This is a genomic window from Rugamonas brunnea (assembly GCF_014042345.1).
Taxonomy (GTDB): Bacteria; Pseudomonadota; Gammaproteobacteria; order Burkholderiales; family Burkholderiaceae_D; genus Rugamonas; species Rugamonas brunnea.
The window spans coordinates 111357-224013 of sequence record NZ_JACEZT010000004.1; the positions used below are offsets into that span (position 1 = coordinate 111357).

Below are 112657 nucleotides of genomic sequence, written 5' to 3' on the forward strand. Positions count from 1 at the left end.
CTGTATGGCACGTCGAAGAACTCCTACAACGTCGGCGCCTTCTACGAGGACGACCGCTTCAGCGCCCGTATCGGCTACAGCCACCGTTCCACCTACAAGCTGGGTAACCGTGGCGGCGCGGACTACTTCCAGAGCGCCAACGGCTCGCTGAACATCGCGCTCAACTACACGCTCAACAAGTCGGTCATGTTCACGCTGGAAGCGCAGAACCTGAACGATCCGCTGCTGACCGTGTACAAGACCGATACCACGCAGATCGCCGGCGTGTACAAGAACGGCAAGACCGTGTACGGTGGTGTGCGCATCAAGTACTGATCCGTAGCCTGACTGGCCGGGCCGACCCGCCTGGCCTTAGCGGCACCGGGCCCGCCGCCGCGCAAGCACAACTTGCCGGCGGCGGGCCCTTTCACATCATGCACATCATGCACATCAACGCCTTACGTTCCCCATTCTCCACCATGGCACATGACAAACACCGGACCGCAGCCATCGCGGCGGCGGCATTGCTGGCGGCGGGCGCGCCGTGGGCGCAGGCTGCGCCGCCCTTTATCTACAGCCCCTACAAGCACCTGGCCATGTGGAACGACCCGGCCACCAACGTCATCACGGCCGCGCCGGACGGCGTGCGCACGCCCTACATTAATGGCGACGGCAGCCCGTTCGGCCGGCAGGCGCTGACCTGGGCCTTCGCCAGCGGCGAATGCGGCGACGAGCAGTGGGGCACGCAGCGCGGCCAGGACGTGGCCGACGCCAACGTGGCCGCGTTCGACCGGGCCGGCATCCGCTACCTGATTTCCACCGGCGGCCAGGGCGCTGTGTTCACCTGCGCCAGTGCCGAGGGCATGGAGCGTTTCGTCGCCCGCTATGATTCGCCGCACCTGGCCGGCATCGACTTCGATATCGAAGCTGGCCAGAGCGCGCAGCAGATTGCGTCGCTGCTGGCCGCCGCCGCCAGCGTGCAGGCGCACCGCCCGGCGCTGCGTTTCAGCCTGACCGTGCCCACCCATGCCGCCTCGGACGGCAGCCTGCGTAGCCTGAACGAAACCGGCGTGGCCGTGCTGGCGGCGGCGCAGCGCAGCGGCTTGCGCGACTATGCGCTGAACCTGATGGTGATGGATTACGGACCCGCGCACCCCAACGCCTGCGTGGTGCGGGCGCGGCGCTGCCAGATGGGATTGTCGGCCATCCAGGCCGCGCGCAATGTGCATCGCAAGTACGGCGTGCCGTACGAGCAGATCGAGCTGACGGCCATGATAGGCGTGAACGACGTGCGGGAAAATGTGTTCACCGTGGCCGATGCGCGCACGGTGGCGCAGGCCGCGCGGCGCATGAAGCTGGCCGGCCTGCATTTCTGGTCGCTGGACCGCGATACGCCGTGTCCCGTGCCCACCATCGGCGCGCAGGCGACTTGCAGCAGCATGCCGGGCACGCCGGGCGGAGCCTATGGGCGGGCGTTCACGACGGGGTTAGGATCTGGCGACGGCGCCACAGCGTCGTCAGGCCAGCCATAAGCAGCAGGACGCCAAGCCAGGCCGCATACACCACCGGCAGCGAGGGCGTGTACCCCGGCGGCAGCGTGTAGCGGATCGGCGTACCCTGCGGCAGGGCGCCGAAGCGCAACAGGAAGTACAGCCCCGCCAGCGCGTGGACCAGCGCGATGTGCACCACATAGAAGAACAGCGGCGCGCCGCCGAACAGCAGCAGCACCGGCACCGGGCGCACGCGTTCGAACACGGCCAGCAGGGGCAGGGCAATGCCCAGCGTGACGCAAAGGTAGAGCAGCGACGGTGGATATTTGTGCACGCGCAGGAAGGAGATCAGGTCCCAGATCCAGCCCCGCCCCTGCGGCGACCACGGATCGGGATCGCCGTAGAAATTCCCGCTGCGCAGAACGGCGAAGGCCAGCAGCAGCACCCCGCCGGCCAGCCACAGGAAGCGCTGGCGGCGCGTCGCCTCCCAGCGGAACACGGGGCCCAGCGCGTAGCCGGCCGCAATCAGCCCGAGCCAGGGCATCAACGGATAGATGAAGACGATGCCGAAGTTCGCCCCCAACGGCAGAAAGCCGCCCTGGTGCCACGCCAGCCACAGGGGATGGCTGGACTGGATGGCGTCGAGCAGGTTGTGGGGCAGGATCAGCAGCGCCGCGACGGCGGCGATCACCGCCTGCGGCAGCCACACCAGCGCGGACAGGAACAGCATGCCCATGCCCAGCGCCCAGATCACTTGCAGGATCAGGACGCCGTAGCCGAACTGCCAGCTGAAACTGATCCATGTCGCTTCCAGCACCAGCAGCAGCAAGCCGCGTGTGGCCAGGTAGCGCGACAGGGCCGCCGTGCCCGTGCGATCGCCGCGCAGCCACGCGGAACTGCCGGCCAGCAGCACGAAGGTGGTGGCGCACAGGTGGGTGATCCAGCGCGTGGCGAACCAGGCCGGCGTGGTCTGGTCCAGTTGTTCCGGGCTCCAGTTGGCGGGGCCGAAAAAATCGCGCACATGGTCCAGCGCCATCACGGCGATCACCAGCCCGCGCAGCATGTCGATACTGGCCAGCCTTGCAGTCTTGACCATGTCCGCCTCCCGTTGTCCAGGATGCCCATTGTGCTGGCGGATTATCAGGAAAGCAAGGGCGAAAAAAAAGCCAGACGGTGGCGCCGTCTGGCTTGCGTGCGGAGGCCGGCGCGCGGCCGGCATCCGTCTTATTTTTCCGCTGGCGCTGCCGGTGCCGACGGGTTCTTGGCCCACATGATCCAGTAGCGGGCCAGGTCGCCGCGGCCGTCGTTGCCGGTCACGGTTTGCAGCGTCTTGATGGCGTCATCCTTGCGGCCGGCCATCACGTAGGCGTAGCCCAGGCGCAGCTTGGCGTCTTCCGGATTTTTCAGCACGCCCTTGGCGATACCCTTGTTCATCAGTTCCAGGCCGTGGTCGAACTGGCCCATGGTCACGTAGGCGTAACCGAGGTTGACCAGGCCCACGCCATCCTTGGACTTGGCGGCCGAGGCTTCGCCGCTGCCGATGTTCTTGGCGTCGTCGGCCGCGCCCTTGACGGCCTGCTCATGCAGCTTCTTGCGCTTGGCGCCGTCCGGGCCGCTGCCCATCTGGCCGTTGGGGAAGCCCTTGTCCAGCGCGTTCTTCGCTTCCGTGTAGAAGCCGCCCAGCAGTGCCAGTTCGGCCAGGTCGGAATAGTCGTCCGCTTCCATGCGGCCCGGCACCACCAGCGCCTTCATGCGCAGCACATCCAGGTCCAGGCGCTGGTTGTAGTTAGGCTTGCCGCGCGTGCGGTTCAGCAGGTCGAACCAGTAGGCTTCGGTCGGGTAGTACTTGACCAGGTATTCCACGGCCTGCAGGTACAGGGCGTTGTCCTTGCTCTTGATGCCCACGTTGCCCAGCAGGGCCAGTTCGTCGGAGGTGGGCGCGGTGCCGGCCTGCTCGGCGGCCGCAACATCCTTCAGCACTTCAGTCTTGACAGTGGGGTAGTCGTTCTTGAAGAAGTAGGCGCGCAGCAGTTGCGGACGCACCTTGGTCGCGTTGCCCGTTTCGGTCTGGTAGCGGTTGAACCAGACGATGGCCTTGTCGAAGTCCTTGGACGTGTAGTAGATGTTGCCGACCGCTTCAATGAAGTTGGTCTTGTCCTTGGGCGCCAGGCGGCCCGAGTCGATCATCGCTTCCAGCGCTGGCAGCATCAGGGCGTTGTCCGAGGTGGCCGAACCGACCTGCACGCGCATCTGGTTCAGCACGAACGATTCGAACGGGGTCAGGTTGGGCATGGCCGCCGACTGGTCGATGCGGTTCTTCACTTCCGCGTAGTTTTTCGCCGCCATCAGGTCCTTGATCTGGGCCGGGTCGATCAGCTTGAAGATCTCGGGGCGCACCGTGTCCTTCGGCGCTTCCGGTGCCGCTGCGGCCTTCTCTTCGGCGTGGACGGCCGTCATGCCAAGCATGGCCGGCGCTGCGGTCAGGCCAAGGGCGGCCAGGATCAGGCTAATACGGGCGAAACGAAATTGGGACATGGTAAATCCTTCAATCAAAGACAAATGGAGGCGAGGCGGTTGGCGCCGCGCCGTCACGGTAAGGGGGGACAAGCCGCACATTCTGCCACTCATCGGCGGGCGGGAGAAGGGCGGTCCGGTCAAACCCGCGTATTGTTACATAAATTGACTAGCCGCCGCCAAATCATCCGTGCGCGCCGCGCCGTGCGCACCGCTGGCGGCGGGGCGCGGCAGGGCGCGGCCGTCGGCGCCGAACAGCAGGCAGCGCGCGGGCGGCAGCACAATGCGGGCGCGCGCGCCGGCAAGCGGAGGCGCCGCCTCGGCCGGCAGGCGCGCGGCGATCATTTCCGGCGCGCCGGCCAGCGTGGCGTAGACGATGGATTGGTCGCCCAGGTATTCGATATGGCCCACGGTCACGTCGGTGCCGTTGGCCTGCTTGCCGGCATGGTTCGCGCCGGGCGCGCACAGCGCCAGGTGCTCGGCGCGCACGCCCACAGTGACGGCGTCGTCCCGCTTGAGCGCAGCGCCATCGACGGCCACGTCGATGATGGCGCCGCCCGGCAGCAGCACGCTGGCATGGTCCGGCCCCGTCGCGAGGACCTGGGCCGGAATGAAGTTCATCTTCGGCGTGCCCAGGAAGCCGGCCACGAACAGGTTGCACGGCGCGTTGTACAGTTCATGCGGCGTGCCCACCTGTTCAATACGCCCGCCATGGAAGACGGCGATGCGCTGGCCCAGCGTCATCGCCTCCACCTGGTCGTGCGTCACGTAGATCATGGTGGTGCCCAGCTCGCGGTGCAGCCGGCTCAGCTCCACCCGCATCTGCACGCGCAGGCTGGCGTCCAGGTTGGACAGCGGTTCGTCGAACAGGAACAGTTCCGGCGTGCGCACGATGGCGCGGCCGATCGCCACCCGCTGGCGCTGGCCGCCCGACAGTTCCTTGGGCCGGCGCTGCAGCAGCGGGGCGATGCGCAGGATGTCGGCCGCACGCTCCACGGCGGCCCTGACCGTGGCCGCCGGCTGGCCCGCCAGCTTAAGCGCGAACGCCATGTTCTCGTACACCGTCATGTGCGGATACAGCGCATAGGACTGGAACACCATGGCCAGCTTGCGCTCGGCCGGCGGCACATCGTTGGCCACGCGCTCGCCGATCTTGAGCTGGCCGGCGCTGATCTCCTCCAGCCCCGCGATCATGCGCAACAGCGTGGACTTGCCGCAGCCGGACGGGCCGACGAACACCATGAATTCGCCATCGGCCACGTCCAGGTCCACGCCATGGATCACGGTTTGCGTGTCGTAGCGCTTGACGATGCCTTGCAGGCTGACGCTGGCCATGGCGTCAGCCCGCCGTGGCCGCGTGCGGGGCCACTTGCGCTTCGGGCTGGGGCCGCGCGCTCATGGGGATGAACTGCGACAGCACGGCCACCGGAATGGCGCTCAGCATCACCCACACGAAAAAGTGCTGGTAGCCGAGCGCGATCTGGATGTCGCCGCTGACCAGCTTGAACAGCACGAAGCCCAGCTGCATGATGCCGGTCGAGAAGGCGTAATGGGCGGTCTGGTATTTGCCCGGCGCGACCACCTGCATCATGTACAGGATCAGGCCCACAAAGCCGAAGCCGTAGCCGAACATCTCCGCGCTCAGCGCCGCGCCGATCACGGTCAGGTCGGTCGGCAGCCAGGTGGCCAGGCAGTAGAACGCCACGTTGGGCAGGTTCAGCGCCAGGATCAGCCACAGGATGGCGCGCCTGAGGCTGAGCCAGGACGTGAAGTAGCCGCCCGCGATGCTGCCGACGATGAAGGCCACCGTACCCACCGTGCCGTACACGGCGCCCACTTCGGCCGTGCTCAGACCGAGCCCGCCCAGGCTGCGCGCCTCGCGCAGGAACAGCGGGCCGATAGCCTGCACCTGCGCCTCGCCGGCGCGGAACAGGATGATGAACAGGATGGACACCCAGATGCCGGGCTTGCGGAAGTATTCGACGATGACCTGCCACAGCGTGCGCGCGATGGCGGCCGCGTTGGTGTTCTCGTCCGCCACGTTCTTCGCCTGCGGCAGCGCCCAGCTGTTGTACAGGGCCAGCGCCACCATGATGGCGGCCAGGATCGCGAAGCTGATGGTCCACGCGGGCACCACGCCCAGCGTCTTCTCGAAGTGGCCGGCCAGCAGCAGCAGCGCGCCCGTGGTGAAGAACTTGCCGGCGTTGAAGAAGGTGCCGGTCCAGCCGGCGTAAGCGGCCTGGCCCTTGTCGGACAGGCTGGTGATGTACAAGCCGTCGCACGCGATGTCGTGCGTGGCCGAGGCGATGGCCACCAGGGCCAGCATCGCCAGGCAGGCGGCGAACCAGAACGGCGCGTGCAGCGCCAGCGCCACGGCGCCCAGGCACAATCCACCGACCAGCTGGAAGCCCACCACCACCAGCTTCTTGCTGCTGGCCAGTTCCAGGAAGGGACTCCACAACGGTTTGAACACCCAGGCGAAGCCGATCAGCGCGGTCCAGTGATTGAGCTGGTCGTTGGGCACGCCCATGCTCTTGAACATCTGGTTGGCCACGATGGCCACGGCGAAGAACGGCAAGCCCTGCGCCAGGTACAGGCTGGGCACCCAAAGCTTGGGATTGCGCACGTGCGGTTTGGTATGTTCCATCGTTGTCTCTGCTTTTCTGATTTTCTCGTGGTGGCGTGGCGGCGTGCGGCTTTACTCGAAGCCGGGCACCGGCACGCGGCCCGTCGCTTCCAGTTCGCCGGCCAGCCAGGCGTTGACGGCTTCCAGCGCCGGCGCCGCGAAGCCGTAGGTCATCAGCGCGGGCGCGGCGATGTCGAGCGCCTGGTACGGGTTCCACAACGCCAGGTGCAGGTCGGGGCGCCAGCCGTCGCGCGCGCGCGGGCCGTAGCGCAGGCGCGAGGTCGAGGCCAGGATGGTGTAGCGGCCATCATGCGGCAGCGCGCTCCAGTCGAATGCTTCCGCGTCGTCGAAGGTGACCAGGTCCACGTCATACAGCTTGCGCAACGACGCGGCCACAGTGGCGGCTGGCACGCCCGCTTCGGACACGCCGTCGCTCACCACGTCCTGGCGCATCACGAGGCGCACCTTGGCGCCGGCGGGAGGGCGCTGCGGATTGCCGCGCGCGCTCAGGGCGCGGCGCCAGCCTTCGGCCATCACCACGCGGTCGGCCGCGTCTTCCAGATAGTCGCGCGGCTGGCACGGGTAGTTGCGCGCCAGCGCCGACAGGCGCGCCAGGCGGGTCTGCATGTCATCCATCGCCAGCTCGCCCGAGGCCAGCGCGTCGGCGATGGCGTTCAGGGTTTCCTCCTGCGTTTCCGGGGTGCCCAGCGCCATCACCATGTCGGCGCCGGCCGCCAGCGCCCGCACGGCGGCCTTGCCCACGCCATAGCGGCCGGCGATGGCGTGCATGTCCATGCCGTCCGTGATGATCACGCCCTGGTAGTTCCACTCCTCGCGCAGCAGCTGGTGCAGGATGCGGCGCGACATGGTGGCCGGATAATCGGGGTCGAGCGCGGGATAGACGATGTGCGCCGTCATCATGGCTGGCGCATGGCTGGCCGCCTGGCGGAACGGGGCGAATTCGAACTGCTCCAGCTCCGCCAGTGGCTTGTCCACGGTGGGCAGGTCGCGGTGCGAGTCGACGTGGGTGTCGCCGTGGCCGGGGAAGTGCTTGACGCAGCAGGCCACACCTTCGCTATGGCTGCCGGCCATCCAGGCCATGCCCAGTTCTGCCGCGCGCTGCGGCTCCGCGCCGAACGAGCGCTCTGCGATGACGGGGTTGTGCGGGTTGTTGTTTAGGTCCAGCACGGGCGCGAAGTTCCAGTTGAAGCCCAGCGCCTTCACGGCGCGCGCCACTGCGGCGCCGGTGCGCTCGGCCAGACTGGTGTCGTCGGCCGCGCCCAGCCCCATGGCGGCCGGCGGCGCCGGCACCCAGGTCGAGCGCACCACGGCGCCGCCTTCCTGGTCGATGGCGATCAATGATTCGGGTCCCATCAGCGCGCGCAGTTCGGCCGTCAGCGCGGCCAGTTGACGGGAGTCCGTCATATTGCCCCGGAACAGACAGACGGCGCGGATGCCGTTGGCCTGGATGAAACGGGCCGTGGCGGCATCGAGCACGGGGCCGGGGAAGCGGATCATGATCAGCTGTCCGGCGATTTTTCTCAGTTCGTTCAAGGTCATAGTCATTTCACTGCTCCGTCCATGCCGCGCATGAAGAATCGTTGGGTAAAGAGGAAGGCTGCCAGCGTGGGCAGGATGGTCAGCACGGTCCCGGCCGCGATCACGCGGGTGCTGCTGCCGAAGGTGCCGCGCAAATACAGCACGCCTACCGACAGGGGGAAATCGTCCGGCTTGCTCATCACGATCGAGGGCCAGATGTATTCGTTCCAGGATTCCACCGCTGTCAGGATGCCCACCGTGGCCAGCCATGGGGCGATCAGCGGCAGCATGATCCTGCTGAAGATGGTCCACTCGGAAGCGCCGTCCACGCGCGCCGCGTCGATCAGGTCCTGCGGCACTTCCTCGAACGCCTGCTTGAGCAGCAGGATGGCGACGGCCGTCACCACGTTGGGCAGGATCACGCCGGTGTAGGTGTCGACCAGGCTCAGTTTCGTCACGGTGATGAAGTTGACGAGGAAGTTCACTTCCGACGGCAGCACCAGCGTGGCCAGGATCAGCGCGAACACGAGCTGGCGGCCACGGAAGCGCATGCGCGCCAGCGGGTAGGCCGCCATCGAGCACAGGGTCAGCTTCCAGAACACGGTGCAGGCGGCGATGAAGACCGAGTTGCGGAAGAAGGCCAGCATGGGAATCGCGCGGAACGCTTCGGCGAAGTTGGCCAGCGATGGCGCGCGCGGCCAGAACGTGGGCGGGAACGCGAAGATATTGCCCTCGGTGGACAGGGCCGTCACCAGCGTCCACCAGAACGGGAACACGCACAGCAGGGCCAGCGCGCACAGCACGGCGTAGTGGAGCAGGGTACGCGCTCTCATTGCTGGCCCCGGGGCTTGATGTAGCGCAGGCACAGCACGGCGATGGCCACGCAGAACAGCGAGACGACGAAGCTGGCGGCCAGCGCGCGCGGCAGCTTGAGGTGCTTGAGGCCCTGGTCGTAGGCGTAGTACAAGCCGGTGAAGGTGGAGTTCATGGGGCCGCCCTGGGTCAGCACGTCCACCTCCTGGTAAGCCTTGAGCGCGGCCAGCACGGACAGGATGGTGCACACCATGATGGTGGGCCGCAGCATGGGCACGGTGATTTTCCAGAAGCGCTGCCAGCGCGTGGCGCCGTCGAGGATGGCCGCTTCCTGCATGTCGGCCGGGACGGCTTGCAGCGCGGCCAGGTACATCACCATGTACCAGCCCAGCCCGCGCCACAGCGTGACGAACATGATGGAGAACAGGGCCAGCGTGTCGTTCGACAGCCAGCCGACAGGCGCGCCCACCACGTGCATGGCCAGCAGCACGTAGTTGAGCGCACCCTGTTCGTGGAACATGAAGCCCCACATGATGCCGACCACGGACACCGTCGTCACCACCGGCACGTAGAACGCGGCGCGGAACAGGCGGATGCCGGGCAGGCGGTTGTTGACCAGCACGGCCAGCCCCAGCGCGCCCACCTGCACGCAGGGCACGATGAGCAGGAAGGCCAGCGAGTTTTTCAGGCCGGTGACGAACATCTCGTTCTCGAAGATGGCGCGGAAGTTGTCGAGACCGACCCAGTGGGTGGGGCGGATCAGGCTGTAGTCGGTGAACGCCAGCCAGGAGCCGAAGGCCACGGGCCAGAATGAAAACACGGCCAGCAGCGCCAGCGCGGGCGCGAGGAACAGCCAAGGGAGGAGGGCGCGGCGCGTCATCTCAATGCCTCCGCTGCGCGGCCAGCTTGCGGTTCCAGATGGCCGCAGCCTGGTCCAGCGCCTGCTGGATATCCTGCTTGCCCGTCACGCCCGCTTCGACCGCTTTCACCAGGTAGCGCCGCAGTTCGTCGTAGTCCGTCACGCCGGCCACGTACAGCGTGTGCGCATGCGGCATGGAGACGGCGCCGGCGGCGACGGCCTTTTCCGACGCACCCGCGCCGGCCCGCACGGTGGTGAAGAAGACGTCGTTGGCGGCGCGTGCGCTGGCCGGGTAGACGCTGGCCTGGCGCGCGAACGCCAGTTCGTTCTCGTCGCTGGTGAGGTAGCGGGCGAACTTGCCCACGGCCGGCAGCAGCGCGGGATCGACGTTGTTGGGCACGGCGAAGTGGATCAGCCAGCCGCCGTCGGCGATGCCGGTCGGGCCCAGCGGCGCGGGCGCCACGTCGGTGACGGCGTAGATGTCGGTGGCGTCGGCCTCGATGCGCTTGAGTGCCGTGGGCGGCGCCAGCAGCATGGCCAGCCGGCCGCCCTTGTAGGCGTCGATCGCGGCGGGGAAGTTATCCTCGGCGAACAGGCTGTCCTTGAGCAGGCCCCCGGCCCGGTAGGTGTCGGCCAGCTTGCGCACCAGCGCCACGTGGCGCGGCGAGTTGAACACGGCGCGGCCGTCGCGGATCACGTCCAGGCCCTGCTGCATCATCAGGCCGTCGATCTTGGACAGGGCGGGGCACAGCCCGGCCTTGCCGGTGCGGGCGGCCACGCGGCGCGCATAGTCCAGTTGTTCGTCGAGGTCGCGCGGCGGATGGGTGAGGCCGGCCGCCTCGAACAGCCGCTTGTTGTAGGCAATGACGGCCACGTTGCTGTACAGCGGGAAGCCGTAGGTCTTGCCGCCGAAGGTGAGGTCTTGCAGCGCGGCGGGCAGGTAGCGCGGGCGCTCGCCGGCCAGCAGCGCGTCCACGGGCGCCAGCAGGCCGTCGCGCGCGAATTCCTCGGCCCACGGCACGTTCAGGTTGACCAGCGCCGGCGGCGTGCCAGCCACGATGCGCGTGACCAGCTTGGTCTGGATCACGTCCCACGGGAAGTCCACCCATTCGAGCTTGACGCCGGGATTGGCGGCCTCGTAGCGGCGTGCCAGCGCCTCGAAGTAGGGCGTGAAGCGGGGCTTCATGCTGAAGGTCCAGAATTCGATCTTCTGCGGCGCGGCGTTCGCGCCGTAAGGCAAGCCCGCCGTGCACGCGCCCAGCGCCAGCCATGCTGTCAGCAGTAACTTGATCTTCATGGCGGGCGCAGGGGCGGTGGGACTTAGTTGGTCTTGGTGACTTTGCTCAGGTGGCGCGGGCTGTCCGGGTCCATGCCGCGCGCTGCCGACAGCTTGGCCGCCATCACGTAGAACGCCTGGATCGCGACGATGGGGTCGAGGTCCGGGGTGGCGGCCGTAGGCAGGGTCAGGTCGCGCTCGGCCACGTCGGCCGGCGCGGCCAGCAGCACGCGCGCGCCACGGCCGCGCATCTCGGCCGCCAGTTGCAGCAGGCTGGCCTGGGTCGGCCCACGGGTGGCGAAGATCAGCAGCGGATAGCCTTCCTCGATCAGCGCCATCGGGCCGTGCTTGATCTCGGCGCCGCTGAACGCTTCCGCCTGCAGGGCCGAGGTTTCCTTGAATTTCAGGCCCGCTTCCAGCGCCACGGGGAAGCTGATGCCGCGTCCCACCACCATGATGTTGCGGGCCGGGGCCAGGATGTCGATCGCCGGCGACCAGTCCTCGCGGGTGGCGGCGCGCAGCGAATCGGGCAGCGCTTCCAGGCCGGCCAGCAAGTCAGGATCGTTCTGCCACTGGGCCACCATGCGGGCGGCGGCCACCAGGCTGGTGATGAAGCTCTTGGTGGCGGCCACGCTTTGCTCCTTGCCGGCGCGCAGCGGGATGGCCCATTCGGCCGCGTGGGCCAGGGGCGACTCGATGTCGTTCACCAGGGCCACGGTGGTGGCGCCGCCGTCGCGGAAGTAGCGGATCGGTTCCACCACGTCCGGGCTCTGGCCTGACTGCGAGATGGAGATGGCCAGCGTGTCGCGCGTGATCAGCGGCGACTTGTTGAGCGTGACGAGCGACATCGGCAGCGACGCCACCACCCGGCCCAGGCGCGCCATGATCAGGTAGGCGGCATACGAGCAGGCGTGGTCCGAGCTGCCGCGCGCGATGGTCAGCGCGGTCGAGAAGGACGTGCTCCTCAATTTGCGGCCCAGCTCCGCGTAACGGTCGGTGTCGCTGGCCAGTTGCAGGGCCACGCAGTCGGCAGCCGACAGCGCTTCTTTGAGCATCATTGAGGTCACAACAGTTCTCCTTCGATATAAACGGCTTTGAGATTCAGGTCGCGGTCGAGCACCACCATGTCGGCCCAGGCGCCGGGCGCCAGCCGGCCCCGTTCCTGCAGGCCCAGGTAGTCGGCCGCGTAGGTGGACACGCGGGCCGAGGCATCGGCCAGATCCAGCCCCAGTCCCACCAGGTTGCGCAGCGCCTGGTCCATGGTGAGGGTGCTGCCGGCCAGCGTGCCGTCGGGCAGGCGCACGCCACCCATGCACTTTTGCACCGTGTGCCGGCCCAGCATGTACTCGCCGTCCGGCATGCCGGTGGCGGCTGTGGAATCGGTCACGCAGTACAGGTGGGGGATGGCGCGCAGCGCCACCTTGATGGCGCCCGGATGCACGTGCAGCAGGTCGGGGATCAGTTCCGCATATTGGGCGTGCGCCAGCGCTGCGCCCACCATGCCGGGCTCGCGGTGGTGCAGGCCGCTCATGGCGTTGAACAAATGGGTGAAACCGGCCGCGCCATGTTCCAGCGCGGCCACGCCGTCCTCATAGGAACCGAGCGTGTGGCCGATCTGCACGCGCATGCCGGCGTCGGCCAGTTCGCGCACCAGCTGCAAATGGCCGGCGATTTCCGGCGCCACCGTGATCAGCTTGAGCGGGGCGAAGGTGGCCAGCCGCTGCACGTCGGCCAGCTTGGCGGCGCGCGCGAAGTTGGGCTGGGCGCCGAGCTTGCCGGAGTTGATGTACGGGCCTTCCAGGTGCGCGCCCAGCACGCGCGCGCAGCCGGGACGGCGGTTGGCGCAGGCCTCGCCGATGGCCTTCAACGCCAGGTCGATGTCTTCCGGCGGCGCTGTCATGGTGGTGGCCAGCAGGCTGGTGGTGCCGTGTTTGGCGTGGATGGCGGCGATGGCGTGGACGGCGTCGCCGCCTTCCATCACATCCTTGCCGGCGCCGCCGTGCACGTGCAGGTCGATAAAGCCGGGGATGACGTAATCGTCGCCGTTGGTGGCCGGATCGGTGGAGGCGCCGTGGATGGCGCCGATACGGTCCGAGAACGCGATCTCGCCGCGGACCCAGCCCGCCGAGGTCAGGATATTGCCTTTGATTGCACCGCTCATCTGCGTGACTCCGCTACGAATTCATAATAGTCGCTCCGGCAGAACGAGTGGGTCAGTTCCACCGCGTTGCCGTTGTCGAGATAACTGACGCGGGTGATGTGCAGCATGGCGGCACCCGCGGGAATGTTGGCCAGGCGCGCCTGCTCGGCGTTGGCGTTGACGGCACGGATGTGCTGCAACGCGCGCATCGGCACCGCGCCATTGGCTTCCAGGTAGCCGTACAGCGAATCCGTCACACTGTGCGGATTGGGCATGTAGGCGGCCGGGATGGTGGTCGTTTCGATCGCCATCACCACGTCGTCGGCCGTGCGCAAGCGCTTCAGGCGCGCCACCGGCATGTTGGGCGACAGCCCCAGCGACAGCAGTTCCTGCGGCGAGGCCACGCCGATGTCGCGCTGCAGCCAGCGCGAGCCGGCCGTGAAGCCGCGCTGGCTCAGTTCTTCGGAAAAGCTCGTCAGGCGCGACAGCGGCTGCTCCAGCTTGGGCGTGATGTAGGTGCCCGAGCCGCGCTTGCGGGTCAGCATGCCGCGTTCGCACAGCATGTCGATCGCCTTGCGCGCGGTGACGCGCGAGATGGTCAGCATCTCCGACAGCACGCGCTCGGACGGCAGCGCCTCGTTGGCGCGCCAGTCGCCGCTGGCGATACCGTCGGACAGCTTGTTGGCCAACTGCATATAGAGCGGGGTGTCGCTGCTGGCGTCGGGCCGGAAATCGCTCAACTGTGCTAGCACTGGCTACTCCTTCCCCGATTGTTGGATCAGCCGCAGCGCGCCGGCGGCGGAATCGCCTTGCGCCGGCACCACGCGCGCCAGCAAGGCTGGCGGCAGGTAAGGGCGCAATGGCGCGGCCAAGCCACCGCACAGGGCGACCGGCAGGCTGGCGCTGGCGTCGAGCGCATGCGCGATCAGGTCCACCTGGCGGCCCGCTTCAAGCAGGATGGCGCGCGCGGTGGGATCGGCGTCGGCGCTGGCATCGGCGTACTGCAGCACCAGCCGCGCCAGTTGCGCGTATTGGGTTTGCGTGGCGTTGGCCAGCCAGACCTGGATCGCGTCACGCGTGCCGCCGCAGGCGTCGATGACGGCGCTGGCGAACGGGCTGCCGGTGGCGCGGCCATCGACCACTTGCTGGATATGGTTCACGGCGCGCAAGCCGATCCATGCGCCGCCCGCTTCATCGCCGGAGGGGAAGCCCCAGCCGCCCACTTCATAGCGGCTGCCGTCGGCCAGCATCACTTCGCCCACGCTGCCGGTGCCGAGCGCAATGATGGCGCCCGGCTGGCCCCGGTGGGCGCCCAGCAGCGTGGTGCCGGCGTCCGTCTCCAGCGCGACCCTGGCGTAGCCGGGATTGGCGGCCACAAATTCAGCCGCCCATTGCTTGTTGTGGACCCCGGCCAGGCCAAGGCCGATGGCGACGCGTTGACGGTCGGGGATGGCCAGGCCGGCGGCGCGGAAGGCCTGGGCGGCCGCGTCCTCCACGGCGGTCCAGGCGCGCGCGATGCCGTGCATCAGGCCGGATGGGCCGCTGGCGCCTTCGGCCAGTTCGCGTCCGTCGCGGTCCGCCAGCCGCACCCGGGTGCCGCTGCCGCCGCCATCCACACCGATGAAATATTCGATCATGATTTTGCCCACGCTGTTGTGCCATCCCGGCCGGGCTTGCATACCGCCTGCCAACCGGGGAGTTGTGGGGCACTATAAGTTTGCAAAACCAGCTTGTCAACAGGTATTTAACTGGTATTGTTAAATCTTGAAGTGGACTGCGCGCTTAGGGCCAGAAATTTCCAGTAAGTCGTTGTTTTATATGGTATTGATTCTTTCTGGAAATGGTATGGTTTTTTGTGTGGTTGAAGGCCAATTTGGTCTTGTTGTGGTAGCTTGGTGACGGGCAGAGTACACTGGCGTCTTTCGCTTCAGGAATTACGCAGATGAACAAGGCAGGACAGAAGGATTATTGGGATGAATGGCAGCGCGAGGCGCTGGCGGCCGGCGTGAAGCCGGCGCTGGCCAAGCTCGGCATGGAGGTGCTGCGGGCACACCGCAAGAATCGCTGGCCCAAGCATTTCCTGGGCCGCATGGAAGATGGCCCGGTGATGCTGGCCATGTGCTTGGAGGAACCGGATGAAAGCGAACTGCTGTTCATCGAAAACCTGTACCCGTACGACGCCAAGCTGATCGCCGCCACCAAGAAGCGCCTCTGCTTCGACTAAGCGCAGCGTTGTTAGTTGGCGCGTTCACGCGTGCCGCTGCGGTCGATGCTGACGAGCCGCGATTTGTCGGCCGTTTTCACGTTCACCAGCGCGTGGCCGGGGCCGCGCACCACCACCTCCGCCTGGCCGGCCATCAACTGGCGCGCGTGCAGTTCGCCCGAGCCGCTCAGTTGGGCATCGAGCTTGTCGGTCTTGCCCGCCAGCGTGACCTGGCCGGGGCCGTTCATGGTCAGCTTGACTTGCTTGCAGTCGGTGTTGGCGTTGAGGTCGCCCGAGCCGGTCAATTCGGCATCCAGCGTATCGCTGACCTTGCTCAGGAAGATGTTGCCGGGGCCGCGACTGCGCGTGACGGCCCGCATCACTTGCAGGCCTTTGGCATCCAGATCGCCCGAGCCCGTCACTTCAGCACTTAACGTGCCGCCACTGCCCGACAGCACCATGTTGCCGGCGCTGGTGAGGACGGCATGCACATTCTGCGCCTGCACGCCGCGCGCGGTGAGGTTGCCCGAGCCGTGCACTTCGGCGTCGAACTGGTGGATGTTGCCGGCTACGCAGGCGTCGCCCGAGCCGCGCAGCACGGCCGTCACGGCTTCCGTCTGCAACTCACACGCTTGCAGGTCGCCTGAGCCCGATACCTCGGCCCGCACTTCCTTGCTGGCGCCGTGCACGCGCATGGTGCCGGAGCCGCGCAGCATGGCGTTCACGCGCCCGCCATGCACCCCGTCCATGTCCAGGTCGCCGGAGCCGTTCAGCTCCGCATTCACATCCTGCTCGACCGCGCCGGCCGCCACGTCGCCCGAACCGTTCATGCGCAGGTTCAGCTTGCCCGCCGTCATGGAGCGCAGGTTGACGTTGCCGCTGCCGCTGGTGCGCAGGGTCAGATCGCGCGCATCGCCGCTGGCGTGCAGGGCGCCGGAGCCGGCCGTGGACAGCGTTAGTTGCTGGCCGTGGAATTGCTGCAGGTCCACGTCGGCGCTGCCGCCGGCTTTCAGGCTGGCCAGTTGCGGCACAGCGACCCGGATCGTCAGCGGTGCGTGTTTGCCCCAGCCAAACGAAAAATGCCAGCCCTTGCGTTGGCGGTACCGTATGATCAGTGTGTCGTCCGTGACCAGCGTTTCGACGTTGGCCATTTCCTTGCGTGGCCCGCTCAGTTCCAGTCCCGGCTCGCCCTGCGCCGTGACCACCACCGGCCAAGGCCCTTCCACGGCGACGGCGTGGAACGGAGCGACGGTGCGGCTTTCCGTGCTGTTGGTATTGTCGGGCTGGGCGGTGGCGGCCAGCAGCGGGGCGCTGGCCAGCGTCAGCACGGCGGCCAGGGTGGTACGTTGGATGGGGTGCATGATCTCTCGCAACACGTGGTGGGGATGGCGAAAAGATAAGCCATCTCCGGGCACGCCGCGATGGAAAAGGGATGGATGCACGGATCAACGGCACCAGCTGCAAATTCGGGGCACTGAACGGTGCGCCGTCGTCATTCCTCGGTGAACTTCTCGTCCTTTTCCTCTTGCACGGTGAGGAAGAGCAGGATCAGGCCGATCAGCAACATGGAAGCCATGGGCGGCTCGGGCAGGTCGGAATACTTGCTTTTGAGCGCGGCAGCCCGCGCATCCTTCTTGTCGGTGGACGGACGCTCGGCGGCCGGTTGCACTTTGGCGGCCGTCAACCGGGGCCGCACCCAGTAAGCGGCCTGCTGGCGCGGCAACATCATGTCGTCGGCCAGGTAGGGTTGCAGCACATGCATGTGATCTTCGATCTCGATGAAGCCGCGCGGCGCCTGGGACAGGTTCTCGGCATCGTTGTCGAGAACAACAGCATCCCCTGCCACGGCACTGGCCGAACCAAGCAGGGACAGCGTCAGGACAGCCGCTGTGATGATGCGATTCATTTCCCTCTCCACATAGTTTCGGACCCAGTGCGCCAAGTATCACAATTTATTAGAGCATACGGCTCTGGCACTGGATACTAGAATTTCATAATGGGTGTTATCGAACTTGAATGTTTGAGCTATCAATCACGTTCGCGCCCGATCAACACTGTCCCATACGCTACAGTTTATACATTGGAGAGCCGATATCTACCCTGTACCACCGGCGAAACAGTATGTGATTTCAAGGCGCAATGTCATAATGCCATCCAACAGGCGGCCAACGCGCGGGCCGCTGACCGGTGAAGGGAGTCAGCATGATCAAATATATGGGAACCAAGAAGACAGACGATGGCGGGGTACTGTATATTTTTCTGATCAATGGTTTGCAGAAGGAAGTGCGCGAAAGTGCATTGAAGCAATATCCTGGCTGTTATGAGGCGCTGCCTGCCGCAGCCAAGGCGCGTATCCTGGCCAACCGGGCCTGGATGTCGAAGCTGTAGCATGCCAGCCGGGCTGAATCCCGCAGCGCGCCGCTGGCGGCCGGGCTTGGCATGCTGCGCGTTGATGCTGGCGCTGGGCTGCGCCAGCGCCCGGGCCGCCGTTCCCACCACGTTTGGCACCATCGTCGGCAACGCCTTGCTGTGCCGCGATGAAGTCGACAACAAATATTTCTACAACTACTTGCTGAACGCTTTCGGTCCCGCCTACAAGCACGACGGCGGCGCCTACTGGTTCAAGTCCGATGGCGCCACCCTGTGGGGCGTGGAGATTTCCGAACTGATGGTCAGCGACGACACCAGCACCTTCGTGTTCGTGGGCGCCGTGGCCGAGACCACGCCGGAACTGCTCGAACAGGCCATCACCACGCAAGTGGGCATGCGATATGCGAAAATCGACAGTTCGGCGTTCCCGGTGCGCGAAGCCAGACCGGCCAGCCGCATCGTCTATTTCGATCGCAAGTCCAAGATTTACTGCGCCAAGTTCAAGCCGCTGCCGCCCGTCCAGCCCAAGGCCGTGCGGACGCGCTGAGCCGCACCCAGGGGTTTCATGTACACGCAATTTTTCAGCCTGAAGCAAGCGCCGTTCTCGATCGCGCCCGATCCGCGCTACCTGTTCATGAGCGAACGCCATCGCGAAGCGCTAGCCCATTTGCTGTACGGCGTGGGCAGCGGCGGCGGTTTCGTGCTGCTGACGGGCGAGATCGGCGCCGGCAAGACCACGGTCTGCCGCTGCTTCATGGAACAGATCCCGGCCAATTGCAAGCTGGCCTATATCTTCAATCCCAAGCTGTCGGTGGAGGAATTGCTGCTGTCCGTGTGCGACGAGTTCGGCATCACGCTGGCGCCGCAGGGGACGGGCGCCGTCAGCGTCAAGACCTACGTCGACGCGATCAACCGCTACTTGCTCGACAGCCATGCGCAGGGCAACAATAACGTGCTGGTGATCGACGAGGCGCAGAACCTGTCGGCCGACGTGCTCGAACAGTTGCGCCTGCTGACCAACCTGGAGACGAACGAGCGTAAGCTGTTGCAGATCATCCTGATCGGCCAGCCTGAACTGCGCACCATGCTGGCGCGGCCGGATCTGGAGCAACTGGCCCAGCGCGTGATTGCGCGCTACCACCTGGGGCCGCTGACGGAAGCGGAAACGGGCAGCTACATCGAACACCGGCTGGCTGTGGCGGGCGCGGCGGCCAGCTCGCCATTCCCGCGCCGCCTCACGGGGCTGGTGCACAAGCTGGCCAAGGGCGTGCCGCGCCGGATCAACCTGTTGTGCGACCGGGCCTTGCTGGGGGCGTATGTGGAGAACCAGCCGCAGGTTACGCCCGCCATCGTGCGGCGCGCGGCGGCGGAAGTGTTCGCGGCGCCAGCGGGCGGGGCGGGTGCTGTGCGCCGTGCCTGGCCGCAGTGGGGCGCGGGTCTGGCGGCCGGCGTGCTGGCCGGCGTGGCCATCAGCGCGGCAGCTTGGCAATGGCTGCCGGTGCGTGATACCAAATTGGTATCAATGCCGGTGAGCCGCGCCGCGTCGCAGGTAGTCGGGGCGGGCGCTGGTGTCGCCAGCAAGGGCGATGGTTCCACGTCCGCCTTGCCGGTTGCCGTTGGCGCAACCACTGGCATGGCGCCCGCGCAGGCAGGCGCCGCCACCACCGTTGCAACGGGTACGGCACAGGCCGGGGTTGCCACCGCCCCAGCCGGTGTAACGGGCACGACGCCGGCCCAAGTTGCCGCCACAGCATCCGGTGCCTCGGGCGCGCCCGCCGGGGCCGCCGTCGCGTCCAGCATCGTCCCATCGGCCGCCGCCGTTGCTGCGCCGGCCGGCGAGGGCGGCGCGCAGTCCGCACCGCCGTTGCGTGAGCTGGCCGCGCTGTGGGGCCAGTCGCTGCCGCCCGGCGAGCCTTGCCAGGTGGCGGCCAGACTCAACCTGCGTTGCCTGCAAACGCGCGGCGGCGTGGACGAATTGCGCCAGCTTGACCGTCCCGCCGTGCTCACGTTGCGCGACGAGCCCGGCATGCCGCGCTACGCCTTGCTGACGGCGCTTGACGCCAGCGGCGCCACCGTCGCCCTCGACGGCAAGTCTCAGCACCTGAGCCTGGCTGCGCTGGCCGAACGCTACGATGGCAGCTATACGACGTTCTGGCGCGCCCCGCGCAGCTGGCGCGACGAAGTATCGGATGGCGACCGTGGCCCGGACGTGGACTGGCTGGCCAAACACCTGTCCCAGCTGTACGGCTTGAAGAAGCCGGTCGAGAACCAGCCGCTGGACGCAGCCTTGATGCGCCGCCTGCGCGAGTTCCAGTCCGTCCAGCACTTGAAGGCGGACGGGGTGGCCGGTCCGAAAACCTTCATCCGCCTGCTCCAGCTGGCCGGCGTGCGCGAGCCGCGCCTGAGCCCCGGCCGCTGATCGGCCCGTTACGGCTGGCGCGTCTTGAAGCGCGCCGGAATGGCGCTGCGGAAGGTCTGGCGTTGCTGCTCATCGCCGAACAGGGTGGCGGCTGGCTTGATCAGGTCGCTGCGGCTGACCAGGCCGATCAGTTTCATCGATTGCGCATCCTCCACCACGGGCAAGCGTTCCAGCCCGTGCACGGCGAGCCGGGTCGCCACCGAGCGGCAGGTCTCCGTGCCCAGCGCCACGTTTGGCACGTTCACGCCGAACAACTGGCCCACCGTCTGCGCCGCGCCCCGTTGCAGCGCGGCCCGGTCCACCATGCCCACTAGCCGCTCGCCATGCAGCACCGGATAAGCCCGGTGCAACTGGCCATCGCCGAAATGGCTGGCCAGCACGTCGGCCACGCGCGCCTGCGCGTCCACGCACACGGGCTGGGTGGTCATCACTTCCGCCACACTGTGCTGTTCCATGGGATCGATGCCGTACTCGCGGTAGATGTGGTAGCCGCGGCGCGCGATCTTCTCCGTCAGGATCGAGCGGCCCATCACCAGCACCGTGAAGCCGTAAGCCACGGCCGACGCCGCCAGCAGCGGCAGCATCGCGTTGACGTCGTGCGTCAGCTCCAGCGCGAACACCACCGACATCACGGGCGCGCGCATCATGCCGCCCAGCGTGGCGGCCATGAACACCAGCGGCCACAGGGCCGGATCGTGGCCGGGCAGGTAGGGGCCGAGCAGGGCGCCCAGGCCCGCGCCCAGCATCAGCAGCGGGGCCAGCACGCCGCCCGAGGTGCCCGAGCCGAGCGCCAGCACCCACATCACGGCCTTGCACAGCAGCAGGCCCAGCATGAAGTGCAGCGCCAGGTGGCTGTGCAGCAGGTCGCCAATCACGTCGTAGCCCACGCCCAGTGCGCGCGGCTCCAGGTAGCCGCCGATGCCGACCGCCACGCCGCCGATGGCAGGCCACCACATCCAGTGCACGGGCAGCCGGTGGAACCAGTCCTCGACCCGGTACAGCGAGGTCGACAGCAGCCAGGCCAGCGCGCCGGCCACCACGCCAGCCACCAGGCAACCCGGCAGTTCGGCCGCCGTGGGCGCCAGCGTTTGCAGCGGGAACAGCGGGCCGTTGTCGAGCAGCAGTCCGCGCGCGAAGCCGGCCACAGCGCACGCCACGGCCACCGGCAGCAGGCTGCGCGGGCGCAGTTCGAACAGCAGCAGTTCGACCGCCATCAGCACGGCCGCGATCGGCGTGCCGAAGATGGCCGTCATGCCGGCCACGGCGCCGGCCACCAGCAGCGTCTTGCGTTCGGCGCCCGTCAGGTGCAGGTGCTGGGCCACCAGCGAACCGAGCGCGCCGCCCGTCATGATGATGGGACCTTCCGCGCCGAACGGCCCGCCGCTGCCGATCGCGATGCCCGACGACAGCGGCTTGAGCATGGCGACCTTGGGCGACATGGTGCTCTGGCCGAACAGGATGGCTTCAATCGCTTCCGGAATGCCGTGGCCGCGGATCTTTTCCGAGCCGTAGCGCGCCATCAGGCCGATGATCAGCCCGCCGATCACGGGCACCACCAGCACCCACCAGCCCAGCGTGTTGAGGGCGGGCGAGCGCTCGTCCAGCGACAGTGTCTGGAAGAAGAACAGGTTGGTGAAGAAGTGGATCAGGCGCAGCAGGGCGCAGGCAGCCAGCGTGCTCAGCAGGCCCACCAGCGCCGCCACGGCCACGATCATCAGGCGTAGGTCGCCCGCGAAATCGCGCCGGCTCATGGCGTGTCCCAATCGACCACCGGCACCATGAACTTTCCTTCCATCGATTGCAGTTCGGCCCGGTGCAGGTCGGCCAGTTGCACCAGCAGCGCCTCGCCATGGGGCAGCAGGTGCACTTCCACCTGGCGCTTGTCGGCCGTGCTCACGCGCCGCTCGACCAGCCCGGCAGCCTCGCAGCGCGACACCAGCGCCACCACGCCGTGCTGCTGCGACTGCAGCCGCTCGGCCAGTTCGCCGATGCTGGCCCATTCGCGGCCGGGGAAGCCTTTCACGTGCAGCATCAGCAGGTATTGCAGCGGCGTGATGCCGGCCGCGCGCGCGGCCGATTCAGAGAAATGTTCGAAGCGCCGCATCTGATAGCGGAAATTGGAGAGCGTTTCAAAGTCGCTCTTGCTCAGTTCGTGGGAACGGGGGGACATGAGGCCAGTAAAAGTGATATGGGGAAAGCTAATATATCACAATATGATGTAATGAATGTGACTGGATGAAATTCGGGGCGGCAGGCCGTACAATCGCGGGGTCGATTACTTTTCAACGGGCCGGCCGGGCCAGCCGCACACCACATGTCCTACATCCTGGAAGCACTGAAGAAGGCGCAGGCGGAACGCCAGTTGGGTGACGTACCCACTATCCATGCGCCCGCCATCGCCGCCGCGCCGGCCGGCGGGGCAGGACTGCGCAACAAGCCGCTGGTGCTGGCGCTGGCCGCGCTGGGACTGGTGACAGCGGGCCTGCTGGCGCTGGTGTTGCGGCCGACGCCGCCGGTGCCGGCCGCCGCGCCACCTGTGGCCAAATTGCCCGTGGTCACCCCACCGTCCGTGGCGCAAGTGCCTGTGTCGTCGCCAGTTCCCGCCGCCGTTGCGCCAGTGCCAGCGCCTGTGTCGTCGCCTGTTCCCATGGCCGCCGCGCCTGCGCCTGCGCCGTTGCCAGTTCCCATTGCCGCCGCGCCAGCGCCCGCCGCCGTGCCACAAGCGAGCGCGCCGCCCCCGTTGGCTGTGGTCGCGCCTGCTTTGTCGGAGGCGGTGGTGCCGCATCACCGCGCGGGCAAGCCGGATAAGGTGGCCGAGGCGGCGCCATCCGCCGCCGTGGCCGCAACGCCGGCGCCACCAGCGCAGGATGAGGCAATCCAGAACTTGCGCGATTTGCCCGAACCCATACAACGCGCCATTCCCCCCATCACCATGGGCGGCTATATGTACTCGCGCAACCCGGCCGACCGCCTGCTTCTGATCGACAAGGTGTTGCGCCACGAGGGCGAGGAGGTCGCGCCGGGCCTCGTGCTCGACAAGCTGCTGCCCAAGGCGGCTGTGTTCACCTTCAAGGGCTACCGCTACCGCGTGCCTTACTGACGCCTTCCGGATGGCGGGCAATGTGATCGTTATGTCATCATTGCGTCATGTCTGAATGATATTTTTACCGCATAGTCAACTATGCCGGGGAATATCATGCAACACCTGAAGCTGATGCCGCTGCTGATCGCCGCAGCGTTTTACGTGCCGCGCGCCCATGCCGTGGAACTGATCGCCGTGGGCAGCCTGAGCGGGCTGTCGTCCGACCTGTCGACGGCCACGGCCGGGCCGCTGGAAAATGGCGTGGCCGGCAACCTGCTGGGCGGCCTCGGTTCCGGCCTGGCCTATGCTGGCGGCAACACCTTCATCGCCACGCCGGACCGTGGCCCCAACGCCAGCGTCTACAACCCGCTGGTGGACAACACCACGTCCTACATCAACCGCTTCCAGACCATCAACATGACGCTGACGGCCAACGCCGGCCCCGGCCTGGCCTACACGCTCACACCCACGCTGACGGCCACCACCTTGCTGTCGAGTGCAACCCCGCTCAGCTACGGCAGCGGCGCGCTGGGCACGGGCGGCGGCGCCACGCTGGGCAGCGGCACGCCCGCGCTCAACAGCGCCGGCCATTACTACTTCACGGGCCGTTCCGACAACTTCGATCCGGCGCTAAGCAGCGCCAACCCGAACAACGGCCGGCTGGACCCGGAAGCGGTGCGCGTGTCGCGCGACGGCAAGAGCGTGTTCGTGTCCGACGAGTACGGCCCGTATGTGTACCAGTTCGACCGCGCCACGGGGCAGCGCATCGCCAGTTTCGCCTTGCCGGGCAAGCTGGCCGTGTCCCATCTGTCGGCCAGCGGCGACGCTGAGATCGCCGGCAACACCAGCGGCCGCATCGCCAACAAGGGCATGGAAGGGCTGGCCATCACGCCCGATGGCAAGACGCTGGTGGGCGCCATGCAAGCCAACCTGGAGCAGGACGCCAGGGGGACGCTGCGCATCGTCACCATCGACATCGCCACCAAGGCCACCCATGAATACGCCTACCAGCTCAGCACCGGCACCGGCGTGAGCGAGATCGTGGCGCTGAACGACCATCAGTTCCTCGTCGACGAGCGCGACGGCAAGGGCCTGGGCGACGGCAGCAAGGCCGTCAACAAGCAGTTGTACATGGTGGACCTGGCCGGCGCCACGGACGTGAGCGGGCTGGCGGCGATCAACGCTGGCACGCCGTCGCTGAACAAGCAATTGTTCCTGGACCTGGTGCCCGTGCTGGTGGCCAACGGCTACAACGCCAGGCAGATCCCGTCCAAGATCGAAGGGCTGGCGTTCGGCGCCGACATCATGCGCGGCGGCGTGCTGACCCATACGCTGTACGTGGCCAACGACAACGACTTCAGCGCCGACAGCGGCGACAACAAGTTCTTCGTGTTCGGCGTGACGGACGCCGACCTGGCCCGTATCGGCGCCAGCTACACGGCGCAGACGCTGTCGCCGGTGCCGGAAGCACCTGGCTACGGCATGCTGATGGCCGGCGTGGGCATGATCTGCCTGGCGGGCCGCCGCAAGCGCAACGAGGTCTTCCGCCAGGACGTGTGAGCCCGCCGTGGCGGCCGCCGTGCGTATAATGGCGGCACGACAACAAAGCGGAGCGATGGGACTATGCAGGGCGATTCGGTTGGGCTGGCGCTGACGCACAAGGTGCTGGGCGTGGTAGGGCGTTCCGGCAGTGGCAAGACAACCTTGCTGGAATGGCTGGTGGCGCAACTGGCCGTCGCCGGGCTGAAGGTCAACGTCATCAAGCACAGCCATCACGACCTGGAGCTGGAGCCGCCCCACAAGGACAGCGCCCGCCTGCGCCGCGCCGGTGCGGCCGAAGTGATGGTGGCCTCGCCTTACCGTTACGCCATCGTGCACGAATTGCGCGGCGCGCCCGAGCCGGCGCTGGAAGACCAGCTGGCGCGGCTGTCGCCGGCCGATTTGACCTTGCTCGAAGGCTTCAAGTCTTATCCTATCGCCAAGCTTGAAGTGTACCGGCCATCGTCCGGCAACGCGCCGCTGTATCCGGACGATGCCCACGTGGTCGCGGTGGCGTCCGACGTGCCCGCGCCCGACGGCCTGCGCGCCGGCCTCGTGTGGCTGGACCTGAACCAGCCAGCCACCGTGCTGGCCTGGCTGCGCCGTCACGCGGGCTGCTAGCAGCATCGCCAACGTAAATATTTGTGCCGCGGGCCTAAAGTTCCGTTCGGCGTGTCCGTAAAAGAAGGTGATACGCCTTATTGGAGATGGACATGGACGTCACAGGTATTGCTCAAGCGTCAACCACGATCGCAGACACCGGCACCAAGCAGGCCGTCGGCGTTGCCGTGTTGAAAAAAGCCCAGGACATCCAGGCCTCCAGCGCCGCTGCCCTGATCCAGGCGATTCCTCCCGTGCCCTCCACGCCGAATCTGCCTTCGCACCTGGGCAACACGATCAACACCACTGCCTGACGCCAGCGGCTGCCGCTGCCGTCCTCGCCGCGCGCCTGCCGGACGCGCCGGGGACGTGTGCGCGGCCTCCGCATGGTATTTTCCCTGCCGCTAGTCCCCGATTTTCTCCGCTTTTCCCCGCTTTTCCCTACGTCCACCCACGCCGCGCGCACCGCCTTACCTGGCCGGCTGACTTTATTTCGTTTTCCGTATCGGTTTGCGCTATTCTTGTCCCGCCTTCTGAGTAAAATCGCTCAGGCTTGCCCGGGTTGAACTTCCCTGTCGCAACAAAATAAAAAGTAGAAAAGTGTGTAAGGTTCGCGCCCGGTGCGGCGACTACCGTCCAGATGCAGACGATAGCCGTCACATCGCACATTTGATTTTTACCCCGTTACTTTTTCCTTCAAGGAGACTTACCATGAACAAACGTCAAGCCCTGATCGCTGCCGCCCTCGCTACCGTGTGCGCCTCCGTCAGCACGGCCAGCAGCGCCGCCGCGTCCGCACCGGCCGCCGGCGAGAAAGAGAAGTGCTTCGGCATCGCCAAGGCTGGCCAGAACGATTGCGCCGCCCCCAATGGCGCCCACTCCTGCGCCGGCCAGTCCAAGGTCGACAACGGCGCCGCCGAGTGGAAATACGTGGCCAAGGGCACTTGCGAAAAACTGGGCGGCAAGACCACGGCCCCTGCCAAGTAATTCGCGCTGACGGTTGCGGCCATGTCCCTCGCCAGGCACCCACGCACTGCGGCAGCCACGGCAGCCGCGCTGGACGTCGGCGTGGGCTTGCGTGCGCCGCACTACCGCCAGTTTCTCGAACAGCGGCCGGCCATCGGCTGGCTGGAAGTCCACACCGAGAACTATCTCGACCAGGCAGGCTGGGACTGGCACGTGCTGTCGCAGCTGCGGCGCGACTATCCGCTCAGCCTGCACGGTGTCGGCCTGGGCCTGGGCTCGGCGCGCGGCTTTTCCAGTGAGCACCTGGAGCGCGTGGCCAGCCTCGTGCGCCGCGTTGAACCGGCGCTGGTATCGGAGCACTTGTGCTGGGGCGCCGTGGCCGGCCGCCAGCTCAACGACCTGTTGCCGGTGACGCTGGACGCGGCCGCGCTGGACTTGCTGTCCGAGCGCGTGCAGCGGGTGCAGGACAAGCTACAGCGCCAGATCCTGCTGGAAAACGTGTCGACCTATGTGCGGTTCCAGGCCGACGCCATGGGCGAGATGGAATTCCTGGCGGCCCTGGCCGCGCGCACGGGCTGCGGCTTGCTCGTTGATATAAACAATTTATACGTTAATCAGTGCAACCACGGCGAGGATGCCTTGCAGGCCCTGGCCGCCATCGCACCGGGCACGGTGGGGGAGATCCACCTGGCCGGGCACCTGGTCACGCCGCTGGCCGTGATCGACCACCATGGCGACACGGTGGCCGAGCCGGTCTGGCGCTTGTACGAGGCGGCGCTGCACCGCTTCGGCCGCGTGCCCACGCTGATCGAGTGGGACACCGACATCCCCGCGCTGGACGTGTTGCTGGGCGAGGCGGACAAGGCGCGCGCGCTGGCTGACCGGCTGGTTCCCGGCGTGCCCGTCAGCGCGCCCGCGTGTGCGCCGCAGGCATGGCCGGCGGTGGCCACGACGACGGTGGGCGGGACCGTGGATGCCGCGCCCATGGCGCCGGCCGGCGCCGAACCGGCTCCCATCTTCGCGCACACCCAAAGCGACTTCGCTGCCGCGCTGTTCGATCCCGGACAGGAATCGGCCGTGCAAGCGCGCTTCCGGCAAGGACAGGACGGCCGCCGTTTCGGCCTGTACCGGGGCAACCTGACGGCGACCTGGGACAAAACGCTGGCCAACGCCTATCCCGTCATCCGCATGCTGGTGGGCGAGGAATTCTTCGGCGGTTTGAGCCGGGCCTATGGCCATGCTTATCCGTCCGACAATGCCGACCTGAACCGGTTCGGCGCCCAGTTCGCCGCGTTCCTGGCCGGCTTCCCGCACGCGGCCCAGTTCCCGTATCTGCCGGACATGGCGCGGTTGGAGTGGGCCGTGCACCGCGCCCACTACGCGCCGGCCGCCGAGCCCGTCACGCCCGCGCAACTGGCGGCTGTGCCGCCGGAGCGGCTGGAGCTATGCACGATGCGGCTGCATCCGGCCTGCAGCCTGCACGCGTCGCCGTGGGCCGTGGTGCCGCTGTGGCTGGCGCATCAGGCGGACGCGCAGCAGGCGTTTCCGGCCGTGATGGAGCAGGCCAGCCACGGCATCGTGCTGCGGCCGCAATGGCAGACCCGGCTGCTGCGGCTCAGTCCGGCCGCGCACGCCGCGCTGGCGCAGCTCGCAGACGGCGCCACCTTCGGCGCAGCGCTGGACGCCGCCTTCGACCTCGATGAGGCGTTCGACATCGGCGGCCAGTTGAGCCTGTGGCTGGAACATCACTTGATTGTCGATACGGGAGGTTGATTTCCACGCCCATTCAATGTAACACTTACAGCAAGCGCAACAGCAGTACCCGCCTCGCCACCAGCGAGGTTGTCCCTCTCTTTATCAATGAACGAGAACAACATGATGAAAACGATACTTGGGCTGCACCAGCAATTTTCCCGTTTCGACGCCAACCTGACGGAGTGGGGTGGTTCTTTACTGAACCTGGCGTTGCGCTTCTATGTGGGCAGCCAGTTTTTCAAGGCCGGCATGATCAAGGTGGGCGACTGGGCCACCACGCTGGCGCTGTTCCACGATGAGTACAAGGTACCGGTGCTGCCGCCCGAGCTGGCCGCCTGGATGGGCGCTGGCGGCGAATTGCTGTTCCCGGTGCTGCTGTTCGCCGGCCTGTTCACGCGCCAGGCGGCGCTGGGCTTGCTGGCCGTGAATGTGATGGCGGTGATTTCCTACCCGGTGCTGTTCAGCTACGACTGCCCGGCCGCCCTCAACGACCACCTGTACTGGGGTTTGCTGTTGCTGGTGCTGGCCGCGTTCGGGCCGGGCCGCTTCTCCGTTGATGAAGTGATCGAGGAAAAGCGCGCCGGTAAATAGGCGTACCGTCAGCACTCCCTGAGCGCACCCCGCGCGAGCCGGGGCGGCGGGGCGTGCGGCAGGGCGGGTCAGCGCGTGTTGAATGCGCGTAGCACCCGCGCCTCGCCGGTGGTTTCCCCCTGGGCCGCACTGGCCGCTTCGGTGGCCGCTATCATGCGCAGCAATTGCGCATCCTCGAAACGGGTCAGTTCTTCGGTAGCCGTGTGCAGCGCCTGGGCCAGCCTGGCGCGGGCGCTCTGGTACAGGGCGCTGTCGTACTGGTCCGTGTTCTTCAGCAGTTCTTCCGCGTTCTCGATCACTTGCCGCAGGTCGCCGATCAGCCTTTCCTGGGTCTGCATGTTGTGCTCAGGGCCGTCCATGGCGTTCCCCTTGTGTCGGTTGATCTGGCCGCACGGCGCGGCAGGCCGATATAGCAAGCGGGCGTGGCGGCGGTGTGTGCCGGATCAAACGGGTCCGGCCATGGTATCAGCTTAGAAGGTTATTGCTCAAACGCAAGAGCAAAATCCGTAGCGACATCAAGCGGCGACCACGTTGATCTCGATATCGCCCACCTTGACGCGCTGGCCGGCGCGGATCTTGGCCGTCTTGCGCGACTCCGGTTTGCCGTCCACCTTGACGGCGCCGCTGGCCACCATGACTTTGCCGGCGCCGCCGCTGTCGCACAAGCCCACCAGTTTCAACAACTGGTTCAGCTCAACAAATTCACCGTTCAATTCGAAACTAACCTTCTGCATTTTGATCCTCTGTTACGATAGTGGCTAGCGGGTGTGCTGTGCCACCGGCTAGTTTAGCGTCAATTTGACGGGGTCGTAGTTTACTCGATGGCCGATGATGTTTTTATATTGCCACGCGGAAAATTGATTGCTATGCTGAATTAACTGCATCGCGCAGTGCTCGTCAGCGAGAAGTATCATGAAACCGTTCGCGCTTGCCGTCTCGTTCGCCGCCGCGTCGCTGGCCAGTGGGCCGGTGTGGGCCGCCGGACCGGATACGTCCACTTCTTCCCCCTTTGAAACCAACCGTACCGCACTGCCACCGGCGTTGCAGTGGAGTCCTTCAGCGCAATGGTTCGCCACCATGGACCGCCAGGGAGCGATGCAGGAGCGCCAGGGCAACGGCATGTCGCTGAGCTACCTGGCCGACGGCAGCGCCGTGGCCGCGTCGCGGCGCGACGGGCGCGGCACGGTGGTCGGTGTGGGCGCGGGCGGCATGAGCGGCCAGTTCTTCGGGCTCGAAGCGTCCGGCCTGACGCCGCTGGAAATCGCCGCCACCGACCGCTTCAACGCGCCTTACTACGGCATGGTGCGCGACGCCAGCCATGCCGGCGTCAGCATCGTCGCCGGCGATGGCGGGCGGCTGCGTTTCGGCGCGCTGTCGGGCCAGGGCATGGTGCAGACCGACCCGTTCGGCCAGGCCATCAACGACCGCAGCAAGCGTTTCCTCAGCAGTGCGGAATTCGAGCAGAAGATGGGGCGGGCCGTGGGTATCGTCAGTGTGGGCGTGCTGCGCGAGAATGGCTCCATGCTGGGCAGCCAGCTGGTGCAGTCGCTGGCGTTCACCACCAATCCCACCACCACGTTCACCTCGTTGTCGGTGGGCTACGCGCTGTCGCCGTCCAGTTCGCTGGTGGCCATGGCCTCGTCCGGCCGCACGGCCGGGCTGGGGACGACCGACAGCTTGCTGGCGCAGGTGTCGGAAGTGCGCACCGTGGCCTACAGCTTTGGTTACTCGGCCAAGCAATTGTGGCGCAAGGATGACCGTTTCGGCCTGACTTTCGCCATGCCGGCCAAGGTGCGTTCGGGCGTGCTGGCGCTGGGCGGGCCGGCCCTGCAATCGCCGCTGACGGGCGCGCTGGGCGATGTGACCCAGCCCCTGAACCTGCATCCGACGGCCACCGAACGCGACCTGGAAATGACCTACAGCACGGGCGTGGGCTCGGATGCGCGCCAGGGACGGGTGACGGGGGCCATGATGTGGCGCGTCAATCCCGGCCACGACGCCACGGCCAAGCCGGACTGGATGCTGGGCGTGCGCTACGTGCGCGGCTTCTAGCGCACAGTCATCCTTTGGCGCCGGCGTGGGTCATGTCCAGCGGCACGATCCACTGGTCGAACTGCTCCGCCGTCACGTAGCCGAGGGCCAGCGCCGCTTGTCTGAGCGTGGTGCCTTCGTGCTGCGCCTGCTTGGCGATCTGCGCCGCGCGGTCGTAGCCGATGTGGGGCGTCAGCGCCGTCACCAGCATCAGCGAACGCTCCATCAGTTCGGCGATGCGCGGCCGGTTGGGCTCGATGCCGCGCGCGCAATGCAAATCAAAGCTGGCCATGCCGTCGGCCAGCAGGCGCGCGCTTTGCAGGAAGTTGTGCGCGATCAGCGGCTTGTACACGTTCAGTTCGAAATTCCCTGACGCGCCACCGAGCGTGATCGCCACATCGTTGCCGAACACCTGGCAGCACAGCATGGTGACGGCTTCGCATTGGGTGGGATTGACCTTGCCCGGCATGATGGAGCTGCCCGGCTCGTTTTCCGGGATGGTGATTTCGCCCAAGCCGGAGCGGGGGCCAGACGCCATCCAGCGCACGTCGTTGGCGATTTTCATCAACGCCGTGGCCAGCGTCTTGAGCGCGCCGTGGGCCGCCACCAGCGCCTCGTGGCCGGCCAGCGCGGCGAACTTGTTGTCGGCCGTGCGGAACGGCAAGCCCAGCGCCTGCTCCAGTTCGGCCGCGATGCGTACCGCGTACTCGGGATGGGCGTTCAGGCCCGTGCCCACGGCCGTGCCGCCGGCTGCCAGTTGCAGCAGGCCGGGCAGCGCGGCGTCGATCGCACGTCCGGCGTGATCGAGCTGCGCCACGTAGCCGGAGAATTCCTGGCCCAGCGTGAGCGGGGTGGCGTCCTGCAAGTGGGTGCGGCCGATCTTGACGATGCCGTCAAACTCGGCCGCCTTGGCATCCAGCGTGGCGCGCAGCAGTTGCAGGGCCGGTTGCACGGTGTGCACCAGCGCCTGGGCCGCCGCCACGTGGATGGCCGTGGGGAAGATGTCGTTCGATGACTGGCCCCGGTTCACGTCGTCGTTCGGGTGCAGCAGGCGGTTTTCGCCGCGCTCGCCGCCCATCAGTTCCGAACCACGGTTGGCCAGCACTTCGTTCATGTTCATATTGGTCTGGGTGCCGGAGCCCGTCTGCCATACGGCCAGCGGGAATTCGGCGCCATGGCGGCCGGCCAGCACTTCGTCGGCGGCGGCCACGATGGCGTCGGCCTTGACCGGCTCCAATTGGCCCAGCGCCACGTTGACGCGGGCGGCGGCGCGCTTGACGCTGGCCAGCGCAGCGATCAGCTCGGGCGGCATGCGCTCGCTGGAAATGCGGAAATGTTCCAGCGAGCGCTGGGTCTGGGCGCCCCACAGCTGGCTGGCTGGCACCGCGATGGGGCCAAAGCTGTCGCGTTCGGTTCGGCTGTTCATGGCATGCGCTCCGGTTGGATGGGATGGCAAAAGTGTAGCGCGGAATGGGAAAATTGATGCAGGGCTACAAATCGGCGAATTTCAGCCGTTATAGTCATTACTCTTCAGCATAGGCCATGACCGACTTGAACATGCAGCGCAAACCCCGACTCGTTTCCACCCTGTGCGCGCTCGCCTGTGCGGCGTCGCTGGCGCCGGCCATTCACGCGGCCGAACTGGGCGAGGCGAGCGTGCGCTCCTTCATTGGCCAGCAACTCGCGGCCGATATCGAGCTGGTGTCGCTCACGCCAGACGAGGTGACCGGCTTGCAGGTGCGGCTGGCGCCGGTTGATGTCTACCAGGGCGCCAGCATCACCATGAATCCGGCGCTGGCGACCATCCACCTGTCCGTGGTGCGGCGCGACCAGCGTCAGTTCCTGCACATCACCACGCTCAAGCCTATCGACGCCAACTACGTCCACCTGTTCCTGGAGCTCGGTGTGCCGGGGCGCACCGATGTGCGCGCGGCCACGCTGTGGCTGCAACCCGATCCCCATCCCGCGCCACAGCCGGCGCCGGTGGTGGCGGCCGCCTCCGGTTCCGCCACCGCCACTGTCGCCCCCCAGTCTGCTGGCGCGGCGGTGACTGAGCTGGAGGCGGCGGCCGAAGCGTCGCTGCGGGCAGCCAGGGCGCGTGGCGCCCGCCCGGCCACGGCCGCTGGGGGGGCACCGGCACATCCGCCGCATCCGGCCGCCAGCGGCACCGGTGATGGTGGCGCAATGGTGGAGGCACCCACCGAACCGGCCAGGGCTTCTGGCGCCCGGCGCCGCGCGGCGCTTGTGCCGCCAGCGACGCAGGGACAGTCCGGGGCCGCCTGTGCGCCGCAGACTTCCCGCCTCAGCGCCCGCGAATGCGCGGCGCTCGATCATCGCAGCGCCGCCCTGACGGAAAAACTGGTGGCGCTGGAAGACAAGGTCAAAGTATTACAGACCGCGCTGGATAGCAAAGGCACTCCCGACAGCAAAGCAGCGATCGGCGGCAAGGCAGCAACCGAAGGCAAAGCGGTAAATGACGGCAAAGCAGGGGCCGACGGCAAAGCAGGGACCGACGGCAAACCGGCCTCCGACAACAAAGCGGCGGCCGATGGCAAACCGTTACGCGCCCATGTACCGCCCCGGGCCGGCGCCAGCCGTCCTGCATCGACCAGGCTCAAGTACAAGAAGGAGCCGCCGGTGGAAACGGGGCCGGACCTGACGACGATGCTGGCGGCCGGCGGCGCCGTGTTGCTGGCGCTGGCCGGCGGCGTGTATTACTGGATGCGCCGTCGCAAGCAGGGTGGGGAGGCGCGCGCGCCGCTGAAGATCTGGCAAGGCTGGCGCCGCAAGAAGGGCGAGGAAGCCGCCCCCGACGACGCACAGCCTGAAAAAGATGCTCTAAATCAAGCCGAATAGCGAAAGTCAGCGCACGGTATGCATGCGTTGAAGAACTGGGCTATACTAAACCCGTAGTTTCAATACTACGAATAAACAGGCCATGATCTGGCGCAGTCACCAACGATAGTGTGGCGCGCACCCAGAATGAGCGTTGATGAAACGACTTGGCCTGGAAGCGGTCTGCGCGCCGACAATGCGTGCGCGGACTCCGGATGCAACCGGAAGCGGGGCGACGCCAGGAGATACCTGGTGTTCGCTCTCCACCAATTCCCGAAAAAGCCCGGCTCGCTGCCGGGCTTTTTTACATCCGCCCGAAACAGGGCAGTTCGCCAATTCATTTGCCCATCCGGGACGTGCCCCGGATTCTTCGGCCATAAAAAAAGCGCCCGCAGGCGCTTTCTTCGATTCGGATGAGGGGCGCTTACTGGCGCGGGGCGCTCATGCCGGGCATCTGGTTCATCCATGGCTCGGTCACGTCGCGGATGGCGCGGTCGTTGGCCAGGATTTGCTTGAGCAGGTCGATCTTGCGTTGACGCGGGGCGCCGCTCAGGGCTGGCATGTCGCTGGCGGCCGGGCGGGCGGCGATCGCGCACTGGTCTTCCAGGCGGCTCAGGCTGTCCCAGTCGCTCACGCGGGCGGCGGCCACCATCTGGTTGCTCAGTCCGGCAATATTTTCGTACATCGAGAGGACTTCGGAGGAGGTCATGGCGCGCCCTGAAAAGTGGAAAAAGACTACCGCTTGTCTGGGGTAACGTCGTCTGCGGGAAGAACTTTAGGGTTTTTCGAAAATATTTTGCGAAAAATCGAAAATATTTTTGAAAGCGGGGGCGGCCCCTATGAAAAACGGCCGCCTGCCCAAAAATTGGGCGGCGGCCGCGTGCGAATTCGATATCAGTCTGATATTAAATTCGATATTAATTTTTCCAGATTGATTATTTAATCAGTTCCTCCAGGCCCGCGCTCAGCTCATCCGGTGGCGGCATCTTGTCGATCAGGTCGCCGTCGTCCAGCCCCAGCGCTTCGGCCATTTCGGTTGGGTAGCAGGCGGCGATCTCGTCTTCGCTCAGTTTGTTCTGCTCGACGCGGGCGCGCCAGGCGGCCAGGTTGACGACGGCAGCCAGGCGGTTGGGCGGCGTGTGGTTGAGCGGGTCGGGGAAGGCGCTGATGGTTTCCGAGAACGTGGCCGGGAACTTCCAGCGGCGGGCCAGCTCCGCGCCCACATTGGCGAAGGTGTAGCCCAGCGAGGCCTGTTCCGCGTCCAGGCGGCGCGCGTCCATCGGACCTGCCACCTTGTCCAGTGCCAGCGCCTGTTCCGGCATGGCCGAGTGGATCACCAGCTGGCCGATGGCGTGCATCATGCCGATGGTGAAGGCGAGGTCGGTGTTTTCGCCCGTTTGCTTGGCGATCCACTTGGCCGACACGGCCGTGTGAAGGCTGTAGCGCCAGAATTGTTTGAGGTCCAGGCCCGGCACGGTCTTGAACCCGCTCACCAGGCCGGAGCTGATGACCAGCGTGCGCACGGTCACGAAGCCCAGCATCAGCACCGCGTCTTCCACCGTGCCGATGCTGCGCGACACGTGGTAGTAGGCGGAGTTGGCCAGACGCAGCAGCTTGGCGCTCAGTACCGGATCCGTGGACAATTTTTTCGCGATCTCTTCGGTCGAGACGCTGGCCTTGTCAAAACTGCTGATCAGCTCTTCCACGACCTTCGGCGCGGTAGGCAACGCAGTCGGATTCTGGAACAGGGCATCAAGCTTCATTTTCTTCTCCTCGTTGGTTTCGCGTTGCTGTCAGTGAACTATATAGCGATTCCCGCGATCAAAAAAGACATTTTGATGCTCTGGCGTATCTTTTCTGCCGATGGCGGAGGGTGGTGTTTTTTTACCATCCATGCCGGCGATCCTGCAGTTCGTCGCATCGCGCGCATGCGCGGGCCGGGTTGGCGCTACAGTGCACGCTGGCCCATCACGCCAATCCCACATCCAGATCCACGATAAAAGGACAACCATGCAAGCTCACTCCCGACCGCTGCACCGCGCCGCCCGCAAGACCGCCCTCAGCCTGGCCGTGCTTGGCGCCACCTTGGGTGCCACGTTCTGCGCCACCTTCGCGCAGGCCCAGGCCCACGCCGCACCGGACGACACGGCGCCGGTCGCCGCAACGGCCATCAACGCCAACGGCGCCACCGCCGCCGCCACCGCCACGCTGCCCGGCGACGACTTCTTCGATTACGTCAACGGCGATTGGCTCAAGTCGGTTGAGATCCCGGCCGACCGCAGCAGCTGGGGCGTGGCGGCGAAGCTGGTGGAGGACACCAATGCGCGCATCGTCAAGCTGATCGAAGGACTGGCCGCCGATCCGGCCGCCAGCGCCGAAGCGAAAAAAATCGTGGCCTACTACAACACCTTCATGGATGAGGCCGGCATTGAGGCGCGCGGCCTGGCGCCGCTGCAAGCCCAGCTCAAGGACATCGCCGCCATCAAGGACAAGGCCGCCCTTACGCGTGCGCTGGGCGCCACGCTGCGGGCCGACGTCGATCCGCTCAACGCCACCAACTTCTTCACCGAGAACCTGTTCGGCCTGTGGGTGGCCCAGGGCCTGACGGACGCCACCCACTACACGCCTTACCTGCTGCAAGGCGGCCTGGGCATGCCCGACCGCGCCTACTACCTGGACGATACGCCATCGATGGCGGCCCTGCGCGGCAAATACCTGGCCCACATCGCCGCCACCTTCCGCCTGGCCGGCGTGGACGACGCGGACGCCCGCGCGGCCCGTGTGTTCGACCTGGAACGCCAGATCGCCCAGTCGCACGCCAACCGCGAGGACTCGGCCGACGTCCTGAAAGCGAACAACCAGTGGCAAGTGGCTGACTTCGCACGCAAGGCGCCGGGCATGGACTGGAAGGCGTATTTCCAGAGCGCCGGGCTGGCAGGCCAGCGCAAGTTCATCGTCTGGCATCCAAGCGCCATCACCGGCGCGGCCAAGCTGGTGCAGACCATGCCGCTGGAAACGTGGAAGGATTTCCTCGCCTTCCACCGCATCAACCACGCGTACAGCGCCTTGCCCAAGGCCCTGGCCGACCAGCATTTCGATTTCTACGGCCGCACCCTGAACGGCACGCCGCAGCAGGCCGTGCGCTGGAAGCGTAGCCTGGCCGCCGTCAACGCGGCCATGCCCGATGCGCTGGGCAAGATTTATGTGGCCAAGTATTTCCCGCCCGAATCCAAGCAGCGCCTGCAGCAGATGGTGGTCAAGATCGTGGATGCTTTCCACGCCCGCATTGACCAGCTCGACTGGATGGCCCCCGCCACCAAGCAGGAAGCGCACGCCAAGCTCAAGACGCTGTACGTGGGCGTCGGCTATCCGGAAAAATGGGCCAGCTATGACGGCCTGCAAGTGACGCCGGGCGATGCGCTGGGCAATCTGCAGCGCGCTGAACAGGCGGAAACGCGCCGCCAGATCGCCAAGCTCAAGCAGCCAGTGGACCGCGCTGAATGGTGTATGCCGGCCCAGCTCGTCAATGCCGTCAACATGCCGATGCAGAACGCGATCAACTTCCCCGCCGCCATCCTGCAGCCGCCATACTTCGACCCGAACGCCAGCGACGCCATGAACTACGGTGGCATCGGCGCCACCATCGGCCACGAGATCAGCCACAGCTTCGACGACCAGGGCGCGCAGTTCGATTCCAAGGGCTTGCTGCGCGACTGGTGGACGGCCGCTGATGGCGCCCACTTCAAGCAGGCCTCGTCGGCCTTGGCGGCCCAGTACTCGGCCTACAAGCCATTCCCCGACCTGGCCATCAACGGCCAGCAGACGCTGAGCGAGAACCTGGCCGACCTGGCTGGCCTGGCGGCGGCCCATGATGCCTACCGCGCCTCGCTGGCCGGCAAGGCGCCCGTGGCCGATGCCGACCAGCAGTTCTTCACCGGCTACGCGATGAGCTGGCGCGAGAAGGCGCGCGACGCCGCCCTGCGCCGCGCGATCCTGACCGACGGCCACGCGCCGGACAAGTGGCGCACCGCCACCGTACGGAACATGGACGCGTGGTACAAGGCCTTCAACGTGCAGCCGGGCCAGACGCTGTACCTGGCGCCGGAACAGCGGGTCAGGGTCTGGTAAAGTAGCAGGGCAGGGCGCCACGCGGTGTGGCGCCCGCAGCGACGGGGACGGCATGGAAGACGAAGCGGCGCGGCGCGCGCAACTGGAGCAGATCACGCAGCGCACGCTGGCGCATTACGAGCGCACGGCCGAGCAGTTCTTCGCCGGCACGATAGACCACGATGTCAGCCAGAATATCGACGCGCTGCTGCGCGCCATCGCCGCCCCTGCGCCGTTGCGCATCCTCGACCTCGGCTGTGGTCCGGGGCGCGACCTCAAGGCTTTTACCGAACTGGGCCATGAAGCCATCGGCATCGATGGCTGTCCCCGCTTCGCCGAGATGGCGCGCGCGTGGAGCGGCTGCACCGTATGGCAGCAGGATTTTCTCGCGCTCGATCTGCCGGCCGGCTATTTCGATGGCGTGTATGCCAACGCCTCCTTGTTCCATGTGCCCAGTGCGGCCTTGCCGTCCGTGCTGCGCACGCTGCGCGCCGCGCTCAAACCGGGCGGCGTGCTGTTCAGTTCCAACCCGCGCGGCCACAACGAGGAGGGCTGGAACGGTCCCCGCTACGGCAGCTACTATGATTACCCCACCTGGGAACGGCACCTGACGGCGGCTGGCTTCCTTCCTGTCGAACACTACTACCGCCCGCCCGGGTTGCCGCGCGCGCAGCAGCCCTGGCTGGCCAGCGTGTGGCGCAATCCGGGGCCTTGAGGAATTGCCTGTTTTTGTACGCCAGCGCACGGAGTGGCCCGTATAGCGGGCATAGCATGGGGACCGCGAATACACGGACACGTGTGTTTCGCTCCCATCCACAACCAAGGAGTGCACGATGAACAAGGACCAGGTCAAAGGGAAAGCCAAGGAAGTCGGTGGCAAAATCCAGCAGGAGGCCGGCAAGCTGGTCGGCAGTACCCAGCAACAAGTCAAAGGCTTGAACAAACAGGCCGAAGGCAAGCTGGAAAAAACGATGGGTGATGCCCGCCAGGCGGCGGAAGACATGGTGAAGGACCGCGGCAACCGCCAGTAAGCTTGGCTCCCGCATAGAAAAACAGCCGCGCTTGCGGCTGTTCGCACATCAGGACAGGCCGCGCGTCAGGCGGCGATGCGGTTGGTGGACAAGTCCCAGCCGCCGGCCGTGTTGCCGCCCGCGCCGCCGCTGATCTTTTGCTGCATGTAGCGCCACTTGACCTTGGAGAACTTGAGCGCCACGCTCTCGCCCAGGATGTCGCCTTCCTCCACGCTGGGGGTGACGGCGCCGATCAGCACGTTTTCCAGCTCGATCTCGTAATACTTGACGCGCTCGCCCTGGCCGTCCGCGCGCATGAATTCGAACTTCGCTTTCGGGATGGTCTTGCCGGACGCGCAGGTTTGCAGCAGCACCGGCGAGGACAGGTCGGCCAGCTTGGACAGCACGATGTCCTGGTGCTCGCAGCGCTCGGCCGTATGGCCGCCGCCGGTCGAGGCGGTGGCTGACTTGGGCTGGGTCACGGCCCAGTTCACGGACTTGCATTCGATCCAGTCCTTGTGGCGGTCGTCCGCCGATTCGCCACGGATGCCGTCTATGTGCAGATATACGTCGATAGCCATAATTCCTCCAGACAATGAATGAGGCGGGGCGGAATCGTCCCGCAGTCCGCATTATTCACGGGATTAATAAAATGGCATTTGTGGGCTATCAAACTGCATGTCTGATGAGCTTGTTCAGACGGGGGCGGGGATTGCCGTCCGGCCAGCACTGGGCTGGCCGGACGGCGCGGGACGGCTTATTTGCCGTTCAGCAGGTGCTTCTTGAAGAACGCTTCGATGTTGCCGTACACATGGCGTTGCTGGGCGCGGCTGGACATGCCGTGCTTGCCACCGGGATAGGTCATCAGTTCGAAGTGCACGTTGCGGTTGACCAGCGCGTCGATCATGCGCGTGGTATTGGTGAACAGCACGTTGTCGTCGGCCATGCCGTGCATCAGCAGCAGCGGCGATTTCAGGCCGTCCAGGTGGGCATACACGCCGCTGTCGCGGTAGCCATCCGCGTTGTCCTTGGGCGTGCTCATGAACTGTTCCGTGTAGTGGGTGTCGTACAGCGACCAGTCCGTCACGGGCGCCACCGACACGCCCAGCGCGATCTTGTCCGACGCCGCCGCCAGCAGGCGCAGCGTCATGAAGCCGCCGTAGCTCCAGCCGAACACGCCGATGCGCTTGCTGTCCACATAGCTTTGCTGGCCCAGCCAGGCGATGCCGGTCAGCTGGTCTTCCACTTCCACCTTGCCCAGCTGGCGGTAGATGGCGTCCGTGAACGCGCGTTCGCGCCGGAACGAACCGCGGTTGTCGAGCCGGAACACGACGAAGCCTTGCTGCGCCATGTACTGGTCGAACAGGTTGCCCCACTTGCGCGCCACGTGCTGCGCATGCGGGCCGCCGTAGGTGGACAGGAACACCGGGTATTTCTTGAACTGGTTGAAGTTGGCCGGCTTGAGCAGCGAGTAGTACAGCGTCTGGCCATCCCTGGCCTTGAGCGTGCCGTACTCGGTGTGCAGGTGGGCATTCTTGTAGCGCGCGTAGGGATGGCTGGCGTTCAGCTCATTGTGTTCCAGCCAGGCCACCATGCTGCCATCGGGACGGCGGATGCTCACTTGCGGCGGCGTGTCCGGGTCCGACCAGGTGTCGACGAACACTTCGCCGTTGCGCGCGAACGCGGCGTCGTGCCAGCCGTCGGCCTGGGTGATGCGCTGCGGGTGGTTGGCCGTGCTGCCGTCCAGGGCCAGCGCGTAGGTCTGGCGGTCGATCACGGCGTCGCGGTTGGACGACACGTAGACCTTGCCCGCCTTTTCATCCACGGCCAGCAGGTTGTCGATGCCCCAGTTGCCGCTGGTGATAGGGTGCAGCAGCTTGCCGTCCATGTCGTACAGGTACAGGTGGTTGCGGCCACTGCGCTCGGACGACCAGATGAAACCGGCGTCGTTGGCCAGGAAGCGCAAGTCGTCATGGATGCCGACCCAGGTGGGCGAAGTTTCCGTCACCAGTACGCGCTGGGCCAGCGTGGCCATGTCCACCGACACCAGCTCCAGCGTTTTCTGGTCGCGGCTCTGGCGCTGGAACAGCAAGGCCTTGGCGCTCGCGCTCCAGTCGGCGCGCACCAGGTAGATGTCGGGATTGGGGCCCAGGTCCACGTTGCGCTGCTCGCCCGTGGCGGGCGACACGATGCGCAGTTGCACCAGCACGTTGGGATCGCCGGCGGCCGGATAACGCTGCTCGACCACGTCGGTGCGGTCGGCAAAGATCTCGAAGCGGCGCGCTACGGGCACGGGCGATTCGTCGTAGCGCTTGTAGGCGATGGCGCTGTCGTCGGGCGCCCAGTAGTAGCCGGTGGTCTGGCCCATTTCTTCCTGCGCCACGAATTCCGCTTCGCCGTTGTGGACGGTGCCGCCGCCGTCCGTGGTCAGCTGGTGTTCCTTGCCGGTGGCCAGCTCGATCACGAACAGGTTCTGGTCGCGCACGAACGACACGTAGCGTCCGCGCGGGGAAATCTTGGGATCGAACACATTGCCGGAGGCGACCAGGCGCGCCTGGTCCGGCTGGCTCACGTCGATCAGGTACAGGTTGCCGGCGATGGGCACCAGCAGCTGCTTGCCGTCCGGCGACCAGCTGTAGTTGAGGATGCCTTTCAGGCTGGCCACGCGCTCGCGCTCGCGGCGCGCCTTCTCGGCGGCCGACAGGTTTTCCTCGGGCACCAGGATCTTGGAATCGACGAGGCGGTGGGCGCTCTTGTCCTTCAGGTTGTATTCCCACAGGTCGAGCTGGAACTGGTTGTCGGCGCGGCCGCGCAGGAAGGTGACACGGGCGCCGTCAGGCGACACTTTCAGGTTGCGCACGCTAGGCCCGCTCAACGCCGGATCGGCGTGGATGCGGTCCAGCGTCAGCTGTTCGGCGGTGGCCGGCACGGCTGCGAGGGCGGCGAGGAAGCACAGGATAAAACGCATGGGAGTCTCATGGTGATTGGCTTAGCGCAAGACGATACCAGACGGAGCCTTGAATAACCATCAATTCGTCGTTGCGCCACCGGAGCAACGACTTCCCGCGCAGGAGGGACGCCAGGCATTGCCTGAATTCCCCCCACGCTGCGCCTGTGGTCATACGGCGCATGGATTCCCGCGTGCGCGGGAATGACGATGTTCAGTGCAGTGCCCCGTGTCCTGCGGTGGCGGTGCTGACGGCGGCGCGCGCCCCTTGGCGCACGCGCTGCAGCGACAGCCGGTTCAGCGACCAGCTCAGCAGCACGGCGGCGATGGTCAGGCCCACCACCAGGCCGATCCAGAAACCATCGGCCGCCATCGGCGCGGCCGGCGCCCACGACAGTCCGGCCGGGGCCATGCCCAGCACGTAGCCGAGCGGCAGCGCGAAGCCCCAGAACGACAGCAGCTGGATCTGCATCGGCGGACGCGTCACCTTGTAGCCGCGGATGGCGGACGAGGTGGCCACCTGCGTGGCGTCGGACAGCTGGAACAGGGCCGCGTACAGCAGCAGGTGGGCGCACAGCTGCTGCACTTGCGGATCGGACGTGTAGGCTTGTGCGATCTGCTGGCGGAACACCAGGATGAACAGGGCTGACAGGATGGAGAACGACAACGCCATGGCCACGCCCACCCACGCCACGAAGCGGGCCCGCTCGGGATTGCCTTCACCCACCGCGTGGCCCACGCGCGTGATCAGGCCGATGCCGAAACTGAGCGGCACCATGAACACCAGCGAAGCGAAGTTGAGCGCGATCTGGTGGGCCGACACCTGCACCACGCCGTAGCGCGCGATCAGCAGGCTGACCGAGCCGAACACGCTCACTTCCGCGAAATAGGTGATGCCGATCGGCAGGCCGAGTTTCAGCATGTAGCGGATTTCCGGCCAGTGCGGCCATTCCCAGTGCGTGAACGGGTAGGTGGGGCGGTAGGCGGGCGAGATCCGCATCCAGACCAGCATGGTGCCCAGCATCAGCCACATGCACAGGCCGGTGGCCACGGCGCAGCCCACGCCGCCCAGCGCCGGGAAACCCAGGTTGCCGAAAATGAGCAGCCAGTTGACCACCACGTTGAAACACAGGCCCAGGATGGCGATCACCATCACCGGCTTGGTCTGGTTGATGCTGGCGCTGTAGCCGTACAGCGCGCGGTAGGCGGCGAAGGCGGGCAGGCCGATGCTGATCATGTGCACGAAGCGCGACGCCTGCGCCTGCACATGGGGCGTCAGGTACAGGTGGTCGAACAGCAGCGTGGCCAGGTTGATCAGCGCGGCCGCCACCACGCCCACGCCCAGCGCCATCCACAGCGACTGGCGCACGGTGTGCGGGATCTTGCCCAGCTCGTTGCCGCCCACGTCGTGCGCCACGATGCTGTTAATGGCCATCACGATGCCCATCACCGTGACGATCACGATCGACCACACGGAGGCGCCCAGCGACACGGCGGCCAGCTCGTCGGCGCTGGCGTGGCCCGTCATGGCCACGTCGGCCACGCCCATGCCCACCGACGCCAGTTGCCCGACCAGCACGGGCCAGGCCAGGCGCCACAGGCCGGCCGCTTCGGCACGTATATTCGGTAGGGTGAAGGAGTAGGACATGGATGCACCAGAATGGGGAAACGTTCTATTTTACTAAGGATGGCGGCGTCCTGCCGAAGCAAACAATGCGCGGCACGGGCGCTTGATGTGGCGAAGCGAAAACGCCGTCAATCGGAGTATGCTAGCCTGTGCTGCTGCCAACCACCGGGAGTGTGAACCGTGGAATACAAGGATTACTACCAGACGCTGGGGGTGAAGAAGACGGCCACCGAGGATGAGATCAAGAAGGCGTACCGCAAGCTGGTGCGCAAGTACCATCCCGACGTCAGCAAGGAACCCGATGCGCAGAAGAAAACCCAGGAACTGAACGAGGCCTACGGCGTGCTGGGCGACGCGGAAAAGCGCGCCGCCTACGACGAGCTGGGTCAGGGCCACCATTACCGCGCCGGCCAGGAATTCCGGCCGCCGCCGGACTGGAGCCGTACCTACGGCGGCGGCGACTTCGCCGGCAACGGCTTCGGCAATGGCGGCGCCGGCCCCGGCGCAAGCGACTTCTTCGCCGACCTGTTTGCCCACCTGGGCGGGCGCCGGCGCGCCGCGCCCACGCGCGGCGAGGACAGCCACGCCAGCATCGCCATCGACCTGACCGACAGCTATCAAGGCGCTACCCGCCACATCACGCTCTACATTCCCGAGCGCGACGCGCACGACCGCATCATCACGCGCGAGCGCACGCTGAGCGTCAACATTCCCAAGGGCGTGACGGCGGGCCAGCAGTTGCGCCTGAGCGGCCAGGGCCAGCCCGGCGCGGCCGGACCGGGCGACCTGTACCTGGAAATCCAGTTCACGCCCGACGCGCGCTACCGGGTGGACGGGCGCGACGTCTACGAGACGGTGCCGGTGGCGCCGTGGGAGGCGGCGCTGGGGGCGGAAATCAACCTGCCCACGCCGTCGGGCAAGGTGACGGTGACGGTGCCGGCCGGTTCGCAGGCGGGGCGCAAATTGCGCCTGCGCGGACGCGGCATTCCCGGCAATCCGGCCGGCGACCTGTATCTGCTGCTGGAGGTGGTGCTGCCGCCGGCCGACAGCGCCCGTGCGCGCGAGCTGTACCAGGCGATGGCGCGCGATCTGGCATTCAATCCACGGGGAGGATAGACGATGGGGCAGAACAATAACCTCAGCGGCGTACTGCTCGACGACGTGGCGCTGACACTGGAAGAACTGGCGCGCGCGTGCGACGTGGAGCCCGATTGGGTGGTGCAGCGCGTGCGCACCGGCATCCTGCTCGACAGCGCACCCGAGGAAAGCGCGGCGTGGCGCTTCACCAGCGTGGATCTGGTGCGGGCGCGCCGGCTGCGCCAGGTCGAGTGCGACTTCGACGCCAATGACGACGTGGCCGCGCTGGTGGTCGACCTGTCCGACGAGATCCGGCGCCTGCGGGCCCGGATGCGCATGGCCGGCTTGCGCTAGCGCGCGGCGTGCGTCAGGTAGGCGCGGGGCCGGGACGCCACTCGCTGTCCGCGATGGGCTCGTCGGGCGCTTGCGCCGCCAGGAACTGCTGCATCAGCCACTTGCCGGCCGGCCCCGGTTCCCGGTCGCCACGATGGATCACGAACAGGGGAAACTGCTGGGCGCCGCCCTCGGCCACGTCCAGCCGCACTAGATGGCCCGCCGCAATATCGTCCTGGATCATGTGTTCCGGCATGTTGCCCCAGCCGATGCCGCTGCGTAGCAACGCGTGCTTGGCGCCCAGGTCGCCCAGGCGCCAGTCGCGCAGCGCCATCACACCGAAATCCTGGCCCTTGGTGAGCTGGCTGCGGTCCGTGATGACCAGTTGCGTGTGCTCGCGCAATTCGGCGCTGGCGATCTTGCCCTTGAACTGGCCCAGCGGGTGCAGCGGCGACGCCACCGGCACCATGGTCATATGGCCCAGGTGCTGGCGCTCGATGCTGTCGGGCAGGTTGGGCATCCAGCCGCTGATGCCCACGTGGCACTCGCCGTTCAGCACCAGCTCCGCGATCGCGCCCAGCGCTTCCATGCGCAGCCGCAGCGCCACGGTGGGGAACTCGCGCTGGAATGCGTGCAGGATGCGCACCAGCGTGCAGGTGGGGAACACCACTTCCACCGCCAGCGACACTTCCGCCTCCAGTCCGGACGACAGTGCCTTGGCGCGCGAGCGCATGCTGTCGACCTTGAGCGAGACGGCGCGCGCGTCGGCCAGCAGCGCCTTGCCCGCTTCCGTCAGCACCGGCTTGCGCTTGCTGCGGTCGAGCAGCACCACGTTCAGCTGCTCCTCCAGGTTGGCGATGGTGTAGCTGATCACGGACTGGGTGCGGTGCAGCGCGCGCGCCGCATGGGCGAAGCCGCCATGGTCGATCACGGCGATGAAGACGCGCAATTGTTCGAGCGAGGGCAGGCCGGGGTCGCGCATATCCAGGAAGTCGATGCTATCGACAGTGAGTGGTTGAATCTGTCGATGCTAACCGGCTTGCGTGGCCCTTACAAGTGCTTGACGTAGACCACCGAGCCGGGGAACTCGGCCACCTGGTCGTACAAGGCGCGCGCGGTGCTGTTGGTCTCGCGCGTGTGCCAGTAGACGCGGGTGGCGCCGGCTTGCGCCGCGCTGGCATACACGCCTTCGATCAGGCGCCGGCCCACGCCCTGGCCACGGGCCGTGTCCAGCGTGAACAGATCCTGCATGTAGCAGATGGGCTCGATCAGGATGGTGTTGCGGTGGAACAGGAAATGGGCCAGGCCCAGCAGTTCTCCGTCGCGCTCGGCTACCAGCGCGTGCACCGGTTCATGGTCGTTGAAGAAGCGCGACCAGGTCGTCTCGATGATGGCGGGCGCCAGCGCCGTGGGGCCGGAGCGGCCGTAGAAGGCATTGTAGCCAGCCCACAGCACGGACCAGGCCGGGAAATCGGCTGGCCGCACGGGGCGGATGATGAGTGCGCTGCGCGGCTCTGCGGGCGTGTGGGCTTCCATGGTGCTCCGTGCTGGTCGATGTGGTGCCGGCGTGGTGCAGCCGGGTATGATACGGTAATCATACGGTAATATTGCCGATATTGAATTTCCGGCCCTGTAGGGAGCACGACATGAAACGCCAGTTGCACTTGCTCGTCATCGATCCGCAGAATGATTTTTGCGATCTGCCGCCCGCCTACCTGCCGGACAATCCCGCCACCCGTCAGCCGTACGCGCCCGCCTTGCCTGTGCCGGGCGCCCACCAGGACATGTTGCGCCTGGCCGGCCTGATCAACCGGGGCCGCCACGGCCTGACGGCGATCACCGTCACGCTCGATTCCCATCACCGGCTCGATATCGCCCACCCCACCTTCTGGCTGGCCGGCGATGGCGGCCCGGTGCCGCCATTCACGCCGATCGCGGCGGCCGATGTCCAGGCGGGGAAGTTCCTGCCGCGCCAGCCGGCCGCCTTGCCGCGCGCGCTCGCCTACCTGGAAGCGCTGGAAGCGGCCGGGCGCTACCAGTTGATGGCGTGGCCCGTGCACTGCGAGATCGGCAGCTGGGGCGCCAACGTGCATGACGATGTGCGCGCCGCCTACAACCGCTGGGAAGACGCCACCCAGTCCATCGTGACCAAGGTGCTCAAGGGCAGCAATCCGTGGACCGAGCATTATTCGGCCGTGCAGGCCGAAGTGCCGGACCCGGACGATCCCGGCACCCAGGCCAACGCGGCCCTGATCGGCGCGCTGGCGGCGGCCGACCAGGTCTACATCGCCGGCGAGGCCGGTAGCCATTGCGTGCGCGCCACGACCGAGCATATCGTGCAGCAGCTCGGCGCGGATCAACTGAGCAAGCTGGTCTTGCTGACCGATTGCATGAGCCCGGTGACCGGTTTCGCGTCCGCCTACCAGGACTTCCTGGACGGGATGCGGGCGCGCGGCGTGCGGCTGGCCCAGTCCGGCGACGTGTTGCAGGAGTTGCTGCTCAACGCGGGGCGCTAGTGGCGTAAGATGCAGGCTGATCTTCTTTTTTGGAAACACCCGATGACGCCCATCGTCCGCAGCCTGCTGGAAACCGACTTGTACAAATTCACCATGTGGCAGGCGCTGCTGCATGGCCATCCGAATTCGCATACGGAATACGAATTCGTGTGCCGCAACACGCCCGTGTTTCCGCTGGCCGAACTGCAGGAGGAAGTCGAGCGCGAGCTGGACCAGTTGTGCACGCTGTCGTTTGCGGAGGATGAACTCGATTACCTGCGCACGCTGCGCTACATGAAAAGCGACTTCGTCGACTTCCTCACCGTGTTCCGGTTCCAACGCAAGTTCATCCAGGTCAGCACGCAAGGCGACACGCTGGTGATCCACGCGGCCGGGCCGCAAGTGCACGTGATGGCGTTCGAGATCTTTGTGCTCTACATCGTCAACGAACTGTATTTCCGCCGCTTCGAGCGCGACGACGCGCTGGCCGAGGGACGGCAGCGGCTGGCCGCCAAGATCGCGCGGTTGAAGGCGTTCAGCGCCGAGCCCGCGCTGCGCCATCCGTTCGAGTTTTCCGACTTTGGCCTGCGGCGCCGTTTCTCGTCGGCCTGGCAGGACGAGGTGGTGTTCAAGCTGGCGACCGAACTGCCGCAGTATTTCAAGGGCACGTCCAACGTCTACCTGGCCAAGAAGTTCGGGCTGGTGCCGATCGGCACCATGGCGCATGAATACATGCAATCGTTCCAGGCGTTCGGGGTGCGGCTGCGCGATTTCCAGAAGGCCGCACTGGAGGACTGGGTGCAGGAATACCGTGGCGACCTCGGCATCGCGCTGACGGACGTGGTGGGGATGGATGCCTTCCTGGATGACTTCGACCTGTATTTCGCCAAGCTGTTCGATGGCCTGCGCCACGATTCGGGCGATCCCGTCATCTGGGGTGAGAAGGCGCTGGCCCATTACGGGGCGCTGCGCATCGACAGCAACAGCAAGCGCCTGGTGTTCTCAGACGCGCTCGATCTGGACAAGGCGCTGGCGCTGTACCGCCATTTCGCCGACCGCATCATGACCGGCTTCGGCATCGGCACCCACCTGACCAACGACGTGGGCCTGACGCCACTGAACATCGTCATGAAGCTGGTGGCCTGCAATGGCCAGTCAGTGGCCAAGTTGTCCGATGCGCCGGGCAAGACGCTGTGCAAGGACGAGACGTTCCTGGCCTACCTGCGCCAGGTGTTCCACCATCCCGTCCTGGCGTGATGCTTACTGGCCGAAGCCGTTGACGACGGTTTCAAAGTGCTCGACCTTGGGCGGCTGCGCGAAATGGCCGCCGACCAGGCCGCGCCAGTCCGTGAAACCCTGGCTGCCGCGGAAGTCGACCGTGTGGTTTTCCAGCGTGGCCCAGCCGACGACCAGGTGGTAGGTGTCGGGCACTTCGATGTCGCGGTCGAGCCGCATCGACAAGCAACCCTTGGCGGCCTGGAAGATGGGGATGGCCTGGGCCACGGCGGCCTGGAAGGCGGCGTGCGCGTCGGGTTTGATGTACAGCTCGGCGATTTCATAGATCATGGTGATGCGTCCTTTCGTAAGAATGCGGCCATTTTGCCTGAAACCGCCATAGTTTGCGTTGCCGCCTTGCATTAAATCAATCACTTGCTTTATTATTTGGGGTCCACCATCAGGGAGTCGCCATGTACCGTTCCGTCTTCAAGCCCGGCCTGTTCAAGGATCAGCTCACCATCGTGACGGGCGGCGGCAGCGGCATCGGCCGTTGCACGGCGCATGAACTGGCGGCGCTGGGCGCCACGGTGGCGCTGGTGGGGCGCGACCCGGACAAGCTGGCGCGGGTGCGCGAGGAGATCGCGGCGGTGGGCGGCGTGGCCCAGGCATGGCCATGCAACATTCGCGACGAGGCGGCCGTGCAGGCGCTGGTGGCGGCCATCGTGGCCGAACACGGCCGGATCGACGGCTTGGTCAACAACGCCGGCGGCCAGTTCCCGGCCCCGCTCAAGGATATTTCGCTCAAGGGCTGGGAGGCCGTGCTGCAGACCAATTTGACGGGCGGCTTCCTGATGGCGCGCGAGTGCCTGAACCAGGCCATGCAGGCGCGCGGCGGGGCAGTGGTCAATATCGTGGCCGATATGTGGGGCGGCATGCCGAACATGGGGCATTCGGGCGCGGCGCGGGCCGGCATGGTCAATTTCACGGAGACGGCCGCCTTCGAGTGGGCACAGTACGGGGTGCGGGTGAACGCGGTGGCGCCCGGCTACGTGGCCTCGTCGGGCATGGACGCCTATCCGCCGTCGATGAAACAGACCATCCAGGCGTTTCCGCAAACGGTGCCGCTCAAGCGCTTCGGCACGGAGGCGGAAATTTCGGCCGCGATCGTGTTCCTGTTGTCGGAGGCGGCCGCGTTCATCACGGGCACCACCTTGCGCGTCGACGGTGGCCGCCCCAATGTGCGGCCGGGCATGCCCATGCCCGCGCTGCGCAACCCCAGCGTGCCGTTCGACGGCTTCCACCTGGCGCAGACGCCCAAGGTGCTGGGCGGGGATTAATGCACCGGGATTAACGCTCCGGCGTGCGCAGGATGAATTGCATGGCCGCGTCGGCCAGTTGGGCGATGTCGGCGTCGCCGTCGGCCTTGTACCACTGCACGGTCCAGTTGAGCGCGCCGAACATGAACAGGCGGTCGAAGCGCGTCGGCAGGGCCCAGTCGCCCGCGTCGTGCAGCCGGGCGATCGCGTCATCCCACACGGCCTCGTAACGGTCCTTGAGCGCCACGATGCGGGCGCGCGACGACTCGTCCAGCGAGCGCGCCTCGTACAGCAGCACGGGGATGAAATGGTGGTCGGGCGCCAGCAGCGTGTGCAGATGCACTTCCACCAGTTGCCGCAGCAGTGCGCGCGGCGCCAGGCCCTGGGCCGCGATGGCCTCGATCCGGGCCAGCGATTGCGCCACACCCTGTTCCATGATGGCGGCCAGGATGTCCTGCTTGGTCTTGAAGTGGTAGAACCAGCTGCCGGCCTGGATGCCGGTGGCGGCGGCGATATCGCGCACGGTGGTGTTGTCGTAGCCGCGTTCGCGGAACAATTGCGCCGACTTTTCGATCAGTTCGGCCCGCAGGTTGCCACCGGCTCCTTTGAGCGGACGGCCGCGTTTCTTGGGGCTGGCGGGATCGGAAGCGGGAACGGTCTGCATGGCGGCGGCGGCAAAATCTAAGATGGACAGCATTTTAATGCAGGCCATGCCGGGGCCGCCATCCAATGATCATGGCGGAATGCGCGCAATGCGCAATAAAAGGCCCGGACTTGTGATCCGGGCGGTTGTTATGACGGGTTGGAAGTCGGATGGCTGGCAGCCCGCCGCGCCTGTCACGCTTTCCTCGGCCGTGCCAGGAAGGCCAGGATGCCCAGGCCCATGAGGAACATGCCATAGCTTTCCGGTTCCGGAACGGCCGGGATGTTCATCGACAGCAGGCTGCCGACTTTATCCGTGCCATCGCCGTTGTAGAAAGCCAGCTTCAGGTGCGGATCGCTGAAGTTCTGCGTGCCGCCGGTGAAGGTGAAGTGGAAGATCATGTCGTCGGCCAGTGCGATCCGGTTGGACGTGTTGGCGGCGTAGAAGCAGGCGCGCTGTACGCCGGTGCTGCCACCATCGCAACCGTTGGCGGTCAGTTCACTGGGCGAGTACGTCCACAGCGAGGCGGCCGTGGTGTTCGGTGGCCCGGCTTCGCCCGACAGGGCGGCGGTGGTGAACGTGCCGATGTCCTTCACTTGCAGCATGCCGATGTTGGTTGCCGTGGCCCAATCGCCGGTGCGGCCGGCGGCATCGATCTCCAGGGTCAGCACATTGGCGGCTTCCGTGAAGGTGAACGTCACGCCCTGATAAGTCAGCGTGCCAGCGCTGGCGAGCGGTGCTGCGATCATGCCCGCTGCGAGCAGCAGGCTGCCGGCAGTTTTCTGGAAAAGCATTTTTTGCATTTTGGTTCCCTCTTTTTCTAATATGTTACTGGTCAACAAGCAAGCTCAATTGCGGTGCGGAAAATAGCCATCGCGAATTTAGCTCGACAATTCAATCTAGCAAAAAATAATACGAATTAAAGTATTATTTTCATCATCTTAGTTTCTTAAGATAAACTGGCTATCGAGCATCTTTATTAGATAGTCTGTTGGCTATATCCTCCTTTCTTTTTTATTGCCTGGTTTAATGCTCATCATCGCTTTTCTCATGGCGCCGCCGCTTTTCCCTCTGTGGTTGTGGGGGCGCGGCGTGATGCGCCATGAAGTTGTTATTTACTCTAATAAATTCCTTATTTACCTTTAAAGTAATATTTCACTTCGTCACGTTATCGTTGTTCGTTCATTTTTAATTATTAATAACGTAAGCTTATGTGATAAATACTATCATGTGAGAAGAGACGCAAAACTTGTTTTTTATAATCGTAATGACCTTTTGGTTGAATTTTTTCAATAACCAGTGTTTCTTGATTTGATCAAGTTTATTTCTGAATGGATATTTGAAATACGTTTATTCAACTTTTAATTCATTTCTTTAATTCATTCCGACCATAGACATATTATTCCTATGGGAAATTTCATATTTGTACGGATATAGTATTTATTCGCGGCCGGGGCCGATATCGAGGGGGAAATGGGTCACCATAGCGAGCAGTCCGGCATGGCGTATAAGCACGCGCATATAGCTTTCCGAGTGGCAAACAATTCATGCGCTTGTCAGACGGACTCGGGTAATCCATCCTCATCAGCAGCACCTGCACAACAGAAAGGAAGATGTTCCCCACGGCATCACGCGATGGCTTGATGTAAAGCAGATTGGCCAACATGGAAATTTCGCTATTGCCGGAAGCGGGCGCGTCAAAACCGCAACAATGACATTGACCCCACCCACCACCATGAGCGCGTTGACGGCCGAACAGAGCGCAGTGCTGATCCCCATCGAACACTATTTCCTCGGCCATGCGCGCGACGACGCGGCCCACATGCGGCAGGCATTCCTGCCCAGCGCGCACATCGAGTCCATGCGCGACGGGGTGTTCACCTCCTGGCCGCTGGATGTGTATTGCGAACGCTTCAAGGGCGTGCCGGCGGCCGACGAGGCCACCCGCCGCCGCACGGTGGACTGGATCGACGTGGCCGGCCTGTCCGCCTGCGCCAGGGTCACGCTGGTGCACGGCCCCGTGACCTTCACCGACTACTTCGTCCTGTTGAAAACGGCCGATGGCTGGCGGATCGCCAACAAGGCCTTCCACGGCCAGCCTGGCTGAAGCGTTGTTGGTTGTGGCGTTAGTTGTGGCAGCTTGATCTGGGACTTCAAATGGTTGATCGCAAAGTCTCCCGACCTTGATACACTTATCTTATGCAAGCTGCCGGTGGCCGGCTTGCTGCGCGGGCTGGCGACAGCCCTGAAGGCGAGGCAAGGCGGGGTGGCACATGGCAGACCTAGCACAACCGGAGCAGCCGGTTTTCCTATCGACCGTACCGGCCGCACCGCGCCAGCGGCGCCTCGCGTACGCGGTAGTCATGCTGTCGGTCGTCATCTTCCTGGTGGCCGCGCCGTTCGCGAAGGTGCAACTGCAGCGGGTGTGGGCCTTCATCCCGGCCTATGAATCGGCGCTGGTGATCTGTGACCTGGTTACGGCCTCGCTGCTGTTCGGCCAGTTCCATTCCTTCCATGTCCGTTCCCTGTATGTGCTCGCCTGTGGCTACCTGTTCACGGCCCTGACGGCCTGCGTCCACCTGCTGACCTTCCCCGGCGTGTTCGACACCGGCGGCATGCTGGGCGCCGGACCGCAGACGACGGCCTGGCTGTACATGCTGTGGCATGGCGGCTTCCCCCTGTTCGTGATCGCCTATGCGCTACTCAGGCGCAGCGCCACGGACGACGTGTTGCCGACCCGCCGCACCAGCCTGATGATCGTGCTGGGCGCGCTGCTGGTGCTGGCGGTCGTGGTCGCACTGGCGCTGGTGGCGACGCGCTACCATGACATGCTGCCCAACATTATGACGGCGGACCGCTATACCCCGTTTATGCTCTCCGTGGTGGGCACGGTCTGGTGCCTGAGCCTGCTGGCGCTGGTGGTGCTGTGGTATGGCGGCGCGCGCTCGCTGCTGGATTTGTGGCTGGTCGTGGTGATGTGGGTGTGGGTGGTCGACGTGGCGCTGTCGGCCATGCTCAACGGCGGACGCTTCGACGTCGGTTTCTACGTGGGCCGCCTGTACGGCCTGCTGGCGTCCAGCTTCGTGCTGATGGTGCTGCTGGCCGAGAGCGGCATGATGTACAGCAGCCTGCTGGACATGATGGAGCGGCTGCGCCGCATCAACCTGACCGATGGTTTGACGGGAATTACCAACCGGCGCGCGTTCGATGCCGAGTTGCTGCTGGAGTGGCGCCGGGCCCTGCGTGGCCATGCACCGCTGGCCTTGCTCATGATCGACGTTGATTATTTCAAAGCCTACAACGATACCCATGGCCATGTGGCCGGCGACAGTTGCCTGCGCGCCGTGGCGCAGGCGCTGGCGGGCGCCTCGCACCGGGCCGGCGACATGGTGGCGCGCTATGGCGGCGAGGAATTCGTCGCGCTGCTGCCGCAGACGGGCCTGGCCGACGCCGAACTGATCGCCCAGCGCATGCGCCTGGCCGTGGCTGACCTGGGCATTCCCCATGGTGGCGCGGCCGGCTGGCCGCAGGTGACGGTGAGTATCGGCGTGGTGTCGGCCAGTTGCCGCGCGCCCGACGCGGAAGCAGGGCAGGCCGCGCAGCAGCAACCCCCGTCGACCCTGCTGGTGGAGGCGGCCGACAAGGCCTTGTATGTGGCCAAGTCATCCGGACGCAACCGTATCTCGGCCAACGGCCTGCGCGTGCAGGATACGCACGCGCTGCATCCGGCTTGACGGCGCCGGAACATCGTCCCGGGCCGCCGGTCTAATCCCATAGTGCCGCATGGCGGCGAAGGGAGCGGACATGGCGATGCCGGACGAGCAGGATGGCTGGGACGCGCTGGCCAGGCGGCTGCGCGAAAAGCGGGCCCAGCTCGCTGCCTTCAATCACAAAGCCAGCGCACGCGGCGCCGGGCTTACCAACACGGGCATCGTCGCCAGCGCGCTGGCCGCCGTGCTGACGGCGGCGCCGGCCCTCGGTGGCTTGCGCCTGACGCAGGCGCTCGGTTCGGCCGGTGCGAATAGTCCCAGTTGGCGCATCCTGTGCGCGGTGGCCAGCTTGTGTTCTTTGGTGGCCGCCATTGCCACCAATCTGCTGCGCAGCCACGATATCGCGGCCCGTCTGGCCAAGGCGCAGGCGGTCGACGCCCGGCTGGAGGGACTGGAATTGCTGGTCGAACTGCGGCAGTTGTCGCTCAAGGACGCCACGGAGCGCTACGAGAGCGCGATACCGGAAGTGGCGTTCATCGCCTCGGAACCGTAGCGGCGCCGGGGGCGCCAGCCGGTGTCAGGCTGCGGCGTCCTGCGCGCTGTCCACCACCACGCAGTCGCGGCCGGCGTGCTTGGCCGCATACAGGGCGCGGTCGGCCGCGCCCAGCAGGCTTTCGGCGTCGGCCAGCCGGTTCTTGTCGAAGCTGGCCACGCCGATGCTCATGGTCACGTGGTTGCGCACGGCGGCCGGGGCGTGCGTGATGCCGAGCGCGGCGATGCGGGCCCGGATCGCTTCCGCGTGTTGCTGCGCCTGCGCCGGTCCCGTGTCGGGCAGCACGGCGGCGAACTCCTCGCCACCGTAGCGGGCCGCCAGGTCGGCCGGACGCTGCAGCATGCCGGCGAACGCCTCGGCCACCAGGCTCAGACAGGCGTCACCCTGCTGGTGACCGAAGTGGTCGTTGTAGGCCTTGAAGGAATCGATGTCCATCAGCAGTAGCGACAGTTCGTTGCCGTTGCGGTGCGCGCGCCGCAGTTCGCGGTCCAGCGCGACGTCGAAATGGCGGCGGTTGGCGATGCCGGTCAGGCCGTCCACATAGGACTGGGCGCGCAACGCTTCGGCCTGGCCCCGCAACTGGCGCTCGCGGCCCACGGTGGTGCTGACGTCGCTCACTTCGATCAGGCAATAGCGCTCCTTGCCTTCCGTGAACGGGGTGACGGACACGCTTTGCTCCATCCGTTCGCCGCCCCAGGTGCCGGCGGGGTAGAGCGCGAACGGGGTGCGGTTCGATGCCTGCGGCAGCTGGGTGGGCAGGTTGTTGACCAGGGCCGTGTGCACGGCTTGTTCCAGCCGCTGGCCGCGCAATTCCGGGATCAGGTCGAACAGTTCATTGCCTTGCACGCGGCTGGCGGACCAGCCCGAGTGGCTGGCCATCCACTGGTTCCACAGCACGATGGTCTGGCTGGCATCGAGCACCACCAGGCCCAGGTTGGCCAGACCCAGCACGCGTTCGAACAGCTTGGGGTGGATCATGGGCGGACCTCCAGAGGGCGTTGGGCGGGCAGGGGACGGGCGGATACTTGCATGCGGTTCTTCCAGGCGTAAACAGGTTGCGGGCAAGGCAGGTGCAACATTGCAAGATTATATGCGTTTGGATGCGCGCCGCGAGGCTTAGTTGTTGGCGGCTATGCTGCCGCCGCGTTGCCTGCGGCGCCCCAGCCACAGCACCAGGCCGGTGATCATGAAGGCCAGCGGCGCCAGTCCGCACAAGGACACCAATACCCGGCCCGCCGGCCCGAACGCTTCGCCCGTATGTAGCGGGAATTGCCAGTTGAAGAAGGTGTCGCCGGAGGCGGCGGCCAGCGGGTCGCGCACGCGCAGGACCGCGCCGCTGTAGGCATCCACGCTGACACGGGTGCTGCCGTCGCCGGCGCGGATTTCGTCCGGCTGGCGCAGGCGGATCTCGTACGGCGCCCTGGCCGACCCCAGCGACAGGCGCGTCAGGCGGCCTTGCGGCATCCGTTGTTGGGCCGCTTCCAGCGCCGCCGCCACGCTGACCGGCTGGCGGCCCAGGGCCGCCGGTCCATTGGTGGCCTTGCCCTCATGTTCCAGCGTCGCCACCGCGCCGACCACCGGGCGCACCCACTCGGGCAGGTTCATCGCCATGCCCGTGAAGCCAAGCACGGCCAGCACCGGCGTCAGGAAAAAGCCGGCCGAGCGGTGCAGGCTGTAATGGAACTGGCGGCTCGTGGGCGCGCCGTGCACGCGCAAGGCCTTGCGCAGGCTGGAGAGCGTGTGTTTGGGCCACCACAGCACCAGGCCCAGCAGCGACGTCAATGTCAGCAGCAAGCCGCAGATGCCGGTCACGGTCTTGCCGACTTCGCCCGCGAACAGGAAGCGGTGCAGGTGGAACAGGGTGGGCATCAACAGCGCGGGCGACAGGCCGAATTCGCCATAGTTGCGTTCGCCCAGGATGGCCAGCGTGTAGCGATCCAGCATGACCTGGCGCGTCCTTGAAGTATCGAAGCTGCCCTTGTTCGGGTTCGGTTTGCGGTACCAGGCCACGTAGACGTCATCCGCCGCGTAAGGCAGCTGCAGCATCGTGGGCCGGCCGTAGCCGGGCGCGGCGGACAGGCGCTCGACGGCGGCCTCGGCCTGGGCCGGCGTGGGCGCCGCATCGACCTTGCCGGCCGCGCCGTGCGAACGCAGCAGGGCAGGGTTAAGTGCGGCATCGAGTTCATCGGTCCAGGCGATGGCCGCCCCGGTCAGACCGGCCAGGATGAAGATGGCCCCGAAGATCAGGGACACATACAGGTGGAGTGTGCGCAGCCGCGCACGCAGCAAACCAGTCAGCATATTTTCAAGGGAGTAATAAAAGTGCTTGAGATTATAAATGATAATGATTATCATTTGCGTTTCTTTATTGAGTTTCTTTTTGTATCGTTTTGTTGAGGAGAGCGTGCATGACCCCATTGAATCCCTTGGCCCGTGCCGTGGCGCTGGCTTGTCTGGTTTTGTCCGGCAGCGTGGCGCTGGCGCAGAGCGCCGATGCGCCTGTCCAGGAAGTGGTCGTGACGGCGACCCGCAACAGCAAGAGCGTGGACAGGATTCCCGGTGCGGTCAGCGTGATCTCGCAAAAAGAGCTGGAAACGCAATACCTGCTGGCCGACGATCCCTCGGCGGCGCTGGCCACCTACATTCCCGGCTACGCGCCCAGCCGCCAGAAGATGAGTTCCACCGGCGAATCGCTGCGCGGACGCAGCGCGCTGATCCTGCTCGACGGTGTGCCGCAAACCAACCCGCTGCGCGGCGGCATGCGTGAAGGCTATATGGCCGATACCGCCATCATCGAGCGGGTGGAAGTGATCAACGGCGCCTCGGCCATGCAGGGCATGGGCGCCACCGGCGGCATCATCAATTACATCACCAAGTCGCCGAAGGTGGATGGCACCACGCAATCGGTCAACGTGCGCATGGCCTCGCAGTTGCGCGGTGACAGCCTTGACTGGAAGACGGGCTACAGCTTGCAGCACAAGTCGGGCGACTTCGACCTGCTGGCCTTTGGCGGAATCCAGCGGCGTGGCCTGGGCTACGACGGCAGCGGCCGCGCGCTGGGCATCGAAGCGGTGCAGGGCGACACCATGGATTCCGAGGGCACCGACCTGTTCCTGAAGATTGGCCGTAACTTTGGCGAGCAGCGGCTGCAACTGACCATCAACCGCTTCCGCATGGAAGGCGATGGCGACTACGCGCCCGTCAAGGCCGACTTTGCCGCCGGCATTCCCACCAGTTCCACCGCCGGCACGCCGCCGGGTGCGCCGCCGCGCAACAAGGTGGAAACCAGCAGCCTGGAATACCGCCACAATGCGCTGCTGGGCGGCAGCTTCAATGCCCAGGTATTCAAGCAAAATTTCGCCTCGTTGTATGGCGCCACCAATACCTCGACCTTCCAGGACGTGACGATCGCGCCGAAAGACACGCTGTACGACCAGTCGGAAGTGGTGGCCGATAAGCATGGCGCCAAGCTGACCTATGTGCGGCCCGATACCGTGGTTGCCGGACTGGAATTGACTGTCGGCCTCGACTACCTGCGTGACCGCACCAAGCAGTGGCTGGCCGGCACGGGACGCACCTGGGTGCCGACGCTGGACTTCACGTCGCTGGCGCCGTTCACGCAGCTCGAATATGAAGCCGGGCCGCTGACCGTGCGCGGCGGGGTGCGCCATGAGGACGCGACACTGGACGTGGACACCTACACCACGCTGGCCGCCTACAACAGCCGCGTGGTGCAGGGCGGCGAGCGTTCATTCAGCAAGAACGTGAAGAACATCGGCGCGGTGTGGCGCTTCACGCCGACCTGGTCGGCGTTCGTGTCCAGTGCGGAAGGCTTTGGCCTGCCCGATGTGGGGCTGGTGCTGCGCGCCGTGAAGCTGCCCGGCCAGTCGGTGGCGACACTGTTCGACATGGAACCCATCATCACCCGCAACAACGAGATCGGCGTGAACTGGCGCGGTGCGATGGGCAGCCTGAGCGCGTCGTTCTACGATTCGCGCTCCAAGCTGGGCAGCGTGCTGCGCGTGAACGCCGCCGGCATCGGCCAGCTCGATCGCGTGCCGACGACGGTGCGCGGCTGGGAGGTGTCGGGCGAGTTGCGCGCGGCTAAGCAGTTGTCGGCCTTCGGTTCCTACGCCCGCACCATGGGCAAGACGGCCGCCACGGTGGATGGGGCGATGGACGTGGCGCTGGGCGCGCGCTCGCAGGGCCCGGACAAGCTGGTCGCGGGCGCCAATTGGCGCTTCATGCCGAAAGCCAATCTGCGGTTGCAGGCGACCACGCTGTTCGACCGCGACATCAATATCGGCCGCGTGGTTGGCACCAGCAATCTGGAGGAACACTTCAAGGGCTACACGCTGGTGGATCTGGCCGGCAGCTACGATGTTGCGTGGGGCAAGCTGGGCGTGGGCATCGAGAATCTGGCCGATCGTCAGTACATCGGCTACTATCCGCAATCGGCCAGCTATAAGGATGCGAGCTCGTATTTCGCGGGGCGGGGGCGGACGTTGTCGGTGAGCTTGACGCGGAGTTTCTAGGCGAAGGGGGAGTGCTCAGGCGCAGGCCAATTCCCGTTCGTTCGCGATCACTTCAATGGTCGCCGCGCGCGATCTGGTTCCATCTTGCTAATCGATGAAGACCAGCCGCAGCGCGGCGTACCCTAACTTCACTTCATCGGCGAGAGCAGCTTGTCATCGGTGACGAGGTTGCGCACGCCATGGGCGTGGTCTTCCTTGAAGACATTGGCTTTGCACCAGGCGCCGACGGACTCGGCATTCACCTTCAGCACCTTCGGCCGCACGCTCCACGTGACCTGCAAGGGCGAGCCTTTTTCGTTGTAGCTCGGGCCCGTGGTGGAGCCCGCGTATTGGATGGGCCTGCCCGTGTGTTTCGGAATGTGCTCGGCCTGCTGGTAGCCATTGACTTCGCCGGTCTTGGTCAGCTCGGCAAAATCGGCCGCCTTGGCGTCGTTGACCAGCACCAGGACCTGGGCTTCGACCCGCAGTTGGGGATTGCTGTCGGCTTCGCTGAGACAGGCGTTGAGAGTCGGGCCGGGCGTCACTTGCGCCGTGCTGTGCACGTAGTGGAGTTCGATGGTGTCGCCCACTTGCAGGCCGCCGTGCTCGCTGGGGCAAACTTCCGCGTCGAGCGGCTTGGCTTCGGCGGGTGTCAGCTTGCCTGCGTATTTGAAGCCGGCGTCGGATGGCAGCGTGAATTCACCCCCTTTGTGTTCGGCATTCTTGTGGATATGGATATTGCAGAGATTCATTTTCGACGCTGCCGGCGCGGCGTTGAACACGCGTCGATTGCTGCCACCCTTGGCGTTCAGGTCGCGCGGCGACTGCGGACCGTAGCCTTTGCCTTCCGTGTTCTTGGCCAGGGCTGCGTTCTGGGCTGCGACCGTGTCGGCGCTGTCGTGGTGGGCATCTTGGGCATGGGCGCCTGCGCTCAACGCGAAGGCCAACAGGGGCAAGGCGAAAGACGGTTTCATTCGGCGTTCTCCTAGGTGGGAAGAGGGGGATTGATTCTAGCGGCTTTTGGTTTTGGAAGGCGCTCGCATTTGATGGTTTTGCCTTGAGCTTGCAGAGGCATATAGATGACGCTTGCCGAAAATCGCCAAAGGCGATTTTCAAGTCAGATGAATCGGAGAGGGTTGCGCTTGCAAGCGCAACCCGCTTCGCGGGCGGCTCGCATGCGAGCCGATTTCCCCGCTACGCCCCGCGTCCGTACCGTCCGCGGATTCGATTCCCGCCAACTCAGCGCTGCCGAATAAAAAATTGGGGCCCCACCGCTTGCGCGGTGGAGCCCCAATTTTTTATTCGGTGGTGGAGACGGCGGGAATCGAACCCGCGTCCGCAAGCACTCTACAGACAGTTCTACATACTTAGCGCTGCCAATTAATTTAACCTGTACGGCGCGGACGCGCACGCTACGGACAGGCGAGTCACCTATTATTTAGTGTTTTGCCAAGTGACCCGGCAAGACACGATTCCCTGTAAATGACTCCATGACTTTTGACGGTCCGCCCCAGGGAAGAAGCGTTTAGGAGCTAACAGCCCTTAGGCTGCCAGTGCGTACGAGTTATCGTTTGCAGTTAAGTTTTTCTGGGTGTATTTACGAGGTAACCAGCCCTCGGTATGCCCTGTTCTGCTTTGCAACCCACGTCGAAACCAGGTCGTCCCCACAGAACTTCCATTCTACTCCAATTCCCCGCGTGCCGCACAGCTGTTCACATTTACGCTTTGCGCTCGGGCGGCAGGATCGTCAGGGCAATGTCGCCGTTGATGAGATGACAATGCATGCGGTGGCCGCGCGAGACGGGCACGTAGTCCGACATCAGGTCGTAATAGCGGTCGCCGTCGGAGTCGGGCGAGGTCAGGTCGATGTTGACGTCGTTCACATTGTGCGCCGCCTGCACCTCCACCATGCGGGCGCGCCGCACGGCCAGCTCGTGGTCCTTGCGCCCGCGCATCACGTCGCCTTCGAAATACTTGATCACGGCGCATTCGACCAGGTCCATCCTGTCCTTGAGCAGCGAGTCGGCCGCGACGGCGTTCTGGTTGGCCGGCAGCAGCGCGGGGTCGCCCTGCGCCGAGTCGATCTCGAAATTGAGCCGCTGCACCAGCAGCAGGGTGTCGCTGTGCTCGCTGTTGTTCTGCTGGATCTTTTGCAGTGCCGTCAGGCGCCCTTTGGCCAGCCGGCCCGAGGTGTCCTTGGTCTGGCCCACGTAATGCACGCGGCTCACGTACTTAAGGCCGTGGTCATGGTGTTGCAGCACGTCGTGGATGGACATGGCTTCCACCAGCCCGCCCCAGTTGAGAATCAGGAAACGGTCCTGCACCGTCACCACCGGCTTCTTCATGGTGGCGGCGAACGGCACCTCCAGTTCCAGCGTGACGCTGTCGCGCTTTTGCTCAGCGCCCAGCAGCAACGGCACCGTCAGCTTGAGCGAGAAGAAGCCCCAGCTGGGACTGCGGTTGGTGTCGAAGCGTACCAGTGGCCGGCTCACCACCAGGTACAGCAGCCGCTTTTCCATGGTCGCTTCCAGGTCGAACTGCATGCGGCGCAGGTAGCGGCCCACCGGGTCGCGGATGTCCGGCACGGCCGGGAAGCCGGCCACCAGGTCGTACCAGTGGAACTTGGCGTCCGACACGGTGACGTTCCAGTTTTGTACGGCGACCGTGCGCTGCGGTACGTTGGGCAGCAGATCTTCGTACGGCTCGGGAATATCCTCGATCGGCTCGGGATCCGGATAATCACTGGTCATGGTGCGGCGTGCTCCTGGGCTGGGGAAAAACTAGACCCAGTATAGTACGCCATTTTTCACATTGCCACGAGGCAAGTGAGAATTGGTGGGAATGTGTCGAAATTGTAATTTTCCGTCGCCGTGCCGCCACAGCGGCCACCGCTCAGGCGGCCGGCGGCAGTGGCAGTTTGGCCACGCTGACGCTGCCATCGGCCAGCTTGCAGCGGAACAGGTGGCGGCGCGCGGCGGCCACGTGTTCCGACGCCAGGTAGCGGTAGCTGCCGCCTTCTTCCAGTTCCAGGCTCACTTCCAGCGTGTCCAGTTCCCACGCCTGCTGCACTTCCTGCAGCCGGTGGCGGCGGCGCTCTTTTTCCTCGCCGTAGCGGCCGGCCGGGGTGGGGCCTTCGAAGTAGCAGATCAGCGCCGCCTCCACCACATCCGCGCGGATGCGGGCCAGCGCGGCGGCGGCGTCCGGAATCTGGTTTTCGGGCAGATCGGCCGGGTCGCCGTCCGGACTGGTGGCGGTGATCTCCGCTTGCAGCACCAGCAGCAGCGTGTCGCTGTGCTCGTTGTGCTGCTGGCGCAGCCGCTGCACGGCGGGCAGGCGGCCCTTGGCCAGCCGCCCCTCCGGGTCCAGGGTCTGGCCCACGTAGATCACCTGGCTGGCGAGCTTGCGGTCGTGGACATATTGCAACAACAAGTCGTGCACGGACAGCACTTCGATCACGCCGCCCCAGTTCAGGCTGAGGAAGTTCTCCGTCAGGATCACGCTGGGTTTCTTGACGGTGGCGCCGAACGGCGCCTTTAAATCCACCGTCACGCTGTCGCGCGTGGCATTGGCGCCGGTCAGCAGCGGCACCGTCAGTTTCAGGGAGAAGAAACCCCACTGGGTGGCGCGCGCGGGGTCGTAGCGCACGCGGGGGCGGGTCACCACGCAATACAGCAGGGGGCGCTCATTGGCTGCCTCCAGGTCGAACTGCATGCGGCGCAGGTAGCGGCCGATCGGTTCGCGGAAGTCGGGCTTGTCGGGAAAACCGGCCAGCAGGTCGTACCAGTGGAATTTGCCGTCCGTGATGCGCACTTGCCAGCGCTGGGGGCCGCTGCCGGCGACCTGGCCGGTGGTGGGGATGACAGGCGGCTGCGGGGATGGGGCAACCAGATCGGGCTGATGCATGAGACATGCTCCTGAGAGGAAACAGAGTTCGGGTGACTGCTTCTCTTTCCAGCCGGACGCGGGTGTTGGGCGTTGCCTTGTGGGAAAAAATAATTCCGTCAGTCAACTAAGAGTTTATACGTAGTTTCTTCGTCTATACAAGAAACTTCGTACACATGCATTGTGGAGCAGTGATTCGGAAAGCGCTTGCGCTGGCGCAAGCGTCTTCGTTCAGGCGGCGAGGGCGGGGACGGCGGCCAGCGTCTGGCGCAGCAGGGACAGCAGGGCGTGGGGGGTGTCGAGCAGGTAGTCGGCTTGCCAGCTTTGCGGTTCGGTGGCGCCGCAGTAACCCCAGCCGCAGGCGATGGTCAGCATGGCGGCGGCCTGGCCGGCCTGGATGTCGCGCAGGTCGTCGCCCACGTACCAGCACTGTTCCGGCGCCAGGCCCAGGCGGGCGGCCGCTTCCAGCAGCGGCGCCGGGTGGGGCTTGGCGTGCGGCGTGGTGTCGCCCGAGACGACGCAGCCGGCCTGGCCCAAGCCGATCAACGGCAACAGCGGGTCGGTGAAACGGGCCGGCTTGTTGGTGACGATGCCCCATGCCAGTCCCGCTTCGCTGATGCCGTCCAGCAGTTCCTGCACGCCGGGGAACAGCGTGCTGTGGACGGCGATGGCGGCCTCGTAATTGTCGAAGAAGCCTTCGCGCAGCACGGCGAAGCCTTCGTCATGCGGTTGCAGGCCGAACGCGGCGCCTATCATGCCGCGCGCGCCGGCCGAGGCCGTGGGACGCAGCAATTCGTAGGCGGTCGGCGCCAGGCCGCGCTCGTGGCGCAGCAGGTTGACGGCGGCGGCCAGGTCGGGGGCGGTGTCGGCCAGCGTGCCATCGAGGTCGAACAGGATGGCGCGCGGGGCGCTGCGGGGAAGGGCCAGGCTCATGGTGGCGAAAGTCGGGAAACGTTACAGGGAACGGCTGGTGGCCATCAGGTAGTTGACGCTGGTGTCCTCGTTGAGCGAGTAGATCTTGCTCAGCGGATTGTAGCCCATGCCCTTCAAGCCTTGCACATCGAGTCCGGCGCTGCGCACGTATTGCGACAGTTCGGCCGGGGTGATGAACTTGGCGTAGTCGTGCGTGCCCTTGGGCAGCATGCGCAGCAGGTATTCCGCCCCGATCACGGCGAACAGGTAGGACTTGGGATTGCGGTTCAGCGTGGAGAAGAACACCTGGCCGCCCGGTTTGACCAGGGTGGCGGCGGCGCGCACGATGGCGCCCGGATCGGGCACGTGTTCCAGCATTTCCATGCAGGTCACGACGTCGTACTGGCCGCCTTCCTGGGCCGCCATGTCCTCGGCCGCGATCAGCTTGTAGCGCACCTGCACGCCCGATTCCAGGCTGTGCAGGTCGGCCACCTTGAGCGCTTTTTCCGACAGGTCGATGCCCGTCACATTGGCGCCCTTGCGGGCCATCGATTCGGCCAGGATGCCGCCGCCGCAGCCGATGTCGATCACGCGCTTGCCCGCCAGCGGGGCGCGCGCGTTGATCCATTCCAGGCGCAGCGGGTTGATTTCGTGCAGGGGACGGAACTCGGACGTGGGGTCCCACCAGCGGTGGGCCAGGTCACTGAATTTTTGCAGTTCTAAAGGATCGGCGTTCATGGGCGGCTTTGTAAAGGCGATACCGGGATTTTACAACATGGACATAAAAAAACCCCGCCGCAGCGGGGTTCAGGTGCGCGTCCGCGGCAGGCCGCGGACGTCAGGCATCGCAATTACTTGCTGGTGCCAACCACTTCGATTTCCACGCGACGGTTCTTGGCGCGGCCGGCTGCGGTCTTGTTGTCCGCCACTGGTTGCTTCTCGCCTTTACCTTCGGTGTAGACGCGGTTCGCTTCCACGCCCTTCGAGATGATGTAGGCCTTGACGGCTTCAGCACGACGGATCGACAGCTTCTGGTTGTAAGCATCGGTGCCCACGGAGTCGGTGTGGCCCACGGCGATGATCACTTCCAGGTTGATGCTGCCCAGCTTGGAGGTCAGGTCGTCCAGCTTGGCTTTGCCTTCTGGCTTCAGCACGGCCTTGTCGAAGTCGAAGAAGGCGTCAGCGGCGAAGCTCACCTTCTGTGCGGTCGGCACAGGGGCTGGTGCTGGGGCTGGTGCTGGGGCAGGTGCCGGAGCAGGAGCGGCTGGTGGTGGTGGCGGTGGGGCCACGCACTTGCCGTTTTCCAGTTTCTCTGGCTCGACGCAGATCGGCAGGTCGCAACCTGGCACGGCGTCGGCTGGAGTCCAGTAGCCGGTGCGCCAGCACAGGCCGAACGGATCACGGGCGATCACACCGCGTGCGTCCTGGACATAGGCGCTCTTCGGCGTGGCGGCCTGGATGTCCTGGGTCACGGGCGCGAAAGGTGGGGTGGTTGGGGTTTGGGCGATCGCCGTGCCAGCAAAGGCGGCCGATACAGCCAGGATCGACATAAGTTTCTTCATATTTTTCTTCCTTTCGGGGGTGATATCCGCGTAAAAACTGCGCGATGAGTTAATGCGTGGCCCGAATTCTACCACGCGGGGCGCGCGCGCCTGTTTTTCGCTTGCGATTCAAGCAATTGACTTCTCGTCCATTTTGCCACAGCCGGTTTCGGCACGCTTTTTGGCGCAATTCAAACCTTTTCCGATTCCGACCAAAATGTTGTTTTGTTGCAACACTGTCGGCAATAATAATGGAGATTTATGTCATACGCATGACATTTTGTGCTTGGTCCTTGCGTTGGTGCAAGAGCGTCCGGTCAAGCCGCGCCGGTGCCGGACGGGGGCTTGCAAGCCGGAATTGCGCTTAGGGGGAGGCGCCCATGTTAAAATCGTACGCTTGTCCGTTCCTCCAGCGTCCTACCGGATGCGCACCGGGGCGGCGGGCAGCACGCGCGGTAAAATTGCTTAAAAGATAAGTCAACCATAGTCAAAGATCGAACGACCCGCCAATGGATCAATTCGCAAAAGAAACAATCCCAATTTCCCTCGAAGAAGAGATGCGCAAGAGCTACCTCGATTACGCCATGAGCGTGATCGTGGGCCGCGCCTTGCCGGACGTGCGCGACGGCCTCAAGCCGGTGCACCGCCGGGTCTTGTACGCGATGCACGAAATGAACAACGTGTGGAACCGTCCCTACGTCAAATGCGCCCGCGTGGTGGGCGACACGATGGGTAAGTACCACCCGCACGGCGACGCTTCGATCTACGACACGCTGGTGCGCATGGCGCAGGACTTCTCGATGCGCTACATGCTGGTCGACGGCCAGGGTAACTTCGGTTCGGTCGACGGCGACAGCGCGGCGGCCATGCGTTACACCGAGTGCCGCCTGGACAAGATCGCCGGCGAAATCCTGGCCGACATCGACAAGGACACGGTTGACTTCCAGCCCAACTACGACGGCAAGGAAAAGGAACCGACCGTCCTGCCGACCAAGATCCCCAACCTGCTGATCAACGGCTCGTCCGGCATCGCGGTGGGTATGGCCACCAACATTCCGCCGCACAACCTGACGGAAGTGATCGACGGCGCGCTGCACGTGCTGCGCAATCCCGATTGCACCATCGATGAGCTGATCGAGATCATCCCGGCGCCCGACTTCCCCACCGCCGGCATCATCTACGGCGTGTCCGGTGTGCGCGACGGCTACCGCACGGGCCGTGGCCGCGTCGTCATGCGCGCCAAGACCCACTACGAGGAATACGGCAAGGATGGCGGCCGCACCGCCATCATCGTCGACGAGCTGCCCTACCAGGTCAACAAGAAGTCGCTGCTGGAACGCATCGCCGAGAACGTGCGCGACAAGAAGCTGGAAGGCATCTCTGACATCCGCGACGAGTCCGATAAGTCGGGCATGCGCGTGGTGATCGAGCTGAAACGGGGCGAAGTGCCGGAAGTGGTGCTCAACAACCTGTACAAGCAGACCCAGTTGCAGGACACCTTCGGCATGAACATGGTGGCCCTGGTGGACGGCCAGCCGCGCCTGCTGAACCTCAAGCAGATGCTGCAATGCTTCCTGTCGCACCGCCGCGAAGTGGTCACGCGCCGCACCGTATTCGAGCTGCGCAAGGCGCGCGAACGCGGCCACGTGCTGGAAGGCCTGGCCGTGGCGCTGGCCAACATCGACGACTTCATCGCCATCATCAAGGCCGCGCCCACGCCGCCGATCGCCAAGAGCGAACTGATGACGCGCGCCTGGGATTCGTCGCTGGTGCGCGAGATGCTGGCCCGCACGGGCGAGGGCGACACGGTGGGCGGCATCGACGCCTTCCGCCCCGAGCACCTGCCCAAGCACTACGGCATGCAGGCCGATGGCCTGTACAAGCTGTCCGACGAGCAGGCCCAGGAAATCCTGCAGATGCGCCTGCAGCGCCTGACCGGCCTGGAACAGGACAAGATCGTCAACGAATACCGCGACGTGATGGCCGAAATCGCCGACCTGCTGGACATCCTGGCCAAGCCGGCCCGCGTGACCACCATCATCACCGACGAGATGACGCTGGCCAAGAACGAATACGGCGCCGGCAACAAGGACGTGCGCCGCTCGACCATCGAGCACAACGCCACCGACCTCGGCACGGAAGACCTGATCACGCCGCAGGACATGGTGGTGACCCTGTCGCACACCGGCTACATGAAGGCCCAGCCGATCACCGAATACCGCGCCCAGAAGCGCGGTGGTCGCGGCAAGCAGGCCATGGCGACGAAAGAGGAAGACTGGATCGACCAGCTGTTCATCGCCAACACGCACGATTACATCCTGTGCTTCTCCAACCGTGGCCGCATGTACTGGCTCAAGGTGTGGGAAGTGCCGCAAGGCTCGCGCAACTCGCGCGGCAAGCCTATCGTCAACATGTTCCCGCTGGCCGACAACGAGAAGATCACCGTCATCCTGCCGCTGTCGGGCGACAACCGGACCTTCCCGGAAGACCACTACGTGTTCATGGCCACCAGCCTGGGCACCGTGAAGAAGACGCCGCTGAAGGACTTCAGCAACCCGCGCAAGGCCGGCATTATCGCCGTCGACCTGGACGAGGGCGACTTCCTGATCGGCGCCGCGCTGACGGATGGCGCGCACGACGTGATGCTGTTCTCGGACGCCGGCAAGGCCGTGCGCTTCGACGAGAACGACGTGCGTCCGATGGGCCGCAACGCCCGTGGCGTGCGCGGCATGAACCTGGAGGAAAGCCAGACCGTGATCGCGCTGCTGGTGGCCGAGAACGAGGAGCAGTCCGTGCTGACGGCCACCGAGAACGGCTACGGCAAGCGTACCCCGATCACCGAGTACACGCGCCATGGCCGCGGCACCAAGGGCATGATCGCGATCCAGACCTCCGAGCGTAACGGCAAGGTGGTGGCGGCGACCCTGGTCGATTCGTCCGACGAGATCATGCTGATCACCACGGGCGGTGTGCTGATCCGCACCCGCGTGTCGGAGATCCGCGAGATGGGCCGCGCCACCCAGGGCGTGACCCTGATCGCGGTGGAGGACGGCACCCGCTTGTCCGGCCTGCAGCGCGTGGTCGAGACCGACATCGACGAAGTGGAACTGGAGCCGGGTCCGGACGCCAAGCCGGAGGATGCTCAGCCTGAATAAGGCCGGCGGATGAGTGTGTCCCGGTGCTGGCGCGGCCAGCGCCGGGACGGACGGGGTCGGTGTTCGTTGCGCGGTTTAATGCGACAATCACACTGACCCCGTTTTTGTTGGATCGGCCGATGCACCGCGTCATTCCCGCGCAGGCGGGAATCCATAGCGCGTTGGCGACGCCGGCTCAGCATGGGTTCCCGCGTGCGCGGGAACGACGTGCCAACGCGATACCGTGTTGATATTCAGTTTAGATTTCGCTTTTTTTATCCAAGGACCGTAACGTGACTCACATCTACAACTTCTCCGCCGGCCCCGCCGTGCTGCCGAAGGAAGTGCTGGCGCAAGCCGCTGCCGAAATGCTGGACTGGCATGGCAGCGGCATGTCCGTCATGGAGATGAGCCACCGCGGGCCGGAATTCATTTCGATCTACAAGGCGGCCGAGCGCGACCTGCGCGAGCTGCTGGCAGTGCCGGATAACTACAAGATCCTGTTCCTGCAAGGCGGCGGCCTGTCCCAGAACGCCATCGTTCCCATGAACCTGGTCGGCCACAAGCCGCAGCCAGCCACGATCGACTTCGTCCATACCGGCTCGTGGTCAGGCAAATCGATCAAGGAGGCGGCCAAGTACGCCACCGTCAACGTGGCCGCCTCGTCCCAGGCCGGCGGATTTAACCGCGTGCCGCCGCAGTCCGAATGGAAGCTCACGCCCGGCGCGGCCTACCTGCACATCTGCACCAACGAGACCATCGATGGCGTCGAATTCGATTTCGACCACGGCTCGCCCCAGCCCTTGACGGGCGACTGTGCCGATACGCTGCTGGTGGCCGACATGTCGTCGCACATCCTGTCGCGCCAGATCGACGTGTCGAAATATGGCCTGATCTTCGCCGGCGCCCAGAAGAACATCGGCCCGGCCGGCGTGACCATCGTCATCGTGCGCGAAGACCTGCTGGGCAAGGCGCTGCCGGTCTGCCCGTCCGCGTTCGACTTCAAGCTGGTGGCCGACAACGAGTCGATGTACAACACGCCGCCCACCTACGGCATCTATATCGCCGGCCTGGTGTTCCAGTGGCTGAAGCAACAGGGCGGCGTGGCCGAGATGGAAAAACGCGCCAAGGCCAAGGCGGCGCTGCTGTACGGCGCGCTGGACGCCGACGATTTCTACATCAACCGCGTGGCGCCTGAAAACCGCTCGCGCATGAACGTCCCGTTCTTCCTGAAGGACGAGAGCAAGAACGAAGCTTTCCTGGCCGGCGCAAAAGCGCGCGGCCTGCTGCAACTGAAGGGCCACAAGTCCGTCGGCGGTATGCGCGCATCGATCTACAACGCGATGCCAATCGAGGGTGTGCAAGCCCTGGTCGATTATCTGAACGAGTTCGCGGGCCGCTAAGGCTTGGGCGTTGCGCCACCGCGTCTCGCACGACACTGACAATTATTTGGCACTGATGCAGACATGACAGACAAACTTAAACCGCTGCGCGAACAGATCGACGCCATCGACGCGCAGATCCTCGACCTGCTCAACCGCCGCGCCAAAGTGGCGCAGGAAGTGGGCCACGTGAAGGCCGAGACCAAGGCGCCCGTGTTCCGTCCCGAGCGCGAAGCCCAGGTGCTGCGCGGCGTGGCCGAGCGCAATCCCGGCCCCATGGGCAACCATGAAGTGCAGACCATCTTCCGCGAGATCATGTCGGCCTGCCGCGCGCTGGAAAAGCGCGTCACGGTGGCCTTCCTGGGCCCGTCCGGCACCTTCAGCGAGCAGGCCGTGTACCAGCAGTTCGGCAGCGCCGTGGAAGGTCTGCCTTGCGCGTCGATCGATGAAGTGTTCCGCGCCACCGAGGCCGGCACGGCGGATTTCGGCGTGGTGCCGGTCGAGAATTCGTCCGAGGGCGCCATCAACCGCACGCTGGACCTGATGCTGCAAACGAGCCTGATCATCAGCGGGGAAGTGTCGATCGCCGTGCACCACAGCCTGATGACCAAGACCGGCAACATGGACGGCGTGCAGACCATCTGCGCCCATTCGCAAGCGCTGGCCCAGTGCCAGGTGTGGCTGAACCTGAACTATCCCAACATCGAGCGGCGCGCCGTGGCCTCCAACGCGGAAGCGGCGCGCATGGCCAGCGATGATGCCACCATCGCCGCCATCGCCAGCGAGATGGCGGGCGAGCAGTACAAGCTGGGCGTGGTCAAGGGCCACATCCAGGACGACCCGCACAACCGCACCCGCTTCGCTATCATTGGCCACCTGCAGACCAACCCGTCGGGCAAGGACCAGACCTCGATCGTGCTGGCCGTGCCCAACAAGGCCGGCGCCGTGTACCAGTTGCTGGCGCCATTGGCCAAGCACGGCGTATCGATGACGCGCTTCGAATCGCGTCCGGCGCGCGTGGGGACCTGGGAGTATTATTTCTATGTCGATATCGAAGGCCACGTCCATAACGACGCCGTCGCCAAGGCGCTGGCGGAGCTGAAGGATAACGCGGCCTTCTTCAAGGTGCTGGGCTCCTACCCGGTCAGTCTTTCCTAACCCTTACATTGAAGAGCAAAATGTCCAAGAATTACGGTCCAGAATACGTTCGCGCCATCGCCCCTTACCAGGCTGGCAAGCCGATTGCGGAAGTGGCGCGCGAGTTCGGTCTTGACGAGGCGAACATCGTCAAGCTGGCCTCCAACGAGAACCCGTTCGGCGTGCCGGAATCGGCCAAGCAGGCCATGACGGCGGCGGCGACGGAACTGGGCCGTTATCCGGACGCCAATGGCTTCGACCTGAAAGCGGCGCTGTCCAAGCGCTACGACGTGCCGGCCGACTGGATCACGCTGGGCAACGGCAGCAACGACATCCTGGAAATCGCCGCCCACGCCTTCGTCGAGCGCGGCCAGTCCGTGGTGTACTCGCAGTATTCGTTCGCCGTGTACGCGCTGGCCACCCAGGGCGTGGGCGCGCGCCACATCGTGGTGCCGGCCAAGGCCTACGGCCATGACCTGCAAGCCATGCTGGCCGCCATCGAGGACGACACCCGCCTGGTGTTCATCGCCAACCCGAACAACCCGACCGGCACCTTCATCCCGGCCGCCGAGATCGAAGCCTTCCTGGCCAAGGTGCCGGCCCACGTGGTGGTGGTGCTGGACGAGGCCTACAACGAATTCCTGTCGCCCGAGAACCAGTTCGAATCGGCAGAGTGGGTCAAGAAGTATCCCAACCTGCTGGTGTCGCGCACCTTCTCCAAGGCCTATGGCCTGGCCGGCCTGCGTGTCGGTTTCGCCATCGCCCAGCCGGCGCTGACGGACCTGATGAACCGCATCCGCCAGCCGTTCAACGTCAACTCCATGGCGCAGGCGGCGGCCATCGCCGCCCTCAACGACAAGGCCTTCCTGGCCCAGAGCGCGGCCAACAACACCGCCGGCTACCAGCAGTTCGTGGAAGCGTTCGAGAAGATGGGCCTGGAGTACGTGCCGTCGTACGGCAACTTCGTGCTGGTCAAAGTGGGCGACGACGCCGGCGCCGGCGCGCGCGTCAACCTGGCCTTGCTCAAGCAGGGCGTGATCGTGCGCCCGGTGGGCAACTACGGCCTGCCGCAATGGCTGCGCATCTCGATCGGCCTGCCGCAGGAAAACGCGGTGCTGATCGCCGCGCTGACCAAGGCCCTGGCCGGATGACGCCGTGCTGAACAAGATCGTCATCTTCGGCGTTGGCCTGATCGGCGGCTCGTTCGCGCGCGCGCTCAAGCACGCGGGCGCCGTGCGCACCGTGGTCGGCATGGGCCGCTCGGCCGCCTCGCTGGCGCGGGCGCGCGAACTGGGCATCATCGACGTGGTGGGCGGCGACATGGCCGAGGCCATGCGTGGCGCCGACCTGGTGCTGCTGGCCGCGCCCGTGGCGCAGACGGAGGCCATCCTGGCCGCGCTGGCGCCGCATTTGCAGCCGGGCACCGTGGTGACGGATGCCGGCAGCACCAAGACCGACGTGGTGGCGGCCGCGCGCCGCGCGCTGGGCGCCAAGGTGGCCCAGTTCGTGCCGGGCCACCCGATCGCCGGGCGCGAGACCAACGGGCCGGACGCCGCCATCATCGACCTTTACATCGGCAAGAAAACCGTGCTCACGCCGCTGGACGAGAACGCGTCCGCCGACGTGGAGCGGGTGGCGTCGGCCTGGCGGGCCTGCGGCGCCATCATCCACCGGCTCACGCCGGAAGAACATGACAAGGTGTTCGCCGCCGTCAGCCATCTGCCGCACCTGCTGGCATACGCGCTGGTGGACGACATCGCCAACAAACCGCATGCGGATTTACTGTTCCAATATGCTGCCAGCGGCTTCCGCGATTTCACAAGGATCGCCGGTTCGTCGCCTGAAATGTGGCGCGACATCAGCTTGGCCAATCAGGCCGCGCTGCTGGTCGAGCTGGACGCCTACATGGCGCAACTGACGGCGCTGCGCGCGCGCCTGGCCGCCGCCGACGGCGCGGCCATCGAGGCGGTCTACGCCAATGCGCAGCGCGCCCGCCGCCAGTGGATAGAAGCGATAGAGACGGCGGAAACGCCGCAACCGAAAGACAGCGCAGAATAGAAGGACGCAACCGCATGACGCAGCAAACCACATATCCGCACCACATCGACCTGCAGCCCGTGGCCCATGCCGAAGGCGTGGTGCGCCTGCCCGGCTCGAAGAGCATCTCCAACCGCATCCTGTTGCTGGCCGCGCTGGCCCAGGGCGAAACCCGGGTGGTCGACCTGCTGGCCTCGGACGACACGGCCGTGATGCTGGACTCCCTGCACAAGCTGGGCGTGCAGTGGCGCGAGGAGCCGCAGACGGACGGCCACACGGTGCACGTGGTGCCCGGCGCGGCCGGCGTGTTCCCCAACGCCTCGGCCGACCTGTTCATGGGTAACGCCGGCACCGCGATCCGCCCGCTGACGGCGGCGCTGGCCGTGATCGGCGGGGACTACACGCTGCACGGCGTGCCGCGCATGCACGAGCGTCCCATCGGCGACCTGGTGGACGCGCTCAACGCGGCCGGCACCGCCATCACCTGCACCGGCAATCCCGGCTACCCGCCGCTGCACATCGGGCGCGGCAAGATCCACGCGCAGCGCCTGTCCGTGCGCGGCAACGTGTCGAGCCAGTTCCTGACGGCGCTGCTGATGGTGGCGCCGCTGATGGCGCGCGAGCATGCCATTTCCATCGACGTGGTCGGTGAGCTGATCTCCAAGCCCTACATCGAAATCACGCTGAACCTGATGCGCCGTTTCGGCGTGGCGGTGGAGCAGGACGGCTGGTCCTCGTTCACCGTGCAGCCGGGCCAGCAATACCAGAGCCCCGGCACCATCCACGTCGAAGGCGACGCCTCGTCAGCTTCCTACTTCCTGGCGGCTGGCGCCATCGCCGGCGGTCCGGTGCGGGTCGAAGGCGTGGGACGCGACAGCATCCAGGGCGACGTGCGCTTTGTGGCCGCGCTGGAGCAGATGGGCGCCACCATCACCATGGGCGACAACTGGATCGAGGCGCGCTCGAACGGCGTGCTGAAAGCCATCGACGCCGATTTCAACCACATCCCCGACGCCGCCATGACGATCGCCATCGCCGCCCTGTACGCGGACGGCACCAGCACGCTGCGCAACATCGCCAGCTGGCGCGTGAAGGAGACCGACCGCATCGCCGCCATGGCGACGGAATTGCGCAAGGTGGGCGCCGTGGTGGAGGAGGGCGCCGACTACCTGCGCGTGACGCCGCCGGCCGTGATCAGCGCCGCAACCATCGACACCTACGACGACCACCGCATGGCGATGTGCTTCTCGCTGGCGTCGCTGGCAGGCGCCGCGCGCCAGGGCAACACGATGCGCATCAACGACCCCAAGTGCGTGGCCAAGACCTTCCCCGAGTATTTCGCCGCCTTCGCCGCGATCGCCCGTTAATCCACTCATCTATGACCACAACCCATATCCCCGTCATCGCCATCGACGGCCCCACCGCATCCGGCAAGGGCACCGTCGCGCACCGCGTGGCCGATAAGCTCGGCTTCCACTATCTCGATTCGGGCGCGCTGTACCGCCTGACGGCGCTGTCGGCCCTGCGCCGCGGCACCTCGCTCACGGACGAGCATGCGCTGGCCAAGGTGGCCGAGCACATGGCCTGCAGTTTCTCCGGCGGCGACATCATTCTGGCCCACGAGAACGTGACGGACGCCATCCGCGCCGAGGAGGTGGGCAACACGGCCTCGCGCATCGCCGCCTTGCCGGCCGTGCGCCAGGCCCTGTACGGCCTGCAACTGAGTTTCCGCAAGACGCCGGGCCTGGTGGCCGACGGGCGCGACATGGGCACGGTGATCTTCCCGCACGCCCCGCTCAAGGTGTTTTTGACGGCCAGTGTGGCGGCCCGTGCCGAGCGTCGATATAAGCAATTGATTGAGAAGGGAATTTCTGCTAATATGGAAGACCTTCTGATGGATTTGCAAGCGCGCGACGACCGGGATACGCACCGGGCCATCGCCCCGCTGGTGCCCGCGGAGGGCGCCCATGTGCTCGACACCTCGCAAATCACGGCCGATCAGGCCGTCGAGCAGGTGCTCAAGTGGTATGCGGCGGAAGTGAAATAATTGCAATGTTTGTTGTAAAGCAGCGTGCGCAGCGGTTTGTGCGGCGCTGCTGTTGGTGCTGGAAGCGGGCCTGTGCCGGCCTCCGGCGTGTTAAAACCTTAACCCAGTTTAAGTCGCATCGTGCGATCTCTGCTGGCTAACCTAGTGTGAACCCTATGTCTACTGCAACCACCGGTATGGAAAGTTTCGCAGCCCTCTTCGAAGAGTCGCTGTCCCGTCAAGATATGCGCTCCGGCGAAGTGATCTCCGCTGAAGTCGTGCGTCTGGACCACAACTTCGTGATCGTGAACGCTGGTCTGAAATCGGAAGCTTTCATCCCTGTTGAAGAATTCAAGAATGACCAAGGCGAACTGGAAGTCAAAGTAGGTGACTTCGTTTCCGTGGCCATCGAATCGCTGGAAAACGGTTTCGGCGATACCATCCTGTCGCGCGACAAGGCCAAGCGCCTGGCGTCGTGGCTGGCCCTGGAAAAGGCCATGGAGTCGGGCGAGATCGTCGTCGGCACCGTCAATGGCAAAGTCAAGGGCGGCCTGACCGTGCTGACCAACGGCATCCGCGCATTCCTGCCCGGTTCGCTGGTCGACACCCGTCCCGTCAAGGACACCACCCCGTTCGAAGGCAAGACCCTGGAATTCAAGGTCATCAAGCTGGACCGCAAGCGTAACAACGTCGTGCTGTCGCGCCGCGCCGTGATCGAAGCTTCGATGGGCGAAGAGCGCCAGAAGCTGATGGAAACCCTGAAAGAAGGCACGGTTGTGACCGGCGTCGTGAAGAACATCACCGACTACGGCGCGTTCGTGGACCTGGGCGGCATCGACGGCCTGCTGCACATCACCGACCTGGCATGGCGTCGTGTGCGTCACCCATCGGAAGTGCTGACCGTTGGCCAAGAGATCACCGCGAAAGTCCTGAAGTACGATCAGGAAAAGAACCGCGTGTCCCTGGGCGTGAAGCAACTGGGCGACGATCCTTGGACCGGTCTGTCCCGTCGTTACCCACAAGGCACCCGTCTGTTCGGCAAAGTCACCAACCTGACCGACTACGGCGCGTTCGTGGAAGTGGAACAGGGCATCGAAGGTCTGGTGCACGTGTCCGAAATGGACTGGACCAACAAGAACGTCGCTCCTAACAAAGTTGTCCAACTGGGCGACGAAGTGGAAGTCATGGTTCTGGAGATCGACGAAGAGCGTCGCCGTATTTCGCTGGGCATGAAGCAGTGCAAGGCGAACCCATGGGATGACTTCGGCGTGACCCACAAGAAGGGCGACAAGGTCAAGGGCGCCATCAAGTCGATCACCGACTTCGGCGTGTTCATCGGCCTGGCTGGCAACATCGACGGCCTGGTGCACCTGTCCGACCTGTCCTGGACCGAGTCCGGCGAAGAAGCCGTGCGCAAGTTCAAGAAGGGCGACGAGCTGGAAGCCATCGTGCTGGCCATCGACGTCGAGCGCGAGCGCGTTTCCCTGGGCGTGAAGCAGCTGGAAGGCGACCCGTTCAACAACTTCGCCGCCATGAACGACAAAGGTTCGCTGGTATCGGGCACTGTGAAATCGGTTGAGCCTAAGGGCGCCGTGATCCAGCTGTCGGACGAAGTCGAAGGCTACCTGCGCGCTTCGGAAATCTCGCGTGACCGCGTGGAAGACGCTGGCACCCACCTGAAAGTGGGCGACACCGTGGAAGCCCTGGTGATCAACATCGACCGCAAGGCCCGCAGCATCCAACTGTCGATCAAAGCGAAAGACAGCGCCGAGACCGCGGAAGCCATGCAGAAGATGGCCGCTACCGACAACAACGCAGCTTCGGGCACCACCAGCCTGGGCGCGCTGCTGAAGGCCAAGCTCGACACCAAGAACTAAGAATTCGCTAGATGACCAAGTCCGAGTTGATCAACCGCCTGGCTGAGCGCTATTCTCAGCTGGTGGCCAAAGATGCGGAATACGCCGTCAAGACCATTCTCGATGCGATGACCACCGCCCTGGCGAGTGGCCAGCGCATCGAGATCCGCGGTTTTGGCAGCTTTGCCCTCAACAGCCGGCCACCGCGCATAGGACGCAATCCCAAGTCCGGCGACAAGGTGATGGTGCCCGAAAAACGGGTGCCCCACTTCAAGCCGGGCAAGCAGTTGCGCGAGCGGGTCGACGCGATGGTCGGGCAACCGATCATCGAGGACTGAAGCGTCTGAAGGATTCGATGTAAAAAAGCGGCGTCCGTGGATGCCGCTTTTTTTATCCATTTTGTCGTAACCGGATTCTGGTGCCATACTGTCGCTCTTTGAATTCCGGAACAGGAACCAGGCTAATGAAATTCATATCCACGATCATTGGATTCGTTCTTTTCGTCTTGTTTTTTGGTTTTGCCCTGAAAAATACCCAGGAAGTGGATCTGCACTTCTTCCTCAATTATGAGCTGCGCGGCCCGCTGGTGCTGATGCTGCTCGGATTCTTCGTGGCCGGCGCCGTCCTCGGCGTGCTGGCGCTCACCCCCACCGTGTTCCGCCACCGGCGCGAAACGACCAAACACAAAACCACCATCGCGACGCTGCAAACGACGGCGCAGCAGGCCACCGCCCAGCCGCAGCCCGATAGCGTCAACACCCAGCAGTGATGCCCACCGCATCGCGCACCGACCAACGATCACACAACAACACGCATGGAATTTGAACTCTGGTGGTTACTGGGCATCCCCGTCTTCTTCGGACTGGGCTGGATCGCCGCGCGGGTCGACATCCGCCAACTGGTGTCGGAGTCGCGTAGCCTGCCGCGCGGCTATTTCAAGGGCCTGAACTTCCTGCTCAACGAGCAGCCCGACAAGGCCATCGACGCCTTCATCGAAATCGTCAAGCTGGACCCGGAAACGGCCGACATGCACTTCGCCCTCGGCAACCTGTTCCGCCGCCGCGGCGAGACTGAGCGCGCCATCCGCGTGCACCAGAACCTGCTGTCGCGGCCCGACCTGCCGCTGGAGCAGCAGGTGCACGCCCGCTATGAGCTGGGCATGGACTACCTGAAGGCCGGCCTGCTGGACCGCGCCGAGGAAACCTTCAACCAGCTGCTCGACTCGCAATACGCGGTGCAGGCGCGGCGCGCGCTGCTGGAGATTTTCCAGCGCGAGAAGGAATGGCCGCGCGCCATCGAGGCGGCGCTGGGCCTGCAGGAAGCGGGCGCCGGTTCGCGCCAGAAGGAGATCGCCCAGTTCTACTGCGAGCTGGCGCAGGACGCGCTGGTGCACATGCACCCGGAAGACGCGCTGCCGCTGCTGGAAAAATCGCTGCAGGCCGACCGCACCAATGTGCGCGCCACGCTGCTGATCGGCGACGCCCAGCTGGCCCAGGGCGATGTGGAAGGCGCGTTGCTGACGTGGCGCCGCGTGGAACAGCAAAGCGTGCCGCATGTGGCGCTGGTGGCGCAACGCCTGATGGACGGCTACACCAAGGTGGGCCGGCCGCAGGAAGGCGTCAACCTGCTCAAGTCCTACCTGGAGCAGGCATCGTCGATCGACCTGATCGAAGTGGTGTTCAAGGCTGTGATCGAGCTCGATGGCGTGGACGCGGCCAAGCAGCTGGTGAGCGCGGAACTGCGCCGCACGCCGACCCTGCTGGGCCTGGACAAGCTGCTCGAAGCGCGCCTGATGGATGCGCCGGCCGCGCTGTGGTCGGAACTGTCGATGGTGAAGAACCTCGTGCACGGCTACACCCAGAAGCTGGCGCGCTACCAGTGCAGCCATTGCGGCTTCAAGGCGCGCCAGTTCTACTGGCAGTGCCCCGGTTGCAGCCGGTGGGAGACTTACCCTCCGCGCCGCACCGAAGAATTGAATGTGATGAATTAACGGGGCCGTTGCGGGCCCAATTTTAAGTAGGCGGAACAACATGAAAATCACCATTATCGGCACCGGCTATGTAGGCCTGGTCACGGGCGCCTGCCTGGCGGAACTGGGCAACGACGTCTTCTGCCTCGACGTCGACGAGCGCAAGATCAATATGCTCAACAGCGGCGGCATCCCCATCCACGAACCGGGCCTGGAAGAAGTGGTGGCGCGCAACCGCGCCGCCGGCCGCCTGCAGTTCTCGACCGACGTGGCGGCCGCCGTGGCCCACGGCACGCTGCAGTTCATCGCCGTCGGCACGCCGCCCGACGAAGACGGCTCGGCCGACCTGCAATACGTGCTGGCCGCCGCCCGCAACATCGGCAAGCACATGACCGACTACAAGGTGGTGATCGACAAGTCCACCGTCCCCGTGGGTACGGCCGACCGTGTCAAGGCCGCCGTGCAGGCCGAGCTGGACGCGCGCGGCGTGGCCGTGCCGTTCTCGGTCGTCTCCAACCCCGAGTTCCTGAAAGAGGGCGCGGCGGTGGAAGACTTCATGCGCCCGGACCGCATCGTGATCGGCTGCGACGACACGCCCGAAGGCGAGCGCGCCCACGGCCTGATGAAAAAGCTGTACACGCCCTTCAACCGCAACCACGAGCGCACCTTCTGGATGGATGTGCGTTCGGCCGAATTCACCAAGTACGCCGCCAACGCCATGCTGGCCACCCGCATCTCGTTCATGAACGAACTGGCCAACCTGGCCGACGAAGTGGGCGCCGACATCGAAGCGGTCCGCCACGGCATCGGATCCGACCCGCGCATCGGCCACAGCTTCCTGTACGCCGGCGCCGGGTACGGCGGCTCGTGCTTCCCGAAAGACGTGCAGGCGCTGGAGCGCACGGCGCGCCAGTACGACCAGGATTTGCTGATCCTGCGCGCGGTGGAAGCGGTCAACGACAAGCAGAAGCTGGTGCTGGGCAAAAAGGTCAACGCGCGCTTCGGCGACGACTTGAACGGCAAGCACTTCGCCGTCTGGGGCCTGGCCTTCAAGCCCAACACGGACGACATGCGCGAAGCCCCGGCCCGCGTGCTGCTGCGCCAGTTGCTCGACAGCGGCGCCACGGTGGCCGTGTACGACCCGGTGGCGATGGACGAAGCGCGCCGCGTGCTGGCGCTCGACTTCAACGCGGCCGAACTGGCCCGCATCCGTTTCGCCACCAGCCCGATGGACACGCTGACGGGCGCTGACGCGCTGGTCATCGTCACCGAATGGAAGGCGTTCCGCAGCCCCGACTTCGACCGCATCAAGGCCAGCCTGAAGAACGCCGTCATCTTCGACGGCCGCAACCTGTTCGAACCGGAAGTGATGGCCGAAGCGGGCTTCGAATACCACGGTATCGGCCGTTCCATCCACACCCGCGTGTAAGAGGTGGCAGTGAGTACCAATGTAGCGACCTACAAGGGCCCGGCGCTGGACCAGGTGCGCATCCTGGTGGTGGGCGACGTGATGCTGGACCGTTACTGGTTCGGTGACGTCAGCCGCATTTCGCCGGAAGCGCCGGTGCCCATCGTACGCATCGAAAAACGCGAAGCGCGCCTGGGCGGCGCGGCCAACGTGGCACGCAACGCCGCCGCGCTGGGCGCCCACGCCGGCCTGCTGGGCGTGGTGGGCGCCGACGAGGCGGGCGCGGAAGTGGAGCAGATGCTGCAGGATGGCGGCATCCGCAGCTATCTGAAGCGCGACGAAGCCATCTCCACCATCATCAAGCTGCGCGTGATCGGTCGCCAGCAGCAGATGGTGCGTATCGACTTCGAGGAACCGCCGACGGACGCCGTGCTGCGCGACAAGCTGGTGCAGTTCCAGACCCTGCTGCCCGATTACGACGTGATCGTGCTGTCGGACTACGCCAAGGGCAGCCTGGTGAACGTGGCCGACATGATCGCCGCCGCGCGCGCCGCCGGCAAGGTGGTGATGGTCGATCCCAAGGGCGACGACTTCACGCGCTACGTGGGCGCCACCGTGCTCACGCCCAACAAGTCCGAACTGCGCCGCATCGTCGGCAGCTGGAACAGCGAGGAGCAGCTAACGGCCAAGGCCCAGCAACTGCGCAGCGACCTGAAACTGGACGCCTTGCTGCTGACCCGCTCGGAGGAGGGCATGACGCTGTACACGGAACATGAACGCTTCCACATGCCGGCCGCCGCGCGCGAAGTGTACGACGTCTCCGGCGCCGGCGACACGGTGATCGCCACCATGGCCGCCATGCTGGGCGCCGGCGAAGGCTGGCAGAAAGCGGTGGAGACGGCCAACCGGGCCGGCGGCATCGTGGTGGGCAAACTGGGCACGGCCACCGTCACGCGCGAGGAATTGTTCGGCTGACGCCATTGGCTGCACACAATTCGGGACGCAACGACTCGGGACGTAACATGACTGGTGTTACGTCCCGATTTTTTTCGGGTTTGCGCCAGCTCATGGGGCGTTGTCATTTTGCTGTCAACCGGCGTCCGCCCGGGCCGTTATAGGGATTCAGGGCACGTTGGCGGTCCTGCTTCCTCACTCACTTTGGAGATGACGACATGTTCAAGAAACTATTGCTGGCGGTTGCTACCCTGATTGCGACGATGAGCTTTGCGTTTGCACAGGTCGATGTCAACAAGGCCGATGCGGCCGCACTCGATTCCGTGAAGGGCATCGGCCCGGCCAAATCGAAGGCCATCATCGAGGAACGCACCAAGGGCGGCGACTTCAAGGACTGGGCCGACCTGGAAAAACGCGTCAAGGGTATTGGCGAGAAGAACTCCATCAAGCTGTCCGAAGCAGGCCTGCAAGTGAACGGCAAGTCCAAGGAAGGCGCGCCGGCCAAGCCGATGGCCGCCAGCAGCAAGCCGGCAGCGGCCGCGAAGGGCGCCAAGTCGATGCCGGCTTCCGCTTCCGCCATGGCATCCGGCTCCGCCTCGGCCGACAGCAAGGCCAAGAAGTAAGCTGCGCGCATCGCGCACACAACCCCGCCAGCGCGAGCTCGCGGGGTTTTTTGTATCCGGCGGCAATATAAGTTGCTTTCCGTGCGAAGATGATGCGTCCCCTGACAGGAGAGTCCAGATGAAGCACCGCATCGCCACCCGCTCCAGCTTATTCCTGCTGACCGCCATCCTTGCCGCCCGCGCTGGCGCCGTGCCGGCATCCGAGCCCGCATCTGGTCCCGATTTGCAGCGCCACCAGCCCCAGATCGACCAGATCGTCAGCCACATTTCACCCCAGCGCATTGAAGGCTACATCCGCAAGCTGGTCGGCTTCAAGACCCGCCACACCATGTCCGACACGGTGTCCGACACGGAGGGCATAGGGGCCGCGCGGCGCTGGATCAAGGCGGAACTGGAGCGTTGCGGCGCGGCCGACGGCGGCCGCCTGCAGGTGGCGTTCGACAGCCACATCTCGCCCGTTTCTGCGCGCATCAGCAAACCGACGGAAGTGGTGAACGTGGTGGCGACCCTGCCCGGCACACAGCCCGCGTCGGCCGCGCGCATGTATGTGGTCAGCGGTCACTACGACTCGCGCAACAGCGACATCATGGACGCCAGCGGCGCCGCGCCCGGCGCCAACGACGACGCCTCCGGCACGGCCGCCGTGATGGAAATGGCATGCGTGATGGCGCGCCACCATTTCGATGCCACGCTGGTCTTCATGACGGTAGCCGGCGAGGAGCAGGGCTTGCTGGGCGCCACCCACTGGGCCGAGCAGGCCAGCGCGCGCAAGCTCGACATCGCCGGCATGTTCACCAACGACATCATCGGCAGCTCGCACGATGAACACGGCAAGATCGACAATACGCAGGTGCGCCTGTTCGCGGAAGGTTTACCGGTGCAGAAGGAGAACAGCGCCACCGTGCGCACGCTGGTGCAAACGGGCGGCGAGAATGATTCATTGTCGCGCCAGTTGGCGCGCGCCGTGAAGGCGGCCGGCGAGCGCTATGTGCCTGGCTTCAAGGTCAACATCATCCAGCGGCGTGACCGCTACCTGCGCGGCGGCGACCACATGCCTTTCCTGGAGCGCGGCTACGCGGCGCTGCGCTTCACGGAACCGGCCGAGGATTTCTCGCACCAGCACCAGGACCTGCGCACGGAGAACGGCAAGGTCTATGGCGACCTGCCGCAGTTCGACGATTTCGATTACATCGCCCGCGTGGCGCGCGTGAACGCGGCGGCGCTGGCCTCGCTGGCGCTGGCGCCAGCCGCGCCGCGCCAGGTGCAGGTGCGCACGGCGCAACTGGAAAACGATACGGCGCTGCTGTGGCAACCCAATGCCGAGCCGGACCTGGCCGGCTACCGCGTCGTCTGGCGCGCGACGGACGCCCCGGACTGGCAGGGCGCCCAATTCGTCGGCAAGGTCACGGGATACCGCGTACCGCTGTCGAAGGACAATTACTACTTCGGCGTGCAGGCCGTCGACCAGGACGGCAACGTCAGCCCGGCCAGTTATCCCGTGCCGTTACGCTGATGGCCGCGACGAACGGCTGATTGTTATCGACCTTCGGCTTCCATTGGCAAGTTGGCCAGGAAGGCGTGGATCTGCGCCACCACGGCCGCGCCTTCGCCCACCGCTGCCGCCACCCGCTTGGTGGAGCCGGCCCGCACGTCGCCGATGGCGAACACGCCGGGCACGCTCGTCTCCAGCGCCGCGCGCGCGGGCAGTTCGGGCGGATAGATGCCTTTCTCGAAATTGGCGCGGCACTGGGCGCGCGCCACGTCGAAGCCAGTGCGGATGAAGCCATGCTCGTCCACTTCCACGCCGCAATCGCCGAGCCAGTCCGTGTTGGGATCGGCGCCGATGAACAGGAACACGCGGCAGACGTCGTAATCCTTTTCCTCGCCGCTCAGGCGGTGCAGGATGCGCACCTGCTGCAAGCCGTCGTCGTCGCCTTCCAGCGCCACGATTTCCGTATGCGTGTGCAGCACGATGTTGGGCGTGGCCGCGATCCGTTCGATCAGGTAGCTCGACATGGTGGCCGCCAGGCCTTCGCCGCGCACCAGCATGTGGACCCGGGACGCATGCCCGGCCAGGAACACGGCCGCCTGGCCGGCCGAGTTGCCGCCGCCCACCAGCACGATCTCCTCCGTCTTGCACAGCTTGGCCTCGATCGGCGAGGCCCAGTAATACACACCGCGTCCTTCGAACTGGCGCAAATTGGCCAGCGAGGGCCGGCGGTAGCGCGCGCCGCACGACAGCACCACCGTGCGCGCCCGCAGGCGCTGGCCGCTGCCGCACATCTCGACCTGCAGCGGATAGGTGTCGCAAATGAGCTTGCCGGCCGGCGCCGGGATGGCCACCTCGACCCCGAACTTCTGGGCCTGCACATAGGCGCGTCCGGCCAGCGCCCGGCCCGACACGCCGGTGGGGAAGCCCAGGTAGTTTTCGATGCGGGCGCTGGCCGCCGCCTGCCCGCCGAAGGCCCGCGTCTCCAGCGCCAGCACGGACAAGCCTTCGGACGCCGCGTACACGGCCGTGGCCAGCCCGGCCGGCCCGGCGCCCACCACGATCACATCCCACACCTTCTCACTGCTCAGTTCGGGTAGCATGCCCAGGCAGCGGCCCAGCTCGACCACGGTGGGGTTCTTCTTCACCACGCCGTCAGGACACACGACCAGCGGCCAGTCTTGCGGTTGCGGATGGTAGTGCTCGACCAGCGCGGCGGCCTGCGCATCCGTCTCCAGGTCCAGCACCGAATGGGGATGGCCGTTGGCGGCGAGGAAGCTTTGCAGCGCATGCACGCGGCCGTGGCCGCGCGGGCCGACGATGACGGGGCCGCCCGAGTTCACTTCGATCAGTCCCACGCGGCGCAGGATCAGCGCGCGCACGATGCGCTCGCCCAGTTCGGCCTCCGCGATCACCAGTGCGCGCAGCGCCTCGGATGGAATCACCAGCACTTCCACGGCGCCGATGGCGGTGCCGTTGCCCAGCGACGGCCGGCCCGACAACTGGGCCACCTCGCCGCTGAACTGGCCGGGGCCATGCTCGGTGATGAGCGAGGTGTTGCCGAGGCCATCATGGCGGCTCACGGCGATGCGGCCTGCCAAGACCAGCATCAGGCCGAAGCTGGTGCGGCCCGCCTCGAACACATGGTCGCCATCGGCGAAATGGCGGACGTGGCCGAATCGGTGCATGCGTTTGACCTCGGCCGCGCTCAGCACGGGGAAGATCTGGTGCCGGCGCGATTCGATGTCGAGCTTGCCGGTGGAGACGGGTTCATCCTGTGCGTTGTCGGGCGTGAAATCGAGCGGATTGGCGGCCATGGCGGTTCCGAAAAGAGGGAAGGGGGTTCAGCCAGTCTAGCGCAAGCGGCGCCTCCGCGCCAAAAACTTGCAACCTGTGCAAGCTGCTATACTGATGCTTCATGTCAAAAAAGCAAAATCACCATGCCGCTACAGACCTCGCTGATTCCGCTCGCGCCCGCCACTTATGATGCTTTCTTCGCCTACCTGGGAGACCAGCTGAAGGAGAACGGGCAGGGCGGCACCCCGCTGTTCCAGCCCATGTCGCGCGCCCAGCCGACGCTGGCGCCGGAGCGTGCGGCCGCGTTCCGTCAGGCGCTGGACACGCCGCTGGGCCAGCCCGGCTGGCGGCGCGCATGGGTCGCCGTCGGCCCCGAAGGTATCCGCGGTCATGTCGACCTGCGCGCGCGGCCCGAACCGCATGCCCAGCACCGCGGCATGTTGGGCATGGGCGTGCATCGCGATTGGCGCCGCATCGGGCTGGGCCGGCGCCTGGTGGGATTGGCCGTGCAGTGGGCAGCGGCGCAGGACGGGCTGGACTGGATCGACCTGGAGGTGTTGTCCGTCAACGCCCCGGCGCGCCAGCTCTATCTGGCGACCGGCTTCGTGCAGACGGGCGAGCATGCCGACATGTTCCGCATCGATGGCGAACAGCATGGCTACACCTACATGTCGCGCGCGCTGCGGCGCTGAGCACCAGGCCCGGCCGGGCCGGAAATACGCGTAATGCCATCTCGGATTAAAATGCTTGTTTTAGTGAACTCAGGCTCAAGACGATGGCTTACAAGACTCTGGCAGACACAATCGGCAACACGCCGCTGGTGCAGCTCACGCGCATTCCGGGCGCGGACGCGGCGGCGCGTAACAATATTATTCTCGGCAAGTTGGAAGGCAACAATCCAGCCGGCTCCGTCAAGGACCGGGCCGCCATGTCCATGCTGCTGCACGCCGAGGAGCGGGGCCAGATCAAGCCGGGCGACACCCTGATTGAAGCCACCAGCGGCAACACCGGCATCGCGCTGGCCATGGCGGCCGCGCTGCGCGGCTACAAGATGCTGTTGCTGATGCCGGAAAACCTGAGCCTGGAGCGGCGCCAGAGCATGGCCGCCTACGGCGCCCAGATCCTGCTCACGCCCAAAACGGGCGGCATGGAATACGCGCGCGACCTGGCCGAGCAGATGCAAAAGGATGGCAAGGGCGTGATCCTCGACCAGTTCGGCAACTTCGACAATTCGCGCGCCCACTACGAAGGCACGGGGCCGGAAATCTGGCGCGACACCAACGGCCAGGTCACGCACTTCGTGAGCGCCATGGGCACCACGGGCACCATCATGGGCGTGTCGCATTACCTGAAGGAACAGAACCCCGAGGTGCGCATCATCGGCGCGCAACCGGAGGAAGGCTCGCAGATCCCCGGCATCCGCAAATGGCCGGAAGCCTACCTGCCGAAAATCTACGACAAGTCGCGGGTGGATCAGATCGAGTACGTGACGCAAGCTGCGGCTGAGCGCATGGCGCGCCGCCTGGCGGCGGAGGAAGGCATATTCTGCGGGATTTCGGCAGCGGGGGCCTGCGAGATCGCGTTGCGGATCTCTCAAACGGTGGAGAACGCCACCATCGTGTTCATCGTGTGCGACCGCGGCGACCGCTACCTGTCGACAGGCGTGTTCCCGGCCTGACGACAACGATTCCTGCCCTCGCCCCCACGCGAGGGGAGGGGTCGCCTGCGGTGACGACAGCCAGGGACTGCGATCAGCCCTGGTTGTTGTTGCCGCCGCCCGATTCGCCTTCTTTAGGCTTGAACTGCTTGTCGCTGATGCGGAACTTGTTGCGGCGGTCGCCCATCAAGTAGCGCAGGTCACGGATACTCAGATCGCTCACCTCGTGCATGCGGATCAGCAGCGAAGCGCCGACCGGCAGACGGTGGTGACGAATCTTGCTGATCACGGGCGGCGCCACTTCCAGCGCGCGCGACAGGGCTGCGTCGTTCTTCAGACGCAGGTTTTCGATCAGCGTATCCAGCAGACGGTTCGGGTTGTACTGCAGCAGATCATCGCCTTCCGAATCGTTATTCATATCGATGCCGACTTGGTTTGTCATGATGATGTTTGTTCCTTCTGAAAGTAGTCCTGCAAAGTAAAAAACACTCGGAGCTCGCTCTTGCTGCGTTAATGTTCATCCTTCACCAAGGAACGAATTCACACACGGACGGATTCCGGTACAACAAGTTTCATAATATATACACAATTGTACAACAGCGAGCTTTTCTATGCTCAAAAGCAACAAAATAATTGCATTGCCATAGGTTATTGTTGTCGAGTTGCAACATTGTGTGAGAATTATACACCTTCTCCTGTGTTAAGCTGCTTGTGCCTCAATTCAATTGTATCGCTATAGTTGATTATAAGGCAATTTTTATTTGTTGCCGCACGAAATGCTCTCCCTGTACGGCACACATATGCAGTTTCCCAGTGTCAATTACAAGATACTGCGTGCAAGATTTTTGAGCAACTGTCTTTACGGTTCCTTACATTCCCGCGCCCCGCGACAGGCGCACGGCCCGTCCCAGTTCCACCACCGACATCGCATAGAAATAACTGCGGTTGTACTGCGTGATGGCGTAGAAATTATTGGTCGCCACCCAGTATTCCGTCGGATCGGCGCCGTTCTGCAAGTCCACCAGGCCAAAGACCATGCCCGATGGCAATGCTGATGTGGTGCTGACACCGGCCGCCGTCAAGTCCTGCGCAGGAAATTTCGCGGCCAGTCCCTGGTTGATCATGCCTTCCCACGCGCGGTTGGGCGACACCTCGGCCGCATACACGAGCGGGCCCGGGTCGTCGCGCCGCCAGCCGTGCGCCGTCAGGAAGGCGGCCACGCTGCCGATGGCGTCGCTGCTGGAGCCGAGCAGGTCCACCTTGCCATTACCATCGAAATCGACGGCGTACTTGACGATGCTGCTGGGCATAAATTGCGGCATGCCCACGGCGCCGGCGTACGAGCCCCGCAGCGAGAGCGGGTCGATGCCGTTCTGGCGCGCGAACAGCAAGGTCGCTTCCAGCTCGCTGCGGAAGAAGGCCATGCGCTCGTCGCGGGCCGGCGCTTCCGGATAGGAGAACGCCAGCGTGGTCAGCGCGTCGAGCACGCGGAAGCGGCCCGTGTTGCGGCCATAGACGGTTTCCACGCCGATGATGCCGACCAGGATTTCCGCCGGCACGCCGTACAGCGCCTCGGCCCGCGCCAGCGCGTCCTGGTTCTCGTTCCAGAATTTCACGCCGGCGTCGATGCGCACCGGGTCGATGAACAGCTTGCTGTACGCTTGCCAGTTCTTGGGCTTGCCCGGCGGCGCCGGCTTGATCAGTTGCACGGCCGCGTCCACGTAGCGCACCTGGCCCATCAAGCTATCGAGCGCGGCGCGGTCGAAACCGTCGCGCGCGGCCAGGTCGTCGAGGAAGGCGCGCACGTCCTTCCACTCGCCGAAGTTGACGAATTCGCCCACGTAGTCGACGGGCGGCGGGCCTTTCTTCTTGACCACCTTGGTTTGCTTGTGGCGCTGGCTGGGGGGCAGTTTGTAGCCGTAGGGATCGACGGCGGCTTGCGCCAGCGGCGCGGCCGCCAGCAGCAGGGCCAGCATCCAGCGGGCGGGGGAAGGGGACAGGGACGGCATGATCTTCATCGGCATTGTGGTAACAGGGTGTGCAGCGTCTTCAGCGACGCTGCGTGAGTCGCGGGATGGGCGCGGCCATATCGCAGCGCGCTAACCATCGTCAAAAATTCGTCCATGGCAGCATGTTTCTCCTTGCTGGCCGGCATGCCGCGCAGCCGCGCCGCGTAGGCCATCGGCCCTTCATCGGGGCGGCGCACATAACCGTGGCGGGCCTGTTGCCGGCAAAACGCCTGGTACAGCCGCTCCAGCGGGTCGGCCCGGCGTTGCCGGCCGCGCTGGCGCAGCAGCAGGGCCAGCGCCGTCGCCAGCGCCAGGCCGGCCATGCTGCGCCACTGGAACAGGGCCGCGCTTAATTCTTCAAGGAAACTTCGCTGCCTGTCTGGATTGTAATCCAGGACCCATTGATTCCAAGCATTATTCATCGCTGCCATCGAAAATCGCAAACGGGCCAGCCATGATGTGGGGTCGTTCTGCAACGCCAGCAAGGGGCCAAGGCCGAACAGGGTGTTCTGGGGCAGGGCGCGGGCCAGGTTGTGGGCGATGCGCTCGGGCGCCACGGCGGCCGTCGGGTCCACCCGGCGCCAGCCCTGGCCGTCCAGCCACACTTCGGCCCAGGCGTGGGCGTCGGACTGGCGCACCGTCACATAGCCGTCCACCGGGTTGTATTCGCCGCCCTGGTAGCCGGTGACCACGCGCGCCGGCACCTGCATGGCGCGCATCAGCACCACGAAGGCGCCCGCGTAGTGTTCGCAAAAGCCGGCCCGGGTATCGAACAGGAACTGGTCGACGGCGTCTCGGCCCAGCAGCGGCGGTTGCAGCGTGTAGAAGAACGGCGCGTTGCGGAACAACGCCAGCACGGCGCGCACCGAGTCGGCCGCCTGCGGCTGGCGCAAGGTGGCCGCCAGCGCCAGCGTGCGCGGGTTGAAGCCGGACGGCAGCGCCAGCCAGCGGGCCAGGTCCGGCGGCGGCGCGTTGGCTTCGATGCGGTAATCGAGGTGGGCCACGGCGTCGTAGCGCAGGCGCTCGTTGATGGGCGCGGTGGCGAAGTACTCGGCCTGCTCGGAACTGGCGGCCAGGTAGCCGGGCAGGTCGAGGTCGGGCTCCGTCAGTTCCAGCGCAAACAGCCAGCGTTTGCCGGTCGGCTCCAGCGTGACCTGGTGCCGCACGGCCGGGCCGCGCGCCTGCAGTTGCACGTCGCGCCGGGCGCCGCGCCGGCGCGGCACGCGGGTCCACGTGCGGCCGTCGTAGTCGCCCAGCACGATGCCGCGCCAGTACAGCTGCGCCTGGTCCGGGCGCGGGTCGAGGAAGCGCACCCGGAACGCCACCTCGTCCGACATGGCCAGGCTGGACACGTTCCCCGGCGCCATGCTGTCGGACATGCCGCTGCGTCCCGCGCGCGCGTCGCCGGGCAGGCCCCACAGCGGCCCCTGGATGCGCGGGAAGGCGACGAACAGCAGCAGCGCCAGCGGCGCGGCCAGCAGCATGACGTGGCCCGCCGTGCGCAGGCGCCGGCGCAGGGGCGGCACCTGGCCCGTGTACTGGAACGTGAGCTGGGCCGTCAGCAGCACGGCCAGCGTGGCCAGCATGGACAGCGCCGTCAGCATGGTCTGGCTGTAGAAGAAGGTGGTCAGCAGCAGGAACAGGCTGAGGAAGATGACCACGAACAGGTCGCGCCGCGCGTGCATCTCCAGCAGCTTGAAGGCCAGCAGCAGCGCCAGCATGGCCACGCCGGCGTCGCGTCCCAGCAGCGTGTGGAAGGAGTGGTAGACGCCGGCCATGGCCAGCATCGATAGGGGCAGCAGCAGCCACAAAGGCGGCATGCGCTTGCCCAGCCAGGTGATGGCGGCGCGCCACAGCAGCGTGGCGCAGACGGCGGCGCTGGTCCACAGCGGCAGGTGGGCGAAGTGGGGCGCCAGCACCAGCACGGCCGCGCCCAGCAGCAGCAGGGTGTCGGCCTTGTCGCGCGGCAGGCGCTGGGCCAGCCGCTGCCAGCGGTCGGCGGCGCCCGTCATGCGCGCTCCGCGCCGAACAGGGCCAGCGCCCGCAGGCAGGCCGCGCGGTGGGCGTCGCCCAGCGCCGCGTCGAACTGGTGGTGGCCTAGGCGGAATGCGTAGGGCAGCGCGCGCCGCTCCGCCTCCAGCACCCAGCTGGTCAGGCGCGACAGCTTGTGTTCCCGGTCCATCCATGGCGGCAGTTGGGCGAAATCGAGGCACAGCTCGGCCACCGCGCCGCCGTCGAAATGCTTGGTCACCAGCTGGCCGCCCAAGGACGGGTCGTGGCGCGCAATCTGGCGCCAGGCCAGGTGGCGCATCGGATCGCCCGGCTGGTAGCTGCGGATGCCGGAGAAATTGTCCAGTCCCACCTGGCCATGGCCTTCCTCGCTGGCCGCGCCCTGCATGGGCAGCGGCGGCGCGTCCGGTTCCGGTTCGGGATAGACCAGCGCCCGCAAGTCCGGCTTCCAGTAGGCCCAGGCGCGGAACAGGCCGAGCGGGTAGCGCGTGAGCAGGCGGATGCGGGGCGCGTCCAGCCAGCCCCGTTGCGCCGTGGCGCAGGACAGCACGGCCAGCGCGTCGCCGCCGGCCGGCACGTCGGTCACGTGGCGTGGTTCGCCGTCCTGCTGGAAACCGAGCCAGACGGCGTAACGGTCGGGGCCATCGGGATTGTGCAGCTGCAGCTCGAAGCGCGCCTCCTGGCCCGCGAACACGGGCTGCACCCGGCCCGGTGCCAGCCGCAGGCCGGCCAGGTTCCTGGCCGTGAGCACCATGTCGGCCACGGCGCAGGCGCCGGCGAAGAAGGTGAGCGCGAAGCCCAGACCGAGGTTGTAATTGAGGGCACCGATCAGCATCACCAGCAGCAGGCCCGTGAACGCGAGGCCGGGGCCGCCCGGCACGATGAACACGCGCCGCATCACCAGCACCACCGTGCCCGGTTCGCGTTCGCGCAGCTGGAACAGCCACTGGTTGGCCAAGGTGCGGTACCAGCGGCGCGGTGCGGCGAACATGGCGGGGATATCAGGCCAGGGTGAAGGCGGCAGGGCCGGAGGCGGCTAGACCGGTACCGACTGCTGCAATTGCAGCACGAGGTCGCGGCTGGCCAGCGCCACGCCGTGGGCCGACTTCAGGGGCCGCAAGCGGTGCGCGCACACGGGCACCAGCACGGCCTGCACGTCTTCCGGCAGCACGTGGTCGCGTCCCTCCAGCGCGGCCCAGGCGCGCGCCGCCTGCAGCAGGGCGATGGCCGCGCGCGGGCTCATGCCCTCGGCGAAGGAGCCGCTCTGGCGCGAGGCGGCGGCCAGCGCCTGCACGTAGTCGATCAGCGCGGGCGCGGCGTGGATCTGGCGCAGGCCGTGCTGGGCCGCCGCCAGTTCGTCGGGCGTCATGGCGGCCGGCAGGGACTTGAGCAGCACGCGCCGGTCCTCGCCCATGAGCAGCGCCCGTTCCGCTGCTGCGTCGGGATAGCCGAGCGACAAACACATGAGGAAGCGGTCCAGCTGCGATTCGGGCAGCGGAAAGGTGCCCACCTGGTGGGTGGGATTCTGGGTGGCGATCACGAAGAACGGTTCCGGCAGCGGGCGCGTGACGCCGTCGGCCGTCACCTGGCGCTCCTCCATCGCCTCCAGCAGGCCGGACTGGGTCTTGGGCGTGGCGCGGTTGATCTCGTCGGCCAGCAGCACCTGGGTGAAGATGGGGCCAGGGTGGAACACGAACGCGTTCTTCTCGCGCTCGTAGATCGAGATCCCGGCCACGTCGGCCGGCAGCAGGTCGCTGGTGAACTGGATGCGGTTGAACCTGAGGCCCAGCGAGATGGCCAGCGCGTGGGCCAGCGTGGTCTTGCCCACGCCGGGCACGTCCTCGATCAGCAGGTGGCCGCCGGCCAGCAGGCAGGTGAGGGCCTGGCGCACCTGCAGGTCCTTGCCGACGACGATCTGGCCCACCTGGCGGGCCACCGCGTGCAGTTTAGCGAACATGGCATTGCCCTTTGCCGGTGGGGTGGTCCGCACATGCGCCGCCGCGAAGGGCGGCGACGTGGTAGGCTATGCGTGTAATTTTTAACATGCCAGATCAAGAGAACCAGACGATCATCAGATTCTATGCGAGAACCCGCGCGTGGGATACACAATGATGGCGGCGGCAGGAACGAGACACATGAGTACAGCGATTTACAGCCATCCCGATTGTCAGCGCCACAACATGGGCGACTGGCACCCCGAGTCCCCGGCGCGGCTGCAAGCGATTGCCGACCAGTTGATCAGCGCCCATGTGCATGACCTGGTCGAGCACCGCGAGGCGCCGCTGGCGCAACTGGCCGACCTGGCGCGCAACCACAGCGCCAGCGCCATCGCCATGGTGCGCGACAACGTGCCGCCCGAAGGCGGCGAATGCTACCCGATCGACGGCGACACCCTGCTCAACGCGTGGAGCTGGCAGGCCGCGCTGCGCGCCGCCGGCGCCGCCGTGGCGGCGACCGACGCCGTGCTGGATGGCGAGGTCAGCAACGCCTTCTGCGCCATCCGCCCGCCCGGCCACCATGCGCGCCCGTCCGAGCCGATGGGCTTCTGCCTGTTCAACAACATCGCCATCGCCGCGCGCCACGCGCTCGACGTGCGCGGCCTGAAGCGGGTGGCCATCGTCGACTTCGATGTCCACCACGGCAATGGCACCGCCGAATCGTTCGCGCACGACCCGCGCGTGCTGATGGCCAGCTTCTTCCAGCACCCGTTCTATCCGTACACCGAACCGGAACCGATCACGCCCACCTGCATCAACGTGCCGGTGCCGGCCCGCTCGGGCGGCGACGTGATCCGCAAGCTGGTGACGGAGCAGTGGCTGCCGGCGCTGCACGCGTTCCAGCCCGAGATGATCTTCATTTCGGCCGGCTTCGACGCCCACCGCGAGGATGACCTCGGCGGCATGGCGCTGGTGGAAGCGGACTACGCGTGGATGACGCAGCAGATGATGGACATCGCGCGCCAGTACGCGGGCGGGCGCATCGTCAGCACGCTGGAAGGGGGCTACAACCTGTCGGCGCTGGGCCGCAGCGTGGTGGCGCACGTCAAGGCGCTGGCAGAACTGTAAAGAAAAACCGGGGTCAGGTCATACCATTGAGCAAGATGCGCGCATCTTGCTCAATGGTATGACCTGACCCCGGTTTCGTGGGGACGCTTAAATCAGGCCGTGGCTTCGCGTCCGTTCTTGGCGGACCAGCGATACAGGCCGCCGACCAGCATGGCGCCCACGGCCAGCGCCACCAGCATGCCCTGCGCTTCGCTCAGGCTGTTGGTAATGGCCAGCGGCTCGCCTTTGCCCGACAGGACGATCAGGCCGGCCAGCGCCACGTTGAACAGGCTCTCACCGACGATGAAGCCGGACATGACCAGCACACCGAGCCGCTTGGCCGTCTCGCCGCCCGCCTTGCGCTCGACCATGCGGTCGAACAGGTAGCCGGCCACCGCGCCCACCACCACCGGTGAGGTGGCGGAGCTGGGCAGGTAGATGGCCAGGCCCACACCCAGCGGCGGCAGGCTGTATTTGCCGTTGCTGGTCTTCTTCAGCGCGAAGTCCACCACCACCAGGCCCAGGCCGATCAGCGCGCCCCACAGCACCAGGTTCCACGGCAGGTTGCCGCCGATGACGCCCTTGGCCAGGGTGGAGATCAGCGTCGCCTGCGGCGCCGGCAGCGGCTGGGACGAGATCGCGTCCAGGTTGGGCGCGCCCGTGAAGCCGTTGGCGTGGTTGAGCAGTTCCAGCACGGGCGGGATCACGCACGAACCGGCGATCACGCCCACGATCAGCGCCACCTGCTGCTTCCAGGGCGTGGCGTCGACCAGCTGGCCGGTCTTCAAGTCCTGCAGGTTGTCGTTACCGACCACGGAGACGGCCATCACGACGGTGGTGACGAACAGCGAGTACGCCACCAGCGCGGTCGAGGCGTCCGGTCCCATCAGGCCACGGCCCACGGCGCCCACGCTGACGGCGGCGCCCAGGATGGTGAGGATGGCGATGCCCGACACGGGCGAATTGGAGGCGCCGATCAGGCCCGCCATGTAGCCGCACACGGCGGCGGCGAACATGCCGGCGATCAGGATGTAGGCCACGCCCACCACCACCAGCGGCGTGGACAGCGACGCCAGCACGCCACCTTGCAGGAAGCTGGCCAGCAGCCAGCCGGCCGGCACCATCGACAGCATGGTCACCAGGCCGACGATGAAGATAGGCAGATCCTGTTCGGCGCGGTCGATCACGGCGCCTTGCTGCTTGGCGCGGCGTGACGCTTCCAGCGCCGACTTCAGGCCGCCGATGACGGGCTTGGCCAGGCCGGCCAGCGTCACCAGGGCGGCGGCGCCGATCACGCCCGCGCCCATCATGCGCACGTCGGACGACCATACCTTGAGCGCCAGGTCGGAGGCGGCCATGCCGGCCACGGCCGGCTGGGCGGCCGTCATCAGCGGCACCAGGATGCCCCAGGCGATCACCAGGCCGGCCAGCATGGCGATGCCGACCGTGATGCCCATCAGGTGGCCGGCGCCGATCAGGGCCAGCGAGCTCGATGCGCCGATGCCGGTGGCGCCGCCGCCGGTGCGGAAGTAGATCGCCACTTCACCGGCCATCACCTTGACGGCGCTGCCGGCGGCGAACAGGGCGGAGGCGGCGCTGCCCCAGATCATGGCCCACAGGCCGGCCTTGCCCTCGGCCGCGCCGGCGCGCGAGGCCATGCCGACCTTGAGCACTTCGGCCGCCGCCACGCCTTCCGGGTAGGGCAGGTCGGACTGCGTCACGAGGGCGCGCCGCAGCGGCATGGTGTACATCACGCCCAGCACGCCGCCGACGGCGCAGGCGCCGAAGGTGGGCCAGAACGGCACGTGCGCCCACCAGCCTATCATCAGCAGGCCAGGCAGCACGAAGATCACCGAGGCCAGCGTGCCGGCGGCCGAGGCGATGGTCTGGACGATGTTGTTTTCCTGGATGGACGCGTCCTTGAAGGCGCTCAGCAGCGCCATCGAGATCACGGCCGCCGGGATCGAGGTGGCGAACGTCAGGCCCACCTTGAGGCCCAGGTAGACCTGGGCGGCGGTAAAGATCAGGGTGATCAGGATGCCCAGGACCACCCCGCGCAGGGTGATTTCCGTGGGATTGGATGGTGCAGCTACGCTCATCTTCAACACTCCGATGGTTGTGTAATATTTATCAAACGATAAGAAAAGCCGACATCATATCCGACAATCCGGCTAATCTATACAACTGTGATGGTCACGGCAAGCAGACTTTATGGCGGCGGCCGGAGCAGCCTGTAAAATAGCGGATTGTTCGAACGATTTTGAAGGCAACAGCATGGCAATCCAATGGTATCCGGGGCATATGAACGCCGCCAAAAAGAAGGCGGCGGAACAGATGGAGAACACCGATCTGGTGATCGAGGTGGTCGACGCCCGGCTTCCCGAGGCCAGCTGCAACCCGATGGTGGAGGAGCTGCGCAAGTTCCGCCAGCGTCCGTGCCTGAAGATCCTGAACAAGACCGACCTGGCCGATCCGGCCGCTACGGCGGCCTGGGTGGCCTATTACAACGCGCAAGAAGGTGTGACGGCCTACGCCATGACGACCAAGAAGCCGGCCGAAGTGGCGCGCATTCCGGAGCTGGCCAAGTCGCTGGCGCCGCACCGCGGCGTGCCGACCAAGCCGCTGCGCATCATGATCATGGGGATTCCCAACGTGGGCAAGTCCACCCTGATGAACGCGCTGCTGAAAAAGCGCGTGGCCAAGGTGGGCGACGAGCCGGCCGTCACCAAGCAGCAGCAGAAGCTATACCTGGACAAGAACACCATCCTGGTCGACACGCCCGGCATGTTGTGGCCCAAGATCGCCATGGCCAGCGATGGCCTGATGCTGGCGGCCAGCCACGCCATCGGCTCCAATGCGCTGATCGAGGAGGAAGTGGCCGTGTTCCTGGGCGAGGAAATGCTCAAGCACTATCCGCAGCTGCTGGTGGCGCGCTACGGCTTCAAGGATATCGAGAAGATGGACGGTATCGGCGTGGTGGAAGGGGTGGCCGCGCGGCGCGGCTTCCGCCAGAAGGGCGGCGACCTCGATTTCGAGAAGGCCGCGCACACCTTCCTGGGCGACTACCGCAGCGGCGCGCTGGGCCGGGTGTCGCTGGAAACGCCGGAGACGCGCCAGCTGCGGCTGGAGCAGCACGCCGTCGAGATGGCCGCCAAGGCGGAAAAGGCCGCCGCGCTGGCCGCCGAAAAAGCCAAAGCCGCCGCCAACGGCAAGCGCGGCACCTAAGTTGATGGCAAATGGGACGGGCTCTGGGGCCGGTCCCTGATATCACGCTTCAGCCTGTCCAAACCGGAAACTCGACACGGCCAGCGCCCCGAAGAACGCATCCTCATGATATGGCATGGCCGCCGCCTCCTGCTCGGCCGCGCCCAGCGCCACCATCAACGGCAGCAGATGCTCCTCGCGCGGGTGCGCCATGCGCGCGGCCGGGGCTTTTTCCCATGTCAGTAATTGTGCCGTGCGCTCGGCTGGCGGCAGCGCCATGGTGGCGCGCAGCCAGGCGTCGAACTGGTGCGAGGCCGCCGCGCCTTGCGCGTTGAACGCGCGCAGGTTGTGGTAACTGAGGCCGCTGCCCACGATCAGTATCCCTTCCTTGCGCAGCGGCGCCAGCGCCCGTCCCGCCTCCACGTGGGTGAGCGGATCGAGGCCGTGCCGCAGCGAGAGCTGGACGATGGGGACGTCGGCCTGCGGATAGACGGGATACAGCGCGCTGAAGGTGCCGTGGTCGAAGCCACGTTCGGCATCGAGCGCCGTGGCGTGGCCGGCGCCATCGAGCAGCGTTTTCACGCGCGCGGCCAGTTCCGGCGAGCCGGGTGCGCTGTACTGGACCTCGTAGGTGTGGGCCGGGAAGCCGTAGTAGTCGTAGATCATGGGCGGCCGGGCGCTGGCCGATACCGTGAACTGGTCCGTTTCCCAGTGCGCCGTCACCACCAGCACGGCCTTGGGCGTGCTTCCCAACTGGCGCGGAATGTCGCGCAGCGACGCCTCCAGCGCATCGTAGGTGTGGCCGAATTCCGTTTTCATGAACGGCCAGGGGCCGCCGCCGTGGGACAGGAAATAGGTGGGTAGTGCGTGCTCTTGCATGATCAGTCTCCAGACTCGGTAAGCCTTGACTATATGCTTGCGTACTCAAGTATTCAATCGTCCAACTGTGGATGGACCATTCAGCTTTTGTTAATGATGAGCGTTTGCAACATGGACGCGGGTATAATGCCGGGGTTTTGGTGCCCGCGCGCGTGATCACGTGCGCAGTTAAACGGGAAACACGAGGCCGCTCCCAGCGATCACGGCCAAGGTGTGCTGCCCCCGCAACGGTAAACAAGCGCCGACCGCTCCCCGCGGCCGGCAGGCTGGCTCGAGAACCACTATGCGCTGCGCGCGTAGGAAGGTGGGCCAGTCCGACTTGCAAGCCCGGATACCGGCCAGACAGGTGGATGAGCGTTGCGCCCCGGCGCTGGCGCGCCATCCGGTTTATTCCGGCTTGCGGGGACGCAGGCGGATGCCCATTCTACAAAGATCTGACATGCAAATCTCCGTTTCCCGCCGCCTGCCGGCGTCGCAGCCGCTGGTGCTGGCCGCTGCCGTTTCCCTCTGCTTCGCCGCCACTGCCGTGCCCGCGCTGGCGCAAACCGCCGTCGGCCAGTCGCTGGCGCCCATCGTCATCACGGGCGCGCGTTTCGACGCCGCCGCCGGCATGGCGCCGATCGGCGCCACCGTCATCACGGCCGACGAAATCCGCCGCGCCGGCGTCACCGACGTCAACGCCGCGATCCGCAAGATCGGCGGCGTGTACGGCCGCAACAGCCTCGATGGCAGCCCGGATTTCGGCCTGGACCTGCGCGGCTTCGGCACCAACAGCAGCCAGAACCTGGTGGTGGTGGTGGACGGCGTGCGCGTGTCGGAGAGTGAACTGTCGAACGTGATCCTGTCCACCATCCCGGTCGACACGGTCGAGCGCATCGAGATCAGCCGCGGCGGCGCCAGCGTGCTGTATGGCGAGGGCGCGACGGGCGGCGTGATCAACATCGTTACCAAGCATCCCGTCGCGCACAGCGCCGGCGGCAGCATGACGGCCGAAGTGGGCCAGTTCCGCGAGCGCGAACTGCGCGGCACCGTGCACCAGGGCTGGGACGGTTTCGCCGCCGACGGCGCCGTCGACGCACGCCACAACGACAACTACCGCGACAACAACAACTACAAGCAGGTCGACGTGAGCGCCGGCGCGCAGTGGTTCAGCAAGGAAGGCCGCATGGGCTTCCGCTACGAGGGTGCGCGCGAAGACATGCGCTTCGCCGGCTCGCTTTCCGAAGCCCAGTTCAACGCCAATCCGCGCCAGACCTTGACGCCGAACGACTTCGGCTCGCTCGACAGCGACCGCCTCACCGGCTTCATCACGCGCCGCATCGGCAACCTCGATCTGGCGGCCGAACTGTCGCACCGTGAAAAAACGGTCAAATCGACGTACGTTTATTCCTTCGGCCCGTCCGCCGCTGAGTACACCAGCAAGCAGACGCAATTCTCGCCCCGCGTGCGCCAGCTCGGCCAGATCGCCGGTATGAGCAATGAACTGGTGGCTGGCCTGGACCTGATGCGCTGGAACCGCGTGACCGATGCTTCGTTCTCCCAGGCCGACGCCACCCAGCGATCCAAGGCCGTCTACGTGCGCGACGAAATCAAGTTCGATCCCGCGCATGATGGCCGCCTGGCCGCAGGCGTGCGCCGCGAGCTGTTCGACAAGGATTTCTTCGATCCGCTGGCGTTCCCGGTCGGTCAGTATCACACGGTGCAAGGTCTGAGCGCATGGGAACTGCAAGGCAGCTACGCCGTGCCGCCGGCGCTGACGGCGTTCGCCAAGGCCGGCCAGAGCTACCGCGTTGCCAACTCGGATGAAAACGCCTACGTGCCGAACGCTAACCATCCGCTCGCGCCGCAAATGTCGCACGATCTGGAACTGGGCGCCAGCTATGGCGACGCTGCGCGCAAAGTGACGGCCCGCGTTTTCCGCAGCAACCTGACCAACGAGATCTTCTTTGACCCGACGCTGAACGGCGGCTATGGCTTCAACACCAACCTGGACCCGACCCGCCGCGAAGGCTTCGAGCTCGATGGCGAAGCGCGCGTGGCGCCTGACTGGACCGTCAGCGGCCACTACCAGCACGTCAAGGCCACCTTCCGCGAAGGCGTCAACGCCGGCCACGAGATGGTGCTGGTGCCGAAGAATATCGTGACGGCCCGCTTGGCCTGGACCCCGGCCGACGGCCAGAGCGCCGACATCGGCGCCCAGTGGGTGGACCAGCAGCGTTACGGCGCTGACTTCAGCAACGATTGCTCGTCGCAGATGCCATCCTTCACCACCTTCGACGCGCGCTATGCCCGCAAGCTGGGCCAGTGGGAACTGTCCGTCGCCGGCCTGAACCTGGCGGACAAGCACTACTTCTCGCAAGCGTACGGCTGCCGCTATGGCATTTACCCCAGCGATGGCCGCCAGCTGAAGCTCGCAGCGCGCTACGACTTCTAAGCGCAGCAAGTCAGCGCCGGATGCCCGTGCATCCGGCGCTTTTTTCATCAACGGATACCAGTCATGCACTTCCCCCACCGAACCCTGGCCTGCGCGCTGGCGCTGCTGTGCACCCCGCTGCACGCGGCCATCACCGTGCGTGACGACGCCGGCAACACCGTCACGCTGGCGCATCCCGCGCAGCGCGTGATTGCCATGGCGCCGCACATCACCGAGCTGCTGTTCGCGGCTGGCGGTGGCGAGCGCGTGGTGGGGGCCATGAATTTCAGCGATTACCCGCCGGCCGCCAAGCGCGTGCCGCAAGTGGGCAGCAATGAGCAGATCGACATGGAGCGCATCCTGGCGCTCAAGCCCGACCTGCTGGTGGTGTGGAAAAGCGGGAACACGGCGCGCCAGTTGGACCAGCTCAAGGGCCTGGGCGTGCCCATGTTCTACAGCGAACCGCAGAAGCTCGATGAAGTGGCCACCAGCCTGACCCGCCTCGGTCAGCTGATGGGCACGGAGCCGGCCGCGCAAACGGCCGCGCGCGACTACCGCGCCCGCATCGCCGCGCTATCGTCGGCCTACGCGCGGCGCCCGCCGGTGCGCGTGTTCTACCAGATCTGGGACAAGCCGCTGTTCACCCTCAATGGCGACCATATCGCCAGCGACGTGATGCGTATCTGCGGCGGCCAGAACGTGTTCGCCGCGCAAAAGGTGGTGGCGCCGTCCGTCAGCACCGAGGCCGTGTTGCAGGAAAATCCGGAAGTCATCATCGGCACCGAGCGGGCCGGCCAGCCCGAGGCCGGCATCTACCTGTGGAAGCAGTATCCGGGCATGCAGGCCGTCAAACGCGGCAACCTGTTCGCGCTCGACGGCGACATGCTGACCCGCGCCACGCCGCGCATCGCCGACGCGGCAACCCAGCTGTGTGAAAAACTGGAGACGGCGCGCCGCCGCCGGCCTTAGGACGAGCTTAATTCCGGCGCAAACGGCCGTTTTTTGCGTTTCGGTCCCAAAATGGTCCCAAAATGGCGGGGAAAAAGTGGTAATCTCCCGGCGTTTGCTACTCATTCATGAAGGATCGTTATGCGCTTACTGCGTCTCTTGTTTGCTTCCGTCGCCTTTGTGGCTTCCGCCTCCGGCGCCTTTGCCGCCGATTTCAAGAGCGGTGTTGATTACATGACGCTCGATACCCCGGTGCGCGCCGACACCGGCAAGAAAGTGGAAGTGGTGGAAGTGTTCATGTACCACTGCCCGCACTGCAATGCGCTCGACCCCGTGCTCAACGAGTGGGTCAAGAAGCAGGGCGACAAGATCGTGTTCCGCCGCCTGCACATGGCGCCCAACATCACCGAGCCGCAGGCGCACGCGTTCGCCACGCTGGAAGCGATGAACGCGCTGGGCAACGGTCTGCACGAAAAAATCTTCCATGCCATCCATGTGGAGCATAATCGTCTGAACACGGACCAGGGTCTGCTCGATTTCGTGACCAAGAACGGCGTGGACAAGGCCAAGTACCTGGAATTTTTCAACTCGTTCGCGGTCCAGACGAAGATGAAGCGCTCTATGCAGCTCGTGAACGAGTATAAGCTCGACAGCGCGCCCAGCCTCGTGATCGACGGTCATTACACCACCTCGCCAGCGCTGGCCGGTCACGGCCAGTCCAGCGTCCCGGCCGCGCACGCGGCGCTGTTCCAGGTGATGGACATGCTGGTCGCTAAAACCAGCGCGGAGAAAGCAGCCAAGAAATAACATGGAAGAAAACGAAGTAGAAAAAGGCGTGATGAAGATGTACAGGGAGTCCGAGCCGGACATCAGCACCCTGTACGAATACAGCTACGTCAACCATATCGCGTGGAGCATCCTGTTGATTGCGATCGGCATGATCGTGTGGCTCACGATCGCGCTGACCAACGCGGAGAACCAACGCTACGCGCTGGTCAACCGGCAGTGCGCCGATCCCGTCTTCAAGGGCGAGATCGACACCAAATGCCTGAAGACGGTGCATTCGCGCGAACACTGGTGGCAGCACGTGGCGTACGCCTTGCGTCACGTGAAACCTGAGTAGAATCTGGAGTCGGCCACGATGAAAGAAGTTTTGCTCGTCACCGGCAGCGGCCGGGGGATAGGCGCGGCCACGGCGCTGCTGGCCAGCCAGCGTGGCTACGCCGTTTGCATCAACTACCGTTCCGATGCCGGCGCGGCCGAAGCGCTGCGTGAGCGCATCGTGACGGCCGGCGGCGAGGCCATCGCCGTGCAGGCCGACGTGGCCGTGGAGGCGGACGTGCAGCGCCTGTTCGCCACCATCGACGCGCAACTGGGGCCCATCACGGCACTCGTCAACAACGTCGGCGTGCTGGAGAAGCAGTGCAAGCTGACCGAGATGTCGGTCGAGCGCCTGCATCGCGTATTCACCACCAACGTGATCAGCTACTTCCTGTGCTGCAAAGAGGCCGTGCTGCGCATGTCCACCGCGCGCGGCGGGCAGGGCGGGCGCATCGTCAATGTTTCGTCGGGCGCCTCGCGCGTCGGCTCGCCCAATGTCTATATCGATTACGCCGCCTCCAAGGGCGCTGTCGATACGCTGACGCTGGGCCTGTCGAAGGAAGTGGCGGCTGAAGGCATCCGCGTCAACTGCGTGCGGCCCGGATTGATTTATACGGAAATCCACGCCAGCGGCGGTGATCCCGGCCGCGTCGAGCGCATGGCCGCCACCGTGCCCATGCAGCGCGGCGGCCAGCCGGAAGAGGTGGCCGAGGCCATCCTGTGGCTGCTTAGCCCACAGTCGTCCTACGTCAGCGGCGCCTTTATCGACGCCGCCGGCGCGCGCTGATCTTCAAACAAAACAGCTAACTCCTTCAAGCGCCAGCCCAATTATCAAGCGGGGCTGGCGCGCCCAGAATGCGGTCTGTGCGCTGTGCACTTGATCCCATTCTTGCGAGGAGCTGCTGATGTCCGATTTGTCCGATTCCCACCTGTTCACCACCGTCGCGCTGGCCGGCATGCTGTGCGTGGCGCCGCTTGCCGCCATGGCCGACGGGGCCACCGCTGCCACCGCTGCCGCCGTGTTACCGGCTCCGGCGCGCGTGTTCAGCGCCGCCTCCACGCCCGAACTGGAAGCCGTGATGCTGGCCGCGCGCCGCTATGCCGCGTTCTGGAACAGCGGCGATCCGGCCTACGCGCAGCAGGCATTGGCGCCCGGTTTCATCGACCGCACCTTGCCGGAAGGCCGTGAGCAGGGCATGGCCGGTCCCTTGCAGGCGTCGCGCAACTTCCGCACCGCCGTGCCCGATCTGGCGGCGGAAGTGACGGACATGGTGGCGGCCGGCGACCGTGTGGTGGTGCGCCTGCATTTCACCGGCCATTTCACGGGCCAGTTCGGGCAGGTCAAGGGGCAGGGGCAGTCCATCGACTTCCAGGCGTTCGACCTGTACCGTGTGGCCGATGGCCGCATCGCCGACAACTGGCACCTGGAGGACAACCTGGCGCTGCTGCGGCAGATGGGCGTGATCCGTCCTTAAATGTCGAGCTGGCCGAAGCGCTCTTGCAGGAATTCGGCCAGCAGCGCGATGCGCGGCGGCTGGAAGCGATGGCGGTGGTATAGCAGGTTGAGCGGCGCGCTGTCGGTGAAGTAATCGTCGAGCACCGTGCGCAGGCGGCCCGCGCGCAAGTCGTCGGCGATGTCGAGGATGGATTTCCAGGCGTAGCCCTGGCCGTCCACGGCCCAGCGGCGCACCACTTCGCCGTCATTGCTTTGCAGGTAGCGCCGCACGCGCACGGACGCGGCGCGGCGCTTGCCGCCCGTGTTGTCGGTGTAGCGCCAGTCGTGCATGGGCCCGTGCGCCGTCGCCAGCACGATGGTGGGCAGCTCGGCCAGTTGCGCCGGCGTGTCGGGCACGCCGCAGCGCGCCAGCAAGGCCGGCGCGGCGCATACCACGCGCCGGCTGGCCGCTAGCGGCCGCGCCACCATGTCACTGTCGGGCAGTTGGCCGTAGCGGATGGCCAGGTCGATATCGTCGCGCACCAGGTCGGCCGGTGTGTCGCTCAAGGTGAGCGCGTACTGCACCCCGGGATGCAGGTCGCGGAACTGGGCCAGCATGGGCAGCAGCAGATTGCGTCCCAGGTCCGACGGCGCCGAGATGCTGACCGTGCCGCGCGCCGCGCCATCGCCCGTGCGCAGGCCCGCCTCCGCCTCCATCATCAGCGCCAGCGCCTGTTCGCTGAAGTGGCGGTACAGCTGGCCTTTCTCGGTCAGGCGCAGGCGGCGCGTGGTGCGTTCGAACAGCTTGGTTTGCAGCGACGCCTCCAGGCGCTGGATGGCGGCGCTGGCGGCGGCCGGCGACATGCCCTGGCAGCGGCCGGCGGCGGAAAAGCTGCCCAGCCGGGCGGCGTCGAGGAACAGGCGGATGGCGCCAAAGCGCTCCATGCCGCCCGCGTAGTGGATGTCGTTCATGGCGCTCCTGTGCGAGTGCGCCATTCTACCGGCGTCTGGACTGCCCGCTACGGAGAGGCGCGCCCCCGCTGTCGCATTCTTGCCTCATTGTCATGAAAATGCCATGAATTCAACATCGTGCCGTCATATTTGGTCGGTAGCGTTGCACGTTTTATCAACGTGTGACTGACATCTTCATCATGACCGACTCCAAGCATTCGACCCGCGCGTTCCGCCGCACCAAGCTCGCCTCCCTCGTCGCCCTCGCCCTGGTGCACATGGGCGCTTCCGCCGCCGACAGCCTGCCCAATGCCGAAGGCGCCGCCAGCGCCGTGGCCACCGTGGTGGTATCGGCCAAGGCCGGCGCCTACCGCGCGGATGAATCGGCCAAGGGTAGCGCATCGTCCGTCGCGCCCACCCAGGCCAGCCTGCAGGCGAGCGAGCCGCAGTCCATCATCACGCGCGAGTTCATCGAATTGTCGGTGGCGCCCACGGCCGAGTACAGCCGCGTCGTCAACATCGCGCCCAGCATGTCGGGCGATTCGGCCAATGGCCCCGGCCTGTCCGAAACCAAGACCACCATGCGCGGCTTTGGCGACGACCAGTACAACGTCACCTTCGACGGCATCCCCTGGGGCGACACCAACAACCCGGCCCACCATTCGACCTCGTTCTTCCCCGCTTCCGTGATCGGCGGCGCCGTGGTGGAGCGGGGCCCCGGCATGGCCAGCAACTTCGGCTACGCGACCTTTGGCGGCTCGATCAACCTGTACTCCAAGCAGGCATCGAAGACGCCAAGCGCCAGCGTGTTCGGTTCCGTCGGCACCTGGGGCACGGCGCTGCTGGGCGGCGCGTACGAGAGCGGCCGCTTGCGCGACTACGGCAACGCCACCGTGCAACTGAACTACCAGCACCTGAAGTCGGACGGTTACCTGACGGGCAACAGCATCAAGAGCGACAACTACTTCATCAAGTTCCAGCGCGCCATCGGCGCCGACACGCTGGCCACCGTGGTGGCCACCGACAACGAGATCAAGTACGTCCAGCCAGATAATTCGAAAGGCCCCACGCTGGCGCAGATCGCCCAATTCGGCCGCAACTACAGCCTGAACGACGACCCCACGAGCTTCAACTACACCGGCTACAACCACACCAGCAAGCACACGGACTTCAGCTACCTGCGGCTGGAGACCAGCTGGGGCGACGGCCTGAACTCGGACAACCAGCTCTACACCTACGCCTACGACAACCAGACCATCTCGTCCACCGATCCGACCGGCGCCACGCTGCCCGGCACCAAGGCCGGCGCGCCCGGCAACAAGGACATCCCCGGCATCGACAAGCAGAACAAGTACCGCGCGTATGGCGACATCTTCAAGCTGAGCAAACAGTTCGGCAACAGCACCGGCCGCGCCGGCTTCTGGTACGAGTATTCGGACACCGACCGCCACCAGTACGACCTGGACCTGACGCTGAACGTGCGCGACCCGCGCGAGACCAAGCCCACGCCCGTCACCTTCCCCAGCGTGCTGTTCGACCAGCAATCCACCATCCGCAATTTCCAGCCCTTCGTCGAATTCGAATGGGCCGCCACCGACAGCCTGACCGTGACGCCGGGCGTGAAGGCGGTGCGCATCACGCGCGCGGTGGACGCCGACGTGAACCAGACCACGCGCCTGCCGCAGCACACCTCGGTCGACTACCACGCCACGCTGCCGTTCCTGACGGCCAACCAGCGCCTCGGCGCGGATCTGGCGCTGTACGCCCAATACGCCAAGGGCTTCCAGATCCCGGACCTGAAGTCGTTCTACATCGCCGACCCGACCCGCAACAGCAGCGATCCCCAGCTGTCCACCAACTACCAGCTGGGCGTGGTGGGCAAGAAGGATGTGCTGACCTGGGATGTGGACGCGTACCGCATCGACTTCACCAACAAGTACGTGTCGAACGGCCTCGGTGGCACGGCCGCCGCCTACGTCAACATCGGCGGCGTCACCTACAAGGGCGTGGAGGGGCAGTTGACCTGGGCCGTGGGCAATGGCGTGGCGCTGTACGTGAACGGCTCGTCCAACAAGGCCACCGCCAACGACACCGGCAAGACCATCTCCGGCTCGCCCGACATGACGGCCGCGCTGGGCGCGCTGTACAACGCCGGCCCGTGGTCGGCCTCGCTGATCTACAAGCGCACCGGTGAGGTGCGCCAGGTCGATTTCGATCCCGCCAAGCCGGCCGCCTACGACCAGTACCTGACGCCGGCCTACGGCAATACGGACCTGAGCGTGGCCTACCGCTTCCAGCATCCGGGCGCCGGCATCAAGACGCTCAAGCTGCAGTTCAACGTATTCAACCTGTTCAACGGCCAGCAGGTCGTCTCGATCTCGCCGGGCAAGACGGCGGCGTTCGACCAGTACATCAGCCAGGCGCCACGCAGCGTGCAGCTGTCGCTCAAAGCTGATTTCTAAGCGGCCCGTTTCAGCTGCTGCGGTGGTTGGTCTGCGCCTGCGCCGGGGGCGCGCCGATCACCACCGTGCAGGTGGTGCCGGCCACCAGTTCCAGCCCTTGCGGCACCTGGTCGATGTGGATGCGCACTGGCACCCGCTGCGCCAGCCGCACCCAGTTGAAGGTGGGGTTGACGTCGGCCAGCAGCTCGTGGCCGGTGCCGGCGTCGCGGTCGGTGATGCCGTGCGCGACGGACTCGATGTGGCCGCGCAGCGGCGTGTCGCCGCCCAGCATGCGCATCTCGACCGGGTCGTTGGGCTGCAGCAGCGGCAGTTTGGTCTCCTCGAAATAACCGACCACGTAGAACGAGGCGCGGTCGATCACGGCCAGCTTGGGCGCGCCCACGGCGGCGAAGTCGCCTGTGTGCACATTCAGGTTGGTCACGTAGCCCGTCACGGGCGCGCGTACCACGGTGCGTTCCAGGTTCAGTTGCGCCAGCCCGCGCGCCGCCTGCGCGGCCAGGTACTGGGCCGTGGCGGTGCCGGCCGCCGCTTCGGCCGTCTCGCGGTTTTCGGCCGAGATCACCGCGCTGTCGAGGCCCGCGCGGCGCCGCGCTTCCTGCGCGCGCCGGCCGCGTTCCACTTGCTGCGCGGCCAGCACGGCGCTGGCCTGGTCGAGCGCGCTGCGGTAGCGGGCCGGATCGACGACGAACAGCACGTCGCCCTGGCGCACCAGCTGGTTGTCCTTCACCCGCACTTCCGTCACGGTGCCGGCCACGTCGGCGCTGATGTTGATCACGTCGGCCTTGACGCGGCCGTCGCGGGTCCAGGCCGATTCCATGTAGTGGTTCCAGGCCAGGTGGCCGGTCCAGATGGCGCCGGCCAGCAGCAGCGCGGTCAGGGCAAAGCGAAACAGTTTGGATGCGCTCAAGGCGGTTCTCCCAGCGAAAGTTGAGGTACGGCGGTTTATTGGTACAGCGTGACGATCAGTGCGCCGAAAATGCAGACCAGCAGGCAAAGCCGCACCAGCGCCGGGTGCCACGCGCGGCGGTACAGGCCAGTGTGGCCCAGTACCCAATCGAGCACGCCCTGCAGCAGCAGGCTGGCGATGAACAGGGGCAGCAAGGTCGGTAGCAGCACGCCGAAAATGGCGATCTCACGCGGCATGGTGGGTGTCTCCTGGTATGTGGGGCATCTGGTCCAGCAAGGATGTGTAGATGGAATGCAGGTCCGTCAGCGCCATGCGCAGCCGCGCCTGGCGCGCCGGCGTGGCGTCGGCCAGCGCTTCGCGTATCGGCGGGCCGGCTTGCAGCACGGCGTACTGCACGGCGGCGCTGCTGGTGCGGTCCGGCGCGCGGAAGTAGGCGGCCAGCTGGTCCACGCACAGCTCCAGCGCATTGCGCACGGCGCCCGCTTCGTTGGCGGCGATCAACTGGCGCATCTCGATCACGGAATGGCCCAGTTCCAGCAGCGTCAAGCCCTGGCGCACGACGGCGCGCGCGGGGGCGCCCGGCTTGGGGCCGGCGGCGGCGTTTAGTTGGCTCAGCAGGTCACGCACGCGGTGGTCGAAACGGTGCTTGCGGCGGAACAGCGATCCCTTGCAGGTGGCCAGCGCTTCGCGCCACAGGGCGGCGGCGATGTGGTCCTTCTGGCCCATGGTGTGCTCGGGCAGCAGCACGGCGAAGATGGCCCAGGCCAGCGCCACGCCCACCGGCATCGACAAGGTGTTGTTGAGGAAGGCGGCGCCGTCGTACTGCATCTGGTTGAGGGGCGCGATTACCTGCGCGGTGAACATGCTCATGCCCACGCCCACGCCGGCCCGGCGCGCATCGGTGGTCAGGTAGCTGCCCAGCGCGAACACGGGCAGGGCGGCCAGCACCAGCATCGGGTAGCCGCTGGCGCGCACCACCAGCAGGTATTCGGTCAGGAACGACAGCGGCCAGACCAGCAGGAAACCGGCCAGCACCTGGCGCGTCATCGCCACCGGGCGCGGTGAGGACGAGGCCAGCGCGCAGAAGATGGAGGTCATGATGATGGCGTTGGCCGCGTAGGGCCAGGCCAGCCAGTACCACAGCGTGGCCCCGGCCAGCAGCGCGCCGGCCGCGCGCACGCCGCTGGCCAGCACGATGCCGGACGGCGTGCGCGGGCTGTAGGCGACCGGATCGCTGACCTGCAACTGGCGCTGCTGGGTCAGGCCGTGGTACAGGGCGGCGAAGGCGCCGATGTCGCGCACGAAGCGGTCCAGCAGTTCCAGGGCCGTGTCGAACGCGATCCGCTGGGCGCGTTCGGGTTGCAGCAGCGCCGCCTGTGCCTGCGCCTGCGCCGCCTGCTGCGCCAGCGCGGCGCGCACATGCTCCATGCGCGCGCCCGACAAGTCGTCGCGCAAGGCCGCGGCCACGGTGGCGTGCAGTGGTTCGATCAGCGCCAGCACGGGCGAGGGCGGATGGGCGCGCAGCCGGCGCAGCAAGCGGTGCAGGGTGTAGCAGGTGGTCAGCGCCGACATGAAGGCGTTGTTGAAGGCATGCAGCTGGCGCGTGTGCGCGCGGGCGTGGGACGCTTCGAAGAAGGCGGCGGCGCGGCCCGATTCCAGCGCCGCGATGTCGGCCGCGAAGCGCAGGTGGTGCAGCTCGATCTGGGCCGGCGACAGGCTGTGTTCCAGCGTCTGCTGGCAGAAGGTGATGAAGCTGTCGTAGCGGGCCTGCACGGTGCGCATCACCTGGCGCGACTGGTGGCGCGGGAACAGCACGTCGTGCACCACGGCCGCGCAGATCACGCCCAGTCCCACTTCCGTCACGCGGGTGACGGCCAGCGTGAACACAGTGGCGGGATGGTCGATGGCCGGCACGGCGATCATGCAGGCCGTGTAGCCGGCCAGCACGAAGCTGTACGATTGCTGGTTGCGGTGCATGGCCGCGCCGGCCGTGCACAGGCCTATCCACAGCGCCAGCGCCAGGAACAGCGCCACCGGCTGCTGCGGGAAGATTGCCACGATCAGCAGCGCGCTGGTGCAGCCGACCAGGGTGCCGAGCAAGCGGTAGAAGGCTTTTTCCAGCACCATGCCGCTGCTGGGCAGGGCCAGGATGAAGGTGGTGGTCATCGCCGTGTTGGGCGAATCGAGGCCGAGGCGGAAGGCGATCCACAGCGCGGAGAAGGCGGCCAGCATGGCCTTGGCGACGAAGATCCAGCGTTCGCCTTCGCCGGCGCGCCAGTCGCGCAGTTGCTGGCGCAGTGGTTTGATGAAACGCGCCGCCAGTTTTGCTCCCGCTCTGCTGGCCGGGTGGGGAAGGTCGGTGGCGGGAGCGGGGTTCATGGCGGTGGTTTAAGGGTTATGTGTGTTTTTCTAAATTGTTCAACTGGCGCTTGAACAAGCCTTCAAGTTGCGCCACTTCTTCCGGGCTGTAGCCGTCGTAGGCGCGGGTGGTGGCCTGCCATACTTCGGGCAGTACTTTGGCCACCAGCTCGCGGCCGCTGTCGGTCAGCGCGATCATCACGCAGCGCCGGTCGCCGGGGCGGTTGCCGCGCGTGATCAGGCCCTGGGCTTCCAGGTCGTTGCACACGCGCGTCAGGTTGGCCGGCTTTTCCATGCAGGCCTCGCCCAGCGTGGAGGCGGTCGACATTTCGTCGTCCGAGCCGTACAGCACGGCCAGCACCATGTAGCTGGCGTCGACCAGTTCGTACTTGCGCAGCGCAGCGTTGGTCAAATCCTTCATCCGTTTCTGGATGTGGTACGTCATGCGCATCAGGCGCATCAAGTCTTCCGGGAAGTCCGGCACGCGGGCATGGATGTTTTTCAGGCGCTTTTTAGTCGCTTCAAAACTGCTCATTGCCTACTCCTCTGCAAATTCGAAAGGCTTGATTGTACTATCGAAGCGTCACGGTAAATCCAGTTTCACGCCCCCGCCTAACGCGGCCATCAGTTCCGCGTAGTTGTCCAGCTGGCGGCTGGCCACCTGGGCCACTTGCCGTTGTTCCTGCAGCAGCGCGAGGCGGGCGGCGATCTCGTTGGCCTGGTCCGTCAGGCCGGCGCGCCACGCCTGTTCGGCCAGCTGGTGCGCCTGCCGGGCCGTGGCCAGCGCCTGCCGGGTCAGGCGCGCCTGCTCCTGCTCGGCGCGGTCGCGGGTGATGGCGTTGGCCACTTCCTCCAGCGCGTGCAGCACGGTGGCGTTGTACTGTTCGACCGCGCCGTCGTAGACCGCGCTCTGGCCGGCCAACTGGCTGCGCAGGCGGCCGCCCTCGAACACGGGCAGGCTGATTGCCGGCCCGATCCCGCGCATGGCCGATCCCGCTTCTAGCAGGTGGCCAAAGCCCAGCGCCTGCACCCCCGCGAACGCGGTCAGGTTGATGTTCGGGTAGAACGCGGCCTTGGCCACGTCGATGCGCCGCGCCGCCGCTTCCACGCGCCAGCGCTGGGCGGCGATGTCGGGACGGCGGCCCAGCAGTTCGGCCGGCAGCGCCGCCGGCAAGCCGGTGGCCCGCGCCGCGCCTTGATCCGGCGCCAGGGTCAGCCCGGGCCGGGCGATCGACTCACCGTCGCCCGGTCCCTTGCCGATCAGTGCCGCCAGCTGGTTGCGTAGCAGGGCGATGGCGGTGCCGATCTGCTCCTGCTCGCGCCGGACAGCCGGCAGCGTTGTTTCAATGCTGGTCACGTCGATGGCGCTGGCCAGTCCGGCCGCGTGGCGCCGCCGCGTCAGTTCCAGCAGGCGTTCGCGCTGCGCCAGCATGGCCGCCGCGCTGTCCTCCAGCGTGTAGTCGAGCGCCAGCTGGATGTAGCTGCGCACGATGGCCGATGCCAGCGCCAGCCGCGCCATTTGCGTTTCGGCCGACGCCAGCTGCACTTCGCCCAGCGCGGCGGCCAATGCCGCGTGATCGCGGCCCCACAAGTCCAGGTCGTAGGAACCGGACAGCATGGCCGTGTTGTTCCAGGCGTAGTTGCCGGCCAGCGGAGGCGGCACCATCGCGTTCGCGGAAAACAGCTCGCGTTGTGCGCTGGCGGCGGCGTCCACCCGGGGCAGCGTCGCCGCCTCGGTCATGCCGGCCAGGGCGCGCGCCTGGCGCACACGGGCCTGGGCCGCGTGCAGGCTGGGATTGTCGGCCAGTGCGCCAGCCACCAGGCGATTCAGTTGCGGGTCTTGCAGTGCTTCCCACCATTGCTCGCGCGGCCACGCCGCGCCCGTCACGGAACCGTTGATCGCCGACCCCGCGTTGACGCTGGTGGCGTCGATCTTGCGGGCCTGGGGCGCAATG

105 protein-coding genes, 1 other RNA gene and 1 riboswitch (2 of these 107 only partly in view) are annotated in these 112657 nt (G+C 65.8%); of the genes, 54 read left to right on the forward strand and 52 right to left on the reverse strand.

Going from position 1 to position 112657, the window contains the following annotated elements; translation table 11 throughout:
- On the forward strand, window positions 1-315 hold the final stretch of the coding sequence (locus tag H3H37_RS07960) for a TonB-dependent receptor (RefSeq protein WP_182161197.1). It extends 2379 nt beyond the left edge of the window; the window shows 315 of its 2694 coding nt (coding positions 2380-2694); the start codon falls outside the window, past its left edge; its stop codon occupies window positions 313-315.
- 143 nt (window positions 316-458) lie between these two features.
- A complete protein-coding gene (locus tag H3H37_RS07965; RefSeq protein WP_182161199.1) occupies window positions 459-1511 on the forward strand; it encodes a glycoside hydrolase family 18 protein in 1053 nt (350 codons plus the stop codon).
- On the opposite strand, the gene H3H37_RS07970 is transcribed toward H3H37_RS07965, so the two are convergent.
- From H3H37_RS07970 to H3H37_RS08025, 12 genes are all read right to left on the reverse strand, one after another.
- The gene (locus H3H37_RS07970; protein WP_182161201.1) at window positions 1456-2565 is read right to left on the reverse strand and encodes an acetyltransferase domain-containing protein; all 1110 of its coding nucleotides are present in this window, start codon (window positions 2563-2565) and stop codon (window positions 1456-1458) included. The two genes, H3H37_RS07965 and H3H37_RS07970, sit on opposite strands and share 56 nt — an antisense overlap.
- 128 nt (window positions 2566-2693) lie before the next feature.
- Complete coding sequence (locus tag H3H37_RS07975; RefSeq protein WP_182161203.1) at window positions 2694-4004, reverse strand: tetratricopeptide repeat protein; 1311 nt, start codon at window positions 4002-4004, stop codon at window positions 2694-2696.
- A 135-nt stretch (window positions 4005-4139) separates the two neighbouring features.
- Window positions 4140-5318, reverse strand: coding sequence for an ABC transporter ATP-binding protein (locus tag H3H37_RS07980; protein ID WP_182161205.1), 1179 nt, complete (start codon window positions 5316-5318; stop codon window positions 4140-4142).
- 4 nt (window positions 5319-5322) lie between these two features.
- A complete protein-coding gene (locus H3H37_RS07985; RefSeq protein WP_182161207.1) occupies window positions 5323-6630 on the reverse strand; it encodes an MFS transporter in 1308 nt (435 codons plus the stop codon).
- A gap of 51 nt (window positions 6631-6681) precedes the next feature.
- Window positions 6682-8175, reverse strand: a complete 1494-nt coding sequence (gene nagZ, locus H3H37_RS07990) for a beta-N-acetylhexosaminidase (protein ID WP_182161209.1) — start codon at window positions 8173-8175, stop codon at window positions 6682-6684.
- Complete coding sequence (locus H3H37_RS07995) at window positions 8172-8981, reverse strand: carbohydrate ABC transporter permease (RefSeq protein WP_182161211.1); 810 nt, start codon at window positions 8979-8981, stop codon at window positions 8172-8174. Before H3H37_RS07995 ends, nagZ begins: the two co-directional genes overlap by 4 nt.
- On the reverse strand, window positions 8978-9841 hold the full coding sequence (locus tag H3H37_RS08000; RefSeq protein ID WP_182161213.1) for a carbohydrate ABC transporter permease: 864 nt from the start codon (window positions 9839-9841) through the stop codon (window positions 8978-8980). Before H3H37_RS08000 ends, H3H37_RS07995 begins: the two co-directional genes overlap by 4 nt.
- Window position 9842: 1 nt before the next feature.
- Window positions 9843-11117: an ABC transporter substrate-binding protein gene (locus tag H3H37_RS08005; RefSeq protein WP_182161215.1), complete on the reverse strand. Its 1275-nt coding sequence runs from the start codon at window positions 11115-11117 to the stop codon at window positions 9843-9845.
- 23 nt (window positions 11118-11140) lie between these two features.
- Window positions 11141-12154, reverse strand: coding sequence for an SIS domain-containing protein (locus H3H37_RS08010; protein ID WP_182161217.1), 1014 nt, complete (start codon window positions 12152-12154; stop codon window positions 11141-11143).
- Window positions 12155-12159: 5 nt separating this feature from the next.
- Window positions 12160-13257 (reverse strand): N-acetylglucosamine-6-phosphate deacetylase, encoded by a 1098-nt coding sequence (nagA, locus tag H3H37_RS08015; RefSeq protein ID WP_182161219.1) that lies wholly within the window; start codon window positions 13255-13257, stop codon window positions 12160-12162.
- Window positions 13254-13988, reverse strand: a complete 735-nt coding sequence (locus tag H3H37_RS08020; RefSeq protein ID WP_182161221.1) for a GntR family transcriptional regulator — start codon at window positions 13986-13988, stop codon at window positions 13254-13256. Before H3H37_RS08020 ends, nagA begins: the two co-directional genes overlap by 4 nt.
- Window positions 13989-13991: 3 nt before the next feature.
- Window positions 13992-14873 carry a glucosamine kinase nucleotide-binding domain-containing protein gene (locus H3H37_RS08025; RefSeq protein ID WP_182161223.1) on the reverse strand — a complete coding sequence of 294 codons (882 nt, stop codon included), beginning with the start codon at window positions 14871-14873 and terminating at the stop codon, window positions 13992-13994.
- 305 nt (window positions 14874-15178) lie between these two features.
- Between H3H37_RS08025 and H3H37_RS08030 the strand changes: the two genes are divergently transcribed.
- The gene (locus H3H37_RS08030) at window positions 15179-15460 is read left to right on the forward strand and encodes a hypothetical protein (RefSeq protein WP_182161225.1); all 282 of its coding nucleotides are present in this window, start codon (window positions 15179-15181) and stop codon (window positions 15458-15460) included.
- Between the two features lie 11 nt (window positions 15461-15471).
- Here the strand turns inward: H3H37_RS08030 and H3H37_RS08035 are convergent, their stop codons facing one another.
- Window positions 15472-16800, reverse strand: a complete 1329-nt coding sequence (locus tag H3H37_RS08035) for a GIN domain-containing protein (protein WP_220456370.1) — start codon at window positions 16798-16800, stop codon at window positions 15472-15474.
- Between the two features lie 131 nt (window positions 16801-16931).
- A complete protein-coding gene (locus H3H37_RS08040) occupies window positions 16932-17345 on the reverse strand; it encodes a hypothetical protein (RefSeq protein ID WP_182161227.1) in 414 nt (137 codons plus the stop codon).
- 296 nt (window positions 17346-17641) lie between these two features.
- Between H3H37_RS08040 and H3H37_RS08045 the strand changes: the two genes are divergently transcribed.
- Genes H3H37_RS08045 through H3H37_RS08055 form a run of 3 tightly spaced genes read left to right on the forward strand, consistent with a single transcriptional unit; the run spans window position 17642 to window position 20228 of the window.
- Window positions 17642-17827: a hypothetical protein gene (locus H3H37_RS08045; RefSeq protein WP_182161229.1), complete on the forward strand. Its 186-nt coding sequence runs from the start codon at window positions 17642-17644 to the stop codon at window positions 17825-17827.
- 1 nt (window position 17828) lies between these two features.
- A complete protein-coding gene (locus H3H37_RS08050; protein WP_182161231.1) occupies window positions 17829-18356 on the forward strand; it encodes a hypothetical protein in 528 nt (175 codons plus the stop codon).
- An 18-nt stretch (window positions 18357-18374) separates the two neighbouring features.
- Window positions 18375-20228 carry an AAA family ATPase gene (locus H3H37_RS08055; protein WP_182161233.1) on the forward strand — a complete coding sequence of 618 codons (1854 nt, stop codon included), beginning with the start codon at window positions 18375-18377 and terminating at the stop codon, window positions 20226-20228.
- 8 nt (window positions 20229-20236) lie between these two features.
- On the opposite strand, the gene H3H37_RS08060 is transcribed toward H3H37_RS08055, so the two are convergent.
- Window positions 20237-21979, reverse strand: coding sequence for a chloride channel protein (locus H3H37_RS08060; RefSeq protein ID WP_182161235.1), 1743 nt, complete (start codon window positions 21977-21979; stop codon window positions 20237-20239).
- Complete coding sequence (locus tag H3H37_RS08065) at window positions 21976-22398, reverse strand: MarR family winged helix-turn-helix transcriptional regulator (RefSeq protein WP_182161237.1); 423 nt, start codon at window positions 22396-22398, stop codon at window positions 21976-21978. Before H3H37_RS08065 ends, H3H37_RS08060 begins: the two co-directional genes overlap by 4 nt.
- 144 nt (window positions 22399-22542) lie before the next feature.
- Here H3H37_RS08065 and H3H37_RS08070 point away from each other — a divergent pair, with 144 nt between their 5' ends.
- The 7 genes from H3H37_RS08070 to H3H37_RS08100 all read left to right on the forward strand — a co-directional run bounded on the left by H3H37_RS08070 (window position 22543) and on the right by H3H37_RS08100 (window position 28761).
- Window positions 22543-23328 (forward strand): general secretion pathway protein GspB, encoded by a 786-nt coding sequence (locus H3H37_RS08070; RefSeq protein ID WP_182161239.1) that lies wholly within the window; start codon window positions 22543-22545, stop codon window positions 23326-23328.
- A gap of 96 nt (window positions 23329-23424) precedes the next feature.
- Complete coding sequence (locus H3H37_RS08075) at window positions 23425-24870, forward strand: esterase-like activity of phytase family protein (RefSeq protein ID WP_182161240.1); 1446 nt, start codon at window positions 23425-23427, stop codon at window positions 24868-24870.
- Between the two features lie 63 nt (window positions 24871-24933).
- Entirely contained in the window at window positions 24934-25470 is a 537-nt protein-coding gene (mobB, locus tag H3H37_RS08080; protein WP_182161242.1) for a molybdopterin-guanine dinucleotide biosynthesis protein B, read from the forward strand.
- Window positions 25471-25562: 92 nt separating this feature from the next.
- Entirely contained in the window at window positions 25563-25763 is a 201-nt protein-coding gene (locus H3H37_RS08085; RefSeq protein WP_182161244.1) for a YjfB family protein, read from the forward strand.
- Between the two features lie 397 nt (window positions 25764-26160).
- On the forward strand, window positions 26161-26436 hold the full coding sequence (locus H3H37_RS08090; RefSeq protein WP_182161246.1) for a BufA1 family periplasmic bufferin-type metallophore: 276 nt from the start codon (window positions 26161-26163) through the stop codon (window positions 26434-26436).
- A gap of 21 nt (window positions 26437-26457) precedes the next feature.
- Window positions 26458-28188: an MNIO family bufferin maturase gene (bufB, locus tag H3H37_RS08095; RefSeq protein WP_182161248.1), complete on the forward strand. Its 1731-nt coding sequence runs from the start codon at window positions 26458-26460 to the stop codon at window positions 28186-28188.
- Between the two features lie 102 nt (window positions 28189-28290).
- Window positions 28291-28761, forward strand: a complete 471-nt coding sequence (locus H3H37_RS08100; RefSeq protein ID WP_311196949.1) for a DoxX family protein — start codon at window positions 28291-28293, stop codon at window positions 28759-28761.
- Between the two features lie 68 nt (window positions 28762-28829).
- On the opposite strand, the gene H3H37_RS08105 is transcribed toward H3H37_RS08100, so the two are convergent.
- Together H3H37_RS08105 and H3H37_RS08110 are read right to left on the reverse strand one after the other, a co-directional pair.
- Complete coding sequence (locus H3H37_RS08105) at window positions 28830-29120, reverse strand: DUF883 domain-containing protein (protein WP_182161250.1); 291 nt, start codon at window positions 29118-29120, stop codon at window positions 28830-28832.
- Window positions 29121-29276: 156 nt separating this feature from the next.
- Window positions 29277-29495 carry an RNA-binding S4 domain-containing protein gene (locus tag H3H37_RS08110; protein WP_182161252.1) on the reverse strand — a complete coding sequence of 73 codons (219 nt, stop codon included), beginning with the start codon at window positions 29493-29495 and terminating at the stop codon, window positions 29277-29279.
- Between the two features lie 178 nt (window positions 29496-29673).
- On the opposite strand from H3H37_RS08110, the gene H3H37_RS08115 reads away from it, so the two are divergent.
- Complete coding sequence (locus H3H37_RS08115) at window positions 29674-30813, forward strand: hypothetical protein (RefSeq protein WP_182161254.1); 1140 nt, start codon at window positions 29674-29676, stop codon at window positions 30811-30813.
- Between the two features lie 7 nt (window positions 30814-30820).
- Here H3H37_RS08115 and fumC read toward each other — a convergent pair whose 3' ends face one another.
- Entirely contained in the window at window positions 30821-32218 is a 1398-nt protein-coding gene (gene fumC, locus H3H37_RS08120; RefSeq protein WP_182161256.1) for a class II fumarate hydratase, read from the reverse strand.
- A gap of 116 nt (window positions 32219-32334) precedes the next feature.
- On the opposite strand from fumC, the gene H3H37_RS08125 reads away from it, so the two are divergent.
- Window positions 32335-33648, forward strand: coding sequence for a type IV pilus assembly protein FimV (locus tag H3H37_RS08125; RefSeq protein ID WP_182161258.1), 1314 nt, complete (start codon window positions 32335-32337; stop codon window positions 33646-33648).
- Between the two features lie 403 nt (window positions 33649-34051).
- On the opposite strand, the gene H3H37_RS08130 is transcribed toward H3H37_RS08125, so the two are convergent.
- Window positions 34052-34336: a flagellar protein FliT gene (locus tag H3H37_RS08130; protein WP_182161260.1), complete on the reverse strand. Its 285-nt coding sequence runs from the start codon at window positions 34334-34336 to the stop codon at window positions 34052-34054.
- A 15-nt stretch (window positions 34337-34351) separates the two neighbouring features.
- Between H3H37_RS08130 and H3H37_RS08135 the strand changes: the two genes are divergently transcribed.
- On the forward strand, window positions 34352-34570 hold the full coding sequence (locus H3H37_RS08135) for a hypothetical protein (protein WP_182161262.1): 219 nt from the start codon (window positions 34352-34354) through the stop codon (window positions 34568-34570).
- On the opposite strand, the gene H3H37_RS08140 is transcribed toward H3H37_RS08135, so the two are convergent.
- On the reverse strand, window positions 34563-35390 hold the full coding sequence (locus tag H3H37_RS08140; protein ID WP_182161264.1) for an HDOD domain-containing protein: 828 nt from the start codon (window positions 35388-35390) through the stop codon (window positions 34563-34565). The genes H3H37_RS08135 and H3H37_RS08140 overlap by 8 nt on opposite strands.
- A gap of 247 nt (window positions 35391-35637) precedes the next feature.
- On the opposite strand from H3H37_RS08140, the gene H3H37_RS08145 reads away from it, so the two are divergent.
- The 3 genes from H3H37_RS08145 (at window position 35638) to H3H37_RS08155 (ending at window position 38765) form a co-directional block, all read left to right on the forward strand.
- Window positions 35638-37755, forward strand: coding sequence for a M13 family metallopeptidase (locus tag H3H37_RS08145; protein WP_229218727.1), 2118 nt, complete (start codon window positions 35638-35640; stop codon window positions 37753-37755).
- Window positions 37756-37807: 52 nt separating this feature from the next.
- Complete coding sequence (locus H3H37_RS08150) at window positions 37808-38449, forward strand: class I SAM-dependent methyltransferase (RefSeq protein ID WP_182161266.1); 642 nt, start codon at window positions 37808-37810, stop codon at window positions 38447-38449.
- Window positions 38450-38567: 118 nt separating this feature from the next.
- Window positions 38568-38765, forward strand: a complete 198-nt coding sequence (locus H3H37_RS08155) for a CsbD family protein (protein WP_182161268.1) — start codon at window positions 38568-38570, stop codon at window positions 38763-38765.
- Between the two features lie 65 nt (window positions 38766-38830).
- Here H3H37_RS08155 and H3H37_RS08160 read toward each other — a convergent pair whose 3' ends face one another.
- The 3 genes from H3H37_RS08160 to H3H37_RS08170 form a co-directional block, all read right to left on the reverse strand.
- Window positions 38831-39325 carry an Hcp family type VI secretion system effector gene (locus H3H37_RS08160; RefSeq protein WP_182161270.1) on the reverse strand — a complete coding sequence of 165 codons (495 nt, stop codon included), beginning with the start codon at window positions 39323-39325 and terminating at the stop codon, window positions 38831-38833.
- A gap of 176 nt (window positions 39326-39501) precedes the next feature.
- Window positions 39502-41712: a S9 family peptidase gene (locus H3H37_RS08165; protein ID WP_182161272.1), complete on the reverse strand. Its 2211-nt coding sequence runs from the start codon at window positions 41710-41712 to the stop codon at window positions 39502-39504.
- Between the two features lie 193 nt (window positions 41713-41905).
- The gene (locus H3H37_RS08170; RefSeq protein WP_182161274.1) at window positions 41906-43339 is read right to left on the reverse strand and encodes an MATE family efflux transporter; all 1434 of its coding nucleotides are present in this window, start codon (window positions 43337-43339) and stop codon (window positions 41906-41908) included.
- A 159-nt stretch (window positions 43340-43498) separates the two neighbouring features.
- On the opposite strand from H3H37_RS08170, the gene H3H37_RS08175 reads away from it, so the two are divergent.
- Both H3H37_RS08175 and H3H37_RS08180 read left to right on the forward strand, forming a co-directional pair.
- Window positions 43499-44434, forward strand: coding sequence for a DnaJ C-terminal domain-containing protein (locus tag H3H37_RS08175; protein WP_182161276.1), 936 nt, complete (start codon window positions 43499-43501; stop codon window positions 44432-44434).
- Between the two features lie 3 nt (window positions 44435-44437).
- Complete coding sequence (locus H3H37_RS08180) at window positions 44438-44749, forward strand: chaperone modulator CbpM (protein WP_182161278.1); 312 nt, start codon at window positions 44438-44440, stop codon at window positions 44747-44749.
- 13 nt (window positions 44750-44762) lie between these two features.
- On the opposite strand, the gene H3H37_RS08185 is transcribed toward H3H37_RS08180, so the two are convergent.
- Together H3H37_RS08185 and H3H37_RS08190 are read right to left on the reverse strand one after the other, a co-directional pair.
- A complete protein-coding gene (locus tag H3H37_RS08185; RefSeq protein WP_182161280.1) occupies window positions 44763-45710 on the reverse strand; it encodes a LysR family transcriptional regulator in 948 nt (315 codons plus the stop codon).
- A 68-nt stretch (window positions 45711-45778) separates the two neighbouring features.
- Window positions 45779-46264 (reverse strand): GNAT family N-acetyltransferase, encoded by a 486-nt coding sequence (locus H3H37_RS08190; RefSeq protein ID WP_182161282.1) that lies wholly within the window; start codon window positions 46262-46264, stop codon window positions 45779-45781.
- Between the two features lie 110 nt (window positions 46265-46374).
- On the opposite strand from H3H37_RS08190, the gene H3H37_RS08195 reads away from it, so the two are divergent.
- Together H3H37_RS08195 and pncB are read left to right on the forward strand one after the other, a co-directional pair.
- A complete protein-coding gene (locus H3H37_RS08195; RefSeq protein ID WP_182161284.1) occupies window positions 46375-47244 on the forward strand; it encodes a cysteine hydrolase family protein in 870 nt (289 codons plus the stop codon).
- 42 nt (window positions 47245-47286) lie between these two features.
- Window positions 47287-48480 (forward strand): nicotinate phosphoribosyltransferase, encoded by a 1194-nt coding sequence (gene pncB, locus H3H37_RS08200; RefSeq protein WP_182161286.1) that lies wholly within the window; start codon window positions 47287-47289, stop codon window positions 48478-48480.
- A gap of 3 nt (window positions 48481-48483) precedes the next feature.
- Here pncB and H3H37_RS08205 read toward each other — a convergent pair whose 3' ends face one another.
- A complete protein-coding gene (locus H3H37_RS08205; protein ID WP_182161288.1) occupies window positions 48484-48789 on the reverse strand; it encodes an antibiotic biosynthesis monooxygenase family protein in 306 nt (101 codons plus the stop codon).
- A gap of 122 nt (window positions 48790-48911) precedes the next feature.
- Here H3H37_RS08205 and H3H37_RS08210 point away from each other — a divergent pair, with 122 nt between their 5' ends.
- On the forward strand, window positions 48912-49778 hold the full coding sequence (locus H3H37_RS08210) for an SDR family oxidoreductase (protein ID WP_182161291.1): 867 nt from the start codon (window positions 48912-48914) through the stop codon (window positions 49776-49778).
- Between the two features lie 10 nt (window positions 49779-49788).
- On the opposite strand, the gene H3H37_RS08215 is transcribed toward H3H37_RS08210, so the two are convergent.
- Window positions 49789-50454 carry a TetR/AcrR family transcriptional regulator gene (locus H3H37_RS08215; RefSeq protein ID WP_229218728.1) on the reverse strand — a complete coding sequence of 222 codons (666 nt, stop codon included), beginning with the start codon at window positions 50452-50454 and terminating at the stop codon, window positions 49789-49791.
- A gap of 140 nt (window positions 50455-50594) precedes the next feature.
- Entirely contained in the window at window positions 50595-51203 is a 609-nt protein-coding gene (locus H3H37_RS08220; RefSeq protein WP_229218729.1) for a PEP-CTERM sorting domain-containing protein, read from the reverse strand.
- A gap of 908 nt (window positions 51204-52111) precedes the next feature.
- On the opposite strand from H3H37_RS08220, the gene H3H37_RS08225 reads away from it, so the two are divergent.
- From H3H37_RS08225 to H3H37_RS08235, 3 genes are all read left to right on the forward strand, one after another.
- Window positions 52112-52507: a nuclear transport factor 2 family protein gene (locus tag H3H37_RS08225; RefSeq protein ID WP_229218730.1), complete on the forward strand. Its 396-nt coding sequence runs from the start codon at window positions 52112-52114 to the stop codon at window positions 52505-52507.
- A 166-nt stretch (window positions 52508-52673) separates the two neighbouring features.
- Window positions 52674-54134, forward strand: a complete 1461-nt coding sequence (locus H3H37_RS08230) for a sensor domain-containing diguanylate cyclase (RefSeq protein WP_220456371.1) — start codon at window positions 52674-52676, stop codon at window positions 54132-54134.
- 70 nt (window positions 54135-54204) lie between these two features.
- Window positions 54205-54663 (forward strand): hypothetical protein, encoded by a 459-nt coding sequence (locus H3H37_RS08235; protein WP_182161293.1) that lies wholly within the window; start codon window positions 54205-54207, stop codon window positions 54661-54663.
- Window positions 54664-54687: 24 nt separating this feature from the next.
- On the opposite strand, the gene H3H37_RS08240 is transcribed toward H3H37_RS08235, so the two are convergent.
- The gene (locus tag H3H37_RS08240; RefSeq protein ID WP_182161296.1) at window positions 54688-55641 is read right to left on the reverse strand and encodes a sensor domain-containing diguanylate cyclase; all 954 of its coding nucleotides are present in this window, start codon (window positions 55639-55641) and stop codon (window positions 54688-54690) included.
- A gap of 138 nt (window positions 55642-55779) precedes the next feature.
- Window positions 55780-56964, reverse strand: coding sequence for a PepSY-associated TM helix domain-containing protein (locus tag H3H37_RS08245; protein ID WP_182161298.1), 1185 nt, complete (start codon window positions 56962-56964; stop codon window positions 55780-55782).
- Between the two features lie 107 nt (window positions 56965-57071).
- Here H3H37_RS08245 and H3H37_RS08250 point away from each other — a divergent pair, with 107 nt between their 5' ends.
- Entirely contained in the window at window positions 57072-59198 is a 2127-nt protein-coding gene (locus H3H37_RS08250) for a TonB-dependent receptor (protein WP_229218731.1), read from the forward strand.
- A gap of 128 nt (window positions 59199-59326) precedes the next feature.
- Here H3H37_RS08250 and H3H37_RS08255 read toward each other — a convergent pair whose 3' ends face one another.
- The 7 genes from H3H37_RS08255 to ompA all read right to left on the reverse strand — a co-directional run bounded on the left by H3H37_RS08255 (window position 59327) and on the right by ompA (window position 65533).
- Window positions 59327-60151, reverse strand: coding sequence for a delta-class carbonic anhydrase (locus H3H37_RS08255; RefSeq protein ID WP_182161300.1), 825 nt, complete (start codon window positions 60149-60151; stop codon window positions 59327-59329).
- Window positions 60152-60483: 332 nt separating this feature from the next.
- Window positions 60484-60843, reverse strand: a transfer-messenger RNA (tmRNA) gene (gene ssrA / locus H3H37_RS08260).
- Window positions 60844-60895: 52 nt separating this feature from the next.
- Window positions 60896-61927 (reverse strand): hypothetical protein, encoded by a 1032-nt coding sequence (locus H3H37_RS08265; RefSeq protein ID WP_229218732.1) that lies wholly within the window; start codon window positions 61925-61927, stop codon window positions 60896-60898.
- A 142-nt stretch (window positions 61928-62069) separates the two neighbouring features.
- A complete protein-coding gene (locus H3H37_RS08270; protein ID WP_220456372.1) occupies window positions 62070-63080 on the reverse strand; it encodes a hypothetical protein in 1011 nt (336 codons plus the stop codon).
- A 210-nt stretch (window positions 63081-63290) separates the two neighbouring features.
- The gene (locus tag H3H37_RS08275; protein WP_182161302.1) at window positions 63291-63992 is read right to left on the reverse strand and encodes an HAD family hydrolase; all 702 of its coding nucleotides are present in this window, start codon (window positions 63990-63992) and stop codon (window positions 63291-63293) included.
- Window positions 63993-64013: 21 nt separating this feature from the next.
- On the reverse strand, window positions 64014-64709 hold the full coding sequence (ubiG, locus tag H3H37_RS08280; RefSeq protein WP_182161304.1) for a bifunctional 2-polyprenyl-6-hydroxyphenol methylase/3-demethylubiquinol 3-O-methyltransferase UbiG: 696 nt from the start codon (window positions 64707-64709) through the stop codon (window positions 64014-64016).
- 113 nt (window positions 64710-64822) lie between these two features.
- Window positions 64823-65533, reverse strand: coding sequence for an outer membrane protein OmpA (gene ompA / locus H3H37_RS08285; protein ID WP_182161306.1), 711 nt, complete (start codon window positions 65531-65533; stop codon window positions 64823-64825).
- Between the two features lie 488 nt (window positions 65534-66021).
- Between ompA and gyrA the strand changes: the two genes are divergently transcribed.
- The 15 genes from gyrA to H3H37_RS08360 all read left to right on the forward strand — a co-directional run bounded on the left by gyrA (window position 66022) and on the right by H3H37_RS08360 (window position 83551).
- Entirely contained in the window at window positions 66022-68667 is a 2646-nt protein-coding gene (gene gyrA / locus H3H37_RS08290) for a DNA gyrase subunit A (RefSeq protein WP_182161308.1), read from the forward strand.
- A 272-nt stretch (window positions 68668-68939) separates the two neighbouring features.
- Window positions 68940-70049: a 3-phosphoserine/phosphohydroxythreonine transaminase gene (gene serC / locus H3H37_RS08295; RefSeq protein WP_182161310.1), complete on the forward strand. Its 1110-nt coding sequence runs from the start codon at window positions 68940-68942 to the stop codon at window positions 70047-70049.
- A 63-nt stretch (window positions 70050-70112) separates the two neighbouring features.
- Window positions 70113-71186 (forward strand): prephenate dehydratase, encoded by a 1074-nt coding sequence (gene pheA, locus H3H37_RS08300; RefSeq protein ID WP_182161312.1) that lies wholly within the window; start codon window positions 70113-70115, stop codon window positions 71184-71186.
- A 20-nt stretch (window positions 71187-71206) separates the two neighbouring features.
- Window positions 71207-72316: a histidinol-phosphate transaminase gene (gene hisC, locus H3H37_RS08305; RefSeq protein WP_182161314.1), complete on the forward strand. Its 1110-nt coding sequence runs from the start codon at window positions 71207-71209 to the stop codon at window positions 72314-72316.
- 4 nt (window positions 72317-72320) lie between these two features.
- On the forward strand, window positions 72321-73223 hold the full coding sequence (locus H3H37_RS08310) for a prephenate dehydrogenase (RefSeq protein WP_182161316.1): 903 nt from the start codon (window positions 72321-72323) through the stop codon (window positions 73221-73223).
- Window positions 73224-73237: 14 nt separating this feature from the next.
- Window positions 73238-74569 carry a 3-phosphoshikimate 1-carboxyvinyltransferase gene (gene aroA, locus H3H37_RS08315; protein WP_182161318.1) on the forward strand — a complete coding sequence of 444 codons (1332 nt, stop codon included), beginning with the start codon at window positions 73238-73240 and terminating at the stop codon, window positions 74567-74569.
- 11 nt (window positions 74570-74580) lie between these two features.
- On the forward strand, window positions 74581-75249 hold the full coding sequence (cmk, locus tag H3H37_RS08320; RefSeq protein ID WP_182161320.1) for a (d)CMP kinase: 669 nt from the start codon (window positions 74581-74583) through the stop codon (window positions 75247-75249).
- A 176-nt stretch (window positions 75250-75425) separates the two neighbouring features.
- Window positions 75426-77105: a 30S ribosomal protein S1 gene (gene rpsA / locus H3H37_RS08325; protein WP_182161322.1), complete on the forward strand. Its 1680-nt coding sequence runs from the start codon at window positions 75426-75428 to the stop codon at window positions 77103-77105.
- Window positions 77106-77116: 11 nt separating this feature from the next.
- Entirely contained in the window at window positions 77117-77422 is a 306-nt protein-coding gene (locus H3H37_RS08330; protein ID WP_107141261.1) for an integration host factor subunit beta, read from the forward strand.
- 125 nt (window positions 77423-77547) lie between these two features.
- Complete coding sequence (locus tag H3H37_RS08335) at window positions 77548-77853, forward strand: LapA family protein (RefSeq protein ID WP_182161324.1); 306 nt, start codon at window positions 77548-77550, stop codon at window positions 77851-77853.
- A 45-nt stretch (window positions 77854-77898) separates the two neighbouring features.
- Window positions 77899-79074, forward strand: coding sequence for a lipopolysaccharide assembly protein LapB (lapB, locus tag H3H37_RS08340; RefSeq protein WP_182161326.1), 1176 nt, complete (start codon window positions 77899-77901; stop codon window positions 79072-79074).
- Between the two features lie 40 nt (window positions 79075-79114).
- Window positions 79115-80482: a UDP-glucose dehydrogenase family protein gene (locus H3H37_RS08345; protein WP_182161328.1), complete on the forward strand. Its 1368-nt coding sequence runs from the start codon at window positions 79115-79117 to the stop codon at window positions 80480-80482.
- Between the two features lie 9 nt (window positions 80483-80491).
- Window positions 80492-81436 (forward strand): D-glycero-beta-D-manno-heptose-7-phosphate kinase, encoded by a 945-nt coding sequence (gene rfaE1 / locus H3H37_RS08350; RefSeq protein WP_182161330.1) that lies wholly within the window; start codon window positions 80492-80494, stop codon window positions 81434-81436.
- Between the two features lie 197 nt (window positions 81437-81633).
- Entirely contained in the window at window positions 81634-82038 is a 405-nt protein-coding gene (locus H3H37_RS08355) for a ComEA family DNA-binding protein (protein ID WP_182161332.1), read from the forward strand.
- Window positions 82039-82156: 118 nt separating this feature from the next.
- The gene (locus H3H37_RS08360; protein WP_182161334.1) at window positions 82157-83551 is read left to right on the forward strand and encodes a M20/M25/M40 family metallo-hydrolase; all 1395 of its coding nucleotides are present in this window, start codon (window positions 82157-82159) and stop codon (window positions 83549-83551) included.
- A 23-nt stretch (window positions 83552-83574) separates the two neighbouring features.
- On the opposite strand, the gene H3H37_RS08365 is transcribed toward H3H37_RS08360, so the two are convergent.
- A complete protein-coding gene (locus H3H37_RS08365) occupies window positions 83575-85344 on the reverse strand; it encodes an FAD-dependent oxidoreductase (protein WP_182161336.1) in 1770 nt (589 codons plus the stop codon).
- Window positions 85345-85467: 123 nt separating this feature from the next.
- On the opposite strand from H3H37_RS08365, the gene H3H37_RS08370 reads away from it, so the two are divergent.
- On the forward strand, window positions 85468-86016 hold the full coding sequence (locus tag H3H37_RS08370; protein WP_182161338.1) for a GNAT family N-acetyltransferase: 549 nt from the start codon (window positions 85468-85470) through the stop codon (window positions 86014-86016).
- 83 nt (window positions 86017-86099) lie between these two features.
- Window positions 86100-87002: a cysteine synthase CysM gene (gene cysM, locus H3H37_RS08375; RefSeq protein WP_182161340.1), complete on the forward strand. Its 903-nt coding sequence runs from the start codon at window positions 86100-86102 to the stop codon at window positions 87000-87002.
- Window positions 87003-87075: 73 nt separating this feature from the next.
- On the opposite strand, the gene H3H37_RS08380 is transcribed toward cysM, so the two are convergent.
- The 5 genes from H3H37_RS08380 to H3H37_RS08400 all read right to left on the reverse strand — a co-directional run bounded on the left by H3H37_RS08380 (window position 87076) and on the right by H3H37_RS08400 (window position 92957).
- The gene (locus H3H37_RS08380) at window positions 87076-87423 is read right to left on the reverse strand and encodes a hypothetical protein (protein ID WP_182161342.1); all 348 of its coding nucleotides are present in this window, start codon (window positions 87421-87423) and stop codon (window positions 87076-87078) included.
- A 427-nt stretch (window positions 87424-87850) separates the two neighbouring features.
- On the reverse strand, window positions 87851-88999 hold the full coding sequence (mltB, locus tag H3H37_RS08385; protein WP_446033165.1) for a lytic murein transglycosylase B: 1149 nt from the start codon (window positions 88997-88999) through the stop codon (window positions 87851-87853).
- The gene (locus H3H37_RS08390; RefSeq protein ID WP_182161346.1) at window positions 88996-91002 is read right to left on the reverse strand and encodes a transglutaminase TgpA family protein; all 2007 of its coding nucleotides are present in this window, start codon (window positions 91000-91002) and stop codon (window positions 88996-88998) included. Before H3H37_RS08390 ends, mltB begins: the two co-directional genes overlap by 4 nt.
- Window positions 90999-91991 carry a DUF58 domain-containing protein gene (locus tag H3H37_RS08395; RefSeq protein WP_182161348.1) on the reverse strand — a complete coding sequence of 331 codons (993 nt, stop codon included), beginning with the start codon at window positions 91989-91991 and terminating at the stop codon, window positions 90999-91001. Before H3H37_RS08395 ends, H3H37_RS08390 begins: the two co-directional genes overlap by 4 nt.
- A gap of 45 nt (window positions 91992-92036) precedes the next feature.
- Complete coding sequence (locus tag H3H37_RS08400; protein ID WP_182161350.1) at window positions 92037-92957, reverse strand: AAA family ATPase; 921 nt, start codon at window positions 92955-92957, stop codon at window positions 92037-92039.
- 178 nt (window positions 92958-93135) lie between these two features.
- Between H3H37_RS08400 and H3H37_RS08405 the strand changes: the two genes are divergently transcribed.
- The gene (locus H3H37_RS08405; protein ID WP_182161352.1) at window positions 93136-94065 is read left to right on the forward strand and encodes a histone deacetylase family protein; all 930 of its coding nucleotides are present in this window, start codon (window positions 93136-93138) and stop codon (window positions 94063-94065) included.
- A gap of 92 nt (window positions 94066-94157) precedes the next feature.
- Here H3H37_RS08405 and H3H37_RS08410 read toward each other — a convergent pair whose 3' ends face one another.
- A complete protein-coding gene (locus tag H3H37_RS08410; RefSeq protein WP_182161354.1) occupies window positions 94158-96143 on the reverse strand; it encodes an OPT family oligopeptide transporter in 1986 nt (661 codons plus the stop codon).
- A 175-nt stretch (window positions 96144-96318) separates the two neighbouring features.
- Between H3H37_RS08410 and ylqF the strand changes: the two genes are divergently transcribed.
- Window positions 96319-97269 (forward strand): ribosome biogenesis GTPase YlqF, encoded by a 951-nt coding sequence (gene ylqF / locus H3H37_RS08415; protein WP_182161356.1) that lies wholly within the window; start codon window positions 96319-96321, stop codon window positions 97267-97269.
- A gap of 42 nt (window positions 97270-97311) precedes the next feature.
- Here ylqF and H3H37_RS08420 read toward each other — a convergent pair whose 3' ends face one another.
- The gene (locus H3H37_RS08420; RefSeq protein ID WP_182161358.1) at window positions 97312-98127 is read right to left on the reverse strand and encodes a DODA-type extradiol aromatic ring-opening family dioxygenase; all 816 of its coding nucleotides are present in this window, start codon (window positions 98125-98127) and stop codon (window positions 97312-97314) included.
- Window positions 98128-98248: 121 nt separating this feature from the next.
- A riboswitch (cobalamin riboswitch) is annotated at window positions 98249-98484 on the forward strand.
- 82 nt (window positions 98485-98566) lie between these two features.
- On the opposite strand from H3H37_RS08420, the gene H3H37_RS08425 reads away from it, so the two are divergent.
- From H3H37_RS08425 to H3H37_RS08450, 6 genes are all read left to right on the forward strand, one after another.
- Window positions 98567-100561, forward strand: a complete 1995-nt coding sequence (locus H3H37_RS08425) for a TonB-dependent receptor plug domain-containing protein (protein ID WP_182161360.1) — start codon at window positions 98567-98569, stop codon at window positions 100559-100561.
- Between the two features lie 63 nt (window positions 100562-100624).
- A complete protein-coding gene (locus tag H3H37_RS08430; protein WP_182161362.1) occupies window positions 100625-101509 on the forward strand; it encodes a cobalamin-binding protein in 885 nt (294 codons plus the stop codon).
- 213 nt (window positions 101510-101722) lie between these two features.
- Window positions 101723-102295: a thiol:disulfide interchange protein DsbA/DsbL gene (locus tag H3H37_RS08435; RefSeq protein WP_229218733.1), complete on the forward strand. Its 573-nt coding sequence runs from the start codon at window positions 101723-101725 to the stop codon at window positions 102293-102295.
- A gap of 1 nt (window position 102296) precedes the next feature.
- Entirely contained in the window at window positions 102297-102611 is a 315-nt protein-coding gene (locus tag H3H37_RS08440; RefSeq protein WP_182161366.1) for a hypothetical protein, read from the forward strand.
- An 18-nt stretch (window positions 102612-102629) separates the two neighbouring features.
- Window positions 102630-103376: an SDR family oxidoreductase gene (locus H3H37_RS08445; protein ID WP_182161368.1), complete on the forward strand. Its 747-nt coding sequence runs from the start codon at window positions 102630-102632 to the stop codon at window positions 103374-103376.
- Window positions 103377-103494: 118 nt separating this feature from the next.
- Window positions 103495-104064: an ester cyclase gene (locus H3H37_RS08450; protein ID WP_182161370.1), complete on the forward strand. Its 570-nt coding sequence runs from the start codon at window positions 103495-103497 to the stop codon at window positions 104062-104064.
- Here H3H37_RS08450 and H3H37_RS08455 read toward each other — a convergent pair.
- A complete protein-coding gene (locus tag H3H37_RS08455; RefSeq protein ID WP_229218734.1) occupies window positions 104061-104996 on the reverse strand; it encodes a LysR family transcriptional regulator in 936 nt (311 codons plus the stop codon). The genes H3H37_RS08450 and H3H37_RS08455 overlap by 4 nt on opposite strands.
- Before the next feature lie 179 nt (window positions 104997-105175).
- Between H3H37_RS08455 and H3H37_RS08460 the strand changes: the two genes are divergently transcribed.
- Entirely contained in the window at window positions 105176-107437 is a 2262-nt protein-coding gene (locus tag H3H37_RS08460) for a TonB-dependent receptor (protein ID WP_182161372.1), read from the forward strand.
- A gap of 10 nt (window positions 107438-107447) precedes the next feature.
- Here the strand turns inward: H3H37_RS08460 and H3H37_RS08465 are convergent, their stop codons facing one another.
- The 5 genes in view from H3H37_RS08465 to H3H37_RS08485 are tightly spaced (at most 48 nt apart) and all read right to left on the reverse strand, a layout consistent with a single transcriptional unit that may run on beyond the window.
- Window positions 107448-108344: an efflux RND transporter periplasmic adaptor subunit gene (locus tag H3H37_RS08465; protein ID WP_220456373.1), complete on the reverse strand. Its 897-nt coding sequence runs from the start codon at window positions 108342-108344 to the stop codon at window positions 107448-107450.
- Window positions 108345-108379: 35 nt separating this feature from the next.
- Window positions 108380-108580: a DUF1656 domain-containing protein gene (locus H3H37_RS08470; protein ID WP_182161374.1), complete on the reverse strand. Its 201-nt coding sequence runs from the start codon at window positions 108578-108580 to the stop codon at window positions 108380-108382.
- Window positions 108570-110723 (reverse strand): FUSC family protein, encoded by a 2154-nt coding sequence (locus H3H37_RS08475; RefSeq protein WP_182161376.1) that lies wholly within the window; start codon window positions 110721-110723, stop codon window positions 108570-108572. The genes H3H37_RS08470 and H3H37_RS08475 overlap by 11 nt, the downstream gene beginning before the upstream one ends.
- A 16-nt stretch (window positions 110724-110739) precedes the next feature.
- A complete protein-coding gene (locus H3H37_RS08480) occupies window positions 110740-111237 on the reverse strand; it encodes a MarR family winged helix-turn-helix transcriptional regulator (RefSeq protein WP_182161378.1) in 498 nt (165 codons plus the stop codon).
- Window positions 111238-111285: 48 nt separating this feature from the next.
- Window positions 111286-112657, reverse strand: partial view of an efflux transporter outer membrane subunit gene (locus H3H37_RS08485; RefSeq protein ID WP_182161380.1) — the 3' portion only. It continues 71 nt past the right edge of the window; the window shows 1372 of its 1443 coding nt (coding positions 72-1443); the start codon falls outside the window, past its right edge; the stop codon is at window positions 111286-111288.

Excerpts from the sequence above, each read along its gene's own strand:
- H3H37_RS07965 (WP_182161199.1), top strand. The coding sequence starts at position 459 with ATGGCACATGACAAACACCGGACCGCAGCCATCGCGGCGGCGGCATTG.
- H3H37_RS07970 (WP_182161201.1), bottom strand. The coding sequence starts at position 2,565 with ATGGTCAAGACTGCAAGGCTGGCCAGTATCGACATGCTGCGCGGGCTG.
- H3H37_RS07975 (WP_182161203.1), bottom strand. The coding sequence starts at position 4,004 with ATGTCCCAATTTCGTTTCGCCCGTATTAGCCTGATCCTGGCCGCCCTT.
- H3H37_RS07980 (WP_182161205.1), bottom strand. The coding sequence starts at position 5,318 with ATGGCCAGCGTCAGCCTGCAAGGCATCGTCAAGCGCTACGACACGCAA.
- H3H37_RS07985 (WP_182161207.1), bottom strand. The coding sequence starts at position 6,630 with ATGGAACATACCAAACCGCACGTGCGCAATCCCAAGCTTTGGGTGCCC.
- nagZ (WP_182161209.1), bottom strand. The coding sequence starts at position 8,175 with ATGACTATGACCTTGAACGAACTGAGAAAAATCGCCGGACAGCTGATC.
- H3H37_RS07995 (WP_182161211.1), bottom strand. The coding sequence starts at position 8,981 with ATGAGAGCGCGTACCCTGCTCCACTACGCCGTGCTGTGCGCGCTGGCC.
- H3H37_RS08000 (WP_182161213.1), bottom strand. The coding sequence starts at position 9,841 with ATGACGCGCCGCGCCCTCCTCCCTTGGCTGTTCCTCGCGCCCGCGCTG.
- H3H37_RS08005 (WP_182161215.1), bottom strand. The coding sequence starts at position 11,117 with ATGAAGATCAAGTTACTGCTGACAGCATGGCTGGCGCTGGGCGCGTGC.
- H3H37_RS08010 (WP_182161217.1), bottom strand. The coding sequence starts at position 12,154 with ATGATGCTCAAAGAAGCGCTGTCGGCTGCCGACTGCGTGGCCCTGCAA.
- nagA (WP_182161219.1), bottom strand. The coding sequence starts at position 13,257 with ATGAGCGGTGCAATCAAAGGCAATATCCTGACCTCGGCGGGCTGGGTC.
- H3H37_RS08025 (WP_182161223.1), bottom strand. The coding sequence starts at position 14,873 with ATGATCGAATATTTCATCGGTGTGGATGGCGGCGGCAGCGGCACCCGG.
- H3H37_RS08030 (WP_182161225.1), top strand. The coding sequence starts at position 15,179 with ATGAACAAGGCAGGACAGAAGGATTATTGGGATGAATGGCAGCGCGAG.
- H3H37_RS08035 (WP_220456370.1), bottom strand. The coding sequence starts at position 16,800 with ATGCACCCCATCCAACGTACCACCCTGGCCGCCGTGCTGACGCTGGCC.
- H3H37_RS08040 (WP_182161227.1), bottom strand. The coding sequence starts at position 17,345 with ATGAATCGCATCATCACAGCGGCTGTCCTGACGCTGTCCCTGCTTGGT.
- H3H37_RS08045 (WP_182161229.1), top strand. The coding sequence starts at position 17,642 with ATGATCAAATATATGGGAACCAAGAAGACAGACGATGGCGGGGTACTG.
- H3H37_RS08050 (WP_182161231.1), top strand. The coding sequence starts at position 17,829 with ATGCCAGCCGGGCTGAATCCCGCAGCGCGCCGCTGGCGGCCGGGCTTG.
- H3H37_RS08055 (WP_182161233.1), top strand. The coding sequence starts at position 18,375 with ATGTACACGCAATTTTTCAGCCTGAAGCAAGCGCCGTTCTCGATCGCG.
- H3H37_RS08060 (WP_182161235.1), bottom strand. The coding sequence starts at position 21,979 with ATGAGCCGGCGCGATTTCGCGGGCGACCTACGCCTGATGATCGTGGCC.
- H3H37_RS08065 (WP_182161237.1), bottom strand. The coding sequence starts at position 22,398 with ATGTCCCCCCGTTCCCACGAACTGAGCAAGAGCGACTTTGAAACGCTC.
- H3H37_RS08070 (WP_182161239.1), top strand. The coding sequence starts at position 22,543 with ATGTCCTACATCCTGGAAGCACTGAAGAAGGCGCAGGCGGAACGCCAG.
- H3H37_RS08075 (WP_182161240.1), top strand. The coding sequence starts at position 23,425 with ATGCAACACCTGAAGCTGATGCCGCTGCTGATCGCCGCAGCGTTTTAC.
- mobB (WP_182161242.1), top strand. The coding sequence starts at position 24,934 with ATGCAGGGCGATTCGGTTGGGCTGGCGCTGACGCACAAGGTGCTGGGC.
- H3H37_RS08085 (WP_182161244.1), top strand. The coding sequence starts at position 25,563 with ATGGACGTCACAGGTATTGCTCAAGCGTCAACCACGATCGCAGACACC.
- H3H37_RS08090 (WP_182161246.1), top strand. The coding sequence starts at position 26,161 with ATGAACAAACGTCAAGCCCTGATCGCTGCCGCCCTCGCTACCGTGTGC.
- bufB (WP_182161248.1), top strand. The coding sequence starts at position 26,458 with ATGTCCCTCGCCAGGCACCCACGCACTGCGGCAGCCACGGCAGCCGCG.
- H3H37_RS08100 (WP_311196949.1), top strand. The coding sequence starts at position 28,291 with ATGATGAAAACGATACTTGGGCTGCACCAGCAATTTTCCCGTTTCGAC.
- H3H37_RS08105 (WP_182161250.1), bottom strand. The coding sequence starts at position 29,120 with ATGGACGGCCCTGAGCACAACATGCAGACCCAGGAAAGGCTGATCGGC.
- H3H37_RS08110 (WP_182161252.1), bottom strand. The coding sequence starts at position 29,495 with ATGCAGAAGGTTAGTTTCGAATTGAACGGTGAATTTGTTGAGCTGAAC.
- H3H37_RS08115 (WP_182161254.1), top strand. The coding sequence starts at position 29,674 with ATGAAACCGTTCGCGCTTGCCGTCTCGTTCGCCGCCGCGTCGCTGGCC.
- fumC (WP_182161256.1), bottom strand. The coding sequence starts at position 32,218 with ATGAACAGCCGAACCGAACGCGACAGCTTTGGCCCCATCGCGGTGCCA.
- H3H37_RS08125 (WP_182161258.1), top strand. The coding sequence starts at position 32,335 with ATGACCGACTTGAACATGCAGCGCAAACCCCGACTCGTTTCCACCCTG.
- H3H37_RS08130 (WP_182161260.1), bottom strand. The coding sequence starts at position 34,336 with ATGACCTCCTCCGAAGTCCTCTCGATGTACGAAAATATTGCCGGACTG.
- H3H37_RS08140 (WP_182161264.1), bottom strand. The coding sequence starts at position 35,390 with ATGAAGCTTGATGCCCTGTTCCAGAATCCGACTGCGTTGCCTACCGCG.
- H3H37_RS08145 (WP_229218727.1), top strand. The coding sequence starts at position 35,638 with ATGCAAGCTCACTCCCGACCGCTGCACCGCGCCGCCCGCAAGACCGCC.
- H3H37_RS08150 (WP_182161266.1), top strand. The coding sequence starts at position 37,808 with ATGGAAGACGAAGCGGCGCGGCGCGCGCAACTGGAGCAGATCACGCAG.
- H3H37_RS08155 (WP_182161268.1), top strand. The coding sequence starts at position 38,568 with ATGAACAAGGACCAGGTCAAAGGGAAAGCCAAGGAAGTCGGTGGCAAA.
- H3H37_RS08160 (WP_182161270.1), bottom strand. The coding sequence starts at position 39,325 with ATGGCTATCGACGTATATCTGCACATAGACGGCATCCGTGGCGAATCG.
- H3H37_RS08165 (WP_182161272.1), bottom strand. The coding sequence starts at position 41,712 with ATGCGTTTTATCCTGTGCTTCCTCGCCGCCCTCGCAGCCGTGCCGGCC.
- H3H37_RS08170 (WP_182161274.1), bottom strand. The coding sequence starts at position 43,339 with ATGTCCTACTCCTTCACCCTACCGAATATACGTGCCGAAGCGGCCGGC.
- H3H37_RS08180 (WP_182161278.1), top strand. The coding sequence starts at position 44,438 with ATGGGGCAGAACAATAACCTCAGCGGCGTACTGCTCGACGACGTGGCG.
- H3H37_RS08185 (WP_182161280.1), bottom strand. The coding sequence starts at position 45,710 with ATGCGCGACCCCGGCCTGCCCTCGCTCGAACAATTGCGCGTCTTCATC.
- H3H37_RS08190 (WP_182161282.1), bottom strand. The coding sequence starts at position 46,264 with ATGGAAGCCCACACGCCCGCAGAGCCGCGCAGCGCACTCATCATCCGC.
- H3H37_RS08195 (WP_182161284.1), top strand. The coding sequence starts at position 46,375 with ATGAAACGCCAGTTGCACTTGCTCGTCATCGATCCGCAGAATGATTTT.
- pncB (WP_182161286.1), top strand. The coding sequence starts at position 47,287 with ATGACGCCCATCGTCCGCAGCCTGCTGGAAACCGACTTGTACAAATTC.
- H3H37_RS08205 (WP_182161288.1), bottom strand. The coding sequence starts at position 48,789 with ATGATCTATGAAATCGCCGAGCTGTACATCAAACCCGACGCGCACGCC.
- H3H37_RS08210 (WP_182161291.1), top strand. The coding sequence starts at position 48,912 with ATGTACCGTTCCGTCTTCAAGCCCGGCCTGTTCAAGGATCAGCTCACC.
- H3H37_RS08215 (WP_229218728.1), bottom strand. The coding sequence starts at position 50,454 with ATGCTGTCCATCTTAGATTTTGCCGCCGCCGCCATGCAGACCGTTCCC.
- H3H37_RS08220 (WP_229218729.1), bottom strand. The coding sequence starts at position 51,203 with ATGCAAAAAATGCTTTTCCAGAAAACTGCCGGCAGCCTGCTGCTCGCA.
- H3H37_RS08225 (WP_229218730.1), top strand. The coding sequence starts at position 52,112 with ATGACATTGACCCCACCCACCACCATGAGCGCGTTGACGGCCGAACAG.
- H3H37_RS08230 (WP_220456371.1), top strand. The coding sequence starts at position 52,674 with ATGGCAGACCTAGCACAACCGGAGCAGCCGGTTTTCCTATCGACCGTA.
- H3H37_RS08235 (WP_182161293.1), top strand. The coding sequence starts at position 54,205 with ATGGCGATGCCGGACGAGCAGGATGGCTGGGACGCGCTGGCCAGGCGG.
- H3H37_RS08240 (WP_182161296.1), bottom strand. The coding sequence starts at position 55,641 with ATGATCCACCCCAAGCTGTTCGAACGCGTGCTGGGTCTGGCCAACCTG.
- H3H37_RS08245 (WP_182161298.1), bottom strand. The coding sequence starts at position 56,964 with ATGCTGACTGGTTTGCTGCGTGCGCGGCTGCGCACACTCCACCTGTAT.
- H3H37_RS08250 (WP_229218731.1), top strand. The coding sequence starts at position 57,072 with ATGACCCCATTGAATCCCTTGGCCCGTGCCGTGGCGCTGGCTTGTCTG.
- H3H37_RS08255 (WP_182161300.1), bottom strand. The coding sequence starts at position 60,151 with ATGAAACCGTCTTTCGCCTTGCCCCTGTTGGCCTTCGCGTTGAGCGCA.
- H3H37_RS08265 (WP_229218732.1), bottom strand. The coding sequence starts at position 61,927 with ATGACCAGTGATTATCCGGATCCCGAGCCGATCGAGGATATTCCCGAG.
- H3H37_RS08270 (WP_220456372.1), bottom strand. The coding sequence starts at position 63,080 with ATGCATCAGCCCGATCTGGTTGCCCCATCCCCGCAGCCGCCTGTCATC.
- H3H37_RS08275 (WP_182161302.1), bottom strand. The coding sequence starts at position 63,992 with ATGAGCCTGGCCCTTCCCCGCAGCGCCCCGCGCGCCATCCTGTTCGAC.
- ubiG (WP_182161304.1), bottom strand. The coding sequence starts at position 64,709 with ATGAACGCCGATCCTTTAGAACTGCAAAAATTCAGTGACCTGGCCCAC.
- ompA (WP_182161306.1), bottom strand. The coding sequence starts at position 65,533 with ATGAAGAAACTTATGTCGATCCTGGCTGTATCGGCCGCCTTTGCTGGC.
- gyrA (WP_182161308.1), top strand. The coding sequence starts at position 66,022 with ATGGATCAATTCGCAAAAGAAACAATCCCAATTTCCCTCGAAGAAGAG.
- pheA (WP_182161312.1), top strand. The coding sequence starts at position 70,113 with ATGACAGACAAACTTAAACCGCTGCGCGAACAGATCGACGCCATCGAC.
- hisC (WP_182161314.1), top strand. The coding sequence starts at position 71,207 with ATGTCCAAGAATTACGGTCCAGAATACGTTCGCGCCATCGCCCCTTAC.
- aroA (WP_182161318.1), top strand. The coding sequence starts at position 73,238 with ATGACGCAGCAAACCACATATCCGCACCACATCGACCTGCAGCCCGTG.
- cmk (WP_182161320.1), top strand. The coding sequence starts at position 74,581 with ATGACCACAACCCATATCCCCGTCATCGCCATCGACGGCCCCACCGCA.
- rpsA (WP_182161322.1), top strand. The coding sequence starts at position 75,426 with ATGGAAAGTTTCGCAGCCCTCTTCGAAGAGTCGCTGTCCCGTCAAGAT.
- H3H37_RS08330 (WP_107141261.1), top strand. The coding sequence starts at position 77,117 with ATGACCAAGTCCGAGTTGATCAACCGCCTGGCTGAGCGCTATTCTCAG.
- H3H37_RS08335 (WP_182161324.1), top strand. The coding sequence starts at position 77,548 with ATGAAATTCATATCCACGATCATTGGATTCGTTCTTTTCGTCTTGTTT.
- lapB (WP_182161326.1), top strand. The coding sequence starts at position 77,899 with ATGGAATTTGAACTCTGGTGGTTACTGGGCATCCCCGTCTTCTTCGGA.
- H3H37_RS08345 (WP_182161328.1), top strand. The coding sequence starts at position 79,115 with ATGAAAATCACCATTATCGGCACCGGCTATGTAGGCCTGGTCACGGGC.
- H3H37_RS08355 (WP_182161332.1), top strand. The coding sequence starts at position 81,634 with ATGTTCAAGAAACTATTGCTGGCGGTTGCTACCCTGATTGCGACGATG.
- H3H37_RS08360 (WP_182161334.1), top strand. The coding sequence starts at position 82,157 with ATGAAGCACCGCATCGCCACCCGCTCCAGCTTATTCCTGCTGACCGCC.
- H3H37_RS08365 (WP_182161336.1), bottom strand. The coding sequence starts at position 85,344 with ATGGCCGCCAATCCGCTCGATTTCACGCCCGACAACGCACAGGATGAA.
- H3H37_RS08370 (WP_182161338.1), top strand. The coding sequence starts at position 85,468 with ATGCCGCTACAGACCTCGCTGATTCCGCTCGCGCCCGCCACTTATGAT.
- cysM (WP_182161340.1), top strand. The coding sequence starts at position 86,100 with ATGGCTTACAAGACTCTGGCAGACACAATCGGCAACACGCCGCTGGTG.
- H3H37_RS08380 (WP_182161342.1), bottom strand. The coding sequence starts at position 87,423 with ATGACAAACCAAGTCGGCATCGATATGAATAACGATTCGGAAGGCGAT.
- mltB (WP_446033165.1), bottom strand. The coding sequence starts at position 88,999 with ATGAAGATCATGCCGTCCCTGTCCCCTTCCCCCGCCCGCTGGATGCTG.
- H3H37_RS08390 (WP_182161346.1), bottom strand. The coding sequence starts at position 91,002 with ATGACGGGCGCCGCCGACCGCTGGCAGCGGCTGGCCCAGCGCCTGCCG.
- H3H37_RS08395 (WP_182161348.1), bottom strand. The coding sequence starts at position 91,991 with ATGTTCGCCGCACCGCGCCGCTGGTACCGCACCTTGGCCAACCAGTGG.
- H3H37_RS08400 (WP_182161350.1), bottom strand. The coding sequence starts at position 92,957 with ATGTTCGCTAAACTGCACGCGGTGGCCCGCCAGGTGGGCCAGATCGTC.
- H3H37_RS08405 (WP_182161352.1), top strand. The coding sequence starts at position 93,136 with ATGAGTACAGCGATTTACAGCCATCCCGATTGTCAGCGCCACAACATG.
- H3H37_RS08410 (WP_182161354.1), bottom strand. The coding sequence starts at position 96,143 with ATGAGCGTAGCTGCACCATCCAATCCCACGGAAATCACCCTGCGCGGG.
- ylqF (WP_182161356.1), top strand. The coding sequence starts at position 96,319 with ATGGCAATCCAATGGTATCCGGGGCATATGAACGCCGCCAAAAAGAAG.
- H3H37_RS08420 (WP_182161358.1), bottom strand. The coding sequence starts at position 98,127 with ATGCAAGAGCACGCACTACCCACCTATTTCCTGTCCCACGGCGGCGGC.
- H3H37_RS08425 (WP_182161360.1), top strand. The coding sequence starts at position 98,567 with ATGCAAATCTCCGTTTCCCGCCGCCTGCCGGCGTCGCAGCCGCTGGTG.
- H3H37_RS08430 (WP_182161362.1), top strand. The coding sequence starts at position 100,625 with ATGCACTTCCCCCACCGAACCCTGGCCTGCGCGCTGGCGCTGCTGTGC.
- H3H37_RS08435 (WP_229218733.1), top strand. The coding sequence starts at position 101,723 with ATGACGCTCGATACCCCGGTGCGCGCCGACACCGGCAAGAAAGTGGAA.
- H3H37_RS08440 (WP_182161366.1), top strand. The coding sequence starts at position 102,297 with ATGGAAGAAAACGAAGTAGAAAAAGGCGTGATGAAGATGTACAGGGAG.
- H3H37_RS08445 (WP_182161368.1), top strand. The coding sequence starts at position 102,630 with ATGAAAGAAGTTTTGCTCGTCACCGGCAGCGGCCGGGGGATAGGCGCG.
- H3H37_RS08450 (WP_182161370.1), top strand. The coding sequence starts at position 103,495 with ATGTCCGATTTGTCCGATTCCCACCTGTTCACCACCGTCGCGCTGGCC.
- H3H37_RS08455 (WP_229218734.1), bottom strand. The coding sequence starts at position 104,996 with ATGAACGACATCCACTACGCGGGCGGCATGGAGCGCTTTGGCGCCATC.
- H3H37_RS08460 (WP_182161372.1), top strand. The coding sequence starts at position 105,176 with ATGACCGACTCCAAGCATTCGACCCGCGCGTTCCGCCGCACCAAGCTC.
- H3H37_RS08470 (WP_182161374.1), bottom strand. The coding sequence starts at position 108,580 with ATGCCGCGTGAGATCGCCATTTTCGGCGTGCTGCTACCGACCTTGCTG.
- H3H37_RS08475 (WP_182161376.1), bottom strand. The coding sequence starts at position 110,723 with ATGAACCCCGCTCCCGCCACCGACCTTCCCCACCCGGCCAGCAGAGCG.
- H3H37_RS08480 (WP_182161378.1), bottom strand. The coding sequence starts at position 111,237 with ATGAGCAGTTTTGAAGCGACTAAAAAGCGCCTGAAAAACATCCATGCC.